A 115,343-nucleotide genomic window follows, 5' to 3' on the forward strand; every position below is an offset into this window, starting at 1 on the left:
GTACCACCAGAGTATATAGCAGCAGTTTCAACGGCTACTCGCTCACCTACATGACAGAGCGGCAAATACGAAAATAGGGTATGGGGTTTAGAAATTACTTCGATGACTTTCTCAACGGCTCGCACAGCCAGTTGGTAATTTCTATGATGAAGCATGACGCCTTTTGGAGTACCCGTCGTACCTGAGGTATACAAGATGGCAACCAAGTCCTCTGCACTGGGAATGTAATTATGTTCAAGTGGGTCAGTAGAGTCCATTATTGCTTCCCAGTTCAAGTATTCTTCATCTGTGCTCAGCGGCAAAGTAATTTTATGAATTTCCTTTGGCACGCCATTTTTCATGCCATTCCAGTCATCGAGCTTACCGGTAAAAAGCACTTTGGCCTCAGAATGGACTAGAATTTCATTGAGCTGTGGAGCTGTTAAGGTGGGATAGAGCGGTACCGAAACATGCCCTGCCATCGTGATTGCTTGATCAGCAAGGATCCAATGAGCACAATTTTTAGAGACTAAGGCGATTTTGCTACCCGGTGTAAGTTGAAGATTTGTGAGATAGGCTGCCATTTTACGGATTTGTACAACAGACTGGCTCCAGGTATAGGTGATCCATTGATCTCCGAGTGGTTGCCTTAAAAACACTTGATTTGGCTGTTCACGCTCCCAGTGATATAGCATTTCGGTAAGCGTGGGTAGGTGATCGATGTCAAGTTTTGATTTCATACAGACAAATTTTGTATTGAATCAAACAAGATAATCCAAAGCGGAAAACGATCATAAAATCTAAATGAAAAAAAGTACGAATCTAGATGTTAAAAGGTTTTCTGTACAGGATTGACCCATTTTTTGTACAGAACTGAACAGTAAGGGATAATGAATTCAAGTAAGAGAATAGTTAAATGCCTGATAAACAGGTAGTTGAAATTGTTGGCACTGGATTGGTATTAAACCTGGCAAGGTCAATTACTCAAAATATTTTACTCATGAAAACGCACACCTATTTACTCACGCTTACCCTGGTGGCTTTCAGCTTTGGACTTAAGGCTAATACAGGAGAGATTAACGAAAAAGAAGACGCTGGTGCCAAGACAGAGATTTTGGATATAGTAGATACAGAAAATTTGGCAATTGAAGAATGTGTGGCTTGTCCCGTTCCGGTTCAGGTTTTCGACAAAGATTTTAATCTTATTATGTCTGGTGAAATGACCCCTATGCAAGAGGTTAGTAGTCAGCAGCTAGCGGTGGTTATTGGTCAAAGTAATCTGATTATGGATTCAGGTACGGCAATGATCTATCAGCTAGAAGAATAAAGATAATAGTTTACGGTTGGTTGATGAAAAGGGGCATAAACTGTCCCTTTTCTTATTTCTTCCTTTTTTTATGGTCCCCTCGTTTTAATGACTTGATAAATTCACCCCATGCAAAAGGGTTGAGTAGTGGAATGGAAGTAGTCTGGAATCGACTGTTATAAGTTGCCATCTGTTGATTCACATAGTAATTATAGTTGTTACCTGCATTCATAGGTAAGTTTCTATACATTTTATTTAGCATCGCCTGATCCAGACTTTGTTGCATGTTTTTATAGTGATATTGATAGGGAACTTCAAGAGCAAGGATCGCTTCCTTTAGGAGCTCTTCTGTAGGATAAGGATATATTTCTACCTCTGGCAGAAAGGTGGTGTCCGCCAAGAGCTCTATTATCACTGTATAATTATCACTTTTACCTTCTGGAATGATGAGGTGCATTTTCTCATATCCCACTGCGCTAATAATCAAGCTGTCTTTTTCGAGTACTGGCATCGAAAAATAACCATAGGGATTGGAAGTAGTGCCTCTCCCACCTTTAGGAACAAATATGTGAACACCAGCTACACCCGAGGTGCTATCTTCGCCCACCACTATTCCTGAAAATTGTATAATTCTTTTATCTACCTGCCCGAAAGATACAAAGGCATATGACATGAGTAAAATTCCAAACAGACCTGCTAAAACGTGTTTCACCGACTCTTTTTCTTTAATTAATGCTAATTTGCACTTGATGGTTTTCTAAGATCACAAAACTACACAATAATTCAGCAAACTATTATCTGATAGTAAGTTGGAATAAAGGGCAAAAATACGAATCCATGCAATTAAAGCATTTTAATCTTCAATTTGGCTCTCAGATATTTAAGTCATTTTCTGAGGAGGCCCGTGTCAGAATTATGTTTTTACTGTTCAATAAAAGTGAACTGAGCATATCAGATATTGAGCACGTACTTGACTTTACTCAAACTAAGACTTCGAGGCATATTTCGTATCTGAAGCATGCCGGATTGCTGAATTCAAGAAAAAAAGACCAGTGGGTGTTTTATCAGATTAAGGAAGAGGTAATGGGTATGGTTTCCCAGATTTTTAAGTTCTTAAATAAGGACCAGCAATTACAAAAGGATCTTGAAATACTAAAAGTTTTGGACTCCAACAGAGAATTATCTATCAATAAAAAACCACTCCAATATTGAAATCCTATAAGTATTTATTTTTTGATCTTGATCATACCCTATGGGATTATGACGCTAATGCTGGTGAGACTTTAAACGAATTATATCTCAGTTATGAATTAGATAATTATGGTGTGGCCAGCCCCTTGCAATTTCGTGACGTTTTTTTTCATGAAAACAGCAAACTATGGAAGGATATGGATGCAGGGAAAATTGATAAGTTTTATCTCAGAAATAATAGGTTCAGAATTGTAATGGAGGCTGCGGGCGCCAATATGGACAACGTGAGCGATGAGCTACTCTCAGATATTAACACCAATTTTTTAAGAGAATGCTCAAAAAAAAAGCAGGTTATAAAAGGTGCCTTCGAAGTATTAGATTATTGCGTTGGCCAATATGATATGCATATAATTACTAATGGATTTGAAGAAGTGCAATCAATTAAATTGGAACATTCTGGATTGGACAAATATTTTGATAAGATTATTACATCAGAAAAAGCAGGCCATAAAAAACCGGGCGAAGGCATCTATAAATATGCCCTTAAACACACTGGTGCCCGGTTAGAACAATCTCTCATGATTGGAGATAATCTGTTTACTGATATCAAAGGCGCTAGAGACTTTGGGATGGATCAGGTTTATTTCAATCCTTCTGGAAATACGCACATGGAAGAAGTCACCAAGGAAATAACTGAATTGATCCAATTATTAGGCCTCTTGAAGAACTAGCCAGCAGTTAAAAAAAGTTAAATAATCATCAATACATCTCCAAAAACGTAAATTTGAACCATGAACAAAACGGCAATTCGTGGGTTGATAGTAGCAATGGGACTGTCTTTAGTAGGGCTTGTCGTTTTTCAAGTCTATTGGATCGGGAGTATAGTCAGTGCTAACGAAGAAGCTTTTAAAAGAGACGTACAAGATGCTTTGACATACGTTGCACAAAAACTTGAAAAGAAAGAGGCTCTGGTTGTAGCTGTTGAGAATTTCCATACCAATTTCGCTTTTAAAAGCCCATCAGAGAGTGATTCCACTCGTTTTGAACTGATAGAAAGCACCTTTGAAAAGAAGGTTATTCAAGTTCAGGACTATGCTAAAGACTCGAGTAGGAGGCCTGAATGGTTGAGTTTTTACTTTGATTCTGAAAAAGATGATCCGAAGTTGAAAAATGTTTCTATCAAACTGAAGGAGACCTTACCTAATGATCCCAACACCGCAATCTATATCATGCAAGGTGAAGTGGACTCTATAATTACGGATAATGAAGAATATCAAAAGCGCCTGAAGCGGATTGCAAAAAAAAGTGAATATCTACAGCTGGCAATGCACGAACTTTTCGCCGGGGTCAAATCACTTGATAGTCGGATTGACGTTGCAGAAGCAGATTCTCTTCTAAAAAGCAGCCTTTTGGACAGGGGAATCGAATTACCATATGATTTTGGAATATTTGATCCTCTTGAAGAGAAATTCACAATTGAACAAATCAAGGACAGTAGAGACGAATTACGAAATTCTGAATTGAAGGCTGGCTTATTTCCCAACGATATAATGGGTGAAGCTGGCTATTTAGTGATCAGATTCCCTGATCAGAAGACCTATCTATTAGGAAAAATTTGGGTTACGCTACTTTCCTCTTTGATTTTTATTGTAATCATACTTGTCTGCTTTTCTTATGCCATCCATACTATTTTCAAACAAAAGAAGCTGTCAGAAATCAAAAATGATTTTATCAATAACATGACTCATGAGTTTAAAACACCGATCTCAACGGTGTCCCTGGCTTGCGAAGCATTACGCGATGATCAAGTCAGAAATACCGAAGGATTAAACGAAAGGTACTTAGGAATTATTCACGATGAAAACAAAAGACTCGGATTGCAAGTAGAAAAAGTGCTTCAAATGGCTGTGATTGAACGAAATGATTTCAAGCTCAAACTAGAAGAAGTCAATGTACACGAAATCATAGAGAAGGCCATGGCCAACATTCTCATTCAGGTTTCTAATAAAGGGGGAAATATTTCAAAGGACCTGCAAGCATTAAATCAGACCATTACGGCAGATCAGATGCACTTGACCAACATAGTATACAATCTTTTGGATAATGCGAATAAGTATTCACTAAACGAACCCACAATTAAAATTATGACAATAGATAATGCTCGAGGAATAATGATTAAAATCATTGACAAGGGTATCGGCATGTCTAAAGAAGTAGTAAATAAAATATTTGAAAAATTTTATCGCATCCCAACGGGAAATTTGCACGATGTAAAAGGATTTGGACTTGGATTGGCTTACGTGAAAAATATGGTTGAGGCACACGGGGGCGAAATATACGTTCAGAGCGAGCTGAAGAAAGGAAGTGAGTTCACTGTTTTTCTTCCCTTTCAATTAAACAACTAAAAACATGAGCAAAATCAAAATACTGCTTGTAGAGGATGACCCCAATCTGGGGCAGATACTGAATGAATATTTGCAGCTCAAAGGCTATGAAACCGTTTTGTGCCAAGATGGAGAAGCAGGATTTGAAGCGTATCAAACTGGAAATTTTGACTTTTGTATCCTGGACGTAATGATGCCAAAAAAGGATGGTTTTTCCCTCGCCCGAGATATACGTGCTATGGATAAAAATACTCCATTGATTTTCCTGACAGCCAAATCCATGAAGGAGGACGCCATTGAAGGTCTTAAACTTGGGGCTGATGATTATCTAACCAAACCCTTTAGCATGGAAGAGTTACTGCTCAGAATAAAGGCAATTCTGAAAAGAACAAGTAAAAATGGGAATGGGAAGTCCGGTACAACGGCTTATGAATTAGGTTCTCTGCACTTTAGATATGATAAAAGTGTTTTGGAGAGGCCTTCTGGTGAAATCAAACTGACATCAAGAGAAAACGAATTATTGAAACTGTTTTGCGACCATATGAATGAAACACTGGATCGTAGTGTTGCGCTCATGGCAATTTGGAAGGACGATAGTTACTTCAACGCTAGAAGTATGGACGTTTACATCGCCAAATTGAGAAAATATCTAAAAGAGGAAGAATCTGTACATATCTTAACAGTGCACGGACAAGGGTTTAAGCTTGTAAAAATGGAGTAAATTTATTATATTGTGTATCCGCCCATTTCCTATTTGGGCGAAATTAAGGATAGTTTCCAATTGCCTGTAGAATTAACAATTCTTTAAAGTCGGACTTGTGCAAGGCAATTCTATTATAGTTTTATTTGTTTACCTGTAACCCAATTGCGTATGCTACTAGTACCTTCAATATCAATCAAAGACGGAAAAGTGACTCGACTGACTCGTGGTGATTATACTTCTGGTAAGATTTATAACGAGAGTCCGATAGATCTAGCTCGTCAGTTTGAGGATCATGGGATCAATAGATTACACTTGATTGATTTGGATGGAGCAAAAAAAGGCACACCGGTAAACTATCATATTCTTGAGATGATGTCTGGTTACTCCGACATTGCTATTAATTTCTCTGGTGGCATACATACTGATGGAGACATTACAAAATGCTTTGAATTTGGAGCCGAAAGTATTACCTCAGCGACAATTGCGGTGTATAATCCGGATATGTTTTCTTCCTGGATGATGTCTTATGGTCGGGAGAAGATTGCTTTGGGTGCAGATACGCTGGATGGGCTCATTCGTGTCGGCGGCTGGCAAAAGGGAACTAAAATAGATTTATTTGAGCATATAGATTACTTTTATTCCAGAGGATTGAAGTATTTGAAAACAACTGATATATCAAGAGAAGGTGCCATGGAAGGCCCCTCGTTTGGTTTGTATCAACAAGTAATTGAAAAATTCCCAAACCTATGCCTGTTTGCCAGTGGAGGTATTAGAAGTGTTGACGATATACAACACCTGCAGGATATTGGCGTATATGGTGTGATCTTCGGTAAAGCTTTCTATGAAGGAAAAATAACGCTCAAAGATATTGAAGGCTTTGCTGTAGGGGTCAATTAAGTGTCTCTGAATTTGGTCTTTTCGTAGATAGGACGAGGTTTCTGTTTTTTAATAATCCAGTATATTCCATCGCTCTTTTCAACTTTTTCTTTCTTACCATATGGAGACGGGTGCATTAAATCACTATTATCATCTTTTGGCGATTTTCCGCCACCTCGAAAAACCAAATTAAAGCCAAAGCGGAAATCAACCGCATCGATTTTAGGCACGTCCCATATTCTAAGGAGTTTGTCCGAGGCCATATAGATCTGACACGCTCCAAAATTGACGGCCGCAGCCATTCCTACATCTATTCCTTGTTGAGGTATTCTTGATGCATTGACAGAAACATCTAATACACGACCAAATTTCCGAGTATATGCCGCTGAATAAATCATTCTGAAATTTCCTCTTACGATATGAGTAGCTATGGATCCGGTAAATCTATCATTTGGCGTGAGTTGGTACATCAAACTGGCATAAGAGGTCGTGTTAAGGCCTGTGGTATATGCATTATGTTTTGTAGTGTCTTGCAGTCTATTTTCAAGTGAATCGACGTAGGCATCTTCAAAACTTCCCACATCACCCAAATCTATTCCTTCAAATCTAAATGTGGTATCAGCCAGATGATAATTTTCCGGATCTACCTTCCATCTGATAAACCCTAGGTCATTTACGGAAACAGCAGCTGAAAGCTCTTTGTTGATTTTCCAATGAGCCCCGATGTCGATTCCAGCTCCAAGATTACTATTGCTGATCAGATGAGATGAAAGTTGATCGCTATCAAAAACGTTAAAACCTGATGTGTTAATAACCGCATTATTCACGTCGAAATTTGCTTGAAAATTATCGTCTTCGAATCCAATAGATCCGTCGAACTTGTTGTCACTTACAGCACTGATCATACCATTAAGGAACTTTACTCGAACGCCAATATTAATCCCTCTGTTTGGTATGCTCCTCCATATCCCGAATCCGTATTCCCTGTAATACCTTACATCAATTGCAGTCTTACTAAGATCAATTTTATCACCGACTAATGAGGTATTTCCATTCCAAACCGTACTTACCAGTTTATCACTGTAAAAGCCCCGCGCTGCCATTCTTTCTCTAATAAAAAAAGAAAAGGCCCTTGTTTTTGATTTTCTCCATGCTACATGAAGAGTAGAAATTTCGGCTTCAAAACTTATGAAGTTCCTTTTTTTTGCGTTGCTAACAAATTTATCAATATCCCATTCTTTTTCACCATTTTCATTGATCGTCACTGCGTCGTCATAGTTTATACGGCCGTTATAGTCAATCATGATGCCCGATAATACCGGTAGTCCAACAAACACCTTTCCCTCTGGCATAAAGGCGGGGTTGAAATTACTGCCTTGATAAGTACTGTTGGTCAGGTGATAAAGGGAAATGCCTGATTGTGCATTCACAGCTGTAGCCCCTGCACTACAGGCGAAAAATATGATGACGGAGAGTACTTTCAGCTTAAAATTCATAATTAGTGTTTGCCTGAACTCCTACTTTGAGGATCAATTCATAATCTGAAAATATTTTCACATAAGTGCCGTCTGCGGCTTGGTAGCTGGTGATATTAGTGACAATATTAAGAATACTAGCATCGAGTAATTCTTGATAACCATTTCCCTCTCCTTTAAATATGGTTACGGTATCCTTTGCGGTAATTGGCTCCTCTATTCTTCCTGATATAGGAACTTCGGGAGATTGCAAGAACGCAATGTCTGGTTTTTCATGTAAAACTGACGAATCGGCGGCTAAGAATTGCATCGTGATCGTACCTTCAATTGGTAGTTGATTGACTGTTGTTAAAATTAATCTAATGGTATCGGCGTCCTCAAAATCGAACCCTTCTACGCCAGTACCGAAATCTCTGGATAAATTTTGCAACTTAAGATTCAGAGGTAAATTGATTTCAGTTATCACCTGAACCGCACTACTTGAGGATACAAAATTCCGATCGCCAGTATTGCTGTCATTATTGTAATTTGCTGTTGCGCTTACATCGATAGCAAATTGATTTGGCGAAATTGCCAGTAAATCTGGCAGGTTCGAATTGGTATTGTTTACCTCAATGATAGAACTTTGAGTAGTACCTACCTGGCTCGTACTAGGTGCCCTGACTAATTGAGGAGTCGCAGTTATATCACCGGACAAGTTCACACTTACGCCATTGGCGTTTGATGAGGACAAGCCGTCAAGATTTAATCCCATAGGTACTCCAAATGAATTGTCGATTAGGAAATTGATTTGTGGGTCACCGAATTCAACACTATTCTCAGAAATACCATCAAAAAAGTCTACTGAAATGGTTTTGCTCTCTATAGCGATGTTTTTGTTTCCAAACCATCCAAATATTTCACTGAAATCTGCACCGGTAATTGTCAGCGTATAATTGATGAACTCTGTGCCGTTGATAAAGTCTCCCGTTTTGACCTTTAGAATACCGTTAAACTGTCCGGTGAAAAGATTTTTACTACCGTCATAATTGACAATTGTTTTATGATCAATAAGCGATTCGGATATATTGTCACTTCCACTCGCAGGCAAAGTTCCAGAAAGAACCATTGGATTACCGGTAGAAAGGTTAACTACATCATTTAGCGTCAGCTCATATTCAATGGCTGTGGCATATCCATTTTGAATATCAAGGGTTATGGTGCCTGCCGAATATTTAACAGAATCCAATTCTTCATTGTTTGGTGAAGAGTATTCAAAAGAAAGGTTTTGTGTTGGTATTAGAACGTCTTGATCCGACGGCGATCCTGCGATTGGTGTTGAATTGGCCTGTATTACACCAGGATTACTAATGTCTTCTAATTGTATTACAGTCAGATAGTCGTTGAAAGTAAGGGTGTCTCTGTAAGCTATAGAAAGAAGCTTGGTATTGTCTTCTGTGATTTCGATACTTGGGTCCTCTAATTTTTCAATCAACTCTTTGATTGTATAGGTAGTCTGACCGATTGGTACAGAATTGTTCGACTGAAGATTGGGTGTTTTAATATCGTCGAAGTCCAGTTCTCCTGTGTTGCACATGGAGAATAGCATCAGAATTAGCCCATAAAAAATGGCATTGAGATACTGATTAATTTTGATCAAGACAAGTTTGATAAGTTGCACAAATTTTATTTATTCCACACTTTTAGCCACGCTGAATGGCAATATACTAATATTTCTAGTTTTAGAAATACTAAAACCTAAACGGTTAAGATCAGCTTTATTGTTTCTTTTTCAAAAATATCAAGAGATTTTATAAAGACCGGATAGATTCTTCTACTTTTTCCCTCATTTGAACTTTGTATTGTGCTAATTTGTCGGCTAAGGCCTTATCATGGCTTCCAATGATTTGTGCAGCTAAAATTCCAGCATTTTTGGCTCCATCTAGAGCCACCGTTGCTACAGGAACTCCTCCTGGCATTTGGAGGATCGAAAGTACAGAATCCCAGCCATCAATTGAATTGCTCGATTTAACTGGAACACCAATTACCGGAAGTGTCGTGATAGACGCTACCATACCGGGTAGGTGAGCAGCTCCTCCTGCTCCTGCAATAATTACTTTTAGACCTTTCGATCTTGCATTTTCAGCATATTCTATCATCCTATGTGGCGTTCGATGGGCAGAGACAATCGTTAATTCATAAGCTACTCCCAGCTCATCAAGTATTTCTGCAGCCTGATTCATTATGTTCAGATCACTCTTGCTTCCCATGATAATTCCTACAGATGGCTTCATTTATGCTTTGATTTTAATTGATTCCTTAACAGAACGAGCAATTGTTTTTAAGTCGTTTAGATTTTGACCTACGAGAGTTACGTGCCCCATTTTCCTAAAGGGTTTAGTTAATTTTTTTCCATACAAATGTACATGAAGCCCCTCAATCTGCAAGGCCTCATCCAATCCTTCATATTGAGCCAGGCCGTCGTAACCGTCTTCCCCCAAAAGATTGATCATCACTGATGACCCCTTGATGGCTGTATCTCCTAGAGGCAAATTCAAAATGGCTCGGAGGTGCTGTTCAAATTGCGAGGTTACATTACCTTCAATGGTATGATGACCACTATTATGGGTACGAGGGGCACATTCATTTACGATGACCTCTCCCTGTTTTGTCACGAACATCTCTACAGCCAGTAGTCCGACCATGTCCAGCGAGGAGATTACTTTTTTCGCTAACTCTCTGGCTTGTATTTTAATGTCTTCGGGTAAGCCAGAGGGAGAAAACAGAAACTCGACCAGATTTGCTTCAGGGTGATACTCCAACTCCACAACAGGATAGGTAGTCATATCTCCTTTCTCGTTTCTGGCTACAATTACAGATATTTCCTTATCGTAATCGACAAATTTTTCAATCAGTGCTGGCTTATCAAACCCTTTGCTGAAATCGGCTTCGGTTTTAATGACTTGAACTCCTCGCCCGTCATATCCTTCGGTTCTTAGCTTGTGAACACCCGGCAAAAAATTGACATGTTGATATAATTCTTCTAGTGAATTGGTTAAAACAAATTCTGATGTAGGAATACTGTGATCCAAATAAAATTGCTTCTGAATTCCCTTGTCCTTGATTAGTTTTAATGCATGTGGCTGAGGATAAACTTTCTTTCCCTTCTTCTCCAGTTCTTCGAGCGCTTCAATATTTACGTTTTCAATTTCTACCGTAATGATATCGCAGGACTTGCCAAAGGATAGCACCTGATCGTAATCCCTGATGTCTCCATTCACAAATTCATTGGCCAGGGATTTGCATGGAGCATTTGGGTCGGGATCCATCACCTTGATTCCCAGGTTCAAATCAATGGCTGACTGAATCATCATACGACCAAGCTGGCCACCGCCTAAAACACCTACTTTTACATTTGGATCAAAGCTCATGAATTATTCTCTATTGTTAATACGCGCAAAGCTAAACAGCGTAATCCGAGAAAGAAATCTTATTTTTTGATAATTCCCATCTTTTCCATCAGCTTGCTCGCATTGAAGCTACCGCACGGTGCAAGACTGAGTTTGTAGTCAAATAGAATTTCGTCATCAACAATGGTACTGTTGAAACTCATATTCTGAATATTGGGTTGATTTTTAGACAGTGTGGAAAGTTGGATGTCATGTGTAGAGATAAGACCACGGCAGTTTTCTTTAATCAGTTGATCGATTAACGATAGAGCACCTTTATGTCGATCTTCTGAATTAGTTCCTTTGAGTATTTCGTCCAGCATATAGAAAACAGGTACTCCATCTTGCAGAAGGTCTAAAAGATTTTTTAGTCGCTGAAGTTCCGCATAGAAGGAGCTTACATTTTCTTCTAGATTATCTTGGGTTCGCATGCTGGTAAAAATTTGAGCGAGAGTAAACGTAAAGCTTTTAGCGCAAACTGGGGCTCCCATTTGTGCAAGAACCAAATTGACACCAATTGTTCTCAAGAAGGTGCTTTTTCCAGACATATTGGAACCTGTTACCAACGCTAGTTTCCCTTTATCTGATAACGTGAAATTATTGCTTACTCGCTGGGTTGATTTAATCAAAGGATGACCCATTTCCTCAGCAACCAGCAGATGTTTATGTTCAGATACCTGTGGGTAAACAAAGTCTGAATTGGCAAATGCATAAGAAGCCATGTCACTTAGTGCATCGATTTGATGCACCGCATCGAACCAATCCTTTACATGACTAATGTTCTTCTTTTTCCAATTCAAGGCCATTAAGAGCCAATTGACGTCAAGCAAAAACAAGAGATTAAAAATTGAGTAGAAAATATTGGCGCGACTGAGTAAAAACATCAGAATCCTTCTTAACGACTTAATGGAACTGGATGCTGAATTTTTTTCTGACCTGAGCTGGTTATGAAATCTGATCAAGAGTGGAGATTGAAAAGCCTTTTTCTCAATTTCTGAAATTACATTTTCATAACCTCTAAGGAAAGAAGCAAGGTTCCCAAACTCTTTGGTAAGGGTCATTAGTGGTTTGAAAATAAAAAATAATAATGCCAGGCTGATCAAAATGGGTAAATAGATCCATTGATAGGGCCAGGCCAAAAATCCAATTCCAAAGAGTATAGTTAAAGACGAGGTGGGCATTACATAACGTGCTATGGCCCAAAAGGGCTTTTCCATCAGGCCAAGATTATCGTCGATCCATTGAATCAATGAGAGCACCACATTTGAATATTTCTTATCCTGCTGATCTCCGTGATAGCCATACGCTGTGAGGTTTTGTCTCCATTCAGTGTCCTTTTCGAGCTCCGTCAGAGCAATTTGCCTTTCTTCGATTTCGACTTTGGAGGATTTTTTGAGTAGCCAGTTTTTAATTAACTCCCTGGAGCCTAAGAGTCTACTTCTAACCAATAATTGAAAAAGAGAATTGGAGCCGAAAAGGTCCAAATCAGGGGCGTATTCGTGATGTGTGTCCATATACTCCACGCCACTATCCAGACTTGATAAAGAACCTGTAGTTCTTTTTATTTCGTTCTGATTAATCTCCAATAGATATTGATGTTGTGATAGTGCAAATTTTGCTCGATTATGCTTTCTGACAATCCAACCAAAAAATGGGACAAAGACAAAAAAAGTAAGAAACATGTACTGTACTTCTCTGATATTAGCGAAGTAGAAGAAGGAAACTAAAAAAAGCACAAAGATGAGTACCCGAATCCATGAGAGAGTATTAGTTCTTTTCTCAAGATTGTTGGATTGTTCAAGTAAAGAGGCTACACGTTTTTTAAAATAATCTAGGACTGGTGAACTACTGGAATTGGGCATGAGTTATTTCAACAATTGATAGGCTATAAATGCAAAAATGTATGCTACTGCAGACATGTAAACCAGTTGCAGCATAGGCCATTTCCAGGACTTTGTCTCGCGGTATACGACTGCTAATGTGCTCATACATTGCATAGCAAACGCATAAAACAACATTAAAGATACTCCTAGGGCAATCGAATACATAGGTTGACCGGTATATGGATTGATTTCCGCTCTGAGCTTATCCTTAATTGTAGATTCATCTTCTGCCCCAGACCCTACACTATAGATGGTTGCAATAGTACCAACAAAAACTTCTCGCGCCGCGAATGAGGTAATCAACGCGATACCGATTTTCCAATCATAACCCAATGGCCTGATGGCTGGCTCAATGGATTTCCCAAGAATACCAGCGTAGGAGTGCTCTAGTTTATAAGCACCCAGTAGATCGTCAAACTCAGGCGAATCAATTTCCAGATGGGGGTATTGTTGAACTATTCTTTTTTCGGCCTGATCAAAATTTTCACCAGGTCCATAAGATGCCAGTACCCAAAGAATAATAGAAATGGCCAAAATAATTTTCCCAGCCTCAAACACAAAGGTTTTGCTTTTTGAAAAAATGGTAATCCAAACATTTTTCCATTTCGGCCAGCGGTAGATTGGCAGCTCCATGATGAAGTAACTTTGCTCTTTCACTTTTAATATGGTCTTCATCAGCATAGCCGATAATATAGCCCCTAAAAATCCGATCAGGTAGAGCGCCATTAGCGCTAGTCCCTGAACACTCATAAAGCCAAAGATGTATTCATTGGGGATGACCAAAGCAATCAATATGGCATAAACCGGTAGGCGTGCGGAGCAGCTCATGAATGGTGTGACGAATATGGTGATTATTCTGTCTTTCCAACTTTCAATGTTACGTGCAGCCATAATAGCCGGTATGGCACAGGCCACCCCTGAAATCAGGGGCACCACACTTTTTCCATTTAGTCCAAATTTGCGCATGATTTTATCCATCAGGAATACGACTCGCGCCATGTATCCGGATTCTTCCAGAATGGCTATAAAGCAGAATAACAAGGCAATCTGTGGAATGAAGATGACTACTCCGCCGAGCCCTGGAATGATGCCTTCCGCAATCAAATCCGTGAATACTCCAGGTGGCAGATAGGCCTTGGCCCAACTACTTAATTTGGCAAAACCAAAATCTATGTAATCCATGAAGGGCTCTGCCCAGGCAAAAATGGATTGAAACAACGCGAACAAGATGGCAAAAAATATGACGTACCCATAGATTTTGTGCGTCAGTATTTTGTCAATATTCTGATTCCGAGTGGCTGTTGTTTTGAGGTCAGTTTTAGTGACAATTTTGGCTAACTTTTCTCGAATTATTTTGTAGCGTTCTACCGTTTCTGTGGTTTGAAATTGACGATCACAGAAATTGTATTCTAACTTTTTATCAGCAATGAATTTCTTGTCATCATTGGTTAGAAAGCTTTTGCTATAAGTCTGCTGAGCATATTGATAAGCTACATAATCATTGTCTAGCTTAAATTTTTCCCTGATTACAGGAATGATTTCCGGTGATAGTTCATTGATGTCATAAAAGAGGTCTGTATTCGAAGCTACATCCGAACAAAGAATCTTTTTCAACTCGGCAATCCCTTCACCAGTTCGTCCATTTATGGTTAATACAGTGGTACTGAACTCTTCCTCCAAAGCTCGCAAATCAATGTTTAATCCGCTTCTGTTTGCTACATCGAGCATCGAAAGTGCCAATATGGTTGGAAGGCCGAGATCCTGAATTTCTGTAAAGAGCAATAAGTTTCGCTCCAGATTGGAGGCGTCCGCAATGACTACTATTTTATCGGGGAAATCATGGGCATTTTTGTCACTCAATACATCAAATACCACACGCTCATCCATAGATCTTGGGTAGATGCTATATGTACCGGGCAAATCAATGACATTGGCCAAAGAGCCATTCTCTCTGAATGACCCACTTACCTTGTCCATGGTGACTCCAGGGAAATTTCCTACCTTCTGATTCATACCTGTAAGCAGGTTGAATACGGAAGTTTTACCAGCATTTGGGTTGCCGACGAGGGCGACATTCAGAGGCGTGCTGCTCATAGCTGTCTAAGATAAAGTAATGGTTGAAGCTTCTTCTATTCGCAAAGAAAGGTCATAGCCCGAAACACGAATACAGATAGGGTCTCCGAGCGGAGCTGCAAATTTCATTTCTACTTCTGTGCCAGGTAGTACACCCATTTCTAATAATTTCAAAGAGATGTACTCATTAGTAAAGTTGTTTACAATTCCTTTTTCCCCAGGTCTGAGCTGTGCCACCGATCGCATAAATCTCTTATTTAGAATTATTAAAAATAAGAGCAAAACTATGTGATTTGACAATAGCCAGCAAGTCTAATTTTATGACAAAGGTCATTGACTTAAAATTCTCATTTGTTTTTAAAATTCAAACTAAATTGTCATCTGAAATATTAGCACCCTATGGCCAAAACTAAAACTGCGTTTTTCTGTCAAAACTGTGGAGCACAATCACCTAAATGGATTGGGAAATGTCCTTCCTGCAACGAATGGAATTCTTATGTGGAAGAGGTAGTCTCTCAGCCCACTAGTAATACAAAAATCTGGACAGAAGGAGAAAAGAATACCAGGCCTAATCAAGCTCTTTCGATTCAGGAGATAAAGGCCGAAGATAGTGTAAGATACAAGACCCCGGATGCAGAATTTAATCGTGTATTGGGTGGAGGGATTGTTCCGGGTTCTTTGGTTTTGATTGGCGGTGAGCCTGGCATAGGCAAATCCACTTTATTTCTCCAGGTGGCCTTAGGCCTTACGGATAAGAAAATTCTATATGTTTCTGGAGAAGAAAGTCCTCAGCAGATCAAAATGCGAGCAGATCGAATGCAAGCTCAGTCAGCTAATTGTTTGTTGTTATCTGAGACTTCCTTGACTAATATCTTCCAACAGATCAAACAAATTAATCCGGATGTTCTAATTATTGATTCCATTCAAACCTTGTTTTCCGCCAAGGTGGACAGCTCTGCGGGAAGCGTTAGTCAGGTGAGGGAATGCACGGCAGAATTGCTGCAATTTGCCAAAACAAGCAATGTCCCGGTATTTTTAATTGGGCATATCACCAAAGAGGGAACAATTGCCGGACCTAAGGTATTAGAGCATATGGTAGATACCGTATTGCAATTCGAGGGAGATAGACATTTGAGTTATCGTATTCTTCGAACAATCAAGAACAGATTTGGTTCTACATCTGAACTTGGCATTTATGAAATGTCAGGTTCAGGCATGCGTCAGGTATCTAATCCTTCAGAAATATTGATTGCACACAAGGATAGTGAACTGAGTGGGGTGACGATAGGAGCCTCTATCGAAGGAAACAGACCTTTGCTAATTGAAACCCAGGCACTTGTCAGTGCTTCAGCTTACGGTACCCCGCAAAGAAGCACTACCGGCTATGACTCCAAGCGACTGAATATGCTTTTGGCAGTACTTGAAAAGAGAGGTGGTTTGCGCCTGGGCAATCAAGACGTTTTCCTAAATATAGCTGGAGGATTGAAGATTGATGATCCGGCTTTGGATTTGAGTATTGCCGTTTCTATTGTCTCCTCGTATGAGGAAAAAGTGGTTAGTTCGGATATTTGCTTTGCAGGGGAGATTGGACTCGGTGGTGAGGTGAGGGCAGTCAATCGGATTGAAAGCAGAATTTCAGAGGCTGAAAAGCTAGGCTTCAAAAAAATCTTTGTTTCCAAAAACAATTCTAAGACACTTGCTGCCGGCCATTTTAAAATTGATGTAGTATTGGTTCAAAACATTGCCGAAGTGTTTAAGAAGCTTTCAAACTAAAAAATATCCCGCACCAAAAGGTGCGGGACAGCTCAGGAATCGGAACGGCCAAAGGCCGCTCCGAAATTCTTACCATAGCGGTAAGTCTTAGTCGAAGAATTCTTCAAAAAGAATATCTCCTGTTGTTGCGTCAATTCCGAATTTGTAATATTGATCCTGGTCGTTACGAATTTTTATAACGTACGCCCAGTGAGCAGCTTCTTGATGCCATATTTGCTCAAAGTACCAATAGTATAGTTCTCCTTCGAAGGCTTGTTGAACAACTTCAATGGCCTCTTCAAGCGAAATAAAATTCTCTCCTGGTGTTAAATTGTAATCATAAGGCCCATCTTCATCCCGGGCATCTACCAGGTCTTCTGTATCTTCAGTGATGACAAGCTTAACGAGTGCACCGGATTCCGTTTTTACATAAACGTTCCAATAGACCTGCTCTTCCTTTTCGTATTTCGAGGCCTGAACCAGATCTCCTTCGATATACCAACCTATAGCTTCCAATACATTTGCGGGAACCTGCTCATCCTCTTCTTCGAAATCTTCTTCATCATCCTCTTCTATTTTGTTTATGTCCAAAATAGCTCCCGTGAACGCATCAATTTCTACTTCGAATTTCCCGGCATCAGATGCGATATGTACTTCAAATTCCCATTTGTTGTCCTCCTCCAGCTCAAGTTCCCATCTTGTGATTTCTCCACCAAGGGAATCTGTAGCCAATAGAAGGGCTTCAGAAAGAGATATGAAGCTGCCTTGCGGGTCAATATCATAATCGAATGGCCCGGATTGTCCTTCCACTTCTAAGATTTCAAACACATCCTTAACTACCACAACTTCTAATTTTCCGCCTGAGGCGAGAAGTAGTTCAATTTCGTAAACAGCCAGGCCACGTTCTTCACTCTCTTTAATTTCTATCTTTTTGGCTCCTTCCAAAACTTCAAGAATAGCTGAAGTAAGCTCATCGATGTCAATGCCTTCTAGGGTTCTGCCTCCGCTGGAAGCAGCACTCAGCAATGATTCAAACGGAGTTTCCAATGCACTAAATTCTTCAATGGTAAGATCATTGAATTGCTCTGCTTCATAGTTGCCAATTTCAGAATTGGCAAGATCTTTCAGCTCATCTTCAGAACAGCTGACCATGGCTAAGAGTAATAAAGCCATAAAATACAGTAATAAACTTTTGATTCCTTTGTCCATTTTTGTTCGGTTTTAATAGGATAATAATGATTTAAGTTTGATTTATATAGCGATCATTATCCTGTGATATAATTATTAATGTAATTAATTATACAAAACAAAGATTATGATTTGTGATGGGTAAAACGCTGTTTCGAAAAATTATATTGGACTTTGGGAGCGACTTTTAGATGACTAAAAGGATGCGTTCGATGAACGTGCGCATATAGCAGGTTGAATATTTTTATGAATTTGAAGGAAAATCGGAGGATTGGGGTATTTTGACATGGTGTTGCAGCTCAAATACAAAAAGTCCCTTATAAAAAGGGACTTTTACGCAGTTCAAAATCTTGTTTAGGGTTAACTATCCGAAGATTCTTCTTTCATTTCGCCAAGAATTTTGATTTCTGGAATTTCCACATAGTTGAAATCATAGTTAAAAAATGAACTAAGATCTTCTCCAGCTTCTAGCATATCTTCGTCACCTTCTTCGTAATACCAGTTGATGTGTATTTCCTTACCACGTTCCAATTTCAGGTCATTCAGTTTTTTAAATAAAATGTAGATACATTTTGATGAGCTAGTATTGAAATACTCAAATGCGGCATTTAGCGTGATTGCCTCTTTGGCAGTTTTTCCGAAATGATCAATTGAATCATTAATATATCTATAGAAAACAAGAGGATTTTCAGGGCTTGATTTCCCTCTGATGTCCAGTAATCCTTTTCCTGGATCGAAGTATATCGAGGGGGTCACTCTTGTTGCTCTTATAAAAAAACCTTTCATATATAGAAATTTATGCTAGAGGAATCCTAGTCAAAAGGAATAATCATTCCGACGATTCACACTAATTAGTGCTAACACTCTTGTTTAATAAGTAAGAAGAACTAGCTGGTTGATTGATATTATTTCAAGTTCAAAGATCAGTTGATTTTTAAAAAAATAGAATACAGGATTCTCCTAAAAATTTATTTTTATCTACAAAAGGTGCCATAACGGTCGACACGAGCAAAAAAATAGCTGTAAAAGGCGCAGCGTTCAGTTGAAATTTCCTTCATCGACGTGAGAATTGTCAGGCAATATTAAGTAGATAGGTAATTTCCCTAATTGCTGATTAGTGGTTATTGCGAGTCTTCAGCGTCATCAAAGAACCTATCTGTTTCGTCAAAACCTTCCTCAGCCTGCTGCTTGGCAAACTTCTTATTGTATTTCGTTACTTTAAATTCAGTACGCCTGTTGACTTGGTGTTGCTCTTCAGTTTGGGCATCTTCAATAATGAGTTTAGTTTCTCCGTATCCTTTGGCTATCATTCTACGCCCTTCAATTCCTTGAGAGGCCAAATAGTTTACGGCCGACTGTGCTCTTCTTTGAGACAGGTTCATGTTATAGTCATGGCTGGACCTTACATCAGTATGTGAACTGAGTTCAATATTGATGGTGGGGTTATCTTTCATTAGCGTGACCAGTTTATCTAATTCAGCTGCAGCTTCAGTCTTAATGTCGGCCTTGTTTAGATCGTAATAGATATTGTTCAGCACAATGGCTTTGTCTACCACAATTTGATCTAGCGGCAAATCCACTTCAAATTGCACATTAGTTATCATCTCTTTTAGCTCAGCACGATCAACAGATTTTCCGATCGTTGAAAAGTCAATTCTGGAAGTGAAGTAATCTTCTTTTTCAGCAACTAAATAGTAATTTTCTTCAGCAAAAACGCGAAAGCGGTATTTGCCATCGACCTGAGTGAATTTTTCATCGATTATCTCATTATCTGCATCTTTTAGAACTACTTTGGTATTAGATAGCGGCACGAGATTGTCATTGTCATCATGAGTTAGTGTTGTACCTGCTAGCCAGTAATTCACGATTTTTAGATTAGGATCATCATTCACGAAGGTATAGATATCGTCATCGCCTTTGCCACCTTTTCTGTTGGAAGTAAAAAATCCACGAGAAGGATTAAAAAGAAATAGGCCAAAATCATCAGCATTGGAATTAATAGGAGCACCGAGATTCTCAAGCTTAATGTGTCCCCCTTCTCGAGTTGCCTCGAAAATATCCAGGCCACCGAAACCAGGCCACCCATCAGAAGAAAAGTAAAGTTTACCCGTGCCACCTACATAGGGAAAAATTTCATTTCCCGGAGTATTTACGTGCTCTCCCATGTTTCGAACATCTACCCATCGGCCCCTTCTATTCAGCGATGCTGTATAAATGTCCAATCCTCCGAACCCGCCTTCTCGATTGGATGAGAAATATAGTGTTGTACCCTCAGGGCTTAGTGCAGGAGTGGAGTCCCAGGTATCTTGACCATTGATGCTCAAAGGCCTGGGTGTCTGCCAGGTTCCATTCCGAAATCTTGTAAAGTATAGATTGACCTCGCTTGGGCCAGATGATTTTCCAGAGTTACCCTTGGCAAAAATGACGGTATTGCCATTTTTGGACATGGTAATAGATCCAAGGTTTACATTGGGTTCGTTAATAATTGGGCTAAGTTCTTCCAGAGTTGCAATGTCAACTTTAGCTCCTCGTGTGTTGACCACGAAAATGTCGGTGAACGGCGTACCCGTTCCCTTGTAAATTTTTCCACCATGATGATTAGAGGTGAAATACAGTCTGCCGTTATTATAAAAAGGTGAATATTCTGCCCATTTGGAATTAATGGCCTCTAAATTTTTAACTCTAAAGTAATTGACTCGGGTCTCAATCTCTGGGAGTTGACTTAGGTTATTGAGTTCTCTTTCTGCCAAGGCCACTACAGCATCATCTTTTCCTTTCTTAAGATAATCTTCGAGCACTTTATTTGCCCTTTGCACATCATCGTTAGCTTTCAGAGCAACAGCATAAAAGTAGTGGGCACTTTCATCTTCAATTCCGGCATCAATGGCTGCCATATAATAAGGTTCGGCTTCCTGAATTCGATTAGATTTACGATAAGCTTCGGCTAAAAGAAAATTGGACTCGGGGTCATCTGGCTTTAAAGATTTTTCATACTGATAGATAGCGTCACTATATTCACCAGACTCAAAACTTTTGGTTGCCTTATTAGTCGCGCTACATGAGGCTAGTACACATACTAGAATTAAGCTAAGAAGTCTGCTATTAAATATCATAGAATCCATATCATGGTGTGGCTAAAGATAAAACACATTCCTAATATACGCCCCTTACTGGAAATAGCGCTTTAGCCAACTGTTTTTTGCTTCCACCTTCCAATTTTCATTGAATGCCTTAATGTCACTGACCAAATTATTGAACGTTAAGGTAGATTCGGTAATTTTCCCATCCTCTACATTTGATTTAATTCCTGTCATGGGAAAATCAATAACCTTACCGTCAATTAAAAAACAAACTTTAGTACGATCAAAGAAATTGATGTTCAGTTCTTGCTCCAGGCTCTTAATTAGTGAAACTGATGCGTCTATGGAGCAACCGCTGGCCTGATTGAATGACTCGTCGGCGCTGATTATTAAAAACTTGTCATGAGCAATCTGAAAAGAACTCTTAAGTGACTGACCATGCGCGGCCCATTGTTGTAAAAATGAGTTGCATTTTGCGCTCAGTCTAAGTTTGTCATTTTCAGAAAGCAATCTGTCTGCCTGATAAACCCAAACACGAGACGTCTCCGCCATTTCTTCAAACGGAATATACATAATAGCATTGTTTTTATTGCCTAACGAAATTCAGGCTTCAAAAGTAACGATAATCGCTATTAATTTTCAGTAGTCTTGACTGGTTCCACGATTTCTTCCTGCTGAGGAAACATGATTGAGAGAATAATAGATAGAGTAAGGGCCACAATGATTACAATAAAGGACCAAATGACAGGGATATGCGCATGCTCTATACCAAATGCCATGTTAAAACCTTGTTGTATAATGTTCATTTCCAAAAGCATTTTTACGCCTATAAAAATCAACACAACCGACAAGCCCTTCTGCAGTAAATAGAATCGATCGAGGATATTTGCCAGGAGAAAGAACATGGCACGTAGTCCCATAACAGCGAAAATGTTAGATGTGTAAATAACAAATTCGTTTTGAGTAATGGCGAATGCAGCAGGAATGGAATCTACTGCAAAGATTAAATCTGTTGATTCAATCAACAGTATAACAAGAAATAATGGAGTAAACCAAAGTTTCCCTTTCTCGATAAATGCAAATCTGCCACCTCTATCTTCGGTAGAAATAGGTAAAACTTTTTTGGCCCAGCGTGTCAAGACATTTTTCTCAGGTTCTATCTCCATGTCATCATCTTCATTGAAGATTTTGATTCCAGAGTAGACCAGGAATACGCCGAAGATGTATAATATCCAGTGGAACTCACCAATAAGCAGAGCACCCAGGAATATGAAAACGGCACGAAAAATAATAGCACCTAAAATACCCCAGAACAGTATGTCATGATAGTACTCATCCTTTATCTTGAAATACCTTAATATCAACAGAATGACAAAGATGTTATCAACAGAGAGGGCTTTTTCCGTTACATAGGCCGAAAAGTACTCTAATGCATCTTCAGAACCTCCGCCGAAGTAATAGATCAATCCACCAAATATTGTAGAAATGACGATCCAGAATATGGTCTGAAGCAGAGCGTCTCTTTGCGTGATTTTTGCTGGGCCTTTATGGACAAGTCCTAAATCAACAGCAAGGAAAAGAATGATCACAATTCCGAAGACGCCGAATAGCAGCACTTCGTTAGTGCCCGAAAACAAATTGAGAATCATGGATATGTTTATCTTGGTGGTTTTTACTAGTTGTTAATCGAAAATTCAACTAACAAGGCGCAAAGGAAATGATAATCAGGGAGATAATGAAATTTATTGCATAATTGTGTATTTAATTCACCAATTGTAAATTGACCAAATGGTGATAGGTTCCCTTTAAATTGTCAATTAATTCGTTGTGAGCACCAGATTCCTTGATCTTGCCATTCTCGATCACGTAAATTCTGTCAACTTCTTTTATCGTAGCGAGTCTATGCGCAACGATAATGGTAGTCCTTCCCTTCATCAGTTCGTTCAGACCTAACTGTACCTTTTGCTCTGATTCTGCATCCAAAGCACTAGTTGCTTCATCAAGAATCAAAATGGCCGGATTTTTTAGAATTGTTCTAGCGATGGCAATTCGCTGACGCTGACCACCAGATAATTTGACACCTCTTTCTCCTACCAGGGTATCAAAACCTTCCGGAAACGATTTTATGAATTCAAGTGCATGCGCCTTATTGGCTGCGTCTTCTATCTCTTCTATAGTGGCACTTGGCTTTCCGTAAGCAATGTTTTCTCTTATCGATCCTCCGAACAGAATGACTTCCTGTGGTACGATGCCGATATTTTTTCTGAAGTCAGAAAGGTCATAAGAATCAATGTCCTTATTATCCACTTTAATACTACCACTATATCCATTATAGAGACGCATAAGTAAATGAGCTACTGTCGACTTGCCAGCTCCACTTTTGCCAACTAAAGCTACTTTTTCACCCGCTTCTACATTCATGGTAAAGCCTTCGAGAATGGCCATATCTTTTCTGCTTGGGTATTGGAAACTTACATGGTCGAACGAAATGTTCCCCTTGAATCTTGGGGCATCATTATTTGAAGATTCTTCCGTTTCTGAAGACTCTTGATGAATTTCCAAAATACGCTCCGAAGCACCAATGGCGCGTTGTATCTGCCCGAATAAATCTCCTATACCAGCTATCGAACCTCCAATGAATGCGGTATAAAAAGCAAATGAAATTAAATCGCCTACTGACATTTCACCGCGTTGTAATAGAAGTGCGCCGTACCACATAATTGCAACCATCCCACCAAAAAGAGCAAATATGATGAATGAAATAAATCCGGCTCGATAAGTAGCAGCTTTCAGGGCAATAGTTACAACTTGCTTAAGAGAATTTTGATACCTCGTCTTTTCAAATAACTCATTGGTAAAGGATTTCACTGCGAGTATGGATTGGAAAGTTTCCTCGACAATGGTTGAAGATTGAGCCAATTCATCTTGCGATTGGCGTGAGAGCACACGTATCTTTTTGCCAAAGACCATGGCCGCAACGATAAGCAGTGGGAATGTAAGTAACATGAATACACTCAGCGCAGGTGTGTTAATAAAAATCATGGCAATGCCTACAGCCAAAGTAACCACCTGTCTTATTACCTCTGCCAACGTGGTGGAAAAAGTGGTTTGCAACATAGTGACGTCAGAGGACATTCTACTCATCAAATCTCCCGTTCGATGTCTGTCAAAGAAGCTAATTGGAAGATATAGTATCTTTTTGTATAAGGCAAAGCGGACGTCAGCCATGGCGTGTTCGCTAACTTGAGCGAATAGATATACTCTAAAAAATGAAAAGATACCTTGTAAGAAAAGAATAACTATTAAGCTCAGGGCGATGCTATTGATATCGTTGAGCAGCCATGTACCTTCACCCGAGGCAACATCGATTAATTTGCCTGTTATGAGAGGAAACGCCAATAGAAAAAAGCTACCGAGAACAAGAAAGGCCAGACCTATTAAAAACTTAGCCTTATATGGTAGCAAGTAACGAAAGATACCATATAGTTTCCTAAAATTTTCCTTGTTGAGTGCACGCTTCTCCTCTGCTTTTAATTTTTCCTTGGCCATAACAATGCTTAAAATGTCCGCAAATTTATCCTGATCAACCCACACGTCCAACCTTTTCCGAAAAGAGCGGAAAAACGATAGCAGGTAATATTATACCAGATGAGCGGATCAGATCTTTGGCAATTTGATTCAAGAAGCTATCTTAGTTAGATGAACAGCATTTGTGTGTATTGTGGATCCTCAAGTGGAAATGAGGACGTCTATAAAGAAACGGCCTTAGCTCTGGGACAAACATTAGCCGCTAGAAAAATCAGATTGGTTTATGGAGGAGCCCAAATTGGAACTATGGGTGCTGTGGCTAGCGCTTGTTTGGAAAATGGTGGTGAAGTAACAGGCGTGATTCCTGATTTTTTGGATAAGAGGGAAATCACTAATTACGAGGTGACAGAATTGATACAGACGAAAAATATGCATGAAAGGAAAACCATTATGGTTGAAAAGGCAGATGGATTTATTGCTCTGCCAGGTGGTTTTGGTACTTTGGAAGAATTGGCTGAAGTAATGACCTGGGCGCAGCTGGGTCTAATTAAAAAACCAATTGGAATATTGAATGTTAATGGATTTTATAATAAACTATTAGACTTGTTTCAAGATATGCACCGGCATGGTTTCGTTAAGGCCTCCAATTTAGAATTGTTTGTTACTGACGACACTGTCCTCGGACTATTGAATAAAATGAGCAACTTTAAATTAGATGGTGCTTCTTTTGAGCAAAAACTGGGACTCACCTGATTTTGATCGGATCAAGCCAATTCTTAAATTAAAACCTAAGACGAATTTAATAAATCAACAAAACTCTCTGTGCGCGAATCGTTTCTACATTTCATTTGGCAATTTCAGAAGTTCAATACTATTGAATTGACCACTTCAGACCGTCAACCACTTCAGATATATTCCATTGGAAACTACAACACTGACGCAGGCCCTGACTTTTTAAATGCCAAATTACTCATTGGAGACATCACATGGTATGGACATATAGAACTACATCTAAAATCCTCTGATTGGAATCGTCATAAGCATCAACATGACGAGGGGTACAACAATGTAGTTTTGCATGTAGTTTGGGAGCATGACGAAGAAGTGCAAAGTGCCAGTGGCCAGGTTCTCCCGGTGCTCGAACTGCAAGAGAGGATCAAGCCGGACCTGCTCAGGAAGTGCAACCAGCTTATAAAAAACCCTGAAAAAATTCCATGTGCATCACAATTTCATCAAGTTAGAAATATAGATAAGCTAGCTATGCTTGATCAGGCTGGTGTTGCCAGGTTGAAGCAAAAATCTGAAATGGTATTGCAGCAACTAGCTAAGAATAATGGGAACTGGGAGGAAACTGTTTACCAGCTCCTAGCCAAGAACTTCGGATTTAAAACTAATGAAGACTCGTTTTTGAAGTTGGCCGAATCTGTTAGTCATAAAATACTGATCCGTCATGCCGAACAAGAGAGGGAGTCTGAGGCATTGATTTTTGGGATGGCAGGATTTCTAGTTGGATCTGAGGACAGTTATCATGCGGAACTAAGAAAGGAGTTTAATTATTTGTCAAAAAAATATAAGCTTGAAGAATTGGCAATGATTCGGGCAGAATGGAAATATTTAAGACTTCGCCCCGGTAACTTTCCAACAGTCCGGCTCGGTCAGTTTTCTGCTTTTTTTAGAAAGAATTCAAAGTGCTTCGACCAGTTCATACATTACACGGATCAGAAAGAATTACTTGCACTTTTTGATTTTGATGTTTCCAAGTATTGGAAGGAGCATTATGACTTTGGAAAGAAAAGTAAGCGAGCGGTGAAAAAATTAGGCAAATCGAGTATAGATCTCATTTTCATAAATACTGTAGCGCCACTTTTAGCGGCATATTCACAGTATACTGACGATCACACCTATATGGATAAAGCCATTGCTCTTTTGCAAAACGTGAAACCTGAGAAAAACCATATTATTACCATGTGGGAAAACCTGGATTTCAAGGCAAAAGATGCATTTGATAGTCAGGCTCTGATTGGGCTAAGGAACGAATTTTGTCTAAAAAAGAAATGCCTCTCCTGTAAAATCGGGGTCAGCCTCATCAATAGTTAGCTCTTGCAAATAGCCCTCATTTATATTATCAATGTTTCAATCCTGATCGGTATCAGTCTATGGTGTTATAATAGATATAAAAAGAGCACATTAAAAGTTCATTATTGGCCAGCCTTAGGATTTAAAATCATCTGTGGATTATTATTGGGTCAACTTTTTTTCTCCCATTACCAAAGCGGAGACACTATAACGATGTTCAACCAAGCCAGCGAATTGGCCAATCAAGATTTGGCTTCTTTGCTTAAATCTGTGACGGAAAGGACAGTTGCCAATCAGCCAGTTAGAGCCATCTATTTCGTCAGAATTTTAGCTATCATAAAATGGTTGACCCATGCTGATTATTGGATGTTGTCAGCTTATTTTTCGCTTTTCAGTTTTTTGGGATGTGCCTATCTTGTTGATAAAATTGCCCGGTGGAAATCCGAATTGGCCTATCCTGCACATATTGCTTTTTTATACTACCCGTCCATAGTATTTTGGTCTTCGGGCCTGCTCAAAGAAAGTCTAGCTTTTGGAGCTCTGACGTTTTTAGTAGGAACCTACTTTTCACGGTATCAAAGCAGAAAATTACATGCAGGCAATATTTTTATTGCTGCAGTAGCCTTGCTGATCATCGTTTTCATTAAATATTATATCGCGGCAGCACTGATTCCTCTACTTATCTATTTGGCATTATATCACATGTCTTTTTGGAGTAAGACGGGCGTATCTGGGATTTGGAAGAAAACTGGATTACTAATGGTTGTGCTGGCACTTCCGATCTTGCTCTTTCTATCCTGGCTTAGTCCCAACCTGAGCTATGGCGAATTGTGGAGAGTCATGCAGGCCAGCCATTATGAATATATCCGATTGGTTCCCGATGGGGCGCTGCACACATTAACATGGTTTGGTAGCAACTTAGACACCGTGGTTAACCTCCCCTATCTGGGTTTTTCCGGAATATTTCGTCCATTGATTGGAGAGGATATGACTTTTCCTGCTGTACTTTCCAGCCTGGAAAACTCAGTTCTTTTAGTCGCTGCCGTGATTTCATTTTCACTCTTTTTTAAGGTTAGACGGCAATTTTCTCCAGAGCTATTGGCTGTCATTATTTATATAAGTGGGCTATCCATATTTTTGAGTTACTCTGCGCCAAACTTTGGTACATTGGCTCGCTTCAAAATATACTATGTGCCATTTGTAATCATGTTGGTGGTTTATCAATTGAAATCGACTAAAATCCTATCAAAAGATTAATTGATCTCATCTCTTTCTCTAACTTTGAGGCATGGAAAATCCCGTAATTATTTTTGGTACTGGCGGTCTCGGTAGGGCGGCGCTTGAAATCTTCGAATCCAATGGAAGCGTAGTTTATGGTTTCTTGGATGATGACAAAGCTCTACATGATACAGAGATAGACAATATTCCCGTTTTAGGAAAAACGACTGATCAGGGATTCTTAAAACTAATCGGCCAAAAATGTGAAGCTTTTGTCGCTACGGACGACAATAAAGAGAAGCATTCGATTGCCAAGATGCTTATTGATAAGCGCAAGGTGATGCCAGCGAATGCTATTCACGCATCTGCACATATGGCCAAGTCAGCTATTCTTGGTCATGGAAATTTCATTAATGCCAATGTCACCCTTGGGGCTGGGTCCGATTTGGCAAATCACTGTATTCTCCACAGTGGATGCACAGTCGATCACGATGCCAAGCTTGCGGATTTTGTCCAGATTGGAGCGGGGGCAACTGTAAGCGCTAATGTAGAACTAGGAGAAAGTGCTTTTGTAGGTGCTGGATCAGTCATTGTGAGCGGAGTGAAGATTGGAAAAAATGCAAGGGTTGGCGCCGGTTCTGTAGTGATCGCTGATGTGGCCAGTGGTGAGACTGTCTTCGGTAATCCTGCTCAAAAAGTGGATGCATAACGCACGGAGTTTGGTCAATCTACTTTAGATTTTGCTATCTTTTCAGGAATTATCATTCTTGAAATGGCATGACCCAAATTCCCAAAACAGACCTTATTCTCAATCCAGACGGAAGTGTATATCATCTTCATCTCAAACCGGAGGATATCTCCGATACGATTATTACAGTAGGAGATCCACGACGAGTTGAAAGTATCACCAATGCGTTCGATCATGTAGATTTCAAAAAGGAATACAGGGAGTTTGTCACTCATCGTGGGACTTTTCAAGGTAAGGAGCTTACAGTGATGAGCACAGGCATGGGAACTGACAATATTGACATCTTTCTAACTGAGCTCGATGCTCTGGTCAATGTGGACTTGAAAACAAGAACAATCAAGGAAGAGAAGACAAACTTAAATATTGTAAGGGTGGGTACTTCAGGAAGTATGCAGGAGGACGTTTCGGTCGGTACTTTGCTCGCTTCAGAATATGCCGTTGGCTTAGATTCTCTGATGTGCTATTATGACCTGACCCAGACAGAATTCGAAAATTCCGTTTCACTAGAACTTCAATCTGCAACTGGGTTACCCTTCAAACCGTATTGTGTATCTGGCTCGGTTGACCTAAAAGAGAAATTGGCATTTGATATGACAACTGGAAATACAGCAACGTGCCCAGGGTTTTACGGCCCTCAGGGCAGAACTGTAAGGGCTAAAAATGCTTCTTCTAGCTTTATGGATAGCCTGAATGGTTATAGAAATGGAAACTTCAGACTAGACAATTTCGAAATGGAAACTGCAGCTTATTATGCCTTTGGGAGATTACTAGGACATGAGGTATTGAGCTTAAATGCTATTCTTGCCAATCGCGTGACTCATGAATTTTCAGCGCAACCAGGACGAGTAGTAAAGGATTTAATCCAAAAAACTTTAGAAAGAATATGAATCAGAAACTGATAGACTGGAATGATTTCGAAAAGGTCGATCTACGGGTGGGAACAATACTTACTGCCGAACCATACCCAGAAGCAAGAAAACCAGCCTATAAATTAACGGTTGATTTGGGCGTAGAAATTGGAGTAAAAAAATCAAGTGCGCAAATCACAGTACATTATACTCTTGAAGATTTGGTGGGTAGACAAGTCCTATGCGTTGTCAATTTTCCACCCAGACAGATAGGGAAGTTCATGTCGGAAATATTGGTAACGGGCTTTGCAGATGCAAACGGAGATATTGTGCTATCCGGCGTCGAACGCAAACTCCCAAATGGCGCCAGACTTTGCTAATGACCCGGCCGTTGATTTATAGAGCACTCCGACCAGATGATATTGGTCAAATGCATAGAACCTTTATTGAGGCCTTTTCGGACTACAAGGTAAATATGAAAATGTCGAGGGAAGCTTTTGAAGATAGAATGCTTTCCAAACTCAACATTGAATTTGAAATATCTCCAGGTATATACTCAGGAGACAAGCTTGTTGGGTTTATATTTCAGAGTATGAATACATACGAAGGGCAACTCGCAGCATACAACGGAGGAACTGGGGTTATACCTGGTTACACGGGTCAGGGATTGACCGGCAGAATGTATGATTTCATACTTCCGGAAATGAAAAAAAGGGGAATAGAGAAATGCGTGCTTGAAGTTTTAACAGATAATGCCAGAGCCATATCCGCATATGAAAACGCTGGATTTGAAAGAGGCAAAACTTTTCAGTGCTTTATGCTGAAAGATGGCAGATTGAATAACATCCGAAACCTGTCAGATAGGTTTAGTAAGGTTCTTGACTTCTCTATTGAGGAATACTCTTCGATTGGAGAAATTCAACCTGGTATGTTAGACCAACTTTCGCAGATCAAGCATCATCTGGCTAAAGAAAGCATCCTGGAGTTTAGAAAGGGAGACGAACTGTTGGCCTATATTATATTTCAACCTGGCAACGGACGAATTGCGCAATTAGCTGTCAGGCCTGAATTTCGAAGACAGGGAATTGCGGGGGCTTTGGTATATCAAGCACAACAGTTGTGCGAAAGCAAAGCCTTATCAGTATTGAATATTGAAACGAAACAGGAAGGCGTGATTAATTTTTTCACCAAACTAGGATTTGGATGCGATCTTCTTCAATTTGAAATGCAAAAGAAAATAGCGGATGTCTGATTATGAAGAGAAAATAGCTGGAGAGCTGAGTGAATGGCAAGTGGCTATGCAACGAACCCCTTCATTTTCCAATGCCGCTGTAAGAAGACTACAGACCAGAATCAATAGTTTGTTGCCCAACCGTCTACATCGCCTGATTACCAAAGTAATTAAAGAGTTGACCAGGGCAGTTCTTATCGGAGCCGAATTTACAACCAAGCCTGCCACGGGAATCCGATCTTTGATGGATATTGAGGAAGAGGTAAAAGAAAAGATCAATCGCTATACTTCAACGGCTACGGCTGAGGGCGCCATTACGGGTTTTGGAGGTTTTGTAAGTGGATTGGCAGATTTCCCACTTTGGTTGTCCATCAAGATGAAAATGCTCTTTGATATAGCTTCATCTTATGGTTATGACACCAAAGATTATAAAGAGCGACTGTTCATTTTGTACGTTTTTCAGTTGGCTTTTTCAAGCCAAAAAAGAAGAAACGAAATATATTTAATTGTCAGCAACTGGGAAGTACAAAAAGATCGACTACCATCTGATATCAATGCGTTCGATTGGCAATCATTCCAACAGGAATATCGAGATCATCTGGATTTAGCCAAGTTGCTACAGCTGATCCCTGGCGTTGGAGCAGTCGTTGGGGCATATGTAAACCATAAACTGACTAATCGACTGGGTAATACAGCTATGAATGCCTATCGACTTCGAAAACTAATGCCAAAAGGGTTGGCGGATAATTTTCTGAAATAGCAAAACAAAACCGCCAGAATCTTTATCTTAGAAGACTCTAAATTCGATTTTATGACACCCACTCGAGTATTTGACTTCCTTTCTTATCAACAGAATCAATGTCGTATTTCCAATGCCCTGAATTATAAAGAATTTGGCCAGTGGAAAGGTTTTAGTACTGATGAAGTAGTCCAGATCGTAAATGATATGAGCCTGGGGATGTTGGCGCTGGGACTAAATCCCGGTGACAAGGTGGCTATCGTGTCACCGAATAGACCAGAATGGAACTTTGTGGATTTTGCTTGTCAGCAAATTGGCGTAGTGACCGTTCCGATGTACCCAACAATTACAGTTGAAGATTACGAATATATTTTTGGACATGCAGAGGTCAAAATGATATTTGCTGCAAACCAGGAACTAATCGATAAGGTTAAAATCGCAACCGCTTCCCTGAATATTGAATTTGTGTACTCTTTTGATGAAGTGGACAGAGTAGAGCATTGGATGGAGGTGAAGAACAGGAACCCCCAAGGAGACCTCGCGGATGTTCAAAAGCTAATGGATGAAGTTCAACCATCTGATCTCCTGACTATAATTTATACCTCCGGTACCACAGGAAGACCTAAAGGGGTGATGTTAAGTCACAACAACATTGTCTCCAATACATTGGGTGTCTCCAAACGAATTATGGGTAGTTTGGTAGCAGGCGAGGATCGAACATTGAGTTTCTTGCCTATGTGCCACATCTATGAGCGGACCGCCATATATGTATATTTCTACAACAGTTTGGCCATCTACTATGCAGAAAGTATGGATAAGATTGGTGAAAACATAAAAGAGGTCAATCCAAACATGTTCACCTGTGTGCCTCGTCTACTGGAAAAAGTATATGACAAAATTGTTTCCAAGGGTTATGAGCTGCCCATGCTCAAACGAAAGTTATTCTTCTGGGCCATTGATTTGGGTCTCAAGTATGACCCCAACGGAAATTTCAGTAGCTGGTATCATTTCAAACTGAAAATCGCGAGGAAATTGATTTTTTCCAAGTGGCAAGAGGCCTTAGGAGGAAAACTGAAGTTCATCTCTTCCGGTGCAGCCGCCCTTCAACCGCGGTTGGCCAGGGTGTTTTGGGCAGCCGAGATTCCGGTTTGCGAAGGATATGGACTTACTGAAACTTCGCCGGTGATTACTGCAACTGCACCCTATCCAGATCATGTACGCATAGGAGCAGTCGGTAAACTCATAGATGACGTAGAGGTGAGGATAGCAGAAGACGGTGAGATTCTGTGCAAAGGCCCCAATATCATGATGGGTTATTACAAAGCTCCGGAACTCACGAATGAAGTAATTCAAGACGGATGGTTTCATACTGGAGATATTGGTGTAGTCGAAGAAGAATTCCTCCGAATTACTGACAGGAAAAAAGAAATGTTCAAGACCTCCGGAGGAAAGTACATTGCTCCTCAAATGATGGAGAACAAATTCAAGGAGAGCATCTACATTGAGCAGATAATGGTTGTAGGAGAAGGGAAGAAATTTCCATCAGCCTTAATTGTGCCAAATTTCGAGGCGCTAACTGAATGGCAGAAAAGCAATGGTATTGCAGAAGGTGACCCGAGGAGTTTGGTCGGTCACCAAGAGGTAATTAGGCTTTATCAGGATGAAGTAAGTCGATTTAACGAAGAGTTTGGCAATTGGGAGCAGATCAAAAAATTTGAACTGGTTGAGACAGTCTGGGGGATTGATACGGGAGAACTTACACCCACGCTCAAACTCAAACGTCGAGTAATTAAGGATAAGTTCAAGGAACTGATCGAGCGGATTTATATGATTTCGAATTAATTGACGCGCTCTGAAAGAGTCTAGGGTTGAATCTTTGACTATTTCAAAGATTCATGCATTCTCTACTGTTTATCCTCGCCTTTTTCTATCGAACTAGCGTGGTCCTTAATGACACACCAGCGTCCGGCTTTCTTTTCCAAAACGTAACTGACGTTCATTCTATTAAAGTAGGGTTTCCCATTGCGATTTGGTTCGCGGTACATAACCTCCACAACAGCCATTCCAAAATAGGTGCCTGCCTTCAGGCTTATAATCTTTGAGTCAAAGGTCCAAGACGTGTCCTCGAACCATTCTATGTGGTAGTCAATAAACTCCTTTGTGGTATAGGTTATTTCTGTTTGAGGAAGTATGAGAATCATATCATCATCTGTGGAGAGTGTAGCAGATAGATCCTCGATGTTTCTTGTAGCCACTGCATTAAGGTGCTTTTCCATGGTTGCTTGCATGGCCTCTCTTTCAATTTCAAGTAAGTTAGTCTGGCAAGCAGAAAGAAGTAAAGGAATAAATAGAAGTACTAATTTGATTTTCATTTTCTTGATTGACTATTTGATTCTTATAAATCAAATCTAATAATCTCTCATAAAAAACGCATAAATCTCTTCACATAATACGCCCCTAAGTAGGCTAAAAAGCCTTTTTGCCTTCTGATGTAAAACGTTCATGAAGATTAAAAGCTTCATAAGAAGGTCCCGATTGTTCTAATTTATCTAGCTTTTCTTTAGCCTCAATCAATGTTGGTATAGTACCCTGTTCAACCCACCAGAGCACTACTTGATGACTATCCATTTTTTCCGTCCATTTTTTTCTGCTCTTCAGAAAATAGCTATGAACCGTATCGTAAGTATATGCCCTTAGTGATTCATAATTTTCCCATACGGACATATTTACAAATATTGAAGGGTCCTCAAATGGAGTCTCAACATCAATGGCAGCTTCCCCACTTTCATCGCTGAATCTCCAGACAAAGCCCGGACTCTGCTCGGCCAGAAGATTGACAGGTGCCAGAAAATCTTTAAACTCTTTCATAATAGGGTTAGAAAGATCAGCCTTAAGCTTGGTAATGTTGAACTGAGCCAAATGATGCGTAGTCATAGTCATACGTGTTAATTATCAAGTCAGTTTGTAACGCACCATTGAATAGTAAGTTTATCTCAACGTATGAATTATTTGAATGAAATCTATTAGGTGATCTGAATGATTCAATAAAATGCATCTTCGAAATGCTCAATCTCGAATCTTGCATTTATTGCTATGATATCAAATCGGATATTGCCACCCCAGTTGTTTAAGGTCAGGTAATAATCGGCAGCTTCTATAATTGAGCGTCTCTGATTGGCAGATACGAACTCCTCGGGGTATCCGAATGTATTGGATTTGCGATACTTCACTTCTACAAATACAATTGTAGTTTGCACCTGCATAATCAAATCTATCTCAGACTGCTTGCGTCTATAATTTTTTTCAAGCAGTACATATCCTTTGTTAGCTAAGTAGGTATGTGCGAGATCTTCGCCTTGCTCACCGAGTTCTTTACGTTTGTTCACGGATCTCAAGATTGATCAAATTTTAGATTGATTTATTAACTCAAAGGTATAAAAACAGCAGATTATATTACTTTTTAAATATTGCTTGTCTCAAAAATGTAAGCAGATTCATGGAATATTTTTATTATTTGATGCTAATTATTGAATGAAATTCTTGTATGTGGCGAAAACGATAAGAATTTCATAATTATCGTCAATTCTCGATATTCATTTTGCAAAAAATTGAATTTCAGGTTAAAAAAATAATGAGAAATGTAAAAATCTATGTAAAAATCAAAAAAGTAGGTATAAAAATTACGTAGTTATACGTAAATAATCTACTTTAGCATCTCAACAGCATTAAAATTAACCCCAAATAGTTTGAATTAGCAGCTTAACGGCAAAAATGGGTTGAATTTTCAACCCAAATCAGCCAGAACTGCAAAATTCTATGAAAAAACCTTGATGACCCTAGCGGTGAGTCATGAGAAAAACAATTTAGAACTAAAAAATATATGCTATGATTAATCTGTTGACAAATGTAGTTGATGAAGTAGCCACAGCGACTGAGGTCCCTGCTGAAGTGACCTCGGCGGTCGCAGAAGCGGCAGCTGCCAGTGCTGGTGCACTCTTTACGGCTAACAACATTTGGATGATGTTGGCAACTGCTTTGGTGTTCATTATGCACCTGGGTTTTGCTGGTGTTGAGGCTGGATTCGGCCAATCTAAAAACACTGTAAACATCCTGTTTAAAAATACAATCACCCCCATTTTGGGCCTGGTCACCTACATGATCTGTGGATTTAACCTGATGTATCCTGGAGAATTTGGAATCATTGATGGTGTCCTCGGTTTTGCAGGTTTTGGACTTGACGCGGGTGACGGTGCATCCATTGACTACGCGGGTGGAGGATATACTTATTGGACGGACTTCCTTTTTCAAGGAATGTTTGCAGCCACTGCGGCCACTATAGTTTCTGGTGCCATCGCTGAGAGAGTGAAAATTTCTACTTACATGCTTTTTACTTTACTGTATGTAGGTATTGTTTATCCAATTCTAGGAAGTTGGAAATGGGGAGCTGGATTCCTTGATAATGCCGGATTTTATGATTTTGCGGGCTCTACACTTGTTCACTCAGTAGGTGGATGGGGTGCATTGGCTGGTATTATGGTGATTGGACCGAGACTTGGAAAATATGTTGATGGCAAAGTCATTGATAAGCCAGGTACCTCAGTACCTCTGGCAGTAATTGGTGTATTCTTATTATGGTTAGGCTGGTTTGGATTCAACGGTGGATCAGTGCTTTCCGCTGATCCTGATGTGGTATCATTTGTATTGGTTACGACCTCTATGGCTGCTTGTACAGGAGGTCTTTTCGGATTCCTTACCGCTTACGTGGTATTCAAAAGGCTTGACCTAGGTATGGTGCTCAATGGCATCCTGGCCGGGCTGGTTGGCATCACAGCAGGGGCTGATGTAATCTCAGTTAATAATTCATTGATTGTAGGAGCTGTTGCAGGTATTGTTGTAGTGCTCTCTGCTATCACTTTGGACAAATTCAAATTGGATGATGTAGTTGGTGCCGTGTCAGTTCACCTGACTTGCGGTATCTGGGGTACGCTTGCTGTAGGGATTTTTTCAACTAATCCGGATCATACTTTCATGACTCAGCTTTATGGTGTGGCTATGTATGCATTGGGAGCTTTCCCTATTGCTTTCACCATCTTCTTTATTCTGAAGAAAACTGTAGGAGTGAGAGTTTCAGAACAACACGAAACAGAAGGACTCGATACCCATGAGCATGGTATCAGAGGATATACAATCGTCTACGACGACTAATAAAATAAAAGAGCCTGCTTCGCATGTCTGCCAACATGCTGAAGCAGGACTTAATATCACAAATCTGTCAAAACAAATTTATGAACCAAAACACAAATTTAATCATGAAGAAATTTCTATCTATAGTTATGTTGACAATTTTCACTTTGTCATATAATGCAGTAGCACAAGATGAGGAATCAAAAATTCCAGCCCTTTCAATTTCTGGAAGTGTAGACGCCTATTATAGGGCAGTATTAAGTGGAGGTACCAATGACGCAAGCAATGGCTCCTCATTAGCGCCAAGTACATCATTTGCTAACCAAACGGGTTTTGCATTGGGTATGGCCAATGTTGTGCTCGGATTGGAGGGAGAGAAATCAGGTTTCATAGCCGATCTTGTGACCGGCCCAAGAGGAACTGATGCCGTATTTTTATCCTCAACCGCATCTTCTAGTATAGTTAATCAGCTTTATGCTTATTGGAATGTGAGTGATAAGGTAACCCTGACTATTGGTAATTTCAACACCTTCTTAGGTTATGAAGTGATTTCTCCAACAGGAAATTACAACTACTCAACTTCTTATATGTTCTCATATGGGCCATTCTCCCACACAGGATTGAAGGCTGATTTCACCTTCGGAGAGGCTTCATTAATGCTGGCCGTACTGAACCCAACTGATGCGACAGATTACAATCCTAACGGAGAGTACGCTTTTGGTGCACAATTAGGATTTGGAGGAGCATACTTGAATACGATCTTGTCAGATGATTTCTTTCAGGTGGATTTGACAGCTGGCTGGAATCTAACAGATGATTTTTACCTAGGGGTGAATGCAACAAAAGCTAAAGATAACTTCACAGGAGCCGCTTTGTATTTGCAGAATTCGTTCTCGAACGACTTTTCAATGGGAATCAGAGGAGAGTACTTCAAGGACGATGGCGTGGGTGCAATTGCCTTGGATGAAAATGTAATTGATCTGACGCTCTCGGCTAACAAAAAAGTTGGAAACCTAACCATCATACCAGAATTCAGAATTGACATGCTGTCTTATGATGGTTTTGTGAGTGATAATGATGGATGGGATGTGACTGACCCGGATAACCCCGTGTTGATCAATCCTGAAATGAATAAAAGCCTGTCTTCGTTCACGTTGGCGGCAGTATATGCGTTCTAGAAAATTTAGAATTTAGCTTTTGCCGGGGTGCCCGCAAGGTGCCTTGGCAAAGTTTTTTGAGTAATGCTTAGTCATCCAAATTTTTAAGACGCGGAGTAAAATAGAATTAAAGTAAAACAGTAAAAGCTAAAACATAATACAATGGCAAAAGCAAAGTTAGAGTACATTTGGTTGGATGGATATAAGCCAACCCAAAGCTTAAGAAGCAAAACTAAAATCGTAGATAACTTCGATGGCAAGCTGGAAAGCTGTCCTATGTGGTCATTCGACGGAAGTTCTACAGAGCAAGCAGAAGGTGGGTCTTCGGACTGTTTATTGAAGCCTGTATCTATCTTTCCAGACCCAGATCGAAAAAATGCATTTCTTGTAATGACTGAGGTTTTAAATGCCGATGGTACTGCGCACGAAAGCAATGGTCGTGCTACGATTGACGATGATGACAACGATTTCTGGTTTGGTTTCGAACAAGAGTACTTCCTCATCGATACCAATACTGGTAAACCACTTGGTTTCCCGGAAGATGGTTTTCCAAGACCTCAAGGACCATACTACTGTTCTGTCGGGGCCAATAACGCTTATGGCAGAGAGATCATCGAAGAGCATTTGGACCTTTGTCTTGAGGCTGGTGTAAATGTAGAAGGAATTAATGCTGAAGTAGCGGCAGGACAATGGGAATTTCAGGTGTTTGCTAAAGGAGCTGCGGAAGCCGGAGATCATACATGGGTTGGAAGATATTTATTGGAAAGAACTGCGGAAAAATATGGCGTTGCTATCGAGTGGAGACCAAAACCAATAAAAGGTGATTGGAATGGGTCTGGTATGCATGCAAACTTCTCAAACTCTACGCTAAGGACTTGTGGCTCTAAGGAAGTATATGAAACCATTTGTGAAGCTTTTGCTCCATTTGTAAAGGAACATATCGATGTATACGGAGCTGAAAATGATCAAAGACTGACTGGTGCACATGAAACTCAATCTATCGATAAATTCAGTTTTGGTGTGTCTGATAGAGGTGCTTCAATCCGTATTCCTATTGCTACCGTGGAAAATGGCTGGAAGGGTTGGTTGGAAGACAGAAGACCTGCTTCTAATGGCGATCCTTACAAAATCGCGGCAAGAATCATCAAAACTGTAAAAACGGCTGTGGTAGAGCAAGTTCCTGCCTAAATGAACTGTTTATTTCAAATTGACTAAAAGGAGACTCAAAAGGGTTTCCTTTTTTTCTTGTCAGAAAATTCTTTCCTAAAATGAAGTCGTGAAAGCGCGAAAGATCAACTAAATAATAAAGAATGTGGCAGAAAAACTAAGCAGTACTATCATTAAAATGACTACGAAATGTTTCATTATTTCTTGAATTAGTTACATATATGACAAGAATTATTAGCAACCCCCTCAAATTTCTCTTCTCAAAATTTCTAAAGGACTCTTTTTTAGCACAGGCCTTATATTAAATAAACCTATCATAATTGTACCTAATGTAACGGACAAGAATATCAGTACCGTATAATATGTACTGAATAAAAAGTCATTTTCAAAAACGAACTTAGCTAGAAGCCAGCTAAAAGAATGCGCCAGAATCAGGCCTGCCAATGATGCGATTGCACCCAGAGCAAAATATTCCAGACAAGTGATCCAAAATATCTGATAAGAGCGAGCGCCTAGGGTCCGCAACAGCACACTTTCCTGTACCCGTTGAGTTTTACTAAGTACCACAGAACCGGCTAGCACGATCAATCCGGTAAGCACGCTAAACCCAGCCATAAAGTTGATGGCAAAGGAGACCTTGTTTAATATATCCTCAAGGGTTTTGATAATGAGCTCCAAATCTATAATGGACACATTAGGAAACAACCGGACTACGGCCTGCTGAAACCTGGCAGAGACATCTGATTTATCGACTTTAGTTACTAGTACATGAAATTGAGGAGCTTGTTCCAAAACTCCGGTTGGAAAAACAAGAAGAAAGTTGGTTTGTACTCGTCTCCAATCTACTTTTCTCAAACTTCCGATATAGGTCTTTATCAAAGCGCCCTGAACATTGAACAGCAGTTCATCACCGATTTTCCAATCCCGTCCCTTTGCAAAGCCTTCGGAAACAGACACAAATATGCTATCCCCGGGACTTTCCACTTTAGACTGAAGTTCGCCTTCAACCAAGGTCTCAGAATTAATTAAAGAGTCTCTAAAAGTAACTCTATATTCTCGATTGAAAACCCAGGAGGGGATATCCAGTAAGGAGTCTTTTTCAGCCACTTTCTTGTTCACTCCATTGATTTCCTTCAGGCGCATGGTGACGATCGGTACATCCTGAATAACTGGTAGATCATAGTCCAGGGTCAGCGTCTTAAGCTCCTCCTTTTGAGTAGTCTGTATGTCGAACAACACCATATTGGGTCTGTTCTCTGCTCCAGTGAGCGTAATTTGTTCCACCAGGATATAGCGCGAAAAAAGTAGAGTGGAAATCAAAACGGCACAAATTCCAATGGTAAGAAGTAATATCGTGCTTTGATTGTTAGGCCTGTATAAGTTCGCAATACCTTGTTTGACAAGAAAGGAGGTCGTTTTTGAGGAGACTTTTTTGGCGACAATCATCAGTCCTTTGGCAATTAGAACCAATAGACCAAAAGTGGCTACCAGACCCAGTACAAACATCAGCGCTTGTTTCCACTCTCCTATTTGAAAAAAAGCAAAGCCAAACAAGAATAGGCCTAGCAATAAAAATATGACCATGGCTTCAGGACTAAGCTTGTTCCTCTGACTTTCGAATGCAGCTCGAATCGACTGCAACGGAGAGATTTTTCCTAGACGAATGAGCGGCAATAAAGCGAATAGTACGGCTATGATAATACCCAATAAAATACCTTCAACAATTACAATCCAGAAAATCTTAGGTTCAAAAGAAAACGGCAGCACTTCACCTAGCAGTTGTGGCAGGTAGTACTGTAGGCCCAATCCAATAAAAGTGCCTGCCACTGAGCCTATCAATCCCATCAGTAGCACCTGATAGAGGTAAATATAAAATGCCTGTTTGCTTTTTACACCTAGACATCGCAGAATAGTGACAGATTGATTTTTTTCTTTGAGATAAATATGAACCGCACCGGCCACACCGATACTCCCGAGAAGGAGCGCAATAAACGCAGCCAAATTCAAGAATATTGACATATTTTCGAAGGCCTCGCTCGTATCTTTTTTTCGTTCTTCTACCGTTTCATAGCGGAGCTCCAGCTCTTTGAATTGCTCCCTACGAGCGGCTACAATTTCATCAGCAGTGGCTTCTGTTGGGTATTTGAAAAACTTTGAATAGGTGACTCTGCTACCTTTTTTGATTAATTCTGTAAAAGGCAAGTAACCTTCAGAGACATATACTACAGGAGCCACAGAAGTTGAAATGCCACTTTGCCCTGGCACATTTCTTAGTTTACCTCTAATTTCAAATTTGAGTTTGCCAATAAGAATGTCATCACCTATTTCTACGTTGAATTGCAACATCAGCTTTTCATCTACCAGTGCATAGGCTCCATTGGTCAGATCTCCCGCCGCCCAATAGGGTTCAGTCTCTATTTTACCATAATAGGGATAAAATCCACTAATTCCCCGTACCTGAACCAGACGTGTACCGTCAGTTCTCGGAAAATAGATCATCGACCCAAATCTGGTTTGACTAGATCGCTCATCACCGAGTGAATCAATAAGAGCCATTTGTTCTTTTGTAAATGGCCTATTGCTAGAAACCTCAAGATCGGCACCTAGTAGCGCCTTGGCCTGCAATTGAATTTCTTCATCGAGATTCCTTTTGAACGAATTGATGGCTACCAATGCGGCAATGCCAATGGCTATAGAAGTGGTAAAAAGTAGTAATTTGGACCGGCTTCTTCTGCTATCTCTCCAGGCCATTTTGAGCAGCCAGCTTCGGGAATATTTTTTAGGGCTTACTGTAATTTTTGAATCCATACTAGCTTGCCATTGAAGTCTTCAGAGTGGAGCCTTCTACCATCTTACCACCTTTTAGGTGAATGACTTGATCCGTCTTTTGGGCCAGCTCCGGGTCGTGAGTGACTAATATAAGGGCAGTTCCTTTTTCGCGATTCAATTTGAACAGCAGGGCCTCTATTTTTTGTCCGGTTTCGGCATCCAGGTTTCCGGTAGGTTCATCAGCAAACAGCACTTTTGGTTCGTTGGAAAAGGCCCTGGCTATAGCCACACGTTGCTGCTCTCCTCCGGATAACTGAGCCGGATAGTGGTTCTCTCGATCTGTCAGACCTACTTGCGCAAGCAAACTTTCGGCTATTGCTTTAGCTCCTTTGTCTCCACGCAATTCCAATGGTACCATTACGTTTTCCAGTGCGGATAGTGTAGGAATGAGTTGGAAGTTTTGAAAAATAAAACCTACATGTTGGTTTCTTACCTGAGCTCTGTCATCTTCACTCAGGCTATTGAGTTTAATTTGATTGATTTCAACAGAACCCTCGTCCGACTGGTCCAGTCCTGCAGCCAATCCAAGGAGCGTGGTCTTGCCGCTGCCGGATGGACCCACAATGGCCAGTGATTCACCTTCATTAAGAGCAAAGCTGATTCCGTTTAATACTTGAAGCGATCTTGACCCGCTCTGATAAGTTTTTGAAAGGTTTTCAACCTTAAGAATTGTAGACATGTAATCTGATGTTTCCGAATTTTACGGAAAGTAATACCAGAAGTTTATGAATGCAAGTGATTAGACAGTTGAACTCTAGTTGAAGTTCATGTCTCTGTTCAGCTCATAAGACTCTTCCAGCCATTGCACGAATTTGTTCTTTTCGTCCACCAGGATGGTTTGCGGCTTTATTTCCTGGTCGGTCAGTTCATAACCCATGATGATGATTTCTTCACCTTCTTTGATTAGATGTGCGGCTGCTCCATTCATGCAAATTGCCCCTGAACCCCGCGGCCCTTCGATTACATATGTCTCCAGACGGGAACCTGACGTATTACTTACGATTTGCACCTTTTCACCTTTTCTTAATCCAACCAAATCGATTAGATCTTTGTCAATGGTGATACTTCCCACATAATTAAGATTCGCCTCGGTTACTACCGCTTTGTGAATCTTTGATCTCATGATCCATCTCATACGCTTCTTGACTTTAATGTTGCGCCGCGAATTTAAATAAAACTCAGGGCATATGAATGTACACCTGCAAAATTAGGGGTTTTTACCTAAACAGGATTACTTAGTAAAAGGTTTGGCTTTATGAGTAATTCCTAATTCTTCAGGAATCTTTATATTGTACGTTCTTAAATATGTTTACCATGAAAAATCTGGCTGTATTAATCGCATTGACCCTATTTGTTTTTGAAGCTTCGGCACAAGGGCCAAGGGAATTTGAGATGAAAGAAGGTGATACCACCTATGTGATGAAACGATACTACATGGGATTCCTCATGCGCGTAGCTGATAAGCCGGAATTGGACTCAGCTAAAGTGATGGAAATACAGCAAGCACATCAAGACTATATGAGTGCTAATGCTAAAACGGGTACGCTCCTTATTGCGGGGCCTTTCGGTGATGATGGTGACATGCGAGGCATTGTTATCTATGACGTGGCAACCAAGGCAGAAGCGGATAGTATCATTAGTAATGACCCGGCAGTAAAAGCCGGTCGACTGGCAATAGATATTAAGCCTTGGTGGGCGGCAAAGGGATCAGTGCTGAAATGAAAAAGAATATGTAAAACCTATCCAATAGTTGGCAATAGAAATTTATTTTGGTTAAATTTATTATTGTTCAGATCATCGATCCTGACAAACTAAGCAGCGTTTTGAGATTCATGGATTCATTAAAACTTCCGCCATGGAACTTAAATTCGGTGTTAACGATAGCCCTCCTCTTAAACATACTGCATTATATTCTTTTCAACACTTGGTTACCATGCTTGGAGCCACAATTGTAGTGCCTATTATTCTTGCGACTCAGCTTAAATTAAGCGCGTCTGAAACTGGAATATTAATCTCTAATGTACTTTTTTGTATGGGCATAGCCACTTGCCTTCAATCTGCCCTGGGCACGAAATTACCAATTGTGCAGGGAAGCTCGTTTGCCTTTCTTCCGGTAATGTTGTTGATTATAGCTCAAAATGAACCATTACCAGATCAGGCAATTGACGGAGCTAATGTTGCATTAAGGTATATTTCTGGAACTATCATTTTAGGAGCTATTTTCCAGTTTTTTTTGGGTTACCTTGGTATTGCAGGTAAAATACAAAAGCTCTTAACTCCAGTTGTTGTTGGACCGGTGATTATTGCAATAGGTCTATCTCTTTTTAAGACTGGCGCAAATCAGGCCGGCACTGACTGGAAATTGGCTCTACTTACTATTGTGTTGGTTTTTGTATTTACATATTTCATTAGGAGAGAAGATGATAGTATTCACAAGTTTAGTTTTATTCTTAGTTCGATTCCAGTATTGTCATCTGTAATAATTGTTTACTCTATTTGTCTAATACTTAGCATTTCAGGGATTTATACCCCAATTGATAAGGGATTTGTCTCATTGGAAGGAATCAATACAGGCGATTGGTTTAGAACAGAATTACCAGTTTTCACATGGGGATTTCCAATTTTTAGTCTAGGATATTTCTTAACTATTTTAATAGCATATGCAGTAATCACATTTGAATCAATTGGTGATTACAATGCTGTAGCAGAAATATCAGATATTGACGACAACAAAGGGAATACCAACCCTTCTGATAATCAAAGTTCAAATCATGATCGTGTATCTGAATATCGTGTAAATAAAGGAATAATTGTAGAAGGGATAGGCAATATTGTTACTGGTATAGTTGGAGGTGTTCCTACGACTTCATATGCGGAAAATGTAGGCTTAGTGGCCATCACGCGGGTGGCATCGAGATCCGTAGTTTTCGTAACAGGGATTATTCTCATTATAAGTGGATATGTGCCAAATATTGGAAATTTGTTTAATTCAATTCCACAGCCAGTTATGGGTGGTTTATATTGTATCCTCTTAGGAACAATTACTGGAATTGGAGTCAAAATTACGGCTAAAACTGATACAAAAAACATGCGAAATATTTCTATAATTGGTTTTACCATGTTTATGTCTTTTTGTATTCCAGAGTATTTTTCAAAGTTTGTTATCGAAGGTAATAATGAAGTTAGAAATGCCATAATTGCGATTGGCCGTTCGCACATGGCAGTAGCGGCCACTGTTGGACTTGTGCTTGACATTGTTATTCCAGATAATATAGGAGGAAATCTTAAGAAAGCAGAAAATGGACCATCGAAATAGAAATAATACAATTACGATTTTGATATCGCTTGCAAATTTGTCCATAGCTTTAGCTGCTAACATGGATAAGATTCTTCCATTTGTTGAAATCATCTTAGCGGTTACCACTGGCGGGTGTATTATTTGGTTGATTTATATAAAATTATGGAAAGCACTTATCACCGTGTTAGTTGCAACAACAATTTCCGCATATTTTTTTATTCCAATTGAAATTGAAGTGCGGCCGTTTTTGGATGTATCGCTTGATGGCAATTATAGTGAAGGAGAAAAGTGGTTGACAAATGTAAAGATTTCATTAAAAGATATGAAGGGTAAAAGAATTCCCTTGGATTCGGTGAAAACCAAAGAAAATGGTTTTCCGACTTTCATAGTTGATCAAGCTGGTCCAAGAACAATTCAAGCCGGTGATACCTCTTTTTGGAAAGACTTTTCGTTATTAACGGGTATTGTTTATGTTCCTCTACAAGAGTAACAAGTTGAAGATAAAAAATAGATGATCTGATTAATTAGTCAGTTATGAACGAACTCTGCAATTGACAAGAAATTTCCTCCTCTAATTCATGACCTTCATGTATTCAAGAAGCAATTTCCTATCTTCGGCGAATGAACAGGTCAATTGCGCTCATTTTTATAACTATCTTGTTGGGATGTCAACCGGAAAAAAAACAAGACGAAGCTGATACCCCAGAACTGAAATCGAATCCGGTTCAAAAAGAATCTACTAAAAAGAAAACCATACTTTTCTTTGGCAATAGCATCACTGCAGGTTATCAGTTAGACTTGTCAGAAGCCTTCCCTGCACTTATTCAAGAACGATTGGATTCATTGGAGCTGGGATATCGAACCATCAATGCCGGATTGAGCGGAGAGACAACAGCCAGTGGTAACTCTAGAGTGGATTGGGTGATGAAAAACCCCATGGATATTTTTGTGCTCGAGCTTGGCGCTAATGATGGCTTAAGAGGAATAAGCACCGATGAGACCAGAAAAAACCTGAAGTCGATCATTGAGAAGGTTCAAAAAAAGTACCCGAAATGCAAAATACTTTTGGCGGGAATGATGATTCCACCAAATATGGGACAAGAGTATGTTAATAGTTTTCAGAAGATCTTCCCTGATTTATCAAAAGAGTATAATATTCCTCTGATCCCGTTTTTATTGGACGGTGTAGCTGGAAACCCGGAATTGAATCTGGAGGACGGCATCCACCCCACGCCGGAAGGGCACAAAATATTAGCAGAAAACGTTTGGCAAATACTGGCGGAAATGCTGTAATCGAAAACAAAAATATGTTTGACTTACTTCAATCTTTAGAAAATTTCTTCAATGTGGCCGTTGGCTATGTCTGGGGTATGCCGTTGTTGGTTTTACTCTTAGGTGGTGGGTTGTATTTTACCATTTATGCCCGTTTTCTTCCTTTCAGGTATTTTAAGCATGGTATAGACGTGCTAACTGGAAAATATGACAAGGCAGAAGAGAAAGGGGAAATTAGCCATTTTCAGGCATTGTCTGGACACTTGGCGGCAACTGTCGGTATGGGTAACATCAGTGGAGTAGCGTTGGCTATTGTAGCTGGAGGGCCAGGAGCAATATTTTGGATGTGGGTCAGTGCCCTGCTGGGTATTACTACCAAATTTTTCACTTGTTCGTTAGCTGTAATGTTTCGTGGCAAAGACAGTCAGGGTAACCTGCAAGGCGGACCCATGTACGTGATTAGAGAAGGCATGCCTAAAGCCTGGAAACCTCTCGCCGCTTTTTTTTGTATTGCAGGACTATTTGGAGCTACACCCATATTTCAAGCCAATCAAATTGTGCAAGTCACTAAGGATGTGATTTTAGAGCCAATGGGCTTGTTGGGTGAAAATGAGCTTATGATAAATGTAGCTATCGGTTTGGTGATTACATTTTTTACCGCCCTGGTCATATTTGGAGGAATAAAGAGAATTGCAGATGTTGCATCTAAGCTGGTACCAGCCATGGTGGTAGTTTATGGATTGAGTGTGCTGGCGATCATGATCATAAACGCCGAATCTGTGCTCGAGAATTTCTTTTTGATTTTTGAGGATGCCTTTACAGCTCAGGCAGTTTTAGGAGGTGCAGTAGGAGCCGTAATTATTGAAGGAGCCAAACGGGCCGCCTTCTCAAATGAGGCTGGTATAGGCACCGCACCGATGATGCATGGAGCGGCAAAGACCAATGAACCTATAAGGGAAGGTCTTGTGGCCATGCTAGGTCCAGTGGTAGATACGCTTATTGTCTGCACCATGACTGGGCTTTGTATTTTGTCTACCGGTGTTTGGCAAACTGGAGGGAACGACGGCATTTCTTTGACCGCTCAGGCTTTTGAGAATTCGATACCGGTGGTTGGTTCATACATTCTGTTTATCCCAGTACTAATTTTTGCCTTTACGACAGTTTTTGGTATGGCGTATTACGGTAAGAAGTGCTTTTCCTATCTCTTCGGCGCAGAGTATGGGCACTTTTTTAATTATTGGTATGTCGCAATTATTGTAATTGGCTCTGTTTGGTCCTTAAATGGTGTCGTCAACCTAATCTTCGTAATGTATGGATTGATGGCAATCCCAACAATGGTATCTGCAATTTACCTATCTCCAAAAGTTTTGAGGGAGGCCAAAAGATACTTTGCCGAGCAGGGCTAAGTTTTTGTTGTCTATTGGCTATCCACTATTTGATTAATTATCACCTCAGCATGTACTCTGGAGTTCTCAATAAACCATTTGTTAGTTTGAAGTCCTCCGCAAATCACGCCAGCCAGATAAATACCCGGAACATTTGATTCCATGGTTTCGGGATTGTGGGAAGGTGTTTGCATTTCATCTTCACCGATGACGATGCCCAGAGATCGCAAAAAGGAAAAATTGGGCTGATAACCAGTCATAGCCAGTACGAAATCATTGTCAAGGGTTGTAGGTCCGTCTGGAGTAGTAATGTCCACTTCTCTTTCTCGGATTTCGGTGATGGATGAATCAAAATAAGCCTTAACTGAAGATTCTTTAATCCGGTTTTCTATATCAGGGCGTACCCAGTATTTAACTCTTGGGTTGATTTCTGGTTCGCGTACCACCATGGTCACTTCTGCGCCTTTTCGGTACGTCTCAAGTGCCACATCTACTGCAGAATTAGCGGCTCCAACAACAATTATTTTCTGTCCAAAATAGGGATGCGGTTCATCGTAATAGTGTTTGACCTTAGGTAAATCTTCTCCGGACACATTTAGCAAAAAAGGCAGATCATAAAATCCGGTGGCGATGATCAAATTTTTAGCTCTATAGCTGTTTTTTTCAGATGTAATTTCAAAATATTTACCTTTTTTCACTTCTGTTACGGCTTCATAAAGCTTAACATTAAGATTCCATGAAGTGGTAACTCTTCGGTAATATTCCAAAGCCTCAGCCCGCAGAGGTTTGCTGTTGTGCGAGATAAATGGAACACCACCAATCTCCAGCTTTTCTGATGTAGAGAAAAAGGTCATGTTCATGGGGTAGTTATATAATGAATTGACCAAGCAGCCCTTTTCCAAAATTTGATAGGAAAGATTCTTTCGCTGCGCTTCAATACCACAGGCAAGGCCGATCGGACCGGCACCAATAATCAATACATCTAATGATTTATTCATAGGTCTAAATTATGACTTGAAGGAGTAAACTCCTAAGGGCGTAATACAATAATCCATTGGAAAATCATGCGGTTCAGTAAATGGTATTTCATCTAACGGTGGACTCAGACTAAGGCCAACCTTTATGCAATTTGCGGTGCATTTTGCCAAAAATCGATCATAATATCCAGCACCGTAACCAACCCGTTGACCTTTCCTATCGAACACAATCAACGGAATAAGAACAACATTGAGCGCTTCGGGCAAAACCTCGGTACCATACTGTGGCTCGGGGATGCCGTATTTAGACTCCTTTAATTGGGCATAGTCATTAAAGAGGTAATGAATGAGTTCGTTGTCACTAATGCACCTGGAAATGGCTATTTGTTTTCCTTTGTTTCTTAGCCATTCAATCATTGGCCATGTGTTTACCTCTTTGTTTTTAGTTATTGAAAGAAACGAATGGATAACAGACCCATCATGATTTTCAAAAAAATCATGAAAATGATAGAGTAACCTAGCGTTTTTGGCGTCAAATTCCTTTGAGGACAACATCTTCCTTTTCCTAAGGTATACGGTACGATACTTTTTTTTATCTATGACTGGTGTGCCATCGCTCATGATTCGAAATTAACATTTTATGTAAAAGCCATGCCTCATATGACTCCTAATATTTTTTGGTAAGATAGTTGTGACTTTTTAAGTGATTGAGGGTTATATCTATAAACTTTAAGCATTTGGATACAAATACTGACCGTAATGATTGGAACGACGAAGAGGCAATGATTGCGAAGGCAAAGGCTGATCTGAAGTTTTTTGAGCCAATTTACAATAGATATTACGAATCTATTTTCAGATATGTATATCGAAAGACAGATGATGAAGACCTCACTGCTGATCTTACCTCCAGAGTGTTTATGAATGCTATGCACTCTATAGGGAGGTTTGAGTTTAGAGGAATTCCGTTCGGTGCATGGTTGTATCGCATTGCGACTAATGAGACAAATAAGCACTTTAGAGACAATAAAAAAAGATTGTTGAGTCTGGAAGACCATCAAGTAAATTTGGTCATGACATGTGGCGAACTTGAAGATGCGGATGCTGAACAAAAACAAAGAGTTTTGACCGAATTGATTCGGGAACTGGATGATAGTGAAATACGAATTTTGGAATTAAAATTTTTCGAAAACAAAAACTTTAAAGAAATAGCCTTCATTCTTGAAAAGAAGGAGAGTGCTGTGAAAATGAAAATGTACCGATCTTTGAACAAGTTGAAAGAAAGGTATGAGATAATGAATAAGCTGAAGAATGACTAAATACGACATCAGACTGAGACGAAAGGCTTTGAGCAAAGGACAGATTGAAAGACATAAGGATTTCAAAGGGCTGTACCATAAAGAGCCGGGAGAAGGACGCAGAGGTAATGGCTGGTTTCGCATATTCGCCATCGTGCTGGCGGCGTTAGCCATTGCAGCTATGATGTATGCCGGTGCCAAACGTCTACAAGAGAAGCGGACTCCTGTAGAGCAAGACGACACGGACATATTTGATGAATTCAAAACAGAATAAATAAAAGATATAAGACTCACCCGGGGAAGTCTTAGTTCTAATTCACCAAGGTGGTGGATGTATTATTAACTATAAATTCAATAATCATGGAATTAAGAAAAAATCCAAAAATTGATTTGGAGAGGAAAAGAAGTGCGTTTTTTAATATTGGACTAGCTATCAGTCTTTTGCTGGTCACCTCAGCTTTCGAATGGAAGTTTTATAACGACGGAATTGTCGAAATCCCTGATCACTTCGATGAAAATTTTGAGGAAATTATTGAGATTCCTCCTACTGTTCAGCCACCTCCGCCTCCGCCAGTAGTGGAGTTACCGAGAATTATTGAGATTGAAGATGACATAGAAATAGAAGAGGAGATTAAGGTAATATTTGATGCCGAGGTAGATGAGGATGACGTTATAGAGGATATCATTTTTGACACTCCATTAGACGAGGAGGTGGTAGAAGAGCCTTTACTTTTTGTTGAAAAAATGCCTGAGCCGTTGGGCGGAATGGACTCTTTTTATAGATATGTAGGCAAAAAAATGAAATATCCCAATCAGGCCAGACGAATGGGTATTGAAGGAAGGGTCTTCGTTCAATTTGTAGTAGACAAGCAAGGCAGATTGACTGAGGTACAGGCCATCAAGGGCATTGGCGGAGGTTGTGATGAGGAGGCAGTAAGGGTGGTCAAGAATACACCACAGTGGTCACCTGGTAAACAGCGCGGACGTCCAGTAAAAGTAAGGATGGTGTTGCCAATTACATTTAGGTTGAACTAACAAAAAAGGCGAATCTCAAGATTCGCCTTTTCAATTTCTTTTTGTGTGCCTTAATTGATACTTAGTACCCTCACTGTGGAGACAAGGAAGTCGGCTATAGATGCTGCAATTTCATTGTCTGCACTTCTTCCTATAATGTAGGCAATAAACAGGAAGTAGATGACCAATAGCATAAAGGCCTTTAACTTGCCGATATATTTGGTTGACGTGAATATGACCACAGCCAGGATTGTTAAAAGAAGTAACAAAAATCGTAATTCACTACTTAAATCTACAATTTCCGGAGGCATGTGAATAGGCCCATGTATGATACAGAAGATGAATAATGGAAATCCCAAGGCGAAGCAAACATCGAATATATTACTTCCCAACGCATTAGAGATCGCATCATCATATTGCCCTCTTTGAGCATCCTTAATCGAAATGATAGTATCAGGGAAACTAGATGCAGCTGAAGCCAATACCAGTGCTACGAACATCAAGGGAATACCAAGGCCATTAAAAGAACCTAAATAAGGTACTTCATAGACTTCAGCACCCATCCACTCACATGCTACTACTAGTAGATAGCAAACCAATGCTATAGAAAGTGTTGAAAACAACAAAAGTGGCCAAGCATTTTTGCCTGTTACTTTGTTGTTTCTAATAAATAAGTCTTCCAAATTGAAAGTAAGCAAGCTCATAATGAATGATGGAGCAGGGCCTCTATCCTCTTCCTCTTCCTCCTCTTCTTCTTTTTCTTCTTTTGGCCCATCATTTTTCTGACTGCTCTTCATGGACATAAACATGTATGTGATGTAAATCACATAGACTCCCATCAAAATGAGACCATGATACCAATCTAGTTTTGAGCCACTAATCAATATCAGGAAAATCAATTCGGTGATGATCAAGGCAATTCCGTCTCTAAGCATCACCTTTTTTGAAACTTCAATTCTTTTTGCAAGACCAATGCCGATGACAGCAATAACAGAAACTGCCGGAATGACCATACTATTGAAAATTGCGCTACCAGCTGTAGTACCAATACCTCCCGAAAAGCCTGAAGCATCCATGAGTACAAACAAGAAAAATAAAGAGGTAAAAACTTCAGGCATTGAGCTGGCAATTGCATTGATTGATGCTCCTCGTACGCCTTCTGAAAGATTCCTGCCAATATATTCAGATGCAGTCATAAAGCCATCTCCGGCCCTCCAAATTACTACACAGCTAATGGCGATTAAAATCAACGGTATTATGATGCCCATATATTGTACTATTTTAAGTTATGCCAAGTATCAAAAATTCTTAATTAAGGAAAGCACAACTCAATATATATAATGTTTTTAATATGCTGATTGGGATTCTAAATTAAAGTATTTTTTTAAACAAACAGCAACCAAAGACTAAATATGTGGTTGACTAAAAAGAGAGTTGACAACTATTCGACGGTGGATATTGGGATGAATCGTCCTAGGAATAAAACAAATCATTCATTAATGTGATAGCAAAAAATTAAGATTATAAACTTATTGATAGATTCAAGCAGTCTCCTTAGAGACGACAAGGCTAATTATAGTTTACAATATTTAGAGTAATATCAAGTATACATCTTCCAAAGGATGCATTAATATTTCAATCCTAATATTTTTTGTATCTTTAATTTCAAAGTGCAAAAGATATTCTAATGGATTTTCGTACTCAGATGAGTATTCTCATTCAGCTCTCATTGGTGGACAAACAGTTGTCGCCTTATGAAAAAAGAATGATTTATACTCTGGGTAAGGCCAACAAAATACCAGAAGAAGAAATTGATAGTCTATTTGAAGAGCTTCTGGGTAAAAAGAAACATGAATTACCCCCAATTTTGAATTTAACAGAAGATGATAAATTTGAATACCTCTATAATCTTATTCAATTGATGAAAGTAGATAATAAGGTATATTTAAGTGAAATCCGATTTTGCGAAGATTTGGCTGAAAGGTTAGGGTATAAAAAGCAAGTAATTAGTGTTCTTAGTGGTAAAATTTTTGGAGATGCAGCACTTGGCATAAATAGAGACACGCTACTTGAAATAGCAGGAAAATATAAAGCAATCTAATTTTGAATTCAATAAGCACCTATTAAAACGTTAATAAACAATGAGCATTAAATCGCAACTAAGTATGTTGGTGAAGTTGGCAAATATAGACAACGACTTCGCCGATGATGAAAAGGAAATGATTCTTATGGTGGGTAAGGCCAATGGGGTTTCTGAAGATGAAATCAACGGTCTTCTCGAAAACCCAGAACCATTACCTCCGCTTGGCACCATGACAGATGATGACAAATTTGAGTATTTGTTTAACGTGGTTCAGCTCATGAAGATTGATAAGGAGGTTTTTTTGAGCGAGGTCAAATACTGCGAAGAGGTAGCAGTAAAACTTGGTTTCAAAAAGGCAGTAATTGCTGAACTCTCAGCCAAAGTATACTCCGACCCGACTATCGTTGCTAATAGAGAATCGTTGAAGAAGGCAGTTCTAAAATATCAAAATTAGATTTGATAGGAATTATTAGAAGAACAAAAATTGGGAGGAATTTAACCTCCTTTTTTTTTGTCAGACTATAAAAAAATATAAGCATAAAGATGGTATGATTTTAGCATTATTGGTTGGAAAATCTGCCCTCAATTTAAATAGTAAAAATCCTTACCTTTGCAGATTCATTTTTGCTCATGTGGTATAGACTATCTCAAATAATACTTAAGCACAGGCTCTTTTTGATCCTTGCACTCTTCGGAATAACGGCCTTTATGGCTTATAAGGCTCAATTTGTCAAGTGGTCATTTACCCTGGCCAATATTGTTCCTAAGACTGATCCTGAAATGATCTATTTCCAGGAATTCAAAAAAGAGTTTGGTGAAGATGGAAACATCTTGGCTATTGGAATTAGGGATAGTGCAGTTTATAGAGAAGATAATTTTCGCAGGCTGAAATATATGACTGATGAGCTCGCGAGCATCAAATATGTTAAGGATGTCTTAAGTATTCCCAGTCTCAAAAGATTAGTTAAAGATAAAAAAGACAATCGATTCAAACTGGAGAATGTGTTTGATGAAGTTCCGGAAGACCAGAAAAAACTGGATAGTTTGGTGGCCTATTGCCTGAGCCTCAAGTTTTACAGTGGGCAACTAATTAATTCGGAAAATGGGGCTAGTATGGTTCTGGTCACGATTGAAAATGAGGTAATGAACTCTAAGGCACGTAATACAGTTGTCGGAGATATTTTGCTGGTAACAGAGCAATTCAAAGAACATACCGGAATCAATCTTAGATATGCTGGCTTACCTTTTGTACGATACATTAATACAGTAAAGATCAAGAAGGAACTGAACATGTTTCTAATCTTTTCAGTTATTGTAACCGGTTTTATTCTATTTCTATTCTTTAGATCAGTCAAGGTGGTAGTGGTGGCCTTATTTATCATTGGAATGATAGTAGTTTGGGTAATGGGTACACTGGCGCTTTTTGATTATCAAATCACTTTGCTTACAGGTCTGATTCCCCCCATTATTGTGGTCATTGGTATTCCCAATGCAGTCTATATGCTCAACAAGTATCATCAAGAGTATTTTCAGCATGGTGATCAACGTAAAGCTTTAGAGCGAATTATAAGGAAAATTGGAATAGTAACGCTGATTACAAACTTCACAACAGCTGTTGGCTTCCTGGTTTTGGCCTTCACCGATATCGTGGTGCTGAAAGAATTTGGAGTTATTGCCGGAGTGAATATCCTGGCCACTTTTGTGGTAAGCTTGATCATGATACCGGCGGTTTTTTCTTATCTGAAACCACCTTCGAGCAGACATCTCAGACACCTAAAATTTGTCCCGTTAGACAAGGTGCTTACAGGATTAGATTTACTTGTTCATAGACATAAGTATTACATATTTGGGGTTGCCGCTATTATTGTTGCACTTTCAGCATATGGTATCACAAAGATCGAGGCACGTTCTTACATGGTTGATGATTTACCCGAGGAAAGCCAAGTGAAACAAGATTTGAAGTTCTTTGAAGACAATTTTTCCGGTGTCATGCCGCTCGAAATAATTATCGATACAGGGACAAAAAAGGGCGTACAGAGCCTTAAAAATCTCAAGAAGATAGATGAGTTTGAAAATTTCCTAAATTCTCTCGAAGATGTATCTCAGCCGCTTTCTGTGGTCAGCTTCATCAAAGCAACCAGACAGGCCTTTTATAATGATAACCCTGCTAAATATGCTTTGCCGAGTAATAGAGACAAGAATTTTATTTTTAGGTACCTCAAAAAAGAATCCGACCAAAAAGGTATATCTAAGGCGTTTGTTGACTCTACTGGACAAAAAATCAGAGTATCGTTAAAAATTGCAGACATTGGATCTAACAAGTTGGACTCTTTGGTTAATCAAGTGATCGAACCAAAAATTGCTGAAATATTTGATGGATCAAAGATGAAGGTAACAATCACTGGTACAACGCTACTGTTTATTAAAGGGAATAGATTTTTGATAGACAATTTGATCACGAGCATGATTATAGCCTTTGTAATCATTGCCTTTATTATGGCTCTTTTATTCAAGAACTTTAAAATGATCATCCTATGTCTCATACCAAATATTATTCCATTGATGATTACCGGTGGTATGATGGGGTTTGCTGGGATTCCTTTGAAACCCAGTACTGCCTTGATATTTAGTATTGCTTTTGGTATCTCTGTGGATGATTCAATACATTTCTTAGCTAAGTATAGACAGGAACTTTTTGCCAACAATTTTTTTGTTCCTCTGGCAGTTAGTAAAAGTCTTAGGGAAACGGGGGCCAGTATGATATATACATCTATTATATTATTTTTTGGATTTGTAATTTTCGCTGCCTCTGAATTTGGTGGTACAGTAGCACTTGGAGCCTTGACTTCTACTACGCTACTAATGGCCATGCTCACCAATTTAATAGTACTTCCAGCTTTATTGTTAAGGTTCGATACAGGAAGTAGAAACGTTGAAAACCATCCACTCATTGAGAAATTTCCTGAGTTTTATGATGAACTTGAGGACGAGGAAATCGATTTAGGTATGATTGAAGTAACGGACAGGGAAAGCAATTAGCCATTCATATTTAAGACATCAATTTTTACAGTATTATAAAATAAGACATTGAGTTATAAAGAGTACAAGAATATCAACTATGCTGAGGTAGCAGATGAGGTATTAGAGTTTTGGAAAAAAAATGAAGTCTTTCAAAAGTCTGTGAATGAGAGAGATGGCGCTGAAACGTTTGTTTTCTATGAGGGACCTCCTTCTGCCAACGGTACCCCAGGTATTCACCATGTGATGGCGAGGGCAGTAAAAGATATTTTTTGCCGATACAAGACCTTAAAAGGGTATCAAGTCAAGAGGAAAGGAGGCTGGGATACACACGGTCTGCCTGTAGAGCTTCAGGTAGAAAAAGAACTAGGGATTACCAAAGAGGACATAGGTACCAAAATTTCTGTTGAAGAGTATAATGACAAGTGCCGGGAGGCGGTCATGAAGTTCAAAGATCTGTGGGATGACCTGACTGAAAAGATGGGCTACTGGGTGGACCTTGATGATCCATACATCACCTTTGAAAAGGACTATATTGAGAGCCTTTGGCACCTATTGAAGAAATTTTATGATAAAGGGCTGCTTTATAAGGGTTACACTGTTCAGCCATTTTCTCCCGCTGCGGGAACTGGACTGAGTTCGCATGAATTGAACCAGCCAGGCACGTATAGAGATGTGAAAGACACCTCTGTAGTGGCACAATTTAAAGTAAAGAAATCTGATCTTTCCGCTAAATTATTCGAAGGAGATGAAGAGGTCTTTTTCTTGGCCTGGACGACCACTCCGTGGACGTTACCTTCTAATGGAGCTTTGGTTGTTGGGAAGAAAATTAAGTACGTAAAGGTTAAGACCTTTAATCAATACACCTATCAACCTATTTCAGTGGTTTTGGCTAAGGATTTGGTAAGCAAGTATTTTTCTGAAAAAGCTAAAGAAATTGGACTGGAAGACTATTCTGGTGGCGATAAAACAATTCCATGGCAAATTGTGTCAGAATTTGTTGGAGCAGATTTACTTGAAATAAGATATGAGCAATTGTTTCCCTATGTCACGAATGAAGAATTAGAAGCCCATGCTTTCAAGGTGATACCAGGAGATTATGTCACTACTGAAGATGGTACAGGCATAGTACATGCCGCTGCCTTGTTTGGTGCAGACGATTACTTTGTTTCCAAGGCTGCAGGAGTTCCGCCTGTGGTGGCGAAGGATGAAAAGGGAGAGGATATTCCTTTAGTAGATAAGCAAGGTAGATTTATTGACGAGGTGACTGATTTTGCAGGTAAATATGTAAAAGAGGAGTACTACTCGGATGAAGAACGAAAGGCAGAAGGCTTCAAACCTACGGATGTCCTGATTGCCATTCACTTGAAAGAAGAAAACCGTGCATTTAAAGTAGAAAAGTATGAGCATAGTTACCCACATTGTTGGAGAACTGACAAGCCAGTATTATATTATCCGCTAGATTCATGGTTTATTAAGACAACCGCTTATAAGGATCGGTTAGTCGAACTAAATAATACGATCAACTGGAAACCGGCCTCAACAGGAAGCGGTCGATTTGGCAACTGGTTGGAAAACTTGGTGGATTGGAATTTAAGCCGGTCCAGATATTGGGGGACCCCATTGCCAATTTGGGTGACGGAGGATAGACAAGAGCAAAAATGTATTGGGTCTATTGCAGAACTAGAATCTGAAGTTAAAAAATCAGTTACTGCAGGCTTTATGTCCAGTGAACTGACTAGTGATTTTGATCTACATCGACCATACGTTGATGATATATTTCTAGTGAGCGATTCAGGTAAGCGAATGACACGAGAACCGGATTTGATTGATGTATGGTTTGATTCCGGTGCCATGCCATATGCTCAGTTTCACTTTATGGGTGATGACCCCAAGAAGGCAGCTCAACAGGATGGAGGGCTTAGTGATGTCTATCCTGCTGATTTTATAGCAGAAGGTGTTGACCAAACACGAGGTTGGTTCTTTACACTACATGCTATAGCAGTGATGCTTTTTGATCAAGTATCTTTCAAAAACGTAATCGCCAATGGCTTGGTATTGGATAAAAATGGAAACAAAATGTCCAAGCGATTGGGTAACGCGGTTAATCCATTTGAAACGCTAAAAAAATATGGCCCGGATGCCACGCGGTGGTATATGATCTCAAATGCTAACCCCTGGGATAATCTTAAATTTGACATAGAAGGTGTCGCAGAGGTTCAAAGAAGATTTTTTGGAACGCTTTACAACACATATTCTTTCTTTGCGCTTTATGCAAATCTTGATCAATTCAATTTTAGCGAAAGCGATGTAGACTACAACAAATTAACAGAAAGTGATCGGTGGATTATCAGTAGACTCAATACTTTGATCAGTCAGGTAGATGAAGCTTACAATGATTATGAGCCAACGAGGGCTGCACGTATGATTCAGGATTTCGTGATAGATGACCTGAGTAACTGGTATGTTCGACTCAATAGAAAACGCTTCTGGAAAGGTGAATATAATGAAGATAAAATGGCGGCGTATCAGTCGCTGTATACCTGCTTGAAGACAATATCAAAGCTGGCTTCACCAATAGCTCCGTTTTATATGGATCGTCTATACAATGATTTGAATGCTGTATCTGGTCATGAAGCTCATGATTCCGTACACCTCACGGATTATCCAATGACTGATCCTAACTTGGTTGATGCAGCCTTGGAAATTAGAATGGAAATGGCTCAAAAAATTTCGTCTTTGGTACATTCTTTAAGAAAAAAGGAAAAGTTGAAGGTAAGACAGCCATTGTCTAGGATTATGATACCGGTATTGAATAAAGACACCGAAGTGCACGTAAAAGCCGTGGAGGAACTAATTCTAAGTGAGGTTAACGTGAAGGCCATCGAGTTCATAGACGACACATCAGGTCTTTTGGTGAAATCAATCAAGCCGAACTTCAGGAAACTTGGAAAGGAGCATGGAGCTCGAATGAAGGATATTTCTCAAAAAATCAATGCCTTTTCAAAAGAAGATATTTCAAAATTGGAAGAAGAAAACAATTTTGAGCTGGATTTAGGTGACCAAAAGATAAATCTTTCGTTAGAAGATGTAGAAATTAGCTCTCAGGACATTCCTGGCTGGCTGGTAGCTAGCGAAAATGGGCTAACCGTTGCCCTTGATATTCACTTGACTGATGAGTTAAGACAAGAGGGAGTGGCAAGAGACTTGGTCAACCGTGTTCAAAATCTCAGAAAAGATAGTGGACTGGAAGTACAAGATAAAATTGCTATAGAATTACAAAGCAATGACGATATGGTGAAGTCTTCGATCAAATCTTTTAAAGACTATATTTGTCGGGAGACGCAAGCAATTGAATTGAATCTTGTTTCATCATTTGAGGGAGGCCAGAAATTGGAAATGGATGACTTTGAAGTGTCCGTGAAACTGAATGTTTTAAAATAAGAAATAGTTAACGTGAAGTATTATAAATATTATTTATTGAGTCTGGGCGTGATCTTGTTAGATCAAGTTGTGAAGTTGCTTGTCCATTTCAACATGGATATGGGAATGCCAGGCCAGATTCATATCATTGGTGATTTTTTTAAACTCTATTACCTTACAAATCCTGGAATGGCCTTTGGTATGAAGCTCGGGACAGAATACGGAAAACTGTTTTTAACTCTCTTTCGGCTGGTAGCCATGGTTGGCATTGGCTATTACCTGTACACTTTAGTAAACAGAGGCGTGCACAAAGGTATGCTAATCTGTATTGCTATGATTTTGGGAGGAGCAATTGGTAATGTGATCGATAGTATATTTTATGGAGTATTTTTAGACAATGCTCCAGTAGGATCACCCACGCCATGGTTCTATGGTCAAGTGGTAGATATGTTTTATGTAGATATTTGGGAAGGACATATTCCGGATTGGATTCCGTTCATGGGCGGGAAGTATATGTCTCTTTGGCCTGTATTTAATGTAGCTGACGCTTCAATCTTTGTTGGAGTTTTCGCAATATTAATTTTCCAAAAAACTTTTTTCCAAGAAGAGATAGAAGAAGAAACCAATGATTCATCTATGCAAACGGAGACAGTGGAGGTCTAAATAATACTGATTAAATAAAAAGGGGTCTCAAGTTTGATTGAGACCCCTTTTTATTGCAAAGTTAGTTTCATCAAGCCTTGAGGAGCTCAAGTAAAGTGTTGAGTTTCTTTTTGAGACTTCTTCGATCTACAATAAAATCTAAAAAACCATGGTCAAGCACAAACTCGGCACTTTGAAATCCTTTAGGTAAATCTTTGCCAATCGTCTCTCTGATTATTCTAGGACCAGCAAAGCCTATCAAAGCGCCTGGTTCGGCAATATTGAAATCTCCTAACATGGCATAAGATGCCGTAACACCACCAGTAGTGGGGTCTGTCAACAATGAGATATAGGGAATTTTGGACTCCGAAAGTAGAGCCAATTTTGCGGAAGTTTTAGCCATCTGCATCAGAGAAAAACCGGCCTCCATCATCCTTGCCCCGCCTGATTTAGAAATCATTAAGAATGGAACTCTGTTCTTCAACGAATAGTCAATGGCTCTTGCTATTTTTTCCCCTACAACAGAACCCATTGACCCTCCAATGAATCCAAAGTCCATGCATGCAATAACAATATCCTGTCCGTACAATTTCCCCGTAGCACTTCGAACCGCATCTTTCAATCCTGATTTTTTTTGCGTGGCTTCTATTCTAGCCGGATAAGGTTTAGAATCAGTGAAATTGAGAGGATCTGCAGATATCATGTCTGCATCCAGTTCCTCAAATTCGTTGTTATCAAAAAGAATCTCAAAGTACTCTTTTGATCCAATTCGCACGTGATAATCATCTTCCGGACTTACATAAGAATTGTTTCTGAGCTCACGCATGTGTACAATTTTTCCACTAGGAGTCTTGTACCAAAGCCCATCAGGTGCTTCTTTTTTCGCGGTGGTAGGCGTCTGGATGCCCTTGTCTTTTCTATTAAACCAAGCCATAAATTACCTTTAATAAGAAGGAGTGCAAAGATATATTAGTTGTTAGACTTTCGAATATTCGTTGATAGTTATTTAACCTCTCACGCTTTTCCATTTGCATAATCTTGCAGGTAAGAGTAATGAGATGTCAGTTTGCCATTCTCAGCAATTGTGGCTCTCTCCACAATTTTATCGGGATCATCGCCAAACAAGCATGGGAGTACATTGTTTACTAATTCGTGCCCAAAGTCTTCTGACGCATTTCTTGGCAATTCGCAAGGTAAATTGTCTACGGACATCACTGTTATATTACCTTCTTCAGCAAAAGCTGGCATTTCTTTACCAGTAGTGGGGTCATAATCAAAAACCGGATCGTCTATTACAGCAGGACGGATAGTTGATGGTATTGATCCTTCTATATCACAGGTCACATCGGCGATGATGTTAATCTTAAAATCTCGATGAGTAGCATCTTCTCTAGTGAATAAAACGGGAGCTTCTGGGTGCCAGTATGCACAAGCGATTAGTAGATCTGCACATTTAGCATACTGATAGAAATCAGACTCAAAATTTCCCGGAGATTCAAAGAATTCTGATCGGCTAAACTCCTTGCCTTCTTTATGCTTATTATAATCTCTGCTATTTAGTTGTGTAAATACAGGTTCATTAAAATCTTCACTCACGAATCGCTCTGGAGTAACCTTTCGTATGCCGAGTCCTAAAAGTACCTCCATGGCACCCTTGCCAACACGACCACCACCTGTAATCACAATCTTAATCTTCGGAAGCTTTATTTTGTCATATTCGGTTTTCATGTCTTCAAGATCGAAGCATTCGTGTGCTCTCCTGATATTGAAGAGATTGTACCGCTTTCCATATGACCAAATTCCGTTATAGGCCCCAACTATTCCAGCATATCTACCAAAAGCAATAATTCTTTGATTGTTGGCATCCGTTAGTGTTTCGTAGTCAATAAGCCGAATGTTTTTATCCAATGCCTCATTGAGTAATTCCCTATTGTAATCTTGTTTTTTTATGGTATGCGAAAAGAAGAAATAGGTTTTATCTGGAATCAATTGTCCTAGAGGAACTTCCTTTACTCCAAATATAATATCACAATCCTGTACGTCATTTACTAATTCTATACCTTCGGATGTGTAGTCTTCGTCAGGGAAACACCTAATGTCACTTTTTTGGCAAACCAGATCAACTCCTGGAAAATTCTCCTTAATGTATTTGGCCTGAGACGGAATAATGGCGACTCTTCGATCGATTGGAACTTTGCCTTCTTTTAGAATACCAATTTTGGGCATTTGCATTCAGTTTTTTGAGTAAATTATGTGGCTGCAAATATGTGTTTTTTTTAACCCATATGGAATTTGAATGCAAGCTATTTTGAGGCCAGTAATACCTAAAAAAGTGAAGAGTAAACTCGCTCTTGATGCGTCATTCTAAGAGATTACCAAGAATCGACGAGGCTTCTTTACCGGCATTTTTACCATACGGTGCAATCGCCTGAATCAATTTTCGAATTGGCATGGATTGGAGCCAAACCTTTCCTGTTCCTTTCATGGTTGCAAGAAACATGCCTTCTCCCCCGAAAACCATAGATTTGAGTCCACCTGCTGCCTGGATATCAAAGTCCAATGTGGATTCGAACGCAACGACACATCCGGTATCAATTCTTAGGGTTTCGTTGTTCAGTTTTCTTTCGATCACTGTGCCTCCCGCATGAACAAATGCCATTCCATCACCTTGAAGTTTTTGAAGAATAAATCCTTCTCCTCCAATAAGACCGGAACCTAGTCTTTTGTTTAAAGTTATTGAAACCTTTGTTCCTAGTGCTGCACACAAGAACCCGTCTTTTTGCACAACCAACTCCTGATTTGGAGATTGTTGTAAGTCTATAGGGATAACTGTGCCCGGATAAGGGGCTGAAAATGCGACTTTCTTTTTACTTGCACCATGATTCGTGAAGTGCGTCATAAACAGAGATTCACCGGTTAATGCTCTCGTGCCAGCCGAAACAAGTTTCCCAAAGAAGCCTTGGTCAGGGTCGGATCCATCACCCATTTTAGTTTCGAAAGTAATGCCATCTTCCATAAAGAGCATGGCTCCCGCCTCGGCTACAACAGTTTCTTGAGGATCGAGTTCAATTTCGACGATCTGAATACTCTCGCCTTTGATTTCATAGTCGATTTCGTGACTTCTCATGTTTTTGAATTTTGTATTAGAAGCTTATTCCGAATCTTTTAGATCGTCGCGATCTTTAAGCTTTTTGTCTTCCACGTTCTTGTTTAAGAATTGATTCAAGTCGTCAATTTTCATTGATGACTTAATTTCTCCAAAGGAATCAATGTGTACTTCGAATCCCTCCAAATCTGGATTGACATTGGGTTTGGTCTTTTTTTCTTTTTTACTCATTGTTGGTTGCCTGATCAAAAGCGTTGATTGCTTTTTTTATACGGTCAGCAACCTCTTTTGTTCCAAGTACTTCCATGACCCTCATGAGATCAGGGCCTCCGGATTCGCCAGTAATTGCTACTCTAAGTATTTGCATGATCATGCCTACTTTTACCTCATGAGTCTCAACAGCCAATTCTAATTTGCTTTGAAATCCTTCAGCAACCATATTGTCTGCATTTGCCAGTTGATTACTAAAGGTATTGAACACATTACGTGCTATATCATCCCACTTTTTTCTGACTACTTTTTCCACATATGTTGATGGGACTTCAAAAAAATATTTTCCCTTGGAGAGCAATTCATGCGTGAAGTCAATTCTTTCTTGCAATAGAGCGGAAATAGCTTGTGCTTTTTGTTCATCGCAGTTAAATCCCTCTTTTGCTGTCTGGTCAAGTAGTAATGAAGCTAATTCCGATATCTCCAGATTTCGAATGTATTGTTGGTTAAACCAAATCGCCTTATCAATGTCAAATTTGGCTCCAGCCTTGCTGACTCTTTCAATGGTAAAAGCCTCAATGAGCTCTTCGAGACTAAAGATTTCATTTTCAGTACCAGAGTTCCACCCTAGCAAGGCTAAGAAATTTACAAAGGCAGCACTTAAATAACCCTCTTCCTTGAAGCCTTTGAGTGAAGCATCTTCTTCTGTGACCTTCCACTGCATAGGAAATATAGGAAAGCCGTGTTTTGCGGCATCGCGCTTGCTCAGTTTTCCATTACCGTCGGGCTTCAACAAAAGCGGTAAATGGGCAAATTGAGGCATGCTGTCTTCCCACCCTAAGTATCTGTACAATAATACATGTAGAGGAGCTGATGGCAACCATTCCTCACCTCGAATGACATGAGTTATTTTCATTAAGTAATCATCAACCACATTGGCCAAATGATAGGTGGGCATACCGTCAGATTTCATCAAAACCTTGTCGTCCATTGTCGAACTATGTACATTGACCCATCCACGAATCATATCGTTGAGCCTTATGTCCTCCTTTGCTGGTACCTTAATTCTGATTACATATGGCTCTCCCGAGTTAATTCGTCGGTTCACCTCCTCAGAAGAAAGGGTCAACGAATTTTTCATATTATTCCGGGTTATAGAATTATAATTTAAAGAGTTGGCTTTTGCCTTTTTCAATGCCTCACGCATTTCATCTAATTCTTCGGAAGTATCAAAGGCATAATATGCCGTGCCAGCGTCAATCATTTGTTGGGCATATTTCTTATAAATGTGTTTTCTCTCAGATTGTTTATATGGGGCATAATCACCTCCTTGATCCGTTCCTTCATCTATTTCTATGCCGCACCATGCTAGTGAGTCCTTGATATACTGCTCAGCACCATCAACAAATCTGGCCTGGTCAGTATCTTCAATTCTGAGAATAAATTTCCCTCCATGTTTTTTAGCGAATAAAAAATTGTATAGGGCTGTACGAACACCGCCAATATGAAGAACGCCCGTTGGACTAGGTGCAAATCTTACTCTTACTTCGCTACTCATGGATCAAATGTTTACAAAAAAATATGCCGGAGGTCTTCCGGCAATGCAAATTTATTAATATTTCAGACGAGTTTATATTACTGCAATGCAGGAAATTTCGACATTCACATTTTTTGGAAGGCAGCTTACTTCTACTGTCTCTCTGGCAGGGGGGCTGGCATGAAAATATTCGCCATACACAGCATTAATTTTACCAAAATTTCCCATGTCACTCACGAAAATGGAACACTTCACTACATTAGAATAGTCAGCACCTGCCTCTTTCAAAATAGCACCCATGTTTTTCATAACCTGATGTGTCTCCTCTTGGATATCGTCAATCAGAAGGTTGTCTGTACCTGGAACAATTGCAATTTGACCTGATACATATAAAGTGTTTCCAGCTAATGTTGATTGGCTATATGGGCCAATTGGAGCCGGTGCATTTTCAGTGTTAATGATTTTGTGCATGATTTATTCTACAGTTACGGATTTGGCTAAATTTCTTGGTTGGTCTACATTGCATCCTCTCATCACGGCAATATGGTAGGACAGTAGTTGCAATGGGATCACTGAAACCAAAGGCATCAAGGCCTCTTCACAAGGGGGTACTTCAATAATATAATCTGCTAATGCAGGAATTAGTGCATCACCTTTAGTCACTACAGCGATGACTATACCTTTTCTGGCTTTTACCTCCTGAATATTGGACACCACTTTGTCATATGAACTGTCTCTGGTGGCTATAAACACAACAGGCATTTCTTCATCGATCAAAGCAATAGGCCCATGTTTCATTTCAGCTGCAGGATATCCCTCTGCATGAATATATGAGATTTCTTTGAGTTTGAGTGCTCCTTCAAGTGCAACTGGAAAGTTGTACCCACGCCCTAGATAAATAAAATTTTTGGCATCCTTAAAACGTTTAGCGATCTCCTCAACAACATTGTTGTTATCCAAAACCTCTTTAATTTTTGAAGGAATATTGGAGAGTTCAACGAGAAGCTCTTTGTATCTAGTTTGGGTGATTGTTCCTTTTTTATGAGCGACGCTAAGGGCGATCATCGTCAAAACAGACAATTGACCTGTAAAAGCTTTCGTACTTGCCACACCTATTTCTGGTCCGGTATGTAGATAAGCACCCTCATGAGTAACACGAGAAATTGATGATCCTACTGCGTTCACAATTCCTAATATTATCGCACCTTTTGATTTTGCTAGTTCTATTGCGGCCAAAGTGTCAGCTGTTTCACCAGATTGAGAAATGGCAATTACAACATCGCCTTCATAGACAACTGGATTTCTATATCTAAATTCTGAAGCATATTCTACTTCGACAGGAATCCTGCAATATTCTTCGAATAAATATTCGGCAACTAAGCCAGAGTGCCAAGAGGTGCCGCAGGCCAGAACAATAATTCTTTTGGCATTGATTAGCGTTTGGGAATACTCGTAGATACCACCTAATGTCAGTGTGCCATTAACCGCATCTAGTCTTCCTCGCATGCTGTCTGAAATAGAGCTTGGTTGCTCGAAAATTTCCTTGAGCATGAAGTGCTCGTAGCCTCCTTTTTCGAGCTCTTCAAGTTTCATTTCTACTTTCTGAATATAAGGCGTTTGCTCTACGTCTTCAATATTGGTAATCTTGAAATTACCTCTGTTCACCACAGCAATTTCGCGATCTTTCAAATAAACAACTTCATTGGTGTACTCAATGATAGGCGTAGCGTCCGATGCAATAAAATATTCGTTGCTTCCGATCCCCAATACCATTGGGCTTCCCTTTCTGGCAGCTATAAGCTGATCGGGATTTTCTTTGTTTAGTATAACAATTGCGTATGCCCCTTCAATTGCGTGAAGTGCAGATCGGACTGCCTGTTCAAGATCACCGCCGTTCTGTTTTTTTATGTCTTCAATAAAAGTGATGAGCACTTCTGTATCTGTATCACTTTGGAAGTGATATCCTTTTGAGAAAAGTTGTTCTTTTATGGTGTCATAATTCTCAATGATACCGTTGTGAATGATAGATAATGACTTGTCTGCAGAGAAGTGTGGATGGGCGTTTCGATCATTAGGTTCTCCATGAGTTGCCCATCTGGTATGGCCAATGCCAATAGTGCCTTTAATTTCTTGTCCATTGATTGAGGACTCAAGCTCAGAAACCTTTCCTGCTTTTTTGAAAATTTTGAGTTCTTCGTCATGCACTGAAATCCCAGTGCTGTCGTACCCTCTGTATTCAAGTCTTTTTAAACCCTTAATGATTAAAGGAAAGGCCTCTTGATGGCCTATATAGGCAACAATTCCACACATATTAGTATCTTATTCAGGAAGGGTGTAATAAAGTTTAATTCTAAAGCCAGTTTCATCATCAAAGATAGAAAAATCGGGCGTAGTTACGTCTTGAGGCATTAGAATTACATGATCAACCGTCAGCGTCTGAGATTCTACCAATTGAGCAAAGAATGTTGGAGTACCGTTATAAATAAGAGAAGTTTCATCAAGGGTAGCGACAAGTAGCTCATTAATGTTTGCTAAATACCCATTATCCGTCATTATCGCAGATTCGAAAACACGATTGGATGAAAGTCCGGATGCGTTCACTTTAGATCCATCAGTGGCATCAACATACAAAAAGCGCATATTTTCTACATTATCCTGATATTTGCCATTTTCTTTAGTTTCGATAGCAAATTCCATCCTATTAATCTGAATATTAGGGTACGCGGCAAGGAACTTAGTTAGAGTATCTAAATTGATTTTGGGATAAATACCTGAAGCCGGCTGAAGATAAACACTACCATTCCCGACTTCAAAACTATTATAGTCTCCCGCTTCAGCATTCATAAGAGAAGCAGATCTGTCTATTGAAATTTGATTATAATATGCACCTGCTCCATTTAATGCTATGTTAAGTGATAGAGAATCCTCATAAAGTGAATCGGTCTCAACCAAATTGTCATCAAGATAGTGGTCTCTAATGTGATAGTGTATTCTAATACTTGAAGAATCTGCCGGACGAAACCCAACGAGTGCTGTATTTGTAGGGTCTGGTACGATTGCAATACCCTTGTAATCATAGATTAGGTTGCTGCTTGCGGTTTGCTGATCATCCTCGGCATATCCAAAAACTTTTTCGGCAAAACTGTCCGCAAGTCTTGTACTCACAACATATTGCAAACTATCCTTTACAACAAAATCTCTGATACTGTCCTCATTGAGGTTTATTCGCAACTGCCCTTCTAATTGACTAGTTAGGTAAGGAGTATCAAAGTTGGAGAGATAGCTTGGGCCAGGAAATAGTGTGTCAGCAAGTTGATAAATATTGAAGGTTTGTGCTGGCGCAAAATTGCTTGTATGCACTTTAGAAATTTGAAGATATAAAACAGCAGAATCAATAAAGTAAATCTGTTTTCCGTCACTATCCCGATCCTCAGATACCGAAGTAGGGACCGTGGTTACCGCATTCTGATAGGACAACCGACTAATTACTGTAGAAGTAATGTCTCCAAATATGGGATCAGAGCTTCTTCCTGCCAGCAATCTTGAATCTCCACTAGTGCGGACACTATCAATTCTCACATTGGTAGCCTCTAATGGCAGCTCTGCATACAATACGTTTAATCTAATTCCATCAGGATCTAACCCCAGTCCAATATCACTGGAATCCTCACACGAAAAAATGGTAAGGGCTACGACTATCAGTAGCCCTGACCAGTTTTTAACCAACAAGTTCATTATATAAGTTATAGTAGGAGTCTAAAAAGTTGTCGTCTTTCTGAATTGTTTCTACTTTTTTGTCTTTTGGAGCAGATGATATCAATTTGTCTATGATTTTGTTTGTCTCGTTCTTAGACTTAATGACAGCATCGGCATATTCGATGCCTAGCTTTACAAAACCTTCAAAATCTTTTGTGTTAAGATGCTCTAACATGCTCTCCTCGATATCCATCATCATCACTTTGTTGATCAAATCTCCCTCGAATTTGTGTTCGAATTCATTGTCATACAAAGTAAATACAGACTTGGCCTCCTTGAAGATGGGGTCATTTTTATAGGTTGTTTTCAAGTAAAGTGGGATAAGACTCGTCATCCAATCGTTGCAGTGAACGATGTCGGGGGACCACCCCAATTTCTTCACAGTTTCCAGAACACCCTTGCAAAAGAATATTGCGCGCTCATCATTGTCCGCATGGAACTTTTCTTCTTTGTCAAAGAAGACGGATTTTCTGTGAAAATAGTCTTCATTGTCAATGAAATAAACCTGAAGTTTTGCATTTGGAATTGAAGCCACCTTAATAATAAGTGGTTTTTCTTCATCTCCAACTGCAATATTTATTCCTGATAATCTTACGACTTCATGAAGTCTGTTTTTTCTCTCATTGATCAATCCAAACCGTGGAACCAATATCCTAATTTCCATACCTCTCTCCTGCATTGCTTGTGGCAACGCTCTCACAAAATCGGCTACTTCTGTGGTTTGTAGAAAAGGATTAATCTCACTCGCCACATATAGTATTTTGTACTTTGACATAAACCGTGTTTTTAGTTTGATAATTTCAAAATGACCACAAAATTACACTATTTTTGAATCTTTTTCAATAGCGAAATGTGGTTTAACCTTATATAGCTGCCTGAGTGGCAGGAAATAATGAAAATATTTAGTAGTATAACTCAGTTACGCCATTATTTGGATTTCTATCGAAGAAAAGGAGATACTATCGGACTTGTCCCTACAATGGGAGCTCTTCATGAGGGGCACGGCCGATTAGTGAATGAAGCAGTGAAATCATGCAACTTGACTGTGTGCAGCATTTTTGTAAACCCTACTCAGTTTAACAATCCTGATGATTTAGCTAATTACCCTAAGCAGATTGACGCTGATAAAAAATTGTTGGCCGCAAAAGGGTGTGACGCAGTCTTTCTACCAACTGTTGACGAAATGTATCCGGATGAGAAACTTGGCCTTGCAATTAATTTCGGGCAGTTAGAACAGGTTCTCGAAGGAGAATTTAGGCCGGGACATTTCTCTGGAGTCGGAGTTGTAGTCTCAAAATTGTTGAATATTGTTCAACCTGATATAGCCTATTTCGGGCAAAAGGATCTCCAACAATTGGCGATTATCAATAGATTGGTGAAGGATTTAAGCATCCAAACAAAGATTGTTGCAGTCTCTACGGTAAGGGAGTCGAGCGGGCTAGCCATGTCATCAAGGAATTTGAGGCTGTCGAAGGAAGAGAAAGTGATAGCATCTGAGTTATATCAGGCCATGCTGGAATTGAAGAAATCAATTTTGATGGGTGTTGCAACGGCTCGGGCTATTTTTGAAACAAAGGAAAAATTGAATGAACTTGAGGGTCTAAGATTAGAATATCTGGAGATTGTAAACGCTCATACCATGGATGCAATAACAGATTTGAGTGCCTCTGAAAATGTTTCAATATGCACAGCAGCATATGTGGGAAAAGTTAGAATTATTGATAATTTGTACATAAAGCAAGAAGATTGAAAATTTCATCCATTATAAAATATAGTCTTTCTCTGGTTCTAGCCGGAGTACTCTTTTATTTCGCGTTTAGGAAAGTTTCTTTAGAAGAATTCGTTCAAAAAATTGCTGAAGTTAATTATTCATGGGTGCTGTTATCTATAGTGCTTTCCATTATGAGTCATTGGCTGCGGTCCTATAGATGGAATTTGGTACTAAGGCCATTGGGTTATGAAAAATTATCAGATGGCAGGACCTTCCTGGCTGTAATGACCGGGTACTTAGCGAATTTAGCATTTCCGCGATTAGGTGAGGTAACTCGTTGTGGGGTAATGAAAAGAAATGATAAAATTCCTATGAGTATTTCCTTTGGAACCGTAATTACCGAAAGAGTGCTTGATTTTCTGATTTTGTTATCATTGATCCTAATGGATTTTATTATTGAATTTGATATGGTGTATGATTTTTTCATTTCGGCAATAGGCTGGGATGTTAATGTTGACCACACAACCAATATCACTATAATCATTACCATTCTTGTGATTTTTGCAGTAGCAGGAATTTTGATTTTGAAGAGAATACTTGAGCATGAGTTTGAAAATCCTTTGCTTCAAAAAGCTCATAGAGTTCTGACCGACATTGTAAATGGATTACTTTCAATAAGGAAGGTTCAGAACATTTCAGGGTTTGTGCTTTCCACCATAGGGATCTGGGTGTTTTATTATCTTATGAGCTATGTCATTTTCTTTTCTATAAGTGAGACGTCCGGTCTGGGATTTGGAGCAGGTTTGTCAATTCTTGCCGCTGCAGGTGTAGCGATGGCAATGCCAGTCCAAGGCGGGATTGGAGCTTATCATACTTTGGTTAGTGGAGTACTTATTATCTACGGAGTAGAAGCAACGAGTAGCTTATTCTTTGCTACTCTATTACACACTTCACAATTAGTCACAATAGTCGTGGTAGGCGGTCTAAGTGTATTAGGGACAGTATTTATTTCTCGAAGGAGAAAAACAGAAATGGCGTTGTAGTCGTAAGGTTAATTAGGTTAATTGAAAAATTAAATAATAAGCAAATGTTAATCATTTTTTTAGTCTTTTTTGTTGTTGGGCTATTTGTAAGTAACAGGCTCAAAAACAAGTTTAAAAAGTATTCACAGGTTGGATTACAAAGCGGGCTTTCCGGTCGTGAAATAGCTGAACTGATGCTGCGGGATAATGGGATTCTGGATGTTCAGGTGGTTTCTGTACAGGGACATCTTTCGGATCATTACAATCCTGCCAATAAAACAGTGAACCTTAGTCCGGAGGTTTATTCAGGTAGAAGTGCCGCTGCAGCTGCCGTGGCAGCACACGAATGTGGTCATGCGGTCCAACATGCGTCTGCATATAGTTTTCTAGAGTTTCGATCCGCAATGGTACCAATCCAGAATTTGAGTGCCAAAATTCTAAATTTCATTATGATTGGAATGCTTTTCTTTGGCTTTGCAATGAAATCATTCGGGCTTGATACTATTTTTCTGGTTGTTGTAGCTGCACAGTTTGTAATTACCCTATTTTCTTTGGTAACCTTGCCCGTCGAATTTGATGCAAGTAAGCGTGCCTTAGCCTGGATTGATCAAAGAGGAATTGTAACAAGTCAAGAGCATGGAATGGCAAAAGATGCTTTGCATTGGGCTGCCATGACCTATGTGGTTGCTGCGCTTGCTGCCATTACGCAACTATTATATTTTCTAATGCTCTTTCTTGGAGGAAGAGACTAAGCTCGACTAGTCAAGATATTGTAAAGGATTTGAACTGTGTTCAAGTCCTTTTTTTATATATTTGTATGCATACCTACTATATATATTCAGAATAATATACTGAATCTACTGAATATGCATTTTTTATCAGAAGAAAAGTTTATTTTTTAATAAAATAACAAATTATATTTCGTAACTAAAACAAATCCCAGAATGAATTTCGCATTGACAGAAGAACAACTAGCAGTACGTGACGCGGCCAGAGAATTTGCTCAAACAGAGCTTTTACCCGGAGTGATCGAGCGAGATGAAAAGCAACAGTTTCCTGCCGAACAAATCAGAAAGATGGGAGAATTGGGTTTTATGGGCATGATGGTAGATCCGAAATATAATGGTGGCGGTATGGACACGATTTCTTATGTTCTAGCCATGGAAGAGATATCAAAAGTGGACGCCTCATGTTCAGTCGTAATGTCAGTAAATAATTCATTGGTTTGCTGGGGGCTTGAAAAATTTGGTACGGAGGAACAAAAACAGAAATACCTTACCAGATTGGCTTCAGGAGAAATAATTGGAGCTTTCTGCTTGTCTGAGCCTGAGGCAGGATCTGATGCCACATCACAAAGGACGACTGCAGAAGACAAAGGAGACCATTACCTACTAAATGGTACTAAAAACTGGATTACGAATGGGAACAGCGCATCCGTTTATATAGTGATGGCTCAAACTGACATCGATAAAAGGCATCGAGGAATTAATGCACTGATTGTAGAGAAAGATATGGAAGGCTTCACAATTGGACCAAAGGAGAATAAACTTGGCATTCGTGGATCTGACACTCATTCTTTAATGTTTCAAGATGTTAAAGTACCTAAAGAAAATAGAATTGGGGAAGACGGATTTGGATTTTCTATGGCCATGCAAGTGCTCAACGGAGGAAGAATTGGTATTGCTTCACAGGCGTTGGGAATAGCCAGCGGTGCTTTGGAATTGGCTCTTAACTATTCAAAAGAAAGAAAATCCTTTGGTAAAGCCATTTGTGAGCACCAGGGAATTCAATTTAAATTGTCAGAAATGGCAATGAATATTGAAGCTGCAAGATTACTCTGTTTGCAGGCGGCTGCTAAGAAAGATAGGAAAGAAGACTTTGTTAAAGAAGCGGCCATGGCCAAGTTATTTGCGTCAAAAATTGCCATGGAGACCACCGTAGAGGCTATTCAGGTACATGGTGGCTATGGTTATGTGAAAGAATTTCATGTAGAAAGATTGATGCGTGATGCGAAGATTACACAGATATATGAAGGCACTTCTGAGATACAAAAAATAGTAATTGCGCGAGAAATATTAAAATAGTATAAATAGCCCTCGGTATTAATTTATTTTATAATCTTTGTATTTATTATACATTATATTAGATTTATACAATAATACCAATGGAAATTAGCTCAAATCGATGGGCTACTCCGAAATAATTCAATGGAGGACTATAATAAGATCATCGAGTCTCTTTCAGTAAGATTCATCTCAGCTAAGAATATTAATATTTTGCAGCCACTGACGGTTGAAAATTATTATGATGTAGAAAATGTGTTCATCTATGTGCACAAAGGCGAGGTGAGATTTGGCAAAGAAAAGGAAGTTGTAAAAGAGAATGAAATACTCTTCGTTCCCGGAGGGAAGATGGTAGGGTTAACTTATGGTAGTGGCAATTCGATGAATCTGTCCAACGATGATTTTATCAACAACAAAGAGAAGTTTTTTCAAACCAGTGAAGAGTTTATACCTACCCCACTTCATGAAAATATCACAATGATAAATTTTGAAGCTAAGGTTTTTGATACAGTCAATTTCTTTGCTTCACTGGATATTCCAGCATTTGTCATCAAAGGTAATCACAACCTGATTTCGCTGGTAAAACTTATTGTTTCTGAGATTTATTCAGATACTCCGGGTAAAGCCAGGGTGGTGAACTTGGAGACTGATCATTTGGTAGTAGAGTTGATCAGACATATTTTACATAAAGGTCTCTTTGTGGAACAATTAGCCACCAATTCAACTTATTTTAAGGACCCAAGATTAATAGATATTTTCTCTTTCATTAAGGATAACCTTCAGGAGGATTTATCTAATAAGGTGCTTGCTAATGTGGCTAATGTATCTGAGGATTATGTAGGGCAGTATTTCAAAATGCTTACTGGTATCAATCCACAAGATTATATAGAGTACCAACGCATGGAAATGGCTGTAAATATGCTACGTACATCGAAAAAGAGTATTCGAGAAATTGGAAAAGAAGTAGGCTATAAGGATACGGCCTATTTCTGTAGAAGATTCAAAATGATGTTTGGAATTCCGGCTGGCAAAATGAGACGCAGAGAGACCTTAATGAATGTCTAGATTCTTATTGAGTGTATGAATACGTTCTGAAATTTCAATTAGGAACCTTTCTTCTTTTTCCAGCGCATTGCCAATAACAATCATATCCGCCCCTGCCTCAAGGGCTAGGTTTACCCGACTAATTGAATTTATACCACCACCAACTATGAGTGGCACATCAATTGATCTTGCGACGGTAGAAATAATTTTTTGAGGGATAGGTTCTTCGGCTCCACTTCCAGCATCTAGATAAATGGATCTTAGCCCAAGCATCTCACCAGCCAAAGCTGTGCATGCAGCTATGGTGGGCTTATCAGATGGAAGTGGCACGGTACTGCTCATATAGCTTGCCGAAGTTGGAGCACCTGAGTTAACGAGCATGTAACCCATAGGTATTATTTCAAGTTCACTCTTTTTTAGGATCGGCGCAGCCAGAACGTGCTGCCCTATCAGAAAATCTGGATTTCGTCCGGATATCAATGAGAGGAGAAAAATCGCATCTGCATTTGAGTCTATTTGGATGTGATTGCCAGGAAAAATGACTACCGGAATAGTACAATTTGTCTTCATGACAGAAATTACCTTTGAGAAAGAATCGTTTGCAATTAAACTCCCGCCTACGAGCAAATAATCAACCTTACTCTCAGTACACAGATTGATAAGCCGAATAAGTTCGCCTACATCTGTTGCCTTGTCAGGGTCGACAAGAACAGCCAGAGATTTTTCATTACGAGCCTTTTTATCTTGAAGTTGATTCAGTAGTCTGCTCATTTTTTTGATCTTTCCTATTCAATGATGAAAATTTTTCTATGGCTAGAGGCAAGAGCTTTTGTAAGGCTAAAGAGATGACAGAAGCTGTTACTGGAGATGGTGTTGCGTTGCTTACTTTGTTTTTCTTTTTGTCATTTTTCTTCTCTTTTTGCGCTGAGTCATTAGAATCGAAGAATTTATAAAGGAGACCAACAGCAAGGACCCCACCCCCAATTATTGATAAGGTTTTCAAGCCGCTAAAGACTGAAGACTCAAGCTCCGCTGTTCTTTTTTCAAGATCCGCTATGAGTTGCTCTTCTTTCGATAGCAATTGCAATCTCTTTGCTTTTATTTCCTGCTTATTACTCATCTTTTTCCGAAGTTTCGCTGGAAATATTTTCCATAAGTTTCTTTTCAAAAAAGGTTTTCAGTTTTCCTGATTTTAGTGAGTAGAACACAAGCAATAAAAGCAAAAGATAAAGACCTGCGACAATGAGATAGCCGACCGATTCTCCCTTAAAAAAGGAGTTCAGAAAATTGGCTAATGCAATACTTAGAAAAGTGATCATTAATCCGGAAATTAAGAGGATGACCACATAAGCAATCATCTGTGCCAATACGTTGGACAATTGCTCGGCGAGATCCAATTTGAACAATTCAAATTTTACACGAATGTATTCCGTAAAGGTCTCCTTAAGTTTGCTTATTTTCAGTATATCCACGTTTATGTTTCAGTCATTTGAAACATAAATATAAAGGATATCAGCCAGATGAATCGTTACTTGTTGGGAGATAAAAATGATGAAATATCCAGGGTCCAGACATTCGGCATAATGACGTACACAATGAAGCTGATAATAAAAATGGATAAGATATTTAGCAAAACGCCCACTTTGATCATATCCCGCATTTTGATGGTACCACTGGCAAATGCAATTGCATTTGGTGCTGTTGCAACGGGTAGCATAAAGGCACATGAAGCAGCGAGTATAGCACCTACCATAAGATAATACGGATGAGCACCGATCGAAATGGCTAACGCTGCCAAAATTGGCAAAACCATACTGGCAGTTGCAATATTTGACGTGATTTCGGTCATGAAATTAACCGCAGCAACTATCATGAGTATTAGAAGCACCAAGTCAATGGTACCCCAGTGATTTAATAAGTTGCCAATCCATTGAGCCAGGTCTGTCTGGGCTACGGCATTGGCCATCGATAATCCACCACCATAGAGGACTAATACCCCCCATGGTACTTTGCTCATCATCTTCCAGTCCAGTAGTTTGCCTTCACCGGAATTGGGAATTAAAAACAAAGCCAGGCCACCAAATATGGCAATGGTGGTATCGTTGAGCGCAGGAATAAGAGGGTTAAGTAAATAGGTTCTGGACATCCAGCAGAACGCGGTGAATAGAAAAACAGCCAATACTCTCTTCTCTTCCGCTGACATTTTCCCTAATTCATGTAATTTCTCATTGATTCCTGAATCTAATAGGCTTACGTCTGATGAAATTTTAAATGAAACTCTTGTAATCACTAACCAGGTAATTGCAATCATCAAAACGGAAAAGGGAAGGCCGATCATCATCCATTCCATAAAATTTACTTCTACCCCAAAAGTATCTTTTACAATACCAGCAAATACAATGTTGGGAGGAGTGCCTATAAGTGTAGCCATGCCACCTATGGAAGCCGAATAGGCGATGGCCAGTGGTAGCGCCTTTGAAAACCTTTTATCCTCTTTGAGGTTGGTAATCACAGAAATACCAATAGGAATCATCATTAGGGTAGTGGCTGTATTCGAAATCCACATGGATAAAAAGCCTGTGGCAATCATAAAGCCGAGAATAAGCTGCCTTGGGTTAGAGCCTAGCAAGGATATGATATTTAATGCAATTCGCTTATGCAGATTCCAGTTTTCGATGGCGATAGCAATCATAAACCCTCCAAGAAACAAAAAAATAAGTGGATGTGCGTAAGGAAACGTTGTGGATTTCATATTCAGCGCACCAAGTATTGGGAAGAGAATCATGGGTAAAAGGGCTGTGGCCTCAATTGGAATAGCTTCCGTCATCCACCAAATACCAACCCAGGCTGTTGTAGCTAAGACACCACGCCCTTCTTGGCTTAAACCATCTAATGGTAGTCCAAAGTATACAACGAGAAACGTGGTGGGGCCTAAAAACTTGCCAACAAGTTTTAAATCAATTCTCATAGAGTGTTCAACTCATTGATAGCCAGCCATGCCATTAAGCCCGGTCCATGTGCGAGAGCGTCCTCATCAATATCAAAAGTAGGTGTATGCACACCAGAAATAATGCCCTTGTCCTCATTGCGAGTGCCAAGTCGATAAAAGCAGGCGTCTGTCTCTTGAGAATAATAAGAGAAATCTTCTGCAGCCATCCAGATGTCTAAATCGACGACATTTTCTCCACCCATATAGGCTATTGCCGCCTGTTTGGCTCGTTCGGTCAGCTCAGGTTCATTCTTTAAGAAGGGGTAGCCAACCTGGATGTTGAAGTCGCAAGAGCCACCCATGGATTCGGCCATACCTTCCGCCATTCTTTTCATTTTGATATGTGCCTCTTTTCTCCACTCTTCATCCAGTGTTCTGAAGGTACCTTCGATTTTTACTTCATTTGGGATCACATTGGTTGCGCCATTGGCTTGCACCTTACCGAAACTAAGCACACTTGGGATTTTGGGGGCAGCCATCCGACTTACGATTTGCTGTAATGCTATAATGATATGAGATGCAATAACCACAGGATCGATGTTGTGTTCAGGCAAGGCTCCATGTCCGCCCTTTCCGGTTACGGTCACATATAGTTCATCGGCACTGGCCATATACATGCCCTTACGGAAGCCGACTTTACCCACTGGGACTAAGGGCATCACGTGCTGACCAAATATGGCCTTAGGTTTTGGGTTCTCTAAAATCCCCTCCTTTATCATGAGAGAAGCTCCTCCGGGGAAAACTTCTTCGCCGGGCTGGAAAATAAACTTTATGGTTCCTTCAAATTCTTCTTTGACTTGATTGATTATATTAACCGTTGTCAGGAGCGATGAGGTGTGAACATCATGTCCACAGGCATGCATGACTCCATCATTTTTAGATTTGTAAGGCTTCTGACTATCTTCGATTATTGGCAATGCGTCCATGTCCGCTCGAAGTGCAATCGCATTTTTAGCAGGATTTTTTCCTTCGATGATGGCTTCGATTCCATTTCCAGCAATTCCGGTTTTTGTTTTAACACCTATTTTTTCCAGCTGAGCCAATACGTACTTGGCTGTCTCAGTTTCCTGAAAAGAAAGTTCAGGATTGGCATGCAGATGATGTCGATTGGCTATCGTTTCCTGATGAAGCGATTGGGAAAGAGATTTTATTTTGTCTAATAAAGCCATGAAGGAATTTTTGACAATTTAACGAAATTTGCCAAGTTGAATTGACACTCTCTAGGCATCTTAAATAAATTTAAAGTTTATCTAATCTTGGAGGATATTTATTGAAGGATTAATAAACTAATAGCAAGCTTCAGTTCTCAATTTTGATTTTTACAGGCACTAAGACAGCTCTGGAAAAATGCTTTTGGAGTGTTACAAAGTCCGAATTTGCTTCAAGTCTCGAGTAATATTCACCAACTCTTACTTTATAATTGGGTTGCTCATAACTCACTCGTGGTCTCTGATCTTCAAGTACCTCATATGTGCGTACCTTAATTTGATTGGCTTTATCTCTGCTATTTCCAGAATAGAGTTGTATAGAGAAGCCTTCAATATGTTGAGTATTTTCTCTTGACTTCTTAATTCTATAGAGCACGGTGTCTAGTTCTGACCTAATATCGTTGGTCGGACTCACATCTTTTTCAACACTGGTAGATTCGTTAGGTATGACGAATTCTTCTATAACTGATTCCTCATTCACCTTATATTCTGGACGATATATGGAAAGATCCTCTTCATATACTGAACTGCTGACTTTAGTTGAGGCCGTGGGAGCACAAAATTGCAATAGGGTCGCAATAGTTATGATTGGGAACACGATGTTTAGTTTTGATATAAGGATTTTCAAAATACGAAAATTTAAATAATTGATCTATATTTCAAGGAACTTATACAAGAGCTCAATTGTCAACAATTACACAGTTTCCGTTGGCAACATCAGACTCTACGCTCTTGTACTTTACGTCTTCTTTCAATGTGCCATCGGCATACTGAGCTGTTACTCGATCATTTCTACCATAAACTTTCGCAGATTTAATCGGAGCTGTTTTTTCGACCGGTGCGGTGCGATTATTTGCTGCAAGGGCTGATCCACTATCTGCCTTTGATTCGCTATAATTTTGTGCAGCTCGTTGCTGACGCGCTTCTTGAACTTCCTCTGGTTCCTGCACTGCTATTTCTGCTTTGGTCAGAAATGAAACGGTATCCTCATTCACCCGGGCCAAGAATTGTTTGAACATTTCAAAAGATTCGAACTTATAGATCAATAATGGATCTTTTTGTTCGTGTACCGCCATTCGCACGGACTGTTTTAAATCATCCATTTCACGCAAGTGCTCTTTCCAGCTTTGATCTATGATAGCCAATGCAATCATTTTTTCCATAGCCTTCATCATTTCACGACCCTCTGTCTCGATGGATTTTTCCAAATCTGCAACCACGCCAATTTGTTTCTTGCCGTCACTAAATGGTATCATGATTTCCTTGACGGTAGCTCCCCTGGTGGTTTGAATGTTTTTCAAGACGGGTAAGGCCCTTTCTGATACCAACTTGTTCTTAGTGTGATATGCATCAAGAGCTTCATGATAAAGATTTTCTCCTAATTGTTCAGGGCCTAAACTTGTAAACGTTTCGACATCTATCTTTGCATCCATACCCAGAATTCCAAGGCAATTCAACTTTAAGCTATCATAGTCGGATGAGGCTTTGGCATTAGCAGCGATATCATCTGCGGTGTCATACAACATATTTAGTATGTCCAGATCTAGCCTTTCGCCATATAGTGCATTCTTTCTTCTAGCGTAAATCACTTCACGCTGAGAATTCATGACATCATCGTATTCAAGCAAGTTTTTCCTCGTCGCAAAGTTATTTTCTTCAACTTTGGTTTGGGCTCTTTCAATAGATTTGGTAATCATGCTGTGTTGGATAACCTCACCTTCTTCAAGCCCTAGTCTATCCATAATTCTCGCAATCCTTTCAGAGCCGAAAAGTCTCATCAGATTGTCTTCCAGACAAACAAAGAATTGCGATGACCCTACATCACCCTGACGGCCTGATCGACCACGGAGCTGTCGATCCACGCGTCTTGACTCATGTCTTTCTGTACCAATAATTGCCAAACCACCAGCTGCCTTTGATTCGGGGGTTAGCTTAATGTCCGTACCACGACCAGCCATGTTGGTAGCAATCGTCACTGCCCCAGGTTGGCCGGCTATGGCTACAACTTCTGCTTCACGAGCATGTTGTTTGGCATTGAGTACCTGGTGCTTGATATTTTTCATGGTTAGCATTCTGCTCACCAATTCAGAGATTTCTACTGATGTTGTACCTACAAGCACGGGTCGGCCGGCTTGGGTAAGCTCTACAATCTCATCCGCCACAGCATTAAATTTCTCTCGGATGGTCTTATAGACCTTATCTTCCATGTCCTTTCTGGAAATCGGGCGATTTGTAGGAATTACAATCACGTCAAGCTTATAAATCTCCATGAATTCACCAGCTTCAGTGGCAGCTGTACCAGTCATGCCAGCTAGCTTATGGTACATTCTGAAGTAATTTTGTAAGGTGATTGTTGCGTAAGTCTGCGTGGCATCCTCCACCTTTACATTTTCTTTTGCTTCAATGGCTTGGTGTAACCCATCGGAGTATCTTCTTCCGTCCATGACACGGCCAGTTTGCTCATCGACGATCTTCACCTTATCGTCTACCACGATATACTCGGTATCCTTTTCAAAAAGAGTATAAGCTTTAAGCAATTGATTGACAGAGTGAATTCTTTGTCCTTTGACAGAATAGTCGCGAATGAGCTCTTCTTTTTTGTGAAGCATATCATTCTCGCTGAGTGAAGTATCTTGCTCCAGCTGAGCGATTTCCAGACCAATGTCCGGAAGAATAAAAAAGTTAGGGTCTTCACCTTCTCCTGTAATAAGATCAATTCCCTTATCGGTCAGTTCAATGCCATTTGTTTTTTCGTCGATGGTGAAATACAGAGGCTCATCTGCCTCGGGCATCAACTTCTGGTTGTCGGCCAGATAAATATTTTCAGTTTTTTGAAGAATTTGACGAATACCAGTTTCACTCAAGAATTTAATCAAAGGTTTATACTTTGGTAAGCCTCTAAATGCTCTAAATAGTGCCACTCCTCCTTCTGACTCATTGCCAGCAGCAATCATTTTCTTGGCGTCATTTAAGAACTGGGAAGTTGTTTTTCTTTGCGCATCTACTAGTTTGCTGATGCGGGGCTTAAGCTCATAGAATTCATGCTCATCTCCTTTTGGAATTGGGCCAGAAATGATCAATGGAGTTCTGGCATCATCGATCAAAACTGAATCAACCTCATCAACCATGGCAAAATGGTGTTTGCCTTGCATCAACTCATCCGGATGGCGAGCCATATTGTCTCTGAGGTAATCAAAACCGAACTCATTGTTGGTGCCGTATATGATATCGCTTTCGTAGGCTGCTTTTCTCTGGGGAGAATTCGGTTGGTGCTTATCGATACAGTCCACCTTCAAGCCATGAAATTCAAATAATGGAGCATTCCATTCCGAATCCCTTTTAGCCAGATAATCATTTACTGTAATCACATGTACCCCTCGTCCTGAAAGACCATTCAAGAAGGCAGGTAGTGTGGCAACCAAAGTTTTGCCCTCTCCTGTAGCCATCTCAGCGATTTTACCTTGATGTAACACCACGCCACCGATAAGCTGTACATCGTAATGAATCATGTTCCACTCGACATCCTGACCAAAGGCCTGCCATTTGCTATGCCATATGGCAGTATCACCTTGGATTTCAACACTTGGCTTTTGAGCAGCTAGCATTTTGTCCATCATTGTGGCCTGCACGGTCAGTTTTTTATTTTCGGTTAGCCGCCTGGCTGTGTCTTTTACGATCGCAAAAGCCCTGGGGAGAATATCTAGTAATTTGTCTTCAAGTGCATTGTCTCTTTGCTTTTCGAGCTCGTCAATTTCATTAAAAACGGTTTCTTTCTCGACAATATCTAGTTCAGGATTGTCTTCGATTTGTTGATGAAGTGCGGCCATTTCGTCATCAATAGACTTAAGGTGAGCAGCGATTTCATCCTTTAGCTCCTGAGTTTTTCCTCGAAGCTCATCGTCTGAGATTTGGGCTAATTTCTGATATTCAACATTTATCAATTCCACATAAGGCAAAAGCTCCTTTAAATCCCTGTCAGCTTTTGTGCCAAATACTTTGGCTATGCCTTTTGTAATAATATTTAACATGAATATTTACGTTTTTAATGAATCGGTAAATTTAATTTCTTTTTTGTTCTAGACGTGAATCTGAACAGGCTATTAGCAAAAAATGAACCGGAAGGATTTTATATGTCAAAACGTCCGGTAAAAACTTGTTGTGCAGGCCCAATAAGCCAGATGTTTTCAAAAGAGTTGTTGTTTTTTTTATCGAAACGAACTTCTAATTCGCCCCCTTTAGCTTCAACTGCGATTGGGCTTTTCAGTCCTTTGTCAGCAGCCGCTAAAGCTGATGCGGTAATGCCTGTCCCGCACGACAAAGTCTCGTCTTCTACTCCTCGTTCATAGGTTCGTACGAAAATGGTATTCCCTTCTTTGATTTCAACAAAATTGACGTTGGTTCCATCCGGTTTATAAGGCTCTGAGTATCTGATTTTAGCGCCTTGCGAAAAAACATTTTCTACTTCGACATCTGATACGAATATAATATGATGAGGCGAGCCATTGTTTAAGAAGTAATGTGAGTCATATTTTGTTGGGTGTTTTTGATCACGCATATGCAAGTAAACCAAGTTATCCCTAAGGTTTGCTTCGTATTCTCCGTCAATGGTCAGAAAATGAGTTTGAGTTTCTATAATGCCAAGAAAATTCGCGAAACTTACGGCACACCGACTGCCATTACCGCATAAGCTTTGGCTACCGTCGGCGTTGAAATAAATCATTTCAAAGTCCAGATTATCATGATTTTCAATCAAAATGAGACCATCGGCCCCAATGCCAAATTTGCGATCGCACAATTTGGCTACTAATGTCTCGTTGTGAGGAAAGATACCCTGTCGGTTATCTATCATCACGAAGTCATTACCTGTGCCCTGATACTTATAAAATGGGATACTCATATTCAATATGCTTAAGAGGGTTTTCTAATGTGGATGCGTAAAACTAGAAAACAAAAAAGCCACGTAAACGTGGCTTCTTAAATTTTTTTCCGAGCTGAAATTAAATTCTTTCTTTAATTCTTGCCGCTTTTCCTTTTCTACCTCTTAGGTAGTACAGTTTTGCTCTTCTAACTTTTCCTTTTCTTAGAACTTCGATTTTTTCGATGTTAGGAGAAAGCATAGGAAAAATTCTCTCGACAGCTATGCCACTAGAAATCTTTCTTACTGTAAAGGTTTCGCCATTAGAGCTAGGGTTTTTGATTTGTAAAACAGTCCCTTGAAACTGCTGAATTCTCTCTTTATTGCCCTCTTTGATCTTCACGTGTACATTCACGGTATCGCCAGGATTGAAAGAGGCAATTGCTGCTCTCTTCTCTTTGTACTCTTCTTCGATTAATTTAATTAAGTCGCTCATTTTATTAGCTTTATATGCCCTTCCAAAAATCGGACTGCAAATATAGAAATTTATTTTTTAAATATTCAAAAGGGTATTTAAAATATAATTAAAATCCGATGTGTTATTCATCAGACTCTGAACCTTTTAAGAGATCAGGTCTTTTTGACTTAGTTCTCTTGACCTGCTGCTCAAATCTCCAGGCATCAATTTTAGCCTGATGGCCAGAAGTAAGTACTTCAGGTACTTTCCAATTGTTATATTCAGCGGGTCGAGTATAAACGGGAGGAGCAATCAAGTCATCTTGAAATGAATCTGTCAATGCAGATGTTTCATCATTCATTACTCCAGGAAGTAGGCGTATGACAGAATCAGCAACAACCGCTGCAGCTAGTTCTCCTCCTGTTAAAACGTAATCTCCGATGCTAATTTCGCGTGTAATTAAATGCTCTCGAACGCGTTCATCCACACCTTTGTAGTGGCCGCATAATAGAATGATGTTTTCTTTCAGGCTAAGTTCATTCGAAATCCCTTGAGATAGTGTTTGGCCATCAGGACTCATATATATCACTTCATCGTAGTTTCGTTCTGATTTGAGCTTGTTGATGCATTTGTCAATTGGCTCAATCATCAGAACCATACCAGCACCTCCTCCAAAGGCATAATCGTCGATTTGATTATGTTTATTAATAGAATAATCTCTGAGATCATGGATATGAATCTGAGCCAATCCTTTATCTCCAGCTCGTTTTAGTATGCTTTGATCTACTGAGCCACTAAACATGGCCGGCACGCATGTTATAATATCAATTCTCATCTTCCTCTAGATAGATGTCTATTAAACCTTCGGGGATATCCGCGTCTATCTTTTTCTCTTTGACGTCCACCCTCTTAATGATTTCATCTTTCAATGGGATGAGTACCTCTTTTTCTTGGTGGATGACGGAGATTAATTCTTGAGGTCCAATTTCAAATAATTCCTTAACCTTACCAATTGACTTTCCTTTGTCGAAAAGTTCCATGCCGATTAGTTGATGTAGGTAGTACTCGCCATCCTTGAGTTTGGGTAAATTGTTGAGCGGCAAATAAAGCTTACATCCGACCAATGTTTTAGCCGCCTCTATGTCATCTATTTCCTCAAACTTTGAGATAGCCTTGGCTGGGTTGATTTGGATGTGCTCAATAAAAAATGGAATCAATGAATTGTTCTGATGAACAAACATCGATTCCATTTCTTTATATTCTAAAGGGTTGTCTACATCTAAAAATAGTTGTACCTCTCCCTTTAAGCCATGGGTCTTGATTACGTGACCAATCTGGTAGCAATCATCCACCGTCATAACAAATTATTCAGCGCCTTTGTCTTCCTTTTTTGAAGCTTCTTCAGCAGGTTTTTCTTCTTCTTTTGCTGGAGCTTCTTCTTTAGCCTCTGCTACCGGAGCTTCTTCTTTAGCTTCTGCTGCTGGAGCTTCCTCTTTAGCTTCTGCTGCAGGTTTTTCTTCGACTGCCGGTGCCTCTTCAGCCTCTGCTACCGGAGCTTCCTCTTTAGCTTCTGTTGCAGGAGCTTTTTCCTTAGCTTCTTCTACAGCTGGAGTTGCTTCTACTGCTGGAGCTTCTTCAGTTGCTGGAGCTTCTTCTTCGCTTGTCTCTGCCGCTGCAGTCGCCTCTGCTTCTTCTATCACTAATCTTTTCTTGGCGATCTCTTCTGCTCTGGCTGCGTTTACTTTAGCCTCTGCTTCCAGTTTGGTCTTGTTCGCAGAGTCTTTCGCTTTTGCTAAAGAATCAACTTTGCCTTGAACCTTGCTTTCCTTCTCTTTCATCCATGCTTCAAATTTCTTGTCAGCATCTTCTTGAGTGATTGCACCTTTATTTACTCCTACTTGAAGGTGTTTTTTGTACATCACACCTCTGTAAGATAGAATCGCTCTTGCGGTATCAGTAGGTTGAGCACCATCCATTACCCATTTCAATGCACTTTCTTCATCGATATCAATGAATGCAGGATTTGAGTTAGGGTTGTACGAACCTAGTTTCTCGATAAATCGGCCATCTCGTGGCGCACGGGCGTCTGCTACGACTACATCGTAAATTGCCTGTTTTTTTCGCCCTCTTCGGGCAAGTCTAATTTTTACTGCCATTTTATATTATATGGTATAGTTTAAATGTTGCGGATCACGTCCGCATGAATAAAAAGTCCGCAAATGTAGTACTTTTTTGTTTATTAATTAATAAATGATGACCTATAAGATTTAAGATTGAATTTGTTGGCTTATTTTGGCTCTTAAATCAATATATTTGTTTAAACGATTACACGGTTTTTGATTGTATAACCCGATCACTATATTTGTGCCAGCAAAGATTAAAAATAGCCAATGGACAAATATTCTTATATCGCCAATGCACACAGTGGAGTGATTGACGATATGTACCAATCTTACAAGGCCGACTCTAATTCTGTTGATATTTCTTGGCAGCGATTTTTTGAAGGCTTTGAGTTCTCTCTTCAAAAATATGGAGAAAATGGAGAAGTCTCTACGGAGGCAGTGTCTAATAAAGAATTAGCAGTACGTGATCTCATACATGCCTATAGGTCACGGGGGCATCTAAAATCCAAGACCAATCCTGTCCGAGAAAGAAAGGATCGTAGAGCACTGCTTGACATTGAAGATTTTGGTTTATCAAAGGAGGATTTGGATACTGAATTTGAATGCGGAAATGTAATAGGTATTGGCCGGGCGACACTTAAGAAAATAATTGCTGCTCTCCAAGATATATATGAAGGTTCTGTTGGCTTTGAATACATGTACATCAGGAAACCTGATATACTAGAATGGTTCAAAGAAAAGGTGGAAAGAGAGGCTCTTCATTTTAATCCTCCTATTGAAGAAAAGAAACAGATTTTGTCTAAGCTGAATGAAGCAGTTGTATTTGAGAATTTCCTTCATACCAAATACCTAGGGCAAAAGAGGTTTTCGCTGGAAGGCGGTGAGACTACTATTCCGGCATTGGATGCAGCTATTAATCGGGGAGCTGAGCTTGGTGTTCAGGAAGTAGTAATGGGTATGGCCCATCGAGGCCGCCTCAATGTACTTGTAAACATTATGGGTAAAACCTACGAACAGGTTTTCAACGAATTTGAGGGTGGATATGTGCCGGATCAAACCATGGGAGATGGCGATGTGAAATATCATATGGGATTTTCTTCACAGATCGTTACGCCATCAGGGCATACTGTCGATTTGAAGTTGGCTCCAAATCCATCTCACCTGGAAGCTGTAAATCCGGTGGTAGAAGGATTTGCACGAGCAAAAATTGACGGGCTATACGAAAACGACAATTCTAAGATTATGCCTATCTTAATCCATGGTGATGCAGCAATTGCAGGCCAGGGAATTGGCTATGAATTGGTGCAAATGTCTAAGCTGGCGGCATATACAACTGGTGGGACTATTCACTTTGTAATCAACAATCAAGTTGGTTTTACTACGGACTTTGATGAAGCCAGATCGAGTATTTACTGCACTGATTTGGCCAAAACGGTAGACGCTCCGGTATTGCATGTCAATGGTGACAACCCAGAGGCAGTAGTGTTTTGCATGAAAGTGGCTGTGGAATATCGTCAGAAATTTAAACGAGATATCTTCGTCGACATGGTGTGTTATAGAAGGCATGGACACAATGAGGCTGATGAACCTAAATTTACTCAACCATCGCTGTATAACTTAATATCTAAGCATGCCAATCCAAGGGAAGTTTACAACAAATCTCTCATCGAAAGAGGTGACATAGACGCAGGCCTTGCGGTATCCATGGACAAGGAGTTTAAAGGCATGCTGCAGGATCGTTTGAATCAGGTAAAACAGGACAAATTGCCTTACACTTTGCAACAAAGTGAAAAGGAATTCTCAGAAATGAGATTATCGAGGCCTGAAGATTTTGACCAGTCGCCAGATACATCAATTTCCCTCGACTTTGTCAAGAAAGTAGGAGAAGCCATGATGCAAGTGCCAAAAGGATTTAAGGCATTGAAACAGATTGAGAAAGTGTTGAAGCAGAGAAAAGAAATGTTCTTTGATAAGAAAGAGCTCAATTGGGCATCTGCAGAAATGTTGGCCTATGGATCTCTTTTGCTTGAAAATAAGACGGTAAGAATCTCTGGTCAGGATACCAAAAGAGGAACCTTCTCGCATCGTCATGCGGTAGTCAGAGACATCAACTCTAACGAGCCTTATAGTTTTCTTGATCACATAGAAGGTTGCGAAAAAGATTTTAAAATTTATAACTCTTTGCTTTCCGAATTCGGCTGTATGGGATTTGAATTTGGCTATGCTATGGCAGATCCTAATGCTGTGGTAATTTGGGAAGCGCAGTTCGGAGATTTTGCCAACGGGGCACAGGTTATGGTAGATCAATTCATTTCTTGTTCTTATACGAAATGGAGAAGAATGAATGGCTTGGTGCTGCTATTACCACATGGGTATGAAGGTCAGGGCCCGGAACATTCCAACGCCAGGCCGGAGAGATATCTTCAGTTAGCATCAGGTAACAACATGTACATATGTAATTTGACCACACCGGCCAACTACTTTCATATGATCAGACGACAATTGGCAATGCCTTTTAGGATGCCCTGTATTTTGATGTCACCAAAGTCATTGTTTAGACACCCTCTGGTAATGTCTAAAATGGAGGAGTTCACCAAGGGGAAATTTAGAGAAGTGATAGGAGATGACTATGCAGATGCCAAGAAGGTAAAGAAGGTACTGCTTTGTAACGGTAAGGTTTATTTCGATTTGCTCGAAAAGCAACAAGCTGACAAACGAAAAGATGTTGCAGTTATCAGAGTGGAACAGCTTCATCCTTTCCCTAAAAAACAGGTGATGGCGGAGTTGAAGAAATACAAGGTGGATATGGTGCACTGGATACAAGAAGAGCCTGAGAATATGGGTGCATGGTCATTTATTCTAAGAGTATTTAGAGAGGTGACTAAGGATGTGATTTCTAGGAAAGCAGCGGCATCTCCTGCTACTGGCTATTCTAAAGTACACAAACAACAACAAGATGATCTTGTGAACCAGGCCTTTTCCTAATTGAATAATAGAGACATAAAAAAATTAATAATATAGAAATGATTGAAGTTAAAATACCCACCGTTGGTGAATCAATAACCGAAGTGACGGTATCGCAATGGGCAAAACAAAGTGGTGATTATGTCGAAATGGACGAAATCATTTGTGAACTGGAATCAGATAAGGCTACCTTCGAACTCAATGCCGAGGCTGCCGGTATTCTAACCATCAAAGTCGAAGAGGGCGAAACCATTGAGATAGGAACTGTGGTTTGTACCATTGATGAAACTGCTTCGGCGGGAGCGTCTCAATCAGCACCAGTGGCAAAAGCCGAGTCAGCACCATCTGCAAGCATTCCTTCGTCCGGAGGAAAAACAGGTGAAGTGTTGGAAATGAAGGTTCCAACTGTTGGCGAATCAATCACTGAGGTGACTATCGGCACATGGATGAAACAAGACGGAGATGTGGTTGAGCTTGATGAGCCGATTGCAGAAATTGAATCGGATAAAGCAACGTTTGAATTGGCTGCTGAAACTCGAGGGGTATTGAGCATAGTGGCGCAAGAAGGCGATACAATCGAAATCGGTGCCCTGATTTGCAAAATAGAGGTAATGGATGGTGTTGCATCCGTACCAACAGCATCTACAACTACGGAAATAACCTCAGAAACTCCTACTGGCACCCCAGGTTATGCGGCCGGACATCCCTCTCCTGCAGCTGCAAAAATATTAGCCGAAAAAGGAATTCCTGCTGGAGATTTAGTAGGATCTGGTGTTGGAGGAAGGGTTACAAAAGAAGATGCTCAAGCTGCCAATAAATCAGCACAGACACCCACAACACCCTCAGTGAAAGAGGCGACTCCAGCAGTACCCGCTACTGGAGGAGGTAGAACACAAACCAGAAAGAAACTGACTCCTTTAAGGAAGACGGTAGCCAAGCGTTTGGTGTCTGTGAAGAATGAGACGGCGATGTTGACTACGTTCAATGAGGTGGATATGAAGCCAGTAATGGACTTACGAAAAAAATACAAAGACGCTTTCAAAGATAAGTACGAAGTAGGATTAGGGTTCATGTCGTTTTTTATCAAAGCAGCCTGTCAGGCACTTCAGGAATGGCCTGCCGTAAATGCACAGATTGACGGTAATGAGATTGTATATAATGACTTCTGTGATGTTTCAATAGCGGTTTCTGCACCAAAAGGCCTTGTAGTTCCGGTGATTAGAAATGCAGAGTCCTTGTCATTCAATCAGGTAGAAAGTGAAGTGGTGAGACTGGCTAAAAAGGCTAGAGATAATAAATTGAGCATTGACGAAATGCAAGGAGGTACTTTCACTGTGACGAACGGAGGAATCTTCGGATCAATGCTCTCAACCCCGATAATCAACGCCCCTCAGTCCGCCATTTTAGGAATGCATAATATTGTAGAGAGACCAGTAGCCATCAATGGTCAGGTAGAAATCAGACCGATTATGTATTTGGCACTTTCTTATGATCATAGAATTATAGATGGACGAGAGTCGGTTAGCTTTCTGGTAAGAATTAAGGAGTTGTTAGAAGATCCTGCCCGATTGATGTTGGGTATTTAAAAAGTACTAAGTATTGAGTACGAAGTACAAAAGCAATGCATCGATATAAGGAGCTGTTGGTTTGGAAAAAGGCTATGGATTTGACCGAAAAGGTCTATGACCTAACAAAGTCATTTCCAGCAGATGAAAAGTTTGGCTTGATCAGTCAAATGCGAAGATCTGCAGTTTCTATTCCTTCCAATATTGCTGAAGGATCGGGAAGGAATTCCAAAAAGGAGTTCAACCAGTTTTTGGCAATAGCTATTGGTTCATTGTTTGAATTAGAAACTCAAATGATGCTTTCTATTCGCATTGGATTTGAGACTGAAAAAGCTTTAGGCGAAACTTTAAAGAAAATAGATGAAATTCATCGCATGTTAATTGGCTTGATGAATTCCTTAAAATAATACCAACTGTACTTTGTACTCTATACTTAGTACTATATACTAAAAAAAATGAAATACGACGTAACTGTAATAGGATCTGGCCCTGGTGGATATGTGGCTGCCATCAGATGTGCTCAATTAGGATTCAAAACGGCAATAGTAGAAAAATACAATTCATTAGGTGGCACATGTCTCAACGTGGGCTGCATTCCTTCCAAGGCGTTGCTGGATTCTTCGGAGCATTTTCACAATGCAGAGCATACTTTCAAAGAACACGGAATTGACATTCCAACGCCGAAGGTGAATTTCAAGCAGATGGTCGCTCGAAAGGGTGACGTGGTGAAGCAAAATACTGACGGCATTCAGTTTTTGATGAAGAAAAACAAAATAGATGTCTTTCACGGACATGGCTCATTCATTGACAAGAATACTATAAAGGTAGCCGGAGAAAAGGAAGAAAAAATTTCCACTGACAAAGTCATTATTGCCACTGGTTCGAAGCCTTCTTCTCTACCATTTATTAATATCGACAAGAGGAGGGTGATTACAAGCACGGAAGCTTTGGAGTTGAAAGAAATTCCAAAACACATGATCATTATCGGTGGAGGTGTGATAGGACTTGAGTTGGGTTCCGTTTATAAAAGATTGGGTGCTGAGGTATCCGTAGTGGAGTTTTTCGACAGAATTATCCCAGGAATGGACGGTACCATGTCCAAAGAATTGACCAAGTCATTAAAAAAACTAGGTGTAAAGTTCTATCTGAAGCATAAAGTAACTGGAGTTGAGGCAAAAGGGAAGAATGTAACTGTGAAAGCAGACACACCAAAAGGAGAGGTACTTGAGCTGAAAGGCGACTATTGTTTAGTATCTATTGGCCGGAGAGCTTACACTGATGGATTAGGTCTGGAAAATGTTGGAATAGCGGTGGATAAGGCCGGTCGTATTGAGACGGATCAGCATTTGCGAACTTCAGCTGATAACATTTATGCCATTGGCGATGTGGTAAAAGGAGCGATGTTGGCACATAAGGCAGAAGAAGAAGGAGTATTGGTGGCCGAGCAGTTGGCTGGTCAAAAGCCTCACATTAATTATAATCTAATTCCTGGGGTGGTTTATACATGGCCTGAAGTTGCTGGATTAGGACAAACCGAAGAGCAGTTAAAGGAGGCTGGGAAAGCCTACAAAGTAGGGTCGTTTCCCTATAAAGCGCTTGGAAGAGCCAGAGCCAGCATGGATACCGATGGACTAGTCAAGATATTGGCTGACAAGGTAACCGACGAAATTCTGGGTGTACATATCATTGGAGCTAGAGCAGCAGATATGATTGCAGCAGGCGTGACCGCCATGGAATTCAGGGCTTCAGCCGAGGATGTGTCTAGAATGTCGCACGCGCATCCTACATACATGGAAGCGGTTAAAGAGGCATGTTTGGCAGCCACAGATGCGAGACCAATTCATATGTAGAAGTGGCAATAACTAAGGTTAAAATAAGAAAGGCCAACTTAATGAATTGGCCTTTCTTATTTTCTAAATCTTTCTTCCAAAAATGTAGGAGATGGTTAAAAGAACAAGAGCAATTAAAGCACCACCGTGTTCGCCATCTTGGGCGTTCCAGTGTGCAGCAAATGCCAGAATAAAATCAAAAAAGAAGCCAGCGTAAGCCCATTCTAACAGCATCCTGGATCTTCTGGTAAGTATGGCAACAATACCCAGCAATTTGGCAATAGCCAAAGGAATGACAATATAGGATGGGTAATTGAACCCCTCGAAAATACTTTTGACCTCATCGGTTTTCATAAAATACATGCTTGCTGAAAATAGCATCATAGCACATAGCAAGCCTGTTGATACCCAGTAGATTATTTTATTTCTTTTCATAGTTTAGTAAAGTAATAAGCGAGCTATAAAGTTCCAATTTTTAAGAATTTCATTATCTCACTAAGTCCAACACTTTCCCATAATTCGGAACGTCGTTGTAATGCCATTTTCCCATCACAGTTCCGTCCTTTAATAGCCATAAACCTGGGTTGGATCGAGTAATTGTCTTGAGAACTGTAGCGTCTGTGTAGTAGTACGGAATCGAAAGATTTGTTTCATTCTGAAATGCCTCAAAAACAGTTCCGTCGGAAGCTGTGAGTGCATAAATATCGACCTTGCCACCTAGCGCTCGTATCAATTCATTAATTTCCTCAATTCCCGATTTATTAGTTTTAGATACATCATATAAAATCACAAAGAGCTTACTTCCAGTAAATACCTCAGTGGTGAAATCCCCGTCATCATTCCAAACACCAAAATCAGTAATCTTAGGTGCGGCCTCCGGGTTTAGGTGATTCATGGCCACAAATGTGTAAGACTTGTCTGTTGGATAGGTATCAAATGAAAACTTCTCACCGTCCTTTTCCATTACATATTCGTAGATGTATTCAGCAGAGGGTTGCATTTGGGTCGGGATATGGTTGCCAACTTTGTATGCTCTAAAATCGATGAAGGGCAAATGAGCAATGGCATAAAGAGCGAGGGCTAGCGAAAGAACCAATGATCCTCCAACTAAAAAGTGACCCCTCTTTTCAGCCTCTTTGGATTGTGTGTCATGCTCACTCAAATAGAGAAAGACAATCATTACCAGTAAAACAATGTCTTTTATAAAAGATTCCCATGGAGTGAGTTTGATTGCATCTCCGAAACAACCACAATCAGTTACGCTATTGGTAATTGCTGAAAAACCTGTCAGTGCGGTGAAAAAGACAATGATACTCAGTAGGGACTTTAGTGTGAAGTTTTGTTTGTAGTTAAGAAGTAAGGCTATACCAAGCACCACCTCCAATACGACAAGAAAAACGGAAATAGGCAAGGCAAACGGAACCAGATAATGAAAGAAACCGGCGATATCCAACGAAAAGATTTCGAAGTATTCTTCCATCTTTATGGCCGTCCCTACGGGGTCGTTTACTTTGATTAAGCCTGAGAAGATAAATAACCCTCCTACAAAAAACCTTATCAAGTTCAAAGCTAATTTCATAAGCAAATATTTTTAGTGTTCAATTTAATCAAGTACGTGAAAGAGAAGTTTCTGTTTGTGGTTAATAACAATACATTAACACTTGTAGTCCAACATACTTGCCATTACGTACTTTGAATGAAGTTCAATTTGATCAGACAGAAAACAGAGTAGTTGATCATATCCTGATAATTGGCTTCGACCCCTTCAGAGATTAATGTCTTACCCTTGTTATCTTCGATTTGTTTTGTCCTTAATATCTTCATCAAGATTATGTCGGTCATGGAAGATACTCGCATCTCACGCCACGCCTCATCATAATCATGGTTTTTATTGGCCAATAGATCGCGCGTTTCTTCGGCAATACCAATATACATAGGTTCCAGCCTTTCATATGGTATTTCCATTCCTTCATCTCCATTCATTTGTACTTGCATAATGGCCATGATACAATAGTTGATAATAGCCACAAATTCACCGGCTATATCTTCCTTTATTTTTTGTTCACCTTTTTCCTGAATAGACCGAATTCTCTTGGCTTTGATGAAAATCTGATCAGTTAGGGAAGATGCTCTCAAAATCCTCCAGGCGGTACCATAATCCTTAGTTTTCTTTTCAAAAATATCTTTACAAGCTTTTATAACTTCCGTATATTCGCCTACCGTTTTTTCCTCCACTATTTGTCTGATTTTATTGAATTGAGCGGCTAAAATTAAGGTGTAAATGGCTGGCAACAAATTATTTCATAGATTAATGAGTATGTCAGGCCTTAGGCTTTTTCGTGCAGATGTATTCCGAGCGAAATGCCTTATCGGAAAGGGTAAAAGCACTAATGAAAGAATCTAAATTTATAAATATACAAGGAAAAAAGATGTCACTCTCATCACCAAAGGTGATGGGAATTATCAACCTGACTGCGGATTCGTTTTATGACGGCGGAAAAATCAAATCTGACAAAGATTTGCTGTCTAAGGCAGAAAAAATGATAATTGAAGGTGTTGATATATTAGATATTGGAGCATACTCTAGTCGGCCTGGAGCCACCGATATCCCAGAACGTGAGGAAATGGATAATGCTGTGAGCGGCGTTGTAAATGTTCTCAACCACTTTCCCAATGCCGTTGTTTCAATCGATACTTTCAGATCGTCTGTTGCCAAAATTACCCTGGAACATGGAGCAAGCATAGTCAACGATATATCTGGTGGAAATCTCGATGAAGGCATGTTTGATTTGATTGCCAAAGAAAATATACCCTATATCATGATGCATATGCGTGGTAATCCACAAACTATGGCCAATCTTACCAACTATAATCATTTGGTTTCAGATATTATTGATTACTTTAATGCAAAGGTCAACGACCTGAGATCCAGAGGAGTAAATGACGTAGTAATCGATCCGGGATTTGGGTTTGCTAAAACTAAAGAACAAAATTTTGAGTTATTAAATAAGTTGGAATTGCTTGATGTGCTTGATGTGCCCATGTTGTGTGGTGTTTCGAGGAAGTCAATGATCTTCAAAGAACTGAACACAACTCCGGATGAAGCACTCAATGGCACAACAGCTCTCAACATGGCTTGCTTGATGAAAGGCGCATCAATTTTGAGAGTACATGACGTAAAAGAGACCAAAGAGACAATCCAACTATATGAGGCTATGATAATGAATAAGATATGATATTGGGATTTCAAATCGGATTTTTAGAGATAGGATGGGTCGATGTGCTTGATATCTTATTTGTGAGCTTTTTCTTATATCATGTCTACAAGTTGATGCGAGGAAGTGTTGCAATCAAGATTTTCTTAGGATTCTTGTTTCTATATATGATTTACCTTGTTGTGAAGGCGGTGGATATGGAATTACTAAGTATTATACTTGGCCAATTTATGGGTGTAGGAGTAATAGCCGTAATTGTGTTGTTTCAACAAGAAATTAGAAAGTTTCTTTTGCTATTAGGGAAAACCACGGTTTTTGAAGAGGGAAATATTCTCAGAAATGTCCAGCAATTTTGGCATGAGAAGTACGATAAAAATCATCTGGATGTATCTCCTATTATAGATGCTATAAAAAACATGGGTGGATCTAATACGGGAGCTTTAATTGTTTTTTCGAGAAGTTCAGAATTGAAGTTTTTTGCAGACTCTGGAGATCGATTAGAAGCAAAAATTTCTAAACGGCTCATTCTAGCGATTTTCAATAAAATTTCTCCTCTGCATGATGGAGCCATCATAATTAATAACAACAGGATAGTGGCTGCACGGTGTATTCTCCCTGTATCCGAAAGAGATGATATCCCGGCGCAGTTTGGCCTTCGTCACAGAGCGGCTTTAGGTATGTCCGAGACCACAGATTCATTGGTAGTCATTGTATCTGAGGAAACCGGCCAATTGACTGTAGCCAGAAGTGGAGAGTTCGAATACAATCTGTCCACACAGGAGGTTCGCGCTCGGATCAATGAATATCTGAGCAACCTTGACGAATCAAAAAGTGAAAGCCTTATGACCAAGGCAATCAAGCCGGATCAAAATGACAAGGCGGCTAAAGATGGGCAGGAATCAGTTAAGTCTGAGCTTTCCATAGACTAGAGAAAATGTTAATCCATCAGTCTGAATATTGACATACAATTTTCTATTTTTGCCCAAATTTCCAAAATTATGATACAGAGAGTTCAGTCTATATTTTTATTGTTGGTAGCAGCAAGTATGATAGGAATGTTGTTTTTCCCAATCTGGAACAAGCTTGATGGGGAGAAAAGTGAGCTTGTAGAGTTGTCGGCATTTAAATTTATCCACACGAAGAAAGATATAGATACCAGCGAGATCGCGGTCATATCAGAGGGTCAAACATTTTACATAGCGGCTTTGGCCATTTTGGCCGCAGGGATTGCCATATATTCAATTTCAAGATATGACAACCGACTGATGCAAATGAAATTAGGAGCACTCAACTCTCTTTTTATGGGCGGAGCTATGGGACTTATTGTCTATCATGTTTACCAAGCCGAGCGTCTGATTGCGCCAACTCAGCAAGGCAATTACTTATTTGCATTCTACCTTGGAGTTTCTGCCTTGTTGTTCAATTTATTATCTAATCGTTTCATTCGCAGGGATGAGAAACTCGTAAGATCTGCTGACAGAATCCGATAATCTCATTCATGACGGTGCATGAGAAATGAAATCAACACCGCTTTCCTGTCAAAAAAACCTGTTCTGCTGACATCCTGTCACTGATTTAGCTAATTATCTGTTTGGAATGGCATTTGATATCTGCCCACCACAGGTAGAAATCTGTTCAAACTTTAATTCATTAAATAAAAATATATCATGCAAGAGAAGGGTAATATTTCGATTCATACCGAGAATATTTTTCCAATTATCAAGAAGTTTCTTTATTCAGATCATGAAATTTTCTTGAGAGAGTTAGTGTCTAATGCAGTGGATGCTACGCAAAAACTGAAACAACTGTCTGGTATTGGCGAGTATAAGGGTGAGCTTGGAGAGCTCACAGTTGAAGTAAGCTTCGATGAGAAGAAGAAGACCATTACCATTTCTGACAAAGGTATAGGAATGACAGCTGATGAGATAAAAAAATATATCAATCAGATCGCATTCTCTGGCGCTACTGAGTTTGTTGAGAAATACAAAGACAAAGGTGATGAACAACAAATTATAGGACACTTTGGACTAGGGTTCTATTCTGCTTTTATGGTAGCAGACAAAGTAGAAATCAATTCTCTTTCTCATGTAGATGGATCTGAAGCAGCCAACTGGATTTGTGATGGTAGCACTGAATTCGAGATCAAAAAAGGATCAAAGAAAGAAAGAGGGACTGATATCATCTTGCATATCAATGAAGAGTCAGAAGAGTTCTTGAATCAAGCAAGATTGCAGGGTATTCTGACCAAGTATTGCAAGTTCTTGCCCATTGAAATCAAGTTCGGTCAGAAAGATGAAAGTATTCCTGACGGAGAAGACAAAGATGGCAAGCCTCAGTATAAGACAGTAAAGAAGGACAACATCATAAACAACCCTTCTCCTCTCTGGACGAAGTCACCATCCGAGCTCAAAGATGAAGATTATTTGGCTTTCTATAGGGAGCTATACCCGATGTCAGAAGAACCTTTATTCTGGATTCATTTGAACGTTGACTATCCATTCAATTTGACTGGAGTGCTTTACTTCCCTAAAGTGAAGAACGAATTGGAATTGCAGAAAAACAAAATTCAATTATACTCTCGTCAGGTATTTATAACAGACGAAGTAAAAGACGTAGTTCCTGAGTTCCTAATGTTACTACATGGTGTGATTGACTCTCCCGACATTCCACTTAATGTGTCTCGTAGCTTCTTACAGGCCGATGGAGCAGTGAAGAAAATTAACACCTATATCACGAAGAAGGTAGCTGATAAATTGGCAGAACTGTTTAAAAAGGACAGACAGGCTTTCGAAGACAAATGGGAAAATATCGGATTGTTTGTGAAGTATGGCATGCTCAGTGACGAGAAGTTTTATGACAAAGCTAAGGACTTTGCCTTGTTGCAAAACACGGATGACAAGTTCTTTACGTTTGAAGAATACAAGGAACAGACTACTGCTTTGCAAAAGGATAAAGATGACAACCTGGTGTATTTATATTCTACTAATCCAGCACAGCAGCATGCTTTTATAGAATCTGTAAAGAACAAGTCATACGATGTATTGAAATTTGATGGTCCATTAGATAGTCATTTCATTGGTACTTTGGAGCACAAATTGGAAAAAACTCAACTGAAGCGTGTCGATGCTGAAACAGCAGATAAACTCATTGACAAAGATGAAAAAGTAGAGTCCGTACTTTCAGATAAAGAAAAGGAAACTGCGAAGGAGCTTTTCGAAAAGGCCATCAATGATAAGAACTCTACAGTAAATATTGAATCTTTAGCTGCTGATGAAATGCCTGTGATTGTGACCATGCCTGAGTTTATGCGTCGAATGAAAGACATGCAGAAGCAAGGTGGTGGAGGTATGATGATGATGGGAGACATGCCTGATCAGTATACCGTAGCAGTCAACGCAAATCATCCATTGGTATCTAAAATTCTGAAAGCCAAAAAAGCGGAAAACAAAGAACAGTTGGCCAGACAGGCTTATGACTTAGCCCTTTTGTCACAGGGACTTTTAGAAGGAGCAGCGCTTACTAGTTTTATTAAGCGCTCTGTGCAGATTAGCGCAGAGTAAATTAGAAATAATATTGAGTCTTGGGATTATGCTCAGACTTTAATAATTCAGAGACCTCCTTGCACAAGCTTGGAGGTTTTTTTTATTTCCATACATCTTTATAGCTTTGGTTTGGCAATGATCGCATAGGTGCGGCGTTCGACTAATAAATGATACAAAATTCAAAAAAATATAGCCTCTTCCTCCTTTTCATACTGACTGCAAAATTATGCTTTGCTCAGGACTACACCGATGATGACGCTTTTGAAACACAATATGAAAAGCCATTGACGGTGGATTTGGATGCGGTAGATGAAGATGATATCATCGAGATTAAGGAGAAGAAGCCAAAGAAGAACGTCTACTATGGGAAAAAAACGCGAAAAGCATTTACCAGACAAGGTTTTGGTGGCAACACGGTTACAGAACTTTTTACTGTTCTAAAAGTGTACGAAGAACCGTTACCCTATGTAAGGGACATTTATTGGTATGACTTCAGAAAACGAAAAATTATTAAGTCAAGAAAAATTGACAAGGCCAATGCGGGCATACTGCATGGACCATATAAAAAGATGGTTGGAGATCAATTGATTGAAGAAGGCATTTTTTATATGGGGACTAAACATGGACGCTGGTCAGCATGGAATAAACACAATATTCTTCAGTCAAAAGAAAAGTACTATAAGGGATGGCCGAAAGAGTCCTTAGTAGCTTATCATAACAAGGAAAAAAAACAGTTACAGGAAATAATCCCGGTACAATTTGGAGAAAAGGAAGGCAACTACTACGCCTTTCACAAGAGTGGAAACCTCGCTGCAGTTGGAGAATATCACTTTGACAGTAAAGTAGGGCTTTGGCGGGAGTATTACGACACGCGAAATCGCCGTAAACGCGAGATTGTATATTCAAAAGACCCATTCAACGATGATTTTCGTCCTTACATCATTCGTGAATGGGACAAGAGGGGAAAATTGATTTATGAGAAGAAATAGCTAGCTTTATTCTCTTGTAGTTAAAATCCAAAAGATTGATTGACATGGAAAAGTTGCTTAGCTTTTACTGTGCACTTGGTTGTATGATTATCTTATCATGCACAGATGAAAAAAGTCCTGAGGATAACTTTGTGCCACTACCTTGGGATCACCCTCTAATTTTTGAGTATGGCCACACAGTTGATAATTATTTATCAATTACCACTCACATGTATGTATCAAACGAGGAAAAGGCTGTCGAGAATAGACCATTGATTATTGCTTTTGCTTCGACTGAGGGGACTTCTGATGATCTAGTATATCAGCTGGCACCGTTAGCAAATTTGTATGATGCTGTCGTGGTTTCTCCACAGATTGATGTTTTTTTTGAAAAAGGCTGGGCACCATACGACCAATTAATTGATTCTTTGATTGCAAGTTCAGCAGTTGATCCGATGAAAATATTTCTCTCTGGTTATTCTTCAGGTGCCGGTTCGGCTTTTCTAAAAGGGAAAGAATTTGGAAAGAATAGAATTACGGGACTCTTGCTTCTTGCTACTGGTCGAGCTGTTGGCGTTTTTGAAGACAAAAGAACATGGAGTCAGCTGCCCAGGCTTTGTCAGTGTACAGGGACAATTGATTTTACCTATGAGGCCAACAAACTGCTACATGATGATCTTCTATCGCACGGTGTAGAGGCTGAGCTTGTCGAAGTACCTAATTATGGACATGGTGACATGCTTTCCAAAGACTATGTTGAGCAGCAAGTCGAATGTCTTGAATTTTTGATTGAGTAGTTTTAAGTAGTGAGTTTTTTTGAATAAGAATAAAAAAACTACAAACAAGAAGGTTTCTTTTTCTAATTTGACTTACCATTTAATTAATCAAATTTCTATGTCTCTTATTACTTTCCGCCCGGCGGAACTTCAGGATTTACAATTACTTTATGATTTCGAACAGGGCATTATTACTGCAGAACGTCCATTTGATTCAACATTGAAGGGTGGACATATTAATTACTATGATTTGAAAGTGCTGATTGAATCAGACGAAGCCGAGGTTATAGTAGTGGAATTTGACAAAGAAATTATTGCATCTGGCTATGCCCAGATTAGAGAGGGCAAAGATTTTCAATCGTTTACAAGTTTTGCTTACCTCGGGTTTATGTTTGTGAAGCCTGACCAAAGAGGCAAGGGAGTTATTTCCCAGTTACTAGAAAGATTGAAGAAGTGGTCTCAATCTAAAGGCATTACAGAAATTAGACTTGAAGTATACAACGACAATGAACCAGCAGTCAGAGCGTATGAAAAAGCGGGCTTTAAAAAACATATGGTAGAGATGCGTCTTAATTTAAAAAGCTGAGCGGGTAGAGATTTGCCGTATCAAATCCCCTTAAATAATTCTACACTTTCTAGATATTCCGGAACTACTACATTGGGCCATTGTAAACGATCGGTTAATAATTTAGAAAGGCTTGCAGTGCTCTGAGATTCTCCATGGATCACAAATGTAAATTTGGGGGGGGATTTGATTTGACTGGCCCATTTGATAAGCTCATTTTGATCGGCATGAGCAGAAAGTCCGTTGAGGTGTGCAATATTACACTTTACTTTGACATCGATACCAAAAATTCTGGTGCTTGGCTCACCTTCCATTATTCTTCTTCCCCTGGTACCTTCAGCCTGGAAGCCCACAAAAAGGAGGGTGTCATTTGATCTTCCAAGTCTATGAAACAGATGGTGCAAAATTCGGCCACCGGTACACATTCCGCTTGCGGATATAATGACGGCTCCAGAATCAATTGCGTTGAGATTTTCTGAAGAATCCTGCGATCTGTAATAATGAAAATGAGGGTCGTCAAAAATAGATTCATGCTCTAATTTACCTACGCTAAGACGATGATCTTTTCGGTGTTTTTTGTGCAAATAGGTGGCGTTGATAGCCATAGGACTGTCAATAAAGATTTTGCAATCAGGAATTAGTTTTTTCTCCAATAGGTAATGCAAATAATAGAGCAGCAATTGTGTTCTTCCGACTGCAAAAGAAGGAATAAGTAAGCAACCGCTTTTGCTAAAAGCATTCTTGACAATTTCAGCTAGTTTGTCTTCTACTCTATCTTCAGCATTTATGCGATTGCCATATGTCGATTCTATGAAAAGCACATCTGCCTTTTTCATAGGGTAGGGATCGTAGAGTAGCGGTTGGTTATATCTACCGAGGTCACCAGAAAACACTATGTTTTTTTTTTGTTGCTGCCCACTAATCTGCAGCGAGACTATAGACGAACCCAATATATGCCCTGCATCATAAAAAGTTGCTTCTATGTGGTCAGCAATAGTGACAGGTCGATGGTAGCCAGAGGGTTCAAGTAAACTAAGTGCTTGTTCGGCATCTTTCGTGTTGAATAGGGGCTTTGGCGGGTGATGCTTAGAGTATCCTTTCTTTCTTGCAAATTCGGCTTCCTCTTCCTGCAACTTAGCAGCATCCTTTAGCATGATATCAAGAAGTGAAGCAGTAGGGCTTGTGCAATATATTGGGCCAGAAAAGCCCTCATTGACCAATCTGGGAAGATATCCGGAATGATCTATATGCGCATGGGTTAGAATCACCGCATCAATGCTGGTAGCTTCTATAGGAAGAGAATCCCAATTTCTGAGGCGAAGCTCTTTCAGGCCCTGAAACAGACCGCAATCAACAAGTAGCTTGAAATGGTCGATTTCCAGCAGGTATTTGGAGCCGGTTACCGACTGAGCTCCACCTAAAAATTTTACCCGAACATTCATGAACCAAATTTGCCTTTTTGATAGACAGAAGGAAATGATAATATTCAGAAATATGGTTGATGCTGGTCATGAATTGTTCGTTGTTTTGGCTAATGGCCAATCAAGCATATTGACTAGTGGATAATATTTTGTTTTGATAAGTAATCTTGTATATTTACTTTGTAATTCAAAGTACTTTTATGAAGCAAGAACAATACATTGAAGATCTGAAGGACATAAGAGATATTATGAACAGATCTTCCAGGTTCATTTCACTCAGTGGTTGGTCCGGAGTATCGGCCGGATTTTTCGCCCTTTGCGGAGCGTATGCTGCCTATCAGACAGTCTATACCAATCAGGATTATCTTGGCTTTAGGTCTGCAACAATTACAATGGAAAGCCTTTTGTCTCTTTTGGGTATAGCAGTCCTAACCTTGGGCTGTTCGATTGGAGCGGGTATTTTTTTTACCACAAGGGAAGCAAGGAAGAAGGGGCAAAGCATTTGGGACCATCAATCCAAAAGGCTTTTGACAGCTTTGGCCATTCCACTGCTTACAGGAGCCATCTTGTGCTTTATACTCCTTTCTAAAGGGTACATAGGTATAGTTGCACCTCTCACTTTAACTTTTTACGGATTGGCACTGGTGAATGCCAGCAAATATACGCTGACTGAAATACGAAGCTTAGGTTTGATAGAAATTATACTTGGCTTAATTGCGACTTACTATATTGGTTTTGGTCTTTTGTTTTGGAGCGTAGGTTTTGGCCTCTTGCATATCATTTATGGAATTATGATGCAGATGAAGTATAAGTCGTGAAGGATATTTTAAAGGATTTAAATAAGGCGTTTGAAAATAAGGTCAGATTGGGGATTATGTCAGCTCTGGTCGTGAATGATTACCTGGATTTCAATACCTTGAAAGATTTGTTGGCAGTTACAGACGGTAATTTGGCAAGCCATCTTAAGTCACTTGAAAAGAGCCAATATATTTCTGTTCAAAAGGAGTTTTTAGGAAGAAAACCAAATACAAAATACAGCGTAACTGAGGAAGGACGAAAGGCATTTGTGCAGCATATTAAGGCAATAGAGAAGCTATTAAAGTAATATTTTTTTAACCCCGTACTTTGAAATGCAAAGTACTTTTAATAAAATCAAATGAATACAGAAAATTCTTTTTTTGACAAGTTGAGCCGCTGGATTAAGAATTCGGTGATGCTTAAACTTCTTACCATCACAATTTTGATGCTTTTACTACTCATACCAGCATCGATGATCGAATCTATCATTTGGGAAAGAGAGAACCTGAAAGACCAGAGTATCCAAGAGGTGAGTTCTAAATGGGCTGATAGCCAGCAAATTAACGGACCTATATTGACAATACCGTTGCTATATGAAATAGAATACGAGGTAGAAAAGGGTGAGAGTAAGAAGAAAGAGCTCGTAAAGGAATTAGTAACTAAGTACTGGTATATTCTCCCTAAAAACCTCAAAATAGATGGAAATATTGAACCTAAAAAGTTGCGCCGCGGAATATACGAAGTGGTAGTTTATAAATCTAACGTAGCGATATCTGGTGATTTTATACTTGACCATCATTTGGATAGAACAAATTTGAAAAAGGTTCTCTATGATCAGGCATTTTTAACCGTAGGCGTTTCTGATTTAAGAGGAATAAAAAATCAAGTAGAGTTTAAATGGGCAGATAAAGTTTTGGAGGTTGAATCAGGGTCCAGAATTTCTAACATGATCTATTCTGGCTTTACTGTTGAGCTACCTAATCTCGGAGATAGTATAGAGCCTATTGATTTTGAGTTTTCCTTGAACCTACTCGGTAGTCAAAATATGTCCTTCGTGCCTATCGGAAGCACAACCGAGGTTCAATTGGTCTCGAATTGGAAATCACCTAGTTTCAACGGTAATTTTTTACCTGATCATAGAAAGTTGACAGATAACGGATTCGAGGCCAGCTGGAAAATATTAAAACTTAATAGGAACTTACCTCAATCATGGATTGGCAGTAATCAGGTTGATGAAATGTCGGCTTCTGCATTTGGGGTAGACCTTATTTTGGAATTAGATGACTATCAAAAATCAATACGTTCTTCGAAGTATGGAGTGATGACAATAGCATTGACCTTTTTAATCTTCTTTCTTGTTGAAATTCTTTACATGAGAAGAATTCATCCTTTTCAATACATTCTGGTAGGTTTGGCACTCTGTCTTTTTTACGTATTGCTGGTATCGATTTCTGAGCATTCCAATTTCAATTTGGCCTATGGCATTTCTACTTTTGGAATAGTCACGATGATTACCCTTTATGCGCTGAGTATATTTAATGCAAGGAAATTAGTTTTGGTCTTGGTCACCACTTTATGTGGGATATACGGATTTCTTTTTGTGACTCTTCAATTGGCAGACTACGCCTTGCTTATGGGAAGCATTGGTCTTACGATTATATTAGGTGCTACTATGTACTTTACCAGAAATATCAATTGGTACAAGCTAAATATTGATAAGGAATGACCAAACTTTACGTTCGCAACTTAAATTCAATGTTAGTTGCGGACGTATTCTTCTACTAAAACCACTTGATCAAAAAACTCACCACCCATTTTTTAAATCCATTAAAGGGAGGATAGAAAAGTAAAGCATTGGTCAACCCAATGCGTTGGCTCAGTACAGATTTCTGGTTGGAAAACTCCAGGAACCCATAGCGGCCGTGTGATTTTCCGATGCCACTATGGTTTACTCCACCGAACGGAAGGTTCGGATGAGCATATTGCACAACTACATCATTGATTGCCATAGAACCGGCGGATGTTGCCTTTGTAATTTTTTTCTTCATTTTTCTACTTGTGGAAAAGAGATAAAGAGAAAGCGGTTTTTCATTTTGATTGATGTGGTCAATGACTTGATCTATATTGTCATAGACTTTCAATGGCATGATGGGTCCAAAAATCTCTTCCTGCCATATGCGGTTGGACTCGTCTATATTGGATAGAAGTGTAGGTTCAATAAATTTATTATCAACTTGATATTCTCCCCCGAATTCTATTTTGGCTCCGAAGTTTGTGGCTTCTTCAAGTATGTCTACCAGGCGCCTGGCGTGGTTGGAATGGACAAGTCGCGAATAATCATCAGCATTTGCCATTCCTTGTCCCTTACTATCAAATAGTTGTGAAACATACTTTTTAGCAGATGCGATAAATTTATTTTTCACTTTTTCATTGATGAAAATGTAGTCTGGAGCAATACAGGTTTGCCCATTATTTGTGAATCTACCCCATACAATTTTTCTTGCAGCGTCGTCCGCATTGGCTGTTTCATCAATAATAACTGGCGACTTGCCTCCAAGTTCCAGTGTAACTGAACTCAGATTTTTGGCAGCGGCTGCCATTACGATTTTGCCTACGTTCGTGCTACCTGTGAAGAAAATATGATCAAAAGGTAACTCGAGCAGTGCCGTAGTTTCTGGCACAGCACCTTCCGCCACTGTTACTACTTCAGGCTCGAATATGTCTTCCACCATTTCTTTGATCATTTTTGAAGTAGCAGGTGTATGTTCGGAAGGCTTTAAGATAGCTGTGTTGCCTGCGGCTAAACAAGAGACTAGCGGACTGCCAATCAGGTTGAAAGGAAAATTCCAGGGTGCAATGATCAAACATACACCCTTGGGCTCTGGTCGAACTTTGGCAGATGTGCCAAGATAAGTCATGCCTGGAGAAACATGCTGCGGACGGGCCCACTGATGTAGATGGTTTAAGGCATCATTTATTTCTGTGGTAACAGTAAATATTTCTGAAATATCTGTATCTGTGGCAGATTTTCTGAGGTCAGTGTGCAGTGCTGAACGAATCTTGTCTTTGTTTTTAAGTATCCAGTTTTTCAGTGATTTCAACCTGCTTCGTCGAATGGCGATAGATTCCGTGCGAAGTTCCAGGCTTTTGCTTTTTTGTTTATCAAATTGAGATTGAAACTGGTTTACCATTGGGTTGTTATTTTGTTAAAGCTAAGAAAGATAATGAAGTCGGGACAATATTGGCGTACAATCGCCAGCTTGAACTAAATTTTATACGCAAAAAGACATGATTCCAACACAGTATGGGCTCAAACCAAGCCTAAAGAGACTTTTTCGCTGGCATTTTTGTTAACAATTAAGTAACATTGAATTAACATTAAGAAAACTATTAACCAGGGGTGAAAAAAGGACTCTTATTACTGACACTTTTGACTCTGCATGTGACCAGCTCTCATGCCACGGGTGAGAAGTATCTATCTAGTGATACCAAGCTTGGGCTATTCATTCGATCAGAGTTTGACGACCTCAGTCCAGAGGAAGTTTTGAGCTATGAGAGCAGCTTTGGTGAATTAGTTGGCAAACTCAAGGAGAAGCAAGCATCTATGAAATCAGAAGTTGGGTTTCTCAAATATGTATTTTACACTGTCCATCGGAAAATGCTCGGCGAGTATGAGCAATACGTGACATTTAGTGACATTTTCAAAAAGCAAAAGAAATATGACTGTGTAACAGGGACTGCGTTTTATGCCTTGATACTAGATGAATTGGGAATCGAATATGAGGTACACGAAACGGACTACCATGTCTATTTGGTGGCCTTTTCAAAGGGCAGGGAATACTTGTTTGAATCCACCGATCCGTTAAATGGGTTTGCATGGGATCCCCGGGAAATTGCAGAAAGGAGAGCTTATGTGAATAAAGAATCCTTAAGGATTAATGCGGAGCTGGCTATGACTGGTTTAGCTAGTGAGGATGTAGCTCTTCAAAAGGCAACTTATATTGACACCACCGTTGACTTGCGTCAATTAGCAGGTTTGCATTATTATAACCAAGCCTTGAGGCAATTCAATAACAATTCCTATCGTGAAGCCTATAAGATGATTATCATCGCTCAGGGCATTTACCCTACTCAGCGTATCAAAAATGCCAGCGCATTCATGTTCTCAGCTGCTTTTGAGGATTAATTCAATAGTCCAGCGATATCATCCCTACTAAGGGTCTTAACAAAACTCTCCTCCGTCGTAATCAGATCATCAGCCAGTTTTTGTTTGCTCTGCTGTAGTTGCAAGATTTTCTCTTCTACCGTATTTTTCGTAATAAATCTGTAAGTAAATACTTTGTTCTTTTGGCCGATTCTATGTGCTCTATCTATAGCTTGTGCCTCTATGGCAGGGTTCCACCAGGGGTCTAGCAAAAAGACGTACTCCGCTTTGGTTAAATTGAGGCCCAGACCTCCTGCTTTTAGAGAAATCAAGAACACTTTGATACTCTCATCATCTTGAAAATTCTCCACTTCCTTCTGACGGTCTTTTGTACTGCCGTCAAGATAAGAGTATTTAATTTTTCGCTCTTCAAGATATCCAGACACGATTTTCAAATGCTTAACAAACTGAGAAAACACCAATATTTTATGGTTCTTATTGATTGCATTTTCAAGCATATAGCTGATATCTTCTAGTTTGCCAGAATCTTCCGTGTAGTCTTCATCGGCAAGATAAGGGTGATTAGCAATTTGACGCAGTTTAGTTAATCCCTGTAGTATCATAAACTGAGACTTGCCAATTCCCCCCGTTTCAATTTCCTGCATGATCTTATCCCGATAGGCAGATTTCACTTTTTCATAGGCTTCCTCTTGAGCTTCCGACATGGTACAGTATCGTACATTCTCAATTTTCTCTGGTAAATCTGTAGCCACTTGAGATTTGTGTCTCCTTAGCAAGAATGGTTTGATGATTGTGTAAAGTTTTTTTGTCTTTTCCTCATCATTTTTCTTCTCAATTGGGAGTTGAAATTGATTCCTGAAAAATGTCTTGCCACCCAAAAGTCCAGGGTTGAGGAAAGTCATCTGAGACCAAAGGTCCATGGTAGTATTTTCAATAGGTGTACCTGTCAGTATCAGTTTATAAGATGAATTCAAATCTTTGACACATTTGGAGATATTTGAGTCAGGATTTTTGATTACCTGCGATTCATCCAGAATAATATAGTTGAAATGAAAATCAGCGAGAAGATCAATGTCTTGTCTAATCAAACCATAGGAGGTGATAACCAAATCATAATTGACAAACCTCTTCGGGTCTTTGATTCTTTTGACTCCAGTATAATTCAATATCTTAAGCCCAGGAGTAAACCTCTCTGCTTCTTTTTCCCAATTGTAGATAAGTGAAGTAGGCATGACCAGCAAGCTAGTACCAACGTCATGATTCTGATGAACTGACTGAAGCAATGCTAGTGTCTGTACAGTCTTACCAAGTCCCATATCATCCGCAAGACATCCACCAAGCCTATATTCATTTAAGAATCGCATCCAGTTGAATCCAGCTCGCTGGTAAGGACGCAGTTCACCTCCAAAACCTTCTGGTATTTCATAATCATCAATCTCATCGAAGTCTCGTAGTCTCTCAAGCTTTCGCGAAAGTTGCAGATGTGCGAGATTGGACTCATCTAAATCCTTAACCAAGGAAATGTGATGTTTTTGAAGTTGCAAGGACTCTTCCTCACCTTGGTCGGCAAAGGCCATCAATTCCGAGTATTGGGTAAACCATTCTTCAGGGATCACAGCAATCTCTCCATTAGGGAGCTCGATTTCGTGTTTCTTTTTGAGGATATAATCTCGGATAATTCTAAATGGAATTTCAAATTCTCCAAACTTAATTACCGCATGAATGTCAAACCAATCAATATTTTCTTTGATTTCAATCGTCATTTCAGACTTACCGAGGAAATACTTCTTTTCTCCTCTTCCATTTTGCGTCAAAGTAATACCTGCGTCCTCCAATAGTTTTTTGGTACTCTGAATCCATGAGAATGCCTTAGCGGTGTCCATCGTTGACCGCGCGTGTTTAAGTGCCATTCCGGTTTCACCGAGAAACGAAACAAACCTCTTTTCTTTTTCTAAGTTTCGCTTAATTCTGCAAAATGTGTATTGATCTTCTTTTTTCTCCACATGAACACTAACCTCTTTCATGTGTTCAGCACTGTAATGATGTTCTCCGTAGTTGAACTTAAGTTCAAACAGAATTTTTGATTCCACCGAAGCAGTGCCATTACCGTTTGAATCAAATAACTCCATTGAGTTACCGTTGGATGCCAATTCTGAAAAGTACAAAATAGGCATTACTTCTTTCTCTTCAGTCCTGATCTCGAATCCTTTTGCAAATACATCAAAGGAAGCTACCAGCGGAGCTACGAACTTGTGATAATAATTATCTTCTATTTTCCTCGGTATGGCAATGAATTTTTTGTTCAAAAAAGGTTTGATCTTGTTAGCATCAACATTTTTTTCGAAGCTGTATAGCTTGTTTTCCACCACAATGTATGCCGGATCATTACAGAGAATATATGCTCCCTTATATTGAAACTCAATTTTCTCATCACCGTGCTTAATGGTTGGAAAATAGTGTGTGTTTTCCTCATTTCTTCGGAAATGAAACAATACCGTTGCCCTTTCATTGAGAACCTCTATTTCTTTCCATGCTGGTTCTCCATCATTACCCATTTCGAATAGTCTCTTGCCGTGAAGAAGGGGCATAATCTTAGCCCTTCTGCGTTCTACATAGTTCTTTATTTCCTGCTGGGCATGTTCGTCACCAGTATGTTGATCAAAACATTTGAGAAAAAATTCATCAGGTTTCATTTTTTTCCTGTCGTATTTTTTAGCCACCACGTCAGGCTGCATAGAATCCATGAATTTGATAAGTTCATAATCTTGTTCATCAAGACCCATATCAAATTCACTGGCATTTTTAGCTGAGATGTTCTGATGCGAAAATGTCAATCTCCCCTCTGAGTCCAATTGAATCACAAAAGATTCGAACAAATAGCCCAAATATTGGTGTTCGAACAGGGTATAAATTATTTGAAAAGGTTCACTTGGAGATACTTTCATTTTGACTAAGGCAGAAGGACAATTTAATGATAATTGTTAATGGACTAAACTTTGCAAGTTAAGCGAAATGTGAAAACAGAAAAGAGAAAAGGATGAAAATTATCGATACCATTTTTGTAAAGTATTGTATGTAATTTAGATTGCCTGATGTGTATACGAACATCCTGTTAATTAGTCGTTTAAAATTTAAAAAAGTGTATGAAATTTAGCGAATTAGCCAAGATATGTACAGGAAAAATATTACAACTGCCCCTGGATATAGAAGTACAAGGCCTGGCATTCGACTCTCGTCAAATAGCTATTCAATCCGGTGTAGTTTTTTTTGCCATTACCGGGCAAAACCATGATGGACATCAATTCATAAATGATGCATATGAAAAGGGCGTAAGATTATTTGTCATAGAGCGGGAAACAAAGACAAAATCTGACGCAGCATACTTTCTTGTAGAAAATGCTATCAGTGCAATGCAGGTGCTCGCAAGAGCACATCGAGTTGAGTTTAACTATCCGGTCATAGGTATTACTGGAAGCAATGGAAAGACCATTGTGAAAGAGTGGCTGGCGCAAATGCTTGATGATCAGTTTGATATAGTAAAAAGTCCCAAAAGCTATAACTCCCAGTTGGGAGTCCCACTATCTGTCTGGGCGATGGATGCACATCATAATTTGGGTATTTTCGAAGCTGGAATTTCCGAGACAGGGGAGATGGAACGCTTGGCGCAAGTAATTCAGCCAACCTTGGGTGTTTTTACCAATATCGGCGAAGCACACAACGCCGGCTTTGATAGCATATCTCAAAAAGCAGCTGAAAAGTCCAAACTTTTTGTTCATGCCCAGAAGGTGATTTTTTGTGAGCAACACGAAGCAGTGTACCGCGCATTGAAAGACACTTTGTCTGATCGGGTGGAATTGATTGCCTGGAAGATAAGAGAGCAAAAAGGAAAGAAGTACGAGGTAGAAGTGCTTGGGAAGCAGTTAACGTTTTATCTAAAATATGAAGACCCGGCTTCCGTAGAAAATATTATGCACTGCGCAGCGACCTTGGTTGCATTAAGGTATGATGAGGAATTTATCCAATTGAGACTCAATAGGCTGTCATTGATCAAGATGCGTTTGGAAATGAAGCAGGCTGTCAATAGATCTTACGTGATAGATGATACATATAACAATGACCTATATGGGTTGGAGGTAGCTCTTGATTTTCTAGGTAGACAGAATCAACGTTCAAAAAAAACAGTTATTTTATCTGATTTATATCAAACAGGGCTATCTAATAAGTCTCTTTATGCCAGAGTTAATGAATTGCTTCAAAAAAACAATATTCAAAAGTTTATTGGCATTGGTAAAGAAATCAATCAATCCACAGCAAGTTTTCACGTTTCCTCGGAGTTTTATGATTCGACGAAGGATTTTTTGAATGCTGGCTACGCCCCTTCGGATGAAATTGTTCTGGTTAAAGGAGCGAGGGACTTTGAGTTTGAATTGATTGTAAATAGCATTGAGCAGAAGGCACATGGTACGGTGTTGGAAGTTAACCTTGAAAACTTAATTCATAATTTAAATTTCTTTCGAAGCAAACTTCAGCCCGAAACTAAAATTATGGTAATGGTGAAAGCTCTTGCCTATGGAGGTGGCAATTTTGAAATTGCAAATTTGCTCCAATTTCATAAAGTAGATTACCTCGGAGTAGCCTATGGAGATGAGGCGGTTGAATTGAGAAAAAATGGTATTCACATTCCAATCATGATCATGAATGTGTCCCCCGGTTCCTTCAGATTGCTCAAGGAGTATAATTTAGAGCCAGAAATTTATAGCCTCGATCAATTGATTGATTTTCTGGATTACTTTGAAAATATGCAAGACCTCCCTGCCATCCATATCAAACTGGAAACAGGGATGAACAGGTTAGGATTTACCGAATCTAACCTTTTGCGGCTAATGGAGCAACTCAAGCTTAATAAGCATCTAAAGGTGAAAAGTATTTTTAGCCATCTGGCAGGTAGCGAAGACCCCAGGCATATGGACTATACCTTGCAGCAAGCTGAGAGATTTGAAAGAATGAGTACTCAGATTGCAGATGGTCTGTGGTATAAGCCCATGCGCCATCTGGTAAACACTGGGGGAATAGTAAACCATCCTGAATTACACTTCGATATGGTCAGGTTGGGAATAGGCCTACATGGCTTCGACCCTACACAAACCGAACAGGATAAGCTAAAGATCGTGAGTTCCCTTAAGTGCAATGTTTCTCAAGTCAAGAAAATCCCAGCGGGAGAATCAATTGGATATGGACGGAGCGGCTTTGCAAAAAAAGATACAACTATAGCAATTGTACCCATTGGCTATGCCGACGGGTATTTACGGGCTTTTGGCAACGGCATAGGAAAAATGCTAGTTGGTAATCAATTGGTGCCCACCATTGGTAACGTCTGTATGGATATGACAATGATTGATGTAACTGGTGCATCCGTAAAGTCTGGAGATGAGGTGGTTGTGTTTGGAGAAAAACCATTGATTAGTGAATTGGCAGATTGGATCAAAACAATTCCTTACGAAATTTTGACCAATGTCAGCCAAAGGGTTAAGCGAGTCTTTCTAAGTGAATAGCGCAATTCTAAATTAGGAGAATTTACCAATTGACTTAACTAGTTGTCAAATCTATCTTGCGTACATAATTAATTTGTAATTCATCACAAACCCTTTTTATGTCAGCTATAGAAAAAATTAGAGTGCAAATACTAAGAGCTTATATTGTAGTATGGGCAGTAGGTCTGGCGGCCTTCTTGCTTGCCACTATTTGATCAGCCACAACCTAAGAATTTTTTAAAATTAACCTCTGGAATTCCTTCCGGCGTTTTTGCGTCTTGGCCAATTGACTTCTCTTCTTTTTCTTTTTTGAGCTTCTTCTTCTGTTTTTTGTTTGTTCTATCCATCTTCGTTCTTTAACTCAAAATGAAATTTAATGAATCCAACAGACAAAAAGTACTTTCAAAATCATATGCCCGAAAATGTATGTTTTGGCTGTGGTATTCTCAATGATAAAGGCTTACAAATCAAAAGCTACTGGGAAGGTGATGAATCCGTCTGTCACTGGCAGTCAAAAGAGCATTACCATGGTTGGTCGGATTTGATGAATGGTGGTATCATGGCCACTTTGATCGATTGTCATTGTATGGGCACCGCCATGGCTCACGCTTATCGGGAGGAAGGCCGGGAGCTGGATACTTTGCCAGAATACCGCTATGCTACTGGTACTTTGAATGTGAAATACCTCAGACCTACCTCAAATAAGCATCCGGTGGAATTGCGGGCCTTGGTATTAGAAGTAAAAGGTAAAAAAACAGTGATGCATTGTGATTTTTTCTGTCAGGGGGAGAAAACGGCAGAAGCTGAAGTGATTGGCATTCGGGTGTTTGACAGTAGTCAGGAAGAAGGCGACAATGTATTCAAATCATAAAATCCCCCTTTGAGAGAGGGGGATCGCGTTGTTGTATCTTGTGTTGCAAAATCTATTCTTTATCCTGCTTGGCTGCCTCTTTTCTCTCGATAAAATAAGAGGCAAATAGTCCGGTGCCTCCAAAGATCATCAAGAAGGAGAATACTGCTGGTTCATCGTCTAATAATCTTGCTTCGGCAACAATGTTTCCTACCAGTATCCCAATACCGGCTCCAATGAGTAATAAGCCATATCTGAGTGCTGGAAATGAATTATTCTTTTGGTTCCTATTAAAAATATTAGCATCCCCACCTTTTTCTATCAGCGCTAATCTTTCGTCGTTTTGAAATTTTCTAATAATGATTAAGACAATCGCTATTGAAATAAAGAGTACGATTGGGATTAAAAATTCTGGTCCATTCATGATTTTAAATTTTTGATTTGCCCATTGGACACAGAGAGTTTGTTCCTGGTTACAAGAAAGCCAAAAAATATTCTTTGTAACTTGATTGAAACTCGTTGCGTCACATCGGCAGTGAAAGAGACTATTTCAGATATTCAATTGATAGAAAACATCAAAACCGGAGATATGTCCAGTTTTGAAGTACTAGTTAACAGGCATA

General features: G+C 39.7%; 108 protein-coding genes (2 of these 108 running past the window's edge). 55 read left to right on the top strand and 53 right to left on the bottom strand.

Annotated elements, in window-relative coordinates:
• A protein-coding gene (locus tag ABJD64_RS03190) for an AMP-binding protein (protein WP_348177335.1) crosses the window boundary here: on the bottom strand, positions 1-719 show its start. It extends 982 nt beyond the left edge of the window; the window shows 719 of its 1,701 coding nt (coding positions 1-719); the start codon lies at positions 717-719; its stop codon lies off the left edge, out of view.
• A 260-nt stretch (positions 720-979) separates the two neighbouring features.
• On the opposite strand from ABJD64_RS03190, the gene ABJD64_RS03195 reads away from it, so the two are divergent.
• Positions 980-1,306 (top strand): hypothetical protein, encoded by a 327-nt coding sequence (locus ABJD64_RS03195; RefSeq protein WP_348177337.1) that lies wholly within the window; start codon positions 980-982, stop codon positions 1,304-1,306.
• A 52-nt stretch (positions 1,307-1,358) separates the two neighbouring features.
• On the opposite strand, the gene ABJD64_RS03200 is transcribed toward ABJD64_RS03195, so the two are convergent.
• The gene (locus ABJD64_RS03200) at positions 1,359-1,997 is read right to left on the bottom strand and encodes a carboxypeptidase-like regulatory domain-containing protein (RefSeq protein WP_348177339.1); all 639 of its coding nucleotides are present in this window, start codon (positions 1,995-1,997) and stop codon (positions 1,359-1,361) included.
• Between the two features lie 125 nt (positions 1,998-2,122).
• Here ABJD64_RS03200 and ABJD64_RS03205 point away from each other — a divergent pair, with 125 nt between their 5' ends.
• From ABJD64_RS03205 to ABJD64_RS03225, 5 genes are all read left to right on the top strand, one after another.
• Positions 2,123-2,497 (top strand): metalloregulator ArsR/SmtB family transcription factor, encoded by a 375-nt coding sequence (locus tag ABJD64_RS03205; RefSeq protein ID WP_348177340.1) that lies wholly within the window; start codon positions 2,123-2,125, stop codon positions 2,495-2,497.
• Positions 2,494-3,207, top strand: a complete 714-nt coding sequence (locus tag ABJD64_RS03210) for a YjjG family noncanonical pyrimidine nucleotidase (RefSeq protein ID WP_348177342.1) — start codon at positions 2,494-2,496, stop codon at positions 3,205-3,207. Before ABJD64_RS03205 ends, ABJD64_RS03210 begins: the two co-directional genes overlap by 4 nt.
• A 60-nt stretch (positions 3,208-3,267) precedes the next feature.
• Entirely contained in the window at positions 3,268-4,881 is a 1,614-nt protein-coding gene (locus ABJD64_RS03215; protein ID WP_348177344.1) for a HAMP domain-containing sensor histidine kinase, read from the top strand.
• A gap of 4 nt (positions 4,882-4,885) precedes the next feature.
• Positions 4,886-5,581, top strand: a complete 696-nt coding sequence (locus ABJD64_RS03220) for a response regulator transcription factor (protein ID WP_348177346.1) — start codon at positions 4,886-4,888, stop codon at positions 5,579-5,581.
• 150 nt (positions 5,582-5,731) lie between these two features.
• Complete coding sequence (locus tag ABJD64_RS03225; protein ID WP_348177347.1) at positions 5,732-6,460, top strand: 1-(5-phosphoribosyl)-5-[(5-phosphoribosylamino)methylideneamino] imidazole-4-carboxamide isomerase; 729 nt, start codon at positions 5,732-5,734, stop codon at positions 6,458-6,460.
• On the opposite strand, the gene ABJD64_RS03230 is transcribed toward ABJD64_RS03225, so the two are convergent.
• The 7 genes from ABJD64_RS03230 to ABJD64_RS03260 form a co-directional block, all read right to left on the bottom strand.
• Positions 6,457-7,935 carry a DUF5723 family protein gene (locus tag ABJD64_RS03230; protein ID WP_348177349.1) on the bottom strand — a complete coding sequence of 493 codons (1,479 nt, stop codon included), beginning with the start codon at positions 7,933-7,935 and terminating at the stop codon, positions 6,457-6,459. The two genes, ABJD64_RS03225 and ABJD64_RS03230, sit on opposite strands and share 4 nt — an antisense overlap.
• Positions 7,925-9,553 (bottom strand): hypothetical protein, encoded by a 1,629-nt coding sequence (locus ABJD64_RS03235; protein WP_348197920.1) that lies wholly within the window; start codon positions 9,551-9,553, stop codon positions 7,925-7,927. Before ABJD64_RS03235 ends, ABJD64_RS03230 begins: the two co-directional genes overlap by 11 nt.
• A gap of 151 nt (positions 9,554-9,704) precedes the next feature.
• The gene (purE, locus tag ABJD64_RS03240; protein WP_348177353.1) at positions 9,705-10,187 is read right to left on the bottom strand and encodes a 5-(carboxyamino)imidazole ribonucleotide mutase; all 483 of its coding nucleotides are present in this window, start codon (positions 10,185-10,187) and stop codon (positions 9,705-9,707) included.
• On the bottom strand, positions 10,188-11,324 hold the full coding sequence (locus ABJD64_RS03245) for a 5-(carboxyamino)imidazole ribonucleotide synthase (RefSeq protein WP_348177355.1): 1,137 nt from the start codon (positions 11,322-11,324) through the stop codon (positions 10,188-10,190).
• 59 nt (positions 11,325-11,383) lie between these two features.
• Entirely contained in the window at positions 11,384-13,204 is a 1,821-nt protein-coding gene (locus tag ABJD64_RS03250; RefSeq protein ID WP_348177357.1) for a hypothetical protein, read from the bottom strand.
• A 3-nt stretch (positions 13,205-13,207) separates the two neighbouring features.
• Positions 13,208-15,319 carry a ferrous iron transport protein B gene (feoB, locus tag ABJD64_RS03255; protein ID WP_348177359.1) on the bottom strand — a complete coding sequence of 704 codons (2,112 nt, stop codon included), beginning with the start codon at positions 15,317-15,319 and terminating at the stop codon, positions 13,208-13,210.
• Between the two features lie 6 nt (positions 15,320-15,325).
• Positions 15,326-15,544 carry a FeoA family protein gene (locus ABJD64_RS03260; protein WP_348177361.1) on the bottom strand — a complete coding sequence of 73 codons (219 nt, stop codon included), beginning with the start codon at positions 15,542-15,544 and terminating at the stop codon, positions 15,326-15,328.
• A gap of 153 nt (positions 15,545-15,697) precedes the next feature.
• On the opposite strand from ABJD64_RS03260, the gene radA reads away from it, so the two are divergent.
• Entirely contained in the window at positions 15,698-17,071 is a 1,374-nt protein-coding gene (gene radA / locus ABJD64_RS03265) for a DNA repair protein RadA (RefSeq protein ID WP_348177363.1), read from the top strand.
• Between the two features lie 87 nt (positions 17,072-17,158).
• Here the strand turns inward: radA and ABJD64_RS03270 are convergent, their stop codons facing one another.
• The 6 genes from ABJD64_RS03270 to ABJD64_RS03295 all read right to left on the bottom strand — a co-directional run bounded on the left by ABJD64_RS03270 (position 17,159) and on the right by ABJD64_RS03295 (position 24,867).
• Complete coding sequence (locus ABJD64_RS03270) at positions 17,159-18,259, bottom strand: PepSY domain-containing protein (protein ID WP_348177365.1); 1,101 nt, start codon at positions 18,257-18,259, stop codon at positions 17,159-17,161.
• 339 nt (positions 18,260-18,598) lie between these two features.
• Positions 18,599-19,024: a DUF1987 domain-containing protein gene (locus ABJD64_RS03275; RefSeq protein ID WP_348177367.1), complete on the bottom strand. Its 426-nt coding sequence runs from the start codon at positions 19,022-19,024 to the stop codon at positions 18,599-18,601.
• Between the two features lie 335 nt (positions 19,025-19,359).
• Positions 19,360-21,360 carry an OmpA family protein gene (locus ABJD64_RS03280; protein WP_348196030.1) on the bottom strand — a complete coding sequence of 667 codons (2,001 nt, stop codon included), beginning with the start codon at positions 21,358-21,360 and terminating at the stop codon, positions 19,360-19,362.
• A 45-nt stretch (positions 21,361-21,405) separates the two neighbouring features.
• A complete protein-coding gene (locus ABJD64_RS03285; protein WP_348177371.1) occupies positions 21,406-21,891 on the bottom strand; it encodes a hypothetical protein in 486 nt (161 codons plus the stop codon).
• Positions 21,892-21,950: 59 nt separating this feature from the next.
• Entirely contained in the window at positions 21,951-22,967 is a 1,017-nt protein-coding gene (locus ABJD64_RS03290) for a TerC/Alx family metal homeostasis membrane protein (protein ID WP_348177373.1), read from the bottom strand.
• Between the two features lie 112 nt (positions 22,968-23,079).
• Positions 23,080-24,867 (bottom strand): ABC transporter transmembrane domain-containing protein, encoded by a 1,788-nt coding sequence (locus tag ABJD64_RS03295; RefSeq protein ID WP_348177376.1) that lies wholly within the window; start codon positions 24,865-24,867, stop codon positions 23,080-23,082.
• A gap of 150 nt (positions 24,868-25,017) precedes the next feature.
• Between ABJD64_RS03295 and ABJD64_RS03300 the strand changes: the two genes are divergently transcribed.
• The 9 genes from ABJD64_RS03300 (at position 25,018) to ABJD64_RS03340 (ending at position 33,548) form a co-directional block, all read left to right on the top strand.
• Entirely contained in the window at positions 25,018-25,599 is a 582-nt protein-coding gene (locus ABJD64_RS03300; protein WP_348177378.1) for a TIGR00730 family Rossman fold protein, read from the top strand.
• Positions 25,600-25,668: 69 nt separating this feature from the next.
• Entirely contained in the window at positions 25,669-26,943 is a 1,275-nt protein-coding gene (locus tag ABJD64_RS03305) for a DUF2851 family protein (RefSeq protein ID WP_348177380.1), read from the top strand.
• Positions 26,944-27,135: 192 nt separating this feature from the next.
• A complete protein-coding gene (locus ABJD64_RS03310; protein WP_348177382.1) occupies positions 27,136-28,179 on the top strand; it encodes a hypothetical protein in 1,044 nt (347 codons plus the stop codon).
• 31 nt (positions 28,180-28,210) lie between these two features.
• Complete coding sequence (locus tag ABJD64_RS03315; RefSeq protein ID WP_348177384.1) at positions 28,211-28,849, top strand: acetyltransferase; 639 nt, start codon at positions 28,211-28,213, stop codon at positions 28,847-28,849.
• A 68-nt stretch (positions 28,850-28,917) separates the two neighbouring features.
• Complete coding sequence (locus ABJD64_RS03320; protein WP_348177386.1) at positions 28,918-29,775, top strand: nucleoside phosphorylase; 858 nt, start codon at positions 28,918-28,920, stop codon at positions 29,773-29,775.
• Positions 29,772-30,116 carry a tRNA-binding protein gene (locus tag ABJD64_RS03325; RefSeq protein ID WP_348177388.1) on the top strand — a complete coding sequence of 115 codons (345 nt, stop codon included), beginning with the start codon at positions 29,772-29,774 and terminating at the stop codon, positions 30,114-30,116. The genes ABJD64_RS03320 and ABJD64_RS03325 overlap by 4 nt, the downstream gene beginning before the upstream one ends.
• Positions 30,117-30,166: 50 nt before the next feature.
• On the top strand, positions 30,167-30,988 hold the full coding sequence (locus ABJD64_RS03330; protein WP_348177390.1) for a GNAT family N-acetyltransferase: 822 nt from the start codon (positions 30,167-30,169) through the stop codon (positions 30,986-30,988).
• Positions 30,981-31,727: an EcsC family protein gene (locus ABJD64_RS03335; RefSeq protein WP_348177392.1), complete on the top strand. Its 747-nt coding sequence runs from the start codon at positions 30,981-30,983 to the stop codon at positions 31,725-31,727. The genes ABJD64_RS03330 and ABJD64_RS03335 overlap by 8 nt, the downstream gene beginning before the upstream one ends.
• Positions 31,728-31,778: 51 nt before the next feature.
• A complete protein-coding gene (locus ABJD64_RS03340) occupies positions 31,779-33,548 on the top strand; it encodes an AMP-dependent synthetase/ligase (RefSeq protein ID WP_348177394.1) in 1,770 nt (589 codons plus the stop codon).
• A gap of 62 nt (positions 33,549-33,610) precedes the next feature.
• Here the strand turns inward: ABJD64_RS03340 and ABJD64_RS03345 are convergent, their stop codons facing one another.
• The 3 genes from ABJD64_RS03345 to ABJD64_RS03355 all read right to left on the bottom strand — a co-directional run bounded on the left by ABJD64_RS03345 (position 33,611) and on the right by ABJD64_RS03355 (position 35,092).
• Positions 33,611-34,078, bottom strand: coding sequence for a nuclear transport factor 2 family protein (locus tag ABJD64_RS03345; RefSeq protein WP_348177396.1), 468 nt, complete (start codon positions 34,076-34,078; stop codon positions 33,611-33,613).
• Between the two features lie 94 nt (positions 34,079-34,172).
• The gene (locus tag ABJD64_RS03350; RefSeq protein ID WP_348177398.1) at positions 34,173-34,640 is read right to left on the bottom strand and encodes a DUF3291 domain-containing protein; all 468 of its coding nucleotides are present in this window, start codon (positions 34,638-34,640) and stop codon (positions 34,173-34,175) included.
• Between the two features lie 107 nt (positions 34,641-34,747).
• Positions 34,748-35,092 (bottom strand): YraN family protein, encoded by a 345-nt coding sequence (locus ABJD64_RS03355; RefSeq protein ID WP_348177400.1) that lies wholly within the window; start codon positions 35,090-35,092, stop codon positions 34,748-34,750.
• Between the two features lie 499 nt (positions 35,093-35,591).
• On the opposite strand from ABJD64_RS03355, the gene ABJD64_RS03360 reads away from it, so the two are divergent.
• The 3 genes from ABJD64_RS03360 (at position 35,592) to ABJD64_RS03370 (ending at position 39,235) form a co-directional block, all read left to right on the top strand.
• The gene (locus ABJD64_RS03360; RefSeq protein WP_348177402.1) at positions 35,592-36,911 is read left to right on the top strand and encodes an ammonium transporter; all 1,320 of its coding nucleotides are present in this window, start codon (positions 35,592-35,594) and stop codon (positions 36,909-36,911) included.
• Positions 36,912-37,015: 104 nt separating this feature from the next.
• Entirely contained in the window at positions 37,016-38,068 is a 1,053-nt protein-coding gene (locus ABJD64_RS03365) for an outer membrane beta-barrel protein (RefSeq protein ID WP_348177404.1), read from the top strand.
• Between the two features lie 141 nt (positions 38,069-38,209).
• Positions 38,210-39,235, top strand: coding sequence for a glutamine synthetase beta-grasp domain-containing protein (locus ABJD64_RS03370; RefSeq protein WP_348177406.1), 1,026 nt, complete (start codon positions 38,210-38,212; stop codon positions 39,233-39,235).
• 225 nt (positions 39,236-39,460) lie between these two features.
• On the opposite strand, the gene ABJD64_RS03375 is transcribed toward ABJD64_RS03370, so the two are convergent.
• The 3 genes from ABJD64_RS03375 to panD form a co-directional block, all read right to left on the bottom strand.
• Positions 39,461-42,022: an FtsX-like permease family protein gene (locus tag ABJD64_RS03375; RefSeq protein ID WP_348177408.1), complete on the bottom strand. Its 2,562-nt coding sequence runs from the start codon at positions 42,020-42,022 to the stop codon at positions 39,461-39,463.
• 1 nt (position 42,023) lies between these two features.
• Positions 42,024-42,722, bottom strand: a complete 699-nt coding sequence (locus ABJD64_RS03380) for an ABC transporter ATP-binding protein (protein ID WP_348177410.1) — start codon at positions 42,720-42,722, stop codon at positions 42,024-42,026.
• Between the two features lie 75 nt (positions 42,723-42,797).
• Positions 42,798-43,166, bottom strand: a complete 369-nt coding sequence (panD, locus tag ABJD64_RS03385) for an aspartate 1-decarboxylase (protein WP_348177412.1) — start codon at positions 43,164-43,166, stop codon at positions 42,798-42,800.
• A gap of 191 nt (positions 43,167-43,357) precedes the next feature.
• Here panD and ABJD64_RS03390 point away from each other — a divergent pair, with 191 nt between their 5' ends.
• From ABJD64_RS03390 to ABJD64_RS03410, 5 genes are all read left to right on the top strand, one after another.
• Entirely contained in the window at positions 43,358-43,765 is a 408-nt protein-coding gene (locus ABJD64_RS03390; protein WP_348177414.1) for a YciI family protein, read from the top strand.
• Positions 43,766-43,898: 133 nt separating this feature from the next.
• On the top strand, positions 43,899-45,359 hold the full coding sequence (locus ABJD64_RS03395; RefSeq protein WP_348177416.1) for a solute carrier family 23 protein: 1,461 nt from the start codon (positions 43,899-43,901) through the stop codon (positions 45,357-45,359).
• Positions 45,343-45,831 (top strand): hypothetical protein, encoded by a 489-nt coding sequence (locus tag ABJD64_RS03400; protein ID WP_348177418.1) that lies wholly within the window; start codon positions 45,343-45,345, stop codon positions 45,829-45,831. Before ABJD64_RS03395 ends, ABJD64_RS03400 begins: the two co-directional genes overlap by 17 nt.
• Positions 45,832-45,962: 131 nt before the next feature.
• Positions 45,963-46,634, top strand: a complete 672-nt coding sequence (locus tag ABJD64_RS03405; RefSeq protein ID WP_348177420.1) for an arylesterase — start codon at positions 45,963-45,965, stop codon at positions 46,632-46,634.
• Positions 46,635-46,648: 14 nt separating this feature from the next.
• Entirely contained in the window at positions 46,649-48,019 is a 1,371-nt protein-coding gene (locus tag ABJD64_RS03410) for an alanine/glycine:cation symporter family protein (protein WP_348177422.1), read from the top strand.
• 11 nt (positions 48,020-48,030) lie between these two features.
• On the opposite strand, the gene ABJD64_RS03415 is transcribed toward ABJD64_RS03410, so the two are convergent.
• Positions 48,031-48,996 (bottom strand): YpdA family putative bacillithiol disulfide reductase, encoded by a 966-nt coding sequence (locus tag ABJD64_RS03415; RefSeq protein ID WP_348177424.1) that lies wholly within the window; start codon positions 48,994-48,996, stop codon positions 48,031-48,033.
• A gap of 9 nt (positions 48,997-49,005) precedes the next feature.
• Positions 49,006-49,596 carry a 5-formyltetrahydrofolate cyclo-ligase gene (locus tag ABJD64_RS03420; protein WP_348177426.1) on the bottom strand — a complete coding sequence of 197 codons (591 nt, stop codon included), beginning with the start codon at positions 49,594-49,596 and terminating at the stop codon, positions 49,006-49,008.
• 116 nt (positions 49,597-49,712) lie between these two features.
• Between ABJD64_RS03420 and ABJD64_RS03425 the strand changes: the two genes are divergently transcribed.
• From ABJD64_RS03425 to ABJD64_RS03435, 3 genes are all read left to right on the top strand, one after another.
• Positions 49,713-50,291, top strand: a complete 579-nt coding sequence (locus tag ABJD64_RS03425) for a sigma-70 family RNA polymerase sigma factor (protein WP_348177428.1) — start codon at positions 49,713-49,715, stop codon at positions 50,289-50,291.
• Positions 50,284-50,544, top strand: coding sequence for a hypothetical protein (locus tag ABJD64_RS03430; protein ID WP_348177430.1), 261 nt, complete (start codon positions 50,284-50,286; stop codon positions 50,542-50,544). The genes ABJD64_RS03425 and ABJD64_RS03430 overlap by 8 nt, the downstream gene beginning before the upstream one ends.
• Before the next feature lie 86 nt (positions 50,545-50,630).
• Complete coding sequence (locus tag ABJD64_RS03435; protein ID WP_348177432.1) at positions 50,631-51,305, top strand: energy transducer TonB; 675 nt, start codon at positions 50,631-50,633, stop codon at positions 51,303-51,305.
• A gap of 50 nt (positions 51,306-51,355) precedes the next feature.
• Here the strand turns inward: ABJD64_RS03435 and ABJD64_RS03440 are convergent, their stop codons facing one another.
• A complete protein-coding gene (locus ABJD64_RS03440; protein WP_348177434.1) occupies positions 51,356-52,552 on the bottom strand; it encodes a hypothetical protein in 1,197 nt (398 codons plus the stop codon).
• Between the two features lie 419 nt (positions 52,553-52,971).
• Here ABJD64_RS03440 and ABJD64_RS03445 point away from each other — a divergent pair, with 419 nt between their 5' ends.
• The 5 genes from ABJD64_RS03445 to ABJD64_RS03465 all read left to right on the top strand — a co-directional run bounded on the left by ABJD64_RS03445 (position 52,972) and on the right by ABJD64_RS03465 (position 60,471).
• Positions 52,972-53,385 (top strand): TerB family tellurite resistance protein, encoded by a 414-nt coding sequence (locus ABJD64_RS03445; RefSeq protein WP_348177436.1) that lies wholly within the window; start codon positions 52,972-52,974, stop codon positions 53,383-53,385.
• 40 nt (positions 53,386-53,425) lie between these two features.
• Positions 53,426-53,821: a TerB family tellurite resistance protein gene (locus ABJD64_RS03450; protein WP_348177438.1), complete on the top strand. Its 396-nt coding sequence runs from the start codon at positions 53,426-53,428 to the stop codon at positions 53,819-53,821.
• Positions 53,822-53,997: 176 nt separating this feature from the next.
• Complete coding sequence (locus ABJD64_RS03455; protein ID WP_348177439.1) at positions 53,998-56,406, top strand: MMPL family transporter; 2,409 nt, start codon at positions 53,998-54,000, stop codon at positions 56,404-56,406.
• 48 nt (positions 56,407-56,454) lie between these two features.
• A complete protein-coding gene (ileS, locus tag ABJD64_RS03460; RefSeq protein ID WP_348177441.1) occupies positions 56,455-59,829 on the top strand; it encodes an isoleucine--tRNA ligase in 3,375 nt (1,124 codons plus the stop codon).
• A gap of 12 nt (positions 59,830-59,841) precedes the next feature.
• The gene (locus ABJD64_RS03465; protein ID WP_348177443.1) at positions 59,842-60,471 is read left to right on the top strand and encodes a lipoprotein signal peptidase; all 630 of its coding nucleotides are present in this window, start codon (positions 59,842-59,844) and stop codon (positions 60,469-60,471) included.
• 70 nt (positions 60,472-60,541) lie between these two features.
• On the opposite strand, the gene accD is transcribed toward ABJD64_RS03465, so the two are convergent.
• The 9 genes from accD to ABJD64_RS03510 all read right to left on the bottom strand — a co-directional run bounded on the left by accD (position 60,542) and on the right by ABJD64_RS03510 (position 69,834).
• Positions 60,542-61,384: an acetyl-CoA carboxylase, carboxyltransferase subunit beta gene (gene accD, locus ABJD64_RS03470; protein ID WP_348177444.1), complete on the bottom strand. Its 843-nt coding sequence runs from the start codon at positions 61,382-61,384 to the stop codon at positions 60,542-60,544.
• Positions 61,385-61,464: 80 nt separating this feature from the next.
• Positions 61,465-62,676 carry an NAD(P)-dependent oxidoreductase gene (locus ABJD64_RS03475; protein ID WP_348177446.1) on the bottom strand — a complete coding sequence of 404 codons (1,212 nt, stop codon included), beginning with the start codon at positions 62,674-62,676 and terminating at the stop codon, positions 61,465-61,467.
• A gap of 133 nt (positions 62,677-62,809) precedes the next feature.
• Positions 62,810-63,577, bottom strand: coding sequence for a TIGR00266 family protein (locus ABJD64_RS03480; RefSeq protein WP_348177448.1), 768 nt, complete (start codon positions 63,575-63,577; stop codon positions 62,810-62,812).
• Positions 63,578-63,601: 24 nt separating this feature from the next.
• Positions 63,602-63,787: a hypothetical protein gene (locus ABJD64_RS03485; protein ID WP_348177450.1), complete on the bottom strand. Its 186-nt coding sequence runs from the start codon at positions 63,785-63,787 to the stop codon at positions 63,602-63,604.
• Positions 63,780-65,324 carry a glutamate--tRNA ligase gene (gltX, locus tag ABJD64_RS03490; RefSeq protein ID WP_348177452.1) on the bottom strand — a complete coding sequence of 515 codons (1,545 nt, stop codon included), beginning with the start codon at positions 65,322-65,324 and terminating at the stop codon, positions 63,780-63,782. The genes ABJD64_RS03485 and gltX overlap by 8 nt, the downstream gene beginning before the upstream one ends.
• A 72-nt stretch (positions 65,325-65,396) precedes the next feature.
• The gene (locus ABJD64_RS03495) at positions 65,397-65,777 is read right to left on the bottom strand and encodes a RidA family protein (protein ID WP_348177985.1); all 381 of its coding nucleotides are present in this window, start codon (positions 65,775-65,777) and stop codon (positions 65,397-65,399) included.
• Complete coding sequence (gene glmS, locus ABJD64_RS03500; protein ID WP_348177454.1) at positions 65,778-67,613, bottom strand: glutamine--fructose-6-phosphate transaminase (isomerizing); 1,836 nt, start codon at positions 67,611-67,613, stop codon at positions 65,778-65,780. It lies immediately after the preceding gene.
• A 9-nt stretch (positions 67,614-67,622) separates the two neighbouring features.
• Positions 67,623-69,038, bottom strand: coding sequence for a DUF4270 family protein (locus tag ABJD64_RS03505; protein WP_348177456.1), 1,416 nt, complete (start codon positions 69,036-69,038; stop codon positions 67,623-67,625).
• On the bottom strand, positions 69,022-69,834 hold the full coding sequence (locus tag ABJD64_RS03510; protein ID WP_348177458.1) for a glycogen/starch synthase: 813 nt from the start codon (positions 69,832-69,834) through the stop codon (positions 69,022-69,024). The genes ABJD64_RS03505 and ABJD64_RS03510 overlap by 17 nt, the downstream gene beginning before the upstream one ends.
• A gap of 117 nt (positions 69,835-69,951) precedes the next feature.
• Here ABJD64_RS03510 and panC point away from each other — a divergent pair, with 117 nt between their 5' ends.
• From panC to ABJD64_RS03535, 5 genes are all read left to right on the top strand, one after another.
• The gene (panC, locus tag ABJD64_RS03515; protein ID WP_348177460.1) at positions 69,952-70,809 is read left to right on the top strand and encodes a pantoate--beta-alanine ligase; all 858 of its coding nucleotides are present in this window, start codon (positions 69,952-69,954) and stop codon (positions 70,807-70,809) included.
• Entirely contained in the window at positions 70,806-71,813 is a 1,008-nt protein-coding gene (locus tag ABJD64_RS03520) for a lysylphosphatidylglycerol synthase transmembrane domain-containing protein (RefSeq protein WP_348177462.1), read from the top strand. Before panC ends, ABJD64_RS03520 begins: the two co-directional genes overlap by 4 nt.
• Before the next feature lie 44 nt (positions 71,814-71,857).
• Positions 71,858-72,544, top strand: coding sequence for a zinc metallopeptidase (locus ABJD64_RS03525; RefSeq protein ID WP_348177464.1), 687 nt, complete (start codon positions 71,858-71,860; stop codon positions 72,542-72,544).
• A gap of 192 nt (positions 72,545-72,736) precedes the next feature.
• Complete coding sequence (locus tag ABJD64_RS03530; RefSeq protein ID WP_348177466.1) at positions 72,737-73,876, top strand: acyl-CoA dehydrogenase; 1,140 nt, start codon at positions 72,737-72,739, stop codon at positions 73,874-73,876.
• Between the two features lie 123 nt (positions 73,877-73,999).
• On the top strand, positions 74,000-74,920 hold the full coding sequence (locus tag ABJD64_RS03535) for an AraC family transcriptional regulator (protein WP_348177468.1): 921 nt from the start codon (positions 74,000-74,002) through the stop codon (positions 74,918-74,920).
• Here the strand turns inward: ABJD64_RS03535 and ABJD64_RS03540 are convergent.
• From ABJD64_RS03540 to ABJD64_RS03595, 12 genes are all read right to left on the bottom strand, one after another.
• Positions 74,906-75,670: a geranylgeranylglyceryl/heptaprenylglyceryl phosphate synthase gene (locus ABJD64_RS03540; RefSeq protein WP_348177470.1), complete on the bottom strand. Its 765-nt coding sequence runs from the start codon at positions 75,668-75,670 to the stop codon at positions 74,906-74,908. The two genes, ABJD64_RS03535 and ABJD64_RS03540, sit on opposite strands and share 15 nt — an antisense overlap.
• Positions 75,639-76,019, bottom strand: a complete 381-nt coding sequence (locus tag ABJD64_RS03545) for a hypothetical protein (RefSeq protein WP_348177472.1) — start codon at positions 76,017-76,019, stop codon at positions 75,639-75,641. The genes ABJD64_RS03540 and ABJD64_RS03545 overlap by 32 nt, the downstream gene beginning before the upstream one ends.
• Positions 76,012-76,371 (bottom strand): phage holin family protein, encoded by a 360-nt coding sequence (locus tag ABJD64_RS03550; RefSeq protein WP_348177474.1) that lies wholly within the window; start codon positions 76,369-76,371, stop codon positions 76,012-76,014. The genes ABJD64_RS03545 and ABJD64_RS03550 overlap by 8 nt, the downstream gene beginning before the upstream one ends.
• Before the next feature lie 56 nt (positions 76,372-76,427).
• Positions 76,428-77,867 carry an SLC13 family permease gene (locus ABJD64_RS03555; RefSeq protein WP_348177476.1) on the bottom strand — a complete coding sequence of 480 codons (1,440 nt, stop codon included), beginning with the start codon at positions 77,865-77,867 and terminating at the stop codon, positions 76,428-76,430.
• The gene (locus ABJD64_RS03560) at positions 77,864-79,057 is read right to left on the bottom strand and encodes a M20 family metallopeptidase (protein ID WP_348177478.1); all 1,194 of its coding nucleotides are present in this window, start codon (positions 79,055-79,057) and stop codon (positions 77,864-77,866) included. Before ABJD64_RS03560 ends, ABJD64_RS03555 begins: the two co-directional genes overlap by 4 nt.
• Positions 79,058-79,187: 130 nt before the next feature.
• Entirely contained in the window at positions 79,188-79,724 is a 537-nt protein-coding gene (locus tag ABJD64_RS03565) for an SPOR domain-containing protein (RefSeq protein ID WP_348195252.1), read from the bottom strand.
• 52 nt (positions 79,725-79,776) lie between these two features.
• Positions 79,777-83,124 (bottom strand): preprotein translocase subunit SecA, encoded by a 3,348-nt coding sequence (secA, locus tag ABJD64_RS03570; protein ID WP_348177482.1) that lies wholly within the window; start codon positions 83,122-83,124, stop codon positions 79,777-79,779.
• A 98-nt stretch (positions 83,125-83,222) separates the two neighbouring features.
• Complete coding sequence (dapF, locus tag ABJD64_RS03575) at positions 83,223-83,993, bottom strand: diaminopimelate epimerase (RefSeq protein WP_348177484.1); 771 nt, start codon at positions 83,991-83,993, stop codon at positions 83,223-83,225.
• A gap of 100 nt (positions 83,994-84,093) precedes the next feature.
• Positions 84,094-84,447: a 50S ribosomal protein L19 gene (rplS, locus tag ABJD64_RS03580; RefSeq protein WP_348177486.1), complete on the bottom strand. Its 354-nt coding sequence runs from the start codon at positions 84,445-84,447 to the stop codon at positions 84,094-84,096.
• Positions 84,448-84,550: 103 nt separating this feature from the next.
• Positions 84,551-85,243 carry a tRNA (guanosine(37)-N1)-methyltransferase TrmD gene (gene trmD / locus ABJD64_RS03585; protein WP_348177488.1) on the bottom strand — a complete coding sequence of 231 codons (693 nt, stop codon included), beginning with the start codon at positions 85,241-85,243 and terminating at the stop codon, positions 84,551-84,553.
• The gene (gene rimM / locus ABJD64_RS03590) at positions 85,233-85,766 is read right to left on the bottom strand and encodes a ribosome maturation factor RimM (RefSeq protein ID WP_348177490.1); all 534 of its coding nucleotides are present in this window, start codon (positions 85,764-85,766) and stop codon (positions 85,233-85,235) included. The genes trmD and rimM overlap by 11 nt, the downstream gene beginning before the upstream one ends.
• Positions 85,767-85,772: 6 nt before the next feature.
• Positions 85,773-86,564 (bottom strand): 30S ribosomal protein S16, encoded by a 792-nt coding sequence (locus ABJD64_RS03595; protein ID WP_348177493.1) that lies wholly within the window; start codon positions 86,562-86,564, stop codon positions 85,773-85,775.
• 234 nt (positions 86,565-86,798) lie between these two features.
• Between ABJD64_RS03595 and ABJD64_RS03600 the strand changes: the two genes are divergently transcribed.
• The 4 genes from ABJD64_RS03600 to lpdA are packed head-to-tail and all read left to right on the top strand — an operon-like array spanning position 86,799 to position 92,910.
• A complete protein-coding gene (locus ABJD64_RS03600) occupies positions 86,799-89,516 on the top strand; it encodes a 2-oxoglutarate dehydrogenase E1 component (RefSeq protein ID WP_348177495.1) in 2,718 nt (905 codons plus the stop codon).
• Positions 89,517-89,554: 38 nt separating this feature from the next.
• Positions 89,555-91,081, top strand: a complete 1,527-nt coding sequence (gene odhB, locus ABJD64_RS03605) for a 2-oxoglutarate dehydrogenase complex dihydrolipoyllysine-residue succinyltransferase (RefSeq protein WP_348177497.1) — start codon at positions 89,555-89,557, stop codon at positions 91,079-91,081.
• A gap of 35 nt (positions 91,082-91,116) precedes the next feature.
• Positions 91,117-91,467 carry a four helix bundle protein gene (locus ABJD64_RS03610; protein ID WP_348177499.1) on the top strand — a complete coding sequence of 117 codons (351 nt, stop codon included), beginning with the start codon at positions 91,117-91,119 and terminating at the stop codon, positions 91,465-91,467.
• A gap of 48 nt (positions 91,468-91,515) precedes the next feature.
• Positions 91,516-92,910, top strand: coding sequence for a dihydrolipoyl dehydrogenase (gene lpdA, locus ABJD64_RS03615; protein ID WP_348177501.1), 1,395 nt, complete (start codon positions 91,516-91,518; stop codon positions 92,908-92,910).
• Positions 92,911-92,973: 63 nt separating this feature from the next.
• On the opposite strand, the gene ABJD64_RS03620 is transcribed toward lpdA, so the two are convergent.
• The 3 genes from ABJD64_RS03620 to ABJD64_RS03630 form a co-directional block, all read right to left on the bottom strand.
• Complete coding sequence (locus ABJD64_RS03620; protein ID WP_348177506.1) at positions 92,974-93,324, bottom strand: DoxX family protein; 351 nt, start codon at positions 93,322-93,324, stop codon at positions 92,974-92,976.
• Between the two features lie 52 nt (positions 93,325-93,376).
• Positions 93,377-94,468, bottom strand: a complete 1,092-nt coding sequence (locus ABJD64_RS03625; RefSeq protein ID WP_348177508.1) for a BT_3928 family protein — start codon at positions 94,466-94,468, stop codon at positions 93,377-93,379.
• A 104-nt stretch (positions 94,469-94,572) separates the two neighbouring features.
• The gene (locus ABJD64_RS03630; protein WP_348177510.1) at positions 94,573-95,124 is read right to left on the bottom strand and encodes a DUF1599 domain-containing protein; all 552 of its coding nucleotides are present in this window, start codon (positions 95,122-95,124) and stop codon (positions 94,573-94,575) included.
• 155 nt (positions 95,125-95,279) lie between these two features.
• Between ABJD64_RS03630 and folP the strand changes: the two genes are divergently transcribed.
• The 7 genes from folP (at position 95,280) to ABJD64_RS03665 (ending at position 101,976) form a co-directional block, all read left to right on the top strand.
• Entirely contained in the window at positions 95,280-96,125 is an 846-nt protein-coding gene (folP, locus tag ABJD64_RS03635) for a dihydropteroate synthase (RefSeq protein WP_348197963.1), read from the top strand.
• On the top strand, positions 96,122-97,033 hold the full coding sequence (cdaA, locus tag ABJD64_RS03640; RefSeq protein WP_348177514.1) for a diadenylate cyclase CdaA: 912 nt from the start codon (positions 96,122-96,124) through the stop codon (positions 97,031-97,033). Before folP ends, cdaA begins: the two co-directional genes overlap by 4 nt.
• A 69-nt stretch (positions 97,034-97,102) precedes the next feature.
• A complete protein-coding gene (locus ABJD64_RS03645) occupies positions 97,103-97,594 on the top strand; it encodes a DUF4293 domain-containing protein (RefSeq protein ID WP_348177516.1) in 492 nt (163 codons plus the stop codon).
• Between the two features lie 177 nt (positions 97,595-97,771).
• The gene (gene htpG / locus ABJD64_RS03650; protein WP_348177518.1) at positions 97,772-99,664 is read left to right on the top strand and encodes a molecular chaperone HtpG; all 1,893 of its coding nucleotides are present in this window, start codon (positions 97,772-97,774) and stop codon (positions 99,662-99,664) included.
• A gap of 149 nt (positions 99,665-99,813) precedes the next feature.
• Entirely contained in the window at positions 99,814-100,635 is an 822-nt protein-coding gene (locus ABJD64_RS03655; RefSeq protein WP_348177520.1) for a hypothetical protein, read from the top strand.
• A 44-nt stretch (positions 100,636-100,679) separates the two neighbouring features.
• Positions 100,680-101,411: a hypothetical protein gene (locus tag ABJD64_RS03660; protein WP_348177522.1), complete on the top strand. Its 732-nt coding sequence runs from the start codon at positions 100,680-100,682 to the stop codon at positions 101,409-101,411.
• 19 nt (positions 101,412-101,430) lie between these two features.
• Positions 101,431-101,976: a GNAT family N-acetyltransferase gene (locus tag ABJD64_RS03665; protein ID WP_348177524.1), complete on the top strand. Its 546-nt coding sequence runs from the start codon at positions 101,431-101,433 to the stop codon at positions 101,974-101,976.
• Positions 101,977-101,996: 20 nt separating this feature from the next.
• Here ABJD64_RS03665 and ABJD64_RS03670 read toward each other — a convergent pair whose 3' ends face one another.
• The gene (locus tag ABJD64_RS03670) at positions 101,997-103,397 is read right to left on the bottom strand and encodes an MBL fold metallo-hydrolase (RefSeq protein ID WP_348177526.1); all 1,401 of its coding nucleotides are present in this window, start codon (positions 103,395-103,397) and stop codon (positions 101,997-101,999) included.
• Positions 103,398-103,576: 179 nt separating this feature from the next.
• On the opposite strand from ABJD64_RS03670, the gene ABJD64_RS03675 reads away from it, so the two are divergent.
• The 3 genes from ABJD64_RS03675 to creD are packed head-to-tail and all read left to right on the top strand — an operon-like array spanning position 103,577 to position 105,900.
• The gene (locus tag ABJD64_RS03675; protein WP_348177528.1) at positions 103,577-104,194 is read left to right on the top strand and encodes a hypothetical protein; all 618 of its coding nucleotides are present in this window, start codon (positions 103,577-103,579) and stop codon (positions 104,192-104,194) included.
• Positions 104,191-104,481 carry a transcriptional regulator gene (locus ABJD64_RS03680; protein ID WP_348177530.1) on the top strand — a complete coding sequence of 97 codons (291 nt, stop codon included), beginning with the start codon at positions 104,191-104,193 and terminating at the stop codon, positions 104,479-104,481. Before ABJD64_RS03675 ends, ABJD64_RS03680 begins: the two co-directional genes overlap by 4 nt.
• Before the next feature lie 51 nt (positions 104,482-104,532).
• Positions 104,533-105,900 carry a cell envelope integrity protein CreD gene (creD, locus tag ABJD64_RS03685; protein ID WP_348177532.1) on the top strand — a complete coding sequence of 456 codons (1,368 nt, stop codon included), beginning with the start codon at positions 104,533-104,535 and terminating at the stop codon, positions 105,898-105,900.
• Positions 105,901-105,955: 55 nt separating this feature from the next.
• On the opposite strand, the gene ABJD64_RS03690 is transcribed toward creD, so the two are convergent.
• The gene (locus ABJD64_RS03690; protein ID WP_348177534.1) at positions 105,956-107,365 is read right to left on the bottom strand and encodes an aldehyde dehydrogenase family protein; all 1,410 of its coding nucleotides are present in this window, start codon (positions 107,363-107,365) and stop codon (positions 105,956-105,958) included.
• A 209-nt stretch (positions 107,366-107,574) separates the two neighbouring features.
• Here ABJD64_RS03690 and ABJD64_RS03695 point away from each other — a divergent pair, with 209 nt between their 5' ends.
• Positions 107,575-108,360 (top strand): hypothetical protein, encoded by a 786-nt coding sequence (locus ABJD64_RS03695; RefSeq protein ID WP_348177536.1) that lies wholly within the window; start codon positions 107,575-107,577, stop codon positions 108,358-108,360.
• Here the strand turns inward: ABJD64_RS03695 and ABJD64_RS03700 are convergent.
• The gene (locus tag ABJD64_RS03700) at positions 108,357-111,284 is read right to left on the bottom strand and encodes an SNF2-related protein (protein ID WP_348177538.1); all 2,928 of its coding nucleotides are present in this window, start codon (positions 111,282-111,284) and stop codon (positions 108,357-108,359) included. The two genes, ABJD64_RS03695 and ABJD64_RS03700, sit on opposite strands and share 4 nt — an antisense overlap.
• 198 nt (positions 111,285-111,482) lie before the next feature.
• Between ABJD64_RS03700 and ABJD64_RS03705 the strand changes: the two genes are divergently transcribed.
• Positions 111,483-113,891 carry a bifunctional UDP-N-acetylmuramoyl-tripeptide:D-alanyl-D-alanine ligase/alanine racemase gene (locus ABJD64_RS03705; protein WP_348177540.1) on the top strand — a complete coding sequence of 803 codons (2,409 nt, stop codon included), beginning with the start codon at positions 111,483-111,485 and terminating at the stop codon, positions 113,889-113,891.
• Positions 113,892-114,085: 194 nt separating this feature from the next.
• On the opposite strand, the gene ABJD64_RS03710 is transcribed toward ABJD64_RS03705, so the two are convergent.
• Complete coding sequence (locus tag ABJD64_RS03710; RefSeq protein WP_348177542.1) at positions 114,086-114,217, bottom strand: hypothetical protein; 132 nt, start codon at positions 114,215-114,217, stop codon at positions 114,086-114,088.
• Between the two features lie 29 nt (positions 114,218-114,246).
• On the opposite strand from ABJD64_RS03710, the gene ABJD64_RS03715 reads away from it, so the two are divergent.
• The gene (locus ABJD64_RS03715; protein WP_348177544.1) at positions 114,247-114,741 is read left to right on the top strand and encodes a PaaI family thioesterase; all 495 of its coding nucleotides are present in this window, start codon (positions 114,247-114,249) and stop codon (positions 114,739-114,741) included.
• 52 nt (positions 114,742-114,793) lie between these two features.
• Here the strand turns inward: ABJD64_RS03715 and ABJD64_RS03720 are convergent, their stop codons facing one another.
• A complete protein-coding gene (locus ABJD64_RS03720) occupies positions 114,794-115,144 on the bottom strand; it encodes a DUF6249 domain-containing protein (RefSeq protein WP_348177546.1) in 351 nt (116 codons plus the stop codon).
• Positions 115,145-115,225: 81 nt separating this feature from the next.
• Here ABJD64_RS03720 and ABJD64_RS03725 point away from each other — a divergent pair, with 81 nt between their 5' ends.
• A protein-coding gene (locus tag ABJD64_RS03725; protein ID WP_348177548.1) for a sigma-70 family RNA polymerase sigma factor crosses the window boundary here: on the top strand, positions 115,226-115,343 show its start. The gene runs 488 nt beyond the window's last position; only the first 118 of its 606 coding nucleotides appear in the window; its start codon is at positions 115,226-115,228; its stop codon lies off the right edge, out of view.

This window comes from Reichenbachiella sp. (assembly GCF_039944555.1).
GTDB lineage: Bacteria > Bacteroidota > Bacteroidia > Cytophagales > Cyclobacteriaceae > Reichenbachiella.

Excerpts from the sequence above, each read along its gene's own strand:
- ABJD64_RS03195 (WP_348177337.1), top strand. The coding sequence starts at position 980 with ATGAAAACGCACACCTATTTACTCACGCTTACCCTGGTGGCTTTCAGC.
- ABJD64_RS03205 (WP_348177340.1), top strand. The coding sequence starts at position 2,123 with ATGCAATTAAAGCATTTTAATCTTCAATTTGGCTCTCAGATATTTAAG.
- ABJD64_RS03215 (WP_348177344.1), top strand. The coding sequence starts at position 3,268 with ATGAACAAAACGGCAATTCGTGGGTTGATAGTAGCAATGGGACTGTCT.
- ABJD64_RS03220 (WP_348177346.1), top strand. The coding sequence starts at position 4,886 with ATGAGCAAAATCAAAATACTGCTTGTAGAGGATGACCCCAATCTGGGG.
- ABJD64_RS03225 (WP_348177347.1), top strand. The coding sequence starts at position 5,732 with ATGCTACTAGTACCTTCAATATCAATCAAAGACGGAAAAGTGACTCGA.
- ABJD64_RS03230 (WP_348177349.1), bottom strand. The coding sequence starts at position 7,935 with ATGAATTTTAAGCTGAAAGTACTCTCCGTCATCATATTTTTCGCCTGT.
- purE (WP_348177353.1), bottom strand. The coding sequence starts at position 10,187 with ATGAAGCCATCTGTAGGAATTATCATGGGAAGCAAGAGTGATCTGAAC.
- ABJD64_RS03245 (WP_348177355.1), bottom strand. The coding sequence starts at position 11,324 with ATGAGCTTTGATCCAAATGTAAAAGTAGGTGTTTTAGGCGGTGGCCAG.
- ABJD64_RS03250 (WP_348177357.1), bottom strand. The coding sequence starts at position 13,204 with ATGCCCAATTCCAGTAGTTCACCAGTCCTAGATTATTTTAAAAAACGT.
- feoB (WP_348177359.1), bottom strand. The coding sequence starts at position 15,319 with ATGAGCAGCACGCCTCTGAATGTCGCCCTCGTCGGCAACCCAAATGCT.
- ABJD64_RS03260 (WP_348177361.1), bottom strand. The coding sequence starts at position 15,544 with ATGCGATCGGTGGCACAGCTCAGACCTGGGGAAAAAGGAATTGTAAAC.
- radA (WP_348177363.1), top strand. The coding sequence starts at position 15,698 with ATGGCCAAAACTAAAACTGCGTTTTTCTGTCAAAACTGTGGAGCACAA.
- ABJD64_RS03270 (WP_348177365.1), bottom strand. The coding sequence starts at position 18,259 with ATGGACAAAGGAATCAAAAGTTTATTACTGTATTTTATGGCTTTATTA.
- ABJD64_RS03275 (WP_348177367.1), bottom strand. The coding sequence starts at position 19,024 with ATGAAAGGTTTTTTTATAAGAGCAACAAGAGTGACCCCCTCGATATAC.
- ABJD64_RS03280 (WP_348196030.1), bottom strand. The coding sequence starts at position 21,360 with ATGGATTCTATGATATTTAATAGCAGACTTCTTAGCTTAATTCTAGTA.
- ABJD64_RS03285 (WP_348177371.1), bottom strand. The coding sequence starts at position 21,891 with ATGTATATTCCGTTTGAAGAAATGGCGGAGACGTCTCGTGTTTGGGTT.
- ABJD64_RS03290 (WP_348177373.1), bottom strand. The coding sequence starts at position 22,967 with ATGATTCTCAATTTGTTTTCGGGCACTAACGAAGTGCTGCTATTCGGC.
- ABJD64_RS03295 (WP_348177376.1), bottom strand. The coding sequence starts at position 24,867 with ATGGCCAAGGAAAAATTAAAAGCAGAGGAGAAGCGTGCACTCAACAAG.
- ABJD64_RS03300 (WP_348177378.1), top strand. The coding sequence starts at position 25,018 with ATGAACAGCATTTGTGTGTATTGTGGATCCTCAAGTGGAAATGAGGAC.
- ABJD64_RS03310 (WP_348177382.1), top strand. The coding sequence starts at position 27,136 with ATGTTCAACCAAGCCAGCGAATTGGCCAATCAAGATTTGGCTTCTTTG.
- ABJD64_RS03315 (WP_348177384.1), top strand. The coding sequence starts at position 28,211 with ATGGAAAATCCCGTAATTATTTTTGGTACTGGCGGTCTCGGTAGGGCG.
- ABJD64_RS03320 (WP_348177386.1), top strand. The coding sequence starts at position 28,918 with ATGACCCAAATTCCCAAAACAGACCTTATTCTCAATCCAGACGGAAGT.
- ABJD64_RS03325 (WP_348177388.1), top strand. The coding sequence starts at position 29,772 with ATGAATCAGAAACTGATAGACTGGAATGATTTCGAAAAGGTCGATCTA.
- ABJD64_RS03330 (WP_348177390.1), top strand. The coding sequence starts at position 30,167 with ATGCATAGAACCTTTATTGAGGCCTTTTCGGACTACAAGGTAAATATG.
- ABJD64_RS03335 (WP_348177392.1), top strand. The coding sequence starts at position 30,981 with ATGTCTGATTATGAAGAGAAAATAGCTGGAGAGCTGAGTGAATGGCAA.
- ABJD64_RS03340 (WP_348177394.1), top strand. The coding sequence starts at position 31,779 with ATGACACCCACTCGAGTATTTGACTTCCTTTCTTATCAACAGAATCAA.
- ABJD64_RS03345 (WP_348177396.1), bottom strand. The coding sequence starts at position 34,078 with ATGAAAATCAAATTAGTACTTCTATTTATTCCTTTACTTCTTTCTGCT.
- ABJD64_RS03350 (WP_348177398.1), bottom strand. The coding sequence starts at position 34,640 with ATGACTACGCATCATTTGGCTCAGTTCAACATTACCAAGCTTAAGGCT.
- ABJD64_RS03360 (WP_348177402.1), top strand. The coding sequence starts at position 35,592 with ATGATTAATCTGTTGACAAATGTAGTTGATGAAGTAGCCACAGCGACT.
- ABJD64_RS03365 (WP_348177404.1), top strand. The coding sequence starts at position 37,016 with ATGAAGAAATTTCTATCTATAGTTATGTTGACAATTTTCACTTTGTCA.
- ABJD64_RS03370 (WP_348177406.1), top strand. The coding sequence starts at position 38,210 with ATGGCAAAAGCAAAGTTAGAGTACATTTGGTTGGATGGATATAAGCCA.
- ABJD64_RS03375 (WP_348177408.1), bottom strand. The coding sequence starts at position 42,022 with ATGGATTCAAAAATTACAGTAAGCCCTAAAAAATATTCCCGAAGCTGG.
- ABJD64_RS03380 (WP_348177410.1), bottom strand. The coding sequence starts at position 42,722 with ATGTCTACAATTCTTAAGGTTGAAAACCTTTCAAAAACTTATCAGAGC.
- panD (WP_348177412.1), bottom strand. The coding sequence starts at position 43,166 with ATGAGATCAAAGATTCACAAAGCGGTAGTAACCGAGGCGAATCTTAAT.
- ABJD64_RS03390 (WP_348177414.1), top strand. The coding sequence starts at position 43,358 with ATGAAAAATCTGGCTGTATTAATCGCATTGACCCTATTTGTTTTTGAA.
- ABJD64_RS03395 (WP_348177416.1), top strand. The coding sequence starts at position 43,899 with ATGGAACTTAAATTCGGTGTTAACGATAGCCCTCCTCTTAAACATACT.
- ABJD64_RS03400 (WP_348177418.1), top strand. The coding sequence starts at position 45,343 with ATGGACCATCGAAATAGAAATAATACAATTACGATTTTGATATCGCTT.
- ABJD64_RS03405 (WP_348177420.1), top strand. The coding sequence starts at position 45,963 with ATGAACAGGTCAATTGCGCTCATTTTTATAACTATCTTGTTGGGATGT.
- ABJD64_RS03410 (WP_348177422.1), top strand. The coding sequence starts at position 46,649 with ATGTTTGACTTACTTCAATCTTTAGAAAATTTCTTCAATGTGGCCGTT.
- ABJD64_RS03415 (WP_348177424.1), bottom strand. The coding sequence starts at position 48,996 with ATGAATAAATCATTAGATGTATTGATTATTGGTGCCGGTCCGATCGGC.
- ABJD64_RS03420 (WP_348177426.1), bottom strand. The coding sequence starts at position 49,596 with ATGAGCGATGGCACACCAGTCATAGATAAAAAAAAGTATCGTACCGTA.
- ABJD64_RS03430 (WP_348177430.1), top strand. The coding sequence starts at position 50,284 with ATGACTAAATACGACATCAGACTGAGACGAAAGGCTTTGAGCAAAGGA.
- ABJD64_RS03435 (WP_348177432.1), top strand. The coding sequence starts at position 50,631 with ATGGAATTAAGAAAAAATCCAAAAATTGATTTGGAGAGGAAAAGAAGT.
- ABJD64_RS03440 (WP_348177434.1), bottom strand. The coding sequence starts at position 52,552 with ATGGGCATCATAATACCGTTGATTTTAATCGCCATTAGCTGTGTAGTA.
- ABJD64_RS03445 (WP_348177436.1), top strand. The coding sequence starts at position 52,972 with ATGGATTTTCGTACTCAGATGAGTATTCTCATTCAGCTCTCATTGGTG.
- ABJD64_RS03450 (WP_348177438.1), top strand. The coding sequence starts at position 53,426 with ATGAGCATTAAATCGCAACTAAGTATGTTGGTGAAGTTGGCAAATATA.
- ABJD64_RS03455 (WP_348177439.1), top strand. The coding sequence starts at position 53,998 with ATGTGGTATAGACTATCTCAAATAATACTTAAGCACAGGCTCTTTTTG.
- accD (WP_348177444.1), bottom strand. The coding sequence starts at position 61,384 with ATGGCTTGGTTTAATAGAAAAGACAAGGGCATCCAGACGCCTACCACC.
- ABJD64_RS03475 (WP_348177446.1), bottom strand. The coding sequence starts at position 62,676 with ATGCCCAAAATTGGTATTCTAAAAGAAGGCAAAGTTCCAATCGATCGA.
- ABJD64_RS03480 (WP_348177448.1), bottom strand. The coding sequence starts at position 63,577 with ATGAGAAGTCACGAAATCGACTATGAAATCAAAGGCGAGAGTATTCAG.
- ABJD64_RS03485 (WP_348177450.1), bottom strand. The coding sequence starts at position 63,787 with ATGAGTAAAAAAGAAAAAAAGACCAAACCCAATGTCAATCCAGATTTG.
- gltX (WP_348177452.1), bottom strand. The coding sequence starts at position 65,324 with ATGAGTAGCGAAGTAAGAGTAAGATTTGCACCTAGTCCAACGGGCGTT.
- glmS (WP_348177454.1), bottom strand. The coding sequence starts at position 67,613 with ATGTGTGGAATTGTTGCCTATATAGGCCATCAAGAGGCCTTTCCTTTA.
- ABJD64_RS03505 (WP_348177456.1), bottom strand. The coding sequence starts at position 69,038 with ATGAACTTGTTGGTTAAAAACTGGTCAGGGCTACTGATAGTCGTAGCC.
- ABJD64_RS03510 (WP_348177458.1), bottom strand. The coding sequence starts at position 69,834 with ATGTCAAAGTACAAAATACTATATGTGGCGAGTGAGATTAATCCTTTT.
- panC (WP_348177460.1), top strand. The coding sequence starts at position 69,952 with ATGAAAATATTTAGTAGTATAACTCAGTTACGCCATTATTTGGATTTC.
- ABJD64_RS03525 (WP_348177464.1), top strand. The coding sequence starts at position 71,858 with ATGTTAATCATTTTTTTAGTCTTTTTTGTTGTTGGGCTATTTGTAAGT.
- ABJD64_RS03530 (WP_348177466.1), top strand. The coding sequence starts at position 72,737 with ATGAATTTCGCATTGACAGAAGAACAACTAGCAGTACGTGACGCGGCC.
- ABJD64_RS03535 (WP_348177468.1), top strand. The coding sequence starts at position 74,000 with ATGGAGGACTATAATAAGATCATCGAGTCTCTTTCAGTAAGATTCATC.
- ABJD64_RS03540 (WP_348177470.1), bottom strand. The coding sequence starts at position 75,670 with ATGAGCAGACTACTGAATCAACTTCAAGATAAAAAGGCTCGTAATGAA.
- ABJD64_RS03545 (WP_348177472.1), bottom strand. The coding sequence starts at position 76,019 with ATGAGTAATAAGCAGGAAATAAAAGCAAAGAGATTGCAATTGCTATCG.
- ABJD64_RS03555 (WP_348177476.1), bottom strand. The coding sequence starts at position 77,867 with ATGAGAATTGATTTAAAACTTGTTGGCAAGTTTTTAGGCCCCACCACG.
- ABJD64_RS03560 (WP_348177478.1), bottom strand. The coding sequence starts at position 79,057 with ATGGCTTTATTAGACAAAATAAAATCTCTTTCCCAATCGCTTCATCAG.
- secA (WP_348177482.1), bottom strand. The coding sequence starts at position 83,124 with ATGTTAAATATTATTACAAAAGGCATAGCCAAAGTATTTGGCACAAAA.
- dapF (WP_348177484.1), bottom strand. The coding sequence starts at position 83,993 with ATGAGTATCCCATTTTATAAGTATCAGGGCACAGGTAATGACTTCGTG.
- rplS (WP_348177486.1), bottom strand. The coding sequence starts at position 84,447 with ATGAGCGACTTAATTAAATTAATCGAAGAAGAGTACAAAGAGAAGAGA.
- trmD (WP_348177488.1), bottom strand. The coding sequence starts at position 85,243 with ATGAGAATTGATATTATAACATGCGTGCCGGCCATGTTTAGTGGCTCA.
- rimM (WP_348177490.1), bottom strand. The coding sequence starts at position 85,766 with ATGACGGTGGATGATTGCTACCAGATTGGTCACGTAATCAAGACCCAT.
- ABJD64_RS03595 (WP_348177493.1), bottom strand. The coding sequence starts at position 86,564 with ATGGCAGTAAAAATTAGACTTGCCCGAAGAGGGCGAAAAAAACAGGCA.
- ABJD64_RS03600 (WP_348177495.1), top strand. The coding sequence starts at position 86,799 with ATGGACAAATATTCTTATATCGCCAATGCACACAGTGGAGTGATTGAC.
- odhB (WP_348177497.1), top strand. The coding sequence starts at position 89,555 with ATGATTGAAGTTAAAATACCCACCGTTGGTGAATCAATAACCGAAGTG.
- ABJD64_RS03610 (WP_348177499.1), top strand. The coding sequence starts at position 91,117 with ATGCATCGATATAAGGAGCTGTTGGTTTGGAAAAAGGCTATGGATTTG.
- lpdA (WP_348177501.1), top strand. The coding sequence starts at position 91,516 with ATGAAATACGACGTAACTGTAATAGGATCTGGCCCTGGTGGATATGTG.
- ABJD64_RS03620 (WP_348177506.1), bottom strand. The coding sequence starts at position 93,324 with ATGAAAAGAAATAAAATAATCTACTGGGTATCAACAGGCTTGCTATGT.
- ABJD64_RS03625 (WP_348177508.1), bottom strand. The coding sequence starts at position 94,468 with ATGAAATTAGCTTTGAACTTGATAAGGTTTTTTGTAGGAGGGTTATTT.
- folP (WP_348197963.1), top strand. The coding sequence starts at position 95,280 with ATGAAAGAATCTAAATTTATAAATATACAAGGAAAAAAGATGTCACTC.
- cdaA (WP_348177514.1), top strand. The coding sequence starts at position 96,122 with ATGATATTGGGATTTCAAATCGGATTTTTAGAGATAGGATGGGTCGAT.
- ABJD64_RS03645 (WP_348177516.1), top strand. The coding sequence starts at position 97,103 with ATGATACAGAGAGTTCAGTCTATATTTTTATTGTTGGTAGCAGCAAGT.
- htpG (WP_348177518.1), top strand. The coding sequence starts at position 97,772 with ATGCAAGAGAAGGGTAATATTTCGATTCATACCGAGAATATTTTTCCA.
- ABJD64_RS03655 (WP_348177520.1), top strand. The coding sequence starts at position 99,814 with ATGATACAAAATTCAAAAAAATATAGCCTCTTCCTCCTTTTCATACTG.
- ABJD64_RS03660 (WP_348177522.1), top strand. The coding sequence starts at position 100,680 with ATGGAAAAGTTGCTTAGCTTTTACTGTGCACTTGGTTGTATGATTATC.
- ABJD64_RS03670 (WP_348177526.1), bottom strand. The coding sequence starts at position 103,397 with ATGAATGTTCGGGTAAAATTTTTAGGTGGAGCTCAGTCGGTAACCGGC.
- ABJD64_RS03675 (WP_348177528.1), top strand. The coding sequence starts at position 103,577 with ATGAAGCAAGAACAATACATTGAAGATCTGAAGGACATAAGAGATATT.
- creD (WP_348177532.1), top strand. The coding sequence starts at position 104,533 with ATGAATACAGAAAATTCTTTTTTTGACAAGTTGAGCCGCTGGATTAAG.
- ABJD64_RS03690 (WP_348177534.1), bottom strand. The coding sequence starts at position 107,365 with ATGGTAAACCAGTTTCAATCTCAATTTGATAAACAAAAAAGCAAAAGC.
- ABJD64_RS03700 (WP_348177538.1), bottom strand. The coding sequence starts at position 111,284 with ATGAAAGTATCTCCAAGTGAACCTTTTCAAATAATTTATACCCTGTTC.
- ABJD64_RS03705 (WP_348177540.1), top strand. The coding sequence starts at position 111,483 with ATGAAATTTAGCGAATTAGCCAAGATATGTACAGGAAAAATATTACAA.
- ABJD64_RS03710 (WP_348177542.1), bottom strand. The coding sequence starts at position 114,217 with ATGGATAGAACAAACAAAAAACAGAAGAAGAAGCTCAAAAAAGAAAAA.
- ABJD64_RS03715 (WP_348177544.1), top strand. The coding sequence starts at position 114,247 with ATGAATCCAACAGACAAAAAGTACTTTCAAAATCATATGCCCGAAAAT.
- ABJD64_RS03720 (WP_348177546.1), bottom strand. The coding sequence starts at position 115,144 with ATGAATGGACCAGAATTTTTAATCCCAATCGTACTCTTTATTTCAATA.